The organism is Nonomuraea phyllanthi, from assembly GCF_006334985.2.
GTDB lineage: Bacteria > Actinomycetota > Actinomycetes > Streptosporangiales > Streptosporangiaceae > Nonomuraea > Nonomuraea phyllanthi.
In genome coordinates this window covers 1-115,046 of the sequence record NZ_VDLX02000008.1, presented here as the reverse complement: position 1 = coordinate 115,046, position 115,046 = coordinate 1, and the positions used below count along the sequence as shown (strand labels likewise).

Below are 115,046 nucleotides of genomic sequence, written 5' to 3'. Positions count from 1 at the left end.
CGTGACGACGACCCGCCGCATGGTCTCGCCCGGCTCCCAGGCGGGCGGCAGGACGGCCGCCCACATCGGCAGCGCCTGCGGGCCGCGGACCGGCTGCACGTTCGGCAGCGCCCGGTCCTGCTGGTGCTGCACGGTGCTGGCCGGGGCACTCCACCAGGCGGCCCCGGCTTGGACGGCGTGCTCATGGACGTACTGGTGGCCGCCGGTGAACGCGAACGCGGACAGCAGGAGGAGCACGACGGCAGGCACTCTGCTGCGCATGTCTCCTCCTCACGTGTGTAAGCGGATCGTAACCCAAGGTGAGCGAAAGGGATGGCTCCACCGAGCCGGACGGATGCCGGACGTGCGGGTGCCGGGCGCGTCGTGGGCGTGATGGGTACTGGCGGCTACCGTACCCCCGCGCAGCGGCCGATGGCGCGTACATGCCTTTTCCCATCTTCTGGGCTATGGTCGGCCGTATGACGGGACCGTGGCAGACACCGCACCGGTCCATCGCGCGTACCGGCGTGATGGGCCTGGTCGTGCTGTCCTTGCTGCTGGTCACGCTGACGTGGGCCTGGAACGGCGCGGACGCCGACCAGGGCCCGACGCCCGCCTCCGGTCATGCCTTGGGCCTCGGCGCGTGGGACGCGCACCTGTCGACCCTGCCGCCGCAGGCCGGCAGCGCCCGGGAGCACCACGTGCTGTCGCTGTGGCCGCCGCTGCGCGGCGCGCGGCACAGCTCGTCCGCCCACCTGGCGCTGCTGCCCGCACCCGGTCTGGACGCGGAGCACGTCCGCGATCCGCAGCAGCTCGCCCACCGCACGGCGGGATCGCGCAGCCCCCCGCTGATCTGACCGACGCCCTTCCCGCCCGCTGCCTCCAGCCGCCCGCTCGCACACCACCGGGCCCGGCTTCGCACGCCCGCCCCATCCTGGTGCGGGGGTTGCCGGCGTCGTGCCCGCGCGGGCACGGCCTGGAGACGCGCCCTGGCCACGCCCCGGCACGACGGACTTCACCGCCGTCCCGGCCGCGCCCTCCTGGCACGGCCCGGACCGCCACCTCGACCGCACCCACCCGGCGCGGCTGAGAGGGTCGTCGCCCTGGGCACGCGGCCGCCTGGCACGGGTGGGAGCGCCACCGTCTCCACCGCACCCGGAACCGCCGTCGTTTCCCCCCGCTCCCGCGCGGGCGGAACCGCCGTCGTTTCCGCACGCCAGTACGGCGCGGCAGGAACCACCGTCGCTTCCGCCGCGTCCGTCCGTCGTGCCGGGGCGGCGCCCGCCTGGCCGCGCCGCGCGGTCCCGCTCGCGTCGCGCGGCGCGGCTGGAGAAAGGGCCTTGGCCGACCACCCGGAGTGAACCGGGTGCGCCCCCTTGTCAACGACACCAGAGCAAGGAGCCGATCACCGTCATGGCCGACGTCAGATCAGTCCACACGAACCCACAGCCTCACGAGCGGCACGCGGCACGGCAGGAGGAGCTGAGGCACCCGCCGTGCGCGCCGCACACTACCCTCGGGGCGGCGGCATGAACACCGCCCCGCGGCCCACCGCCGCCACCACGCCCTCGGGCGTACGACATGCCACGGCGGGTCGCGACACCCGCCAGGCGTACGTGGCGCTCGACCTGGGCACCGCGCGCACCCGGTCGCTGTCGTCGGGCGGGTTCGCCATCGCCGACCGCCCGTCGGCCGTCGGTTCCGCGTCGGCCGTCGGTTCCGGGCCGGACGGAACGTCCGCACAGGTGCGGCCCATCCGGCACGGCATGGTCGCCGACCCGGGCGCCTGCCTGCGGCTCGTCCATCTCGTCCTGCGGGACGCCCAGCTGTCAGGGGCATGGCCGCTGGAGCGGGTCCTGACCGGCGTGCCCGTGGCGGCGACGGCGAGCGACCGGCGGGCCCTCAGCACCGCGGTCTCCGAGGCGGCCGGGTGCGAGGCGACGCTGGTGGAGGCGCCGCTGGCCGCGGCCGTCGGCGCCGGGCTGGACATCGCCGACCCCCGGCCGTACCTGCTGCTGGATGTCGGGGCGGGCATCGTCGAGGCCGTCGCCGTCCGCGGCGGTGTCGTCGTGGACGCCGCCGCCCTGCAGCTCAGCGCCACGACCGGCACCGGGCTGCTGCCGTACGCGATGGAGGGGGTCGTCGACATGACGGCCGCGCTGCTGCGCCGTTTACCCGAGCACCTGCGCCCGGCGGCGCGCGAGAACGGGCTGACCGTCACCGGCGGGGGCGCCCAGCAGGAACAACTGCTGCAGCGCCTGCGCGCCGTGCTACGCATCCCGGTCAGCGCGACGCCCGAGCCGCAGCACGCGACCATCCGCGGCCTGACCCGCCTGTGCCTGCAACCGGCCCTGGCCGGCCGCGTCACGGCACAGGGTCGCTGAGCCGACCGGCCGCCGAGCAACCGGCTACCGGGCAACCGGGCGCTGGGCAACCGGCCGCCAGGTACCCGGGCGCTTAGGCACCCGAGCGCCAGGCGACCGGCTGCTGGGCGACCTGCCGCCAGGACGTGGTGGCCGGGACGCCGAGACGTTCCGCCCCGGACGGGATGTCCCGGCACGGACGCCGAGGTGTCCCGGCCCCCATGCCCGTGCGCCAGGAGCTCCCGGCGGCATGCCGTGGCACACCGGTCGTCCCGGCACGCGAGCGCGCGGCCGGGACGCCCCGGGACGCGGTCACGCGCCCAGGTGCCACGGCGTGTGACCGGTCCGACCCCAGCCGATCCAGGCCGACCCCAGCCGACCCCAGCCGACCCCAGCCGGCCCAAGCCGACCCCAGCCATACAGACCGGCGCGGCCGTGGAGCCGTGCCCTGCCGACGTCCCATCGTTCGTTCGAGAAAGGGATCTGATCATGACCGACCCACGCGACACCCCGCACCTCAGCAGCGTGCAGCTGCAGTCCCTGCGCCAGGACCTCCAGGACCAGCTGGAGCGGCGCAGCCGTCACATCCTCGGCCTGCGGGCCGAGGCGCAGGAGGGCAGCGGCGCCGACGACACCTGGCAGGAGCTGCTCGTCTCGCTCACCGCCGCCGACCGCGCCATCGCCGAGCTGACCAAGGCGCTGGAGCGGCTGGCGGACGGCACCTACGGCCTCTGCGCCGACTGCTCGGCGGGCATCCCGTTCGAGCGGCTGAAGGTCCGGCCGCTGGCCCGCTACTGCATCAAGTGCCAGCGCCGCTACGAAGCCGCCTGAACAGGCCGGTGGAGCCGGATGTCCTTCGCCCTCCCCCAAGGGCGAAGGACGCCCACGAGGCGCAAGAATTCATGGGGAATAAGGGTCAAAGGGAGGCGAAAGCGTACGAGCCCCGGCGAGGGCTCACCAAAGACGTGCGAATCCCGCGACGGTGCGCGAGAAGCCGCCAGGAGCCGCGGGGAACCGCCGGGTGCGCGAAGGAGGTGCCGGTGATCAGGTTGGATCGCCTGGTCAACGTGCTGGGCGGATACGGGGTGCGGCTGTGCGGCCGGCCGGAGGCGCGGTCGGCGCGGTTGCGCAGCGTGGCCATGCCGGATCCCACCGACGCCGGGGTCGTCGGCGACGTGCTCCTGGCCGTCGGCGCCGCGTCGGTCGGGGAGGCCGTGCGGTGGGCGGTCGAGGCCCGCGCGGCGGCGGTGCTGGTGCGCGCGGTCCCCGAGGCGGAGCGCGAGGCGTCCCTGGCCGGCGAGAGCGAGGGCGTGGCGGTGCTGCTGGTGGATCCCGCGGTGTCGTGGAGCCAGCTCGCCGGCGTCGTCTACGGGCTGGTGCTGGAGGGCAGGGAGACCGAGTCGGGGCGGGGCCCCACGGACCTGTTCGGGCTGGCCGACAGCCTGGCGGACGTGATCGGCGGCGCGGTCACCATCGAGGACCGGCTGTCGCGGGTGCTGGCGTACTCGCGGTCGCAGGAGGCCGGCGACCCGGCCCGGCTGGAGACGATCCTGGCCCGGCAGGTGCCCGAGCGGCTGCGCGAGGTGTTCCGGGAGCGGGGGGTGTTCGCCCGGCTGGCGGCGTCGGACGAGCCGATCTTCGTCGAGCCGGATCCGCGGCACGGCCTGGCGGGGCGGATGGCGGTGGCGGTGCGGGCGGGCCGGGAGCTGCTGGGCACGGTGTGGGTGACCTGTCCCGAGCCGCTGGCCGGGGCGCGGCGCGCCGCGCTGGAGGACGGCGCCCGTACGGTGGCGCTGCACCTGCTGCGTTCCCGGGCGAGCGCGGACCTGGAGCGGCAGGTGGAGTCGGACCTGGTGATCCGGCTGCTGGAGGGCAGCGCCGACGCCGGGACGGTGGTGAGCCGGCTGGGGCTGCCTCCGGGCGCGATGCGGGTCATCGCGGTCCGCGCGCACACCGCCGCCGAGCGGCAGGCCCGCGCTCCTGCTGGCCTTCGACCGGGCCACCACCGGTTTCGGCTGGTCGAGGCCCGGCAGGAGCACGCTCCTGGGCAACACGCTCTACACGATCCTGCCGGGCGAGCCGGCCGCGCCGGCGCGCGAGTGGGTGACCGCGCTGGGCGCGGCGCTGCCGTCAGGGGTGCGGATCACGGCCGGCATCGGCGCGCCGGCCCACACGGCGGAGCTGCCGGCCGGGAGGCAGGAGGCCGACGAGTGCCTGGCGCTGTACGAGGCGGGCCCGCCCGGGGCCGTGCCGCCCGCGTACGACGAGTCCTGGGACGACATCCTGCTGCGCCGCCTGCGCGCGGCGGCGCGCGCCGGACGGACGCCCGCGCGCGGGCCGGTGAGCGTGCTGCGCAAGCACGACGCCGAGCACGCCACCCACTACGTCGCCACGCTGCGGGCGTGGCTGGAGGCGCAGGGCGATCTGGCCGCCGCGGCGGAGCGGCTGCGCGTGCACCCCAACACCGTCCGTAACCGGCTGCGCGCGATGAGCCGGCTCACGCCCCTCGGCCTGGACGACGCCCGCAAGCGCCTGGCCATGATCATCGGGCTGGCGGCCGAGGAGGAGTGACGTTGTCGGGAGCCGACAACCGCGGCGTCGCGATTGTGGGCCGCGTACAACGCTCCAGTCCACCGCACGGGACATGCTGGCATCGATTGCCGAGCATTTCGTCCGGATACGGAGGTGGATCATGGTCAACGAGTGGCCGCGAACGGTGATCGTGGTGGGCGCCGGCATCGTGGGCCTGTCGACCGCGTGGTTCCTGCAGGAACGCGGCGTCGAGGTCCACGTGGTCGACCGCGGCGGCGTGGCGGCGGGCGCGTCGTGGGGCAACGCCGGGTGGGTCGCGCCCGGCCTGGCCATCCCGCTCAACGAGCCGTCCGTGCTGCGCTACGGCCTGCGCTCGCTGGTCAGCCCGTCCGCGCCGCTGCACGTGCCCGCGAGCGTCGATCCGGGGTTGTGGGCGTTCCTGGCCCGGTTCGCCGCCAATTGCCGGTGGTCCTCGTGGACCCGGGCGGTGCGCGCGAACCTGCCGCTCAACGAGGAGAGCGTCGAGGCGTACGAGGTGCTCGCGGGCAGCGGCGTGGAGGCGCCGGTCGTCCCCGCGCCGATCACCGCGGCCTTCCGCACGCCCCGGCAGGCGCAGGGCCTGCTGCGCGAGCTGCGCAGGCTGGCCGACGCCGGGCAGCATGTCGACCATGCCGCGCTGGACGGGGCGGCGCTGGCCGAGCACGTGCCGCTGGCCTCCGGCGCCCTGACCGCCGGCGTGCGGATCGACGGGCAGCGCTACGTCGACCCCGGCCGCTTCGTTCACGCGCTGGGCAGGTCGGTCATGGCGAGGGGCGCCACCCTGTACGCCTTCGAGGTCTCCGAGGTGCGCACCGACGACAGGAAGGTCATCGTGCTCTCCCGCAACGGCACGATGCTGTCGGCCGACGCGGTGGTGCTGGCGACCGGCGCGTGGCTGCCGAGGCTGGCGAGCCGCTGGGGGGTGCGGGTCCCCGTACGGGCCGGCCGCGGCTACTCCTTCACCGTCCCCGTGGACCGTCCCGTGCCCGGCCCGATCTACCTGCCGGACGTCCGGGTGGCGTGCACGCCCTACCGCGGCGGGCTGCGCGTGGCGGGCACCATGGAGTTCCGCGACCCCGACGCGCCCCGCGTCCCGGCCCGGCTGGAGGCGATCATCGCCTCGGCCCGCCCGCTGCTGGACGGGGTCCGCTGGGAGGAGCGCACCGACGTGTGGGTCGGCCCCCGGCCGGTCACGCCCGACGGCCGCCCGCTGGTCGGCGCGGTCCGCGAGCCGGGTGTCTTCGTCGCGGGCGGGCACGGCATGTGGGGCCTGGCCCACGGCCCGGCCACGGGGCGGCTGCTGGCCGAGCAGATCACCACGGGCAAGCGGCCCGCCGCCCTGCACGAGTTCGACCCCCTGCGCTGATCTTCTCCGGCGCCGGCCGTGGCCGGGGCGGCCGCGTTCGCGGTTCGGCACGGTGAGGTTCATCACATAGACTCTCACCAGGGATTTCGGGTCCGCCCTCGGGGAGCGGCGGCCGCCCGCGATGGCCGCGTTCGCGGCCGTCGGCTCGCCCCGGTGCAGCGGGGCGACGTACCAGTGAGAAGAATGACCATGCGAATTCTCGCGATCGCCCTGGCCGGTGCCCTGTTCGGGACGGCCGCCTGCGGAGCTCCCGCCAGCGGCGATTCCTCGGGGCAGCTCACGATCGGCATGACGGTGTCGACGATGAGCAACCCGTACTTCATGCAGTTCCGCGACGCGGCCGAGGCGGCGGCCCTGAACTCCGGGGCCAGGCTGACCGTCACCGACGCCGCCAACGACGCCGCCCGGCAGGCCGGTCAGATCCAGGGCTTCACCGGCCGTCACATGAAGGCGATCATCGTCAACCCGGTGGGCTCCGGCGGGCTGGGACCGGCGATCCGGGCCGCGGCGCGGGCCGGCATCCCGGTGATCGCCGCCGACCGCAGCATCTCGGGCGCCGGCGTGACGCAGACCCTCACCTCCGACAACCTGGCCGGGGGCCGGCTCGGCGCCCAGGAGCTCGCCAGGCAGATCGGCGGTAAGGGCGAGGTGGTCGTGCTCCAGGGCACCGCGGGCACCTCGGCCTCCCGCCTGCGCGGCAAGGGCTTCACCGAGGCCATCGCCGCGTACCCGGAGATCAAGGTCGTCGCCCGGCAGCGGGCCGACTTCAACCGGGCCAAGGGCGTCGAGGCCATGACGCGGCTGCTCCGCTCCCACCCGGGCATCGACGGCGTGTTCGCCGAGAACGACGAGATGGCGCTGGGCGCCGTCCAGGCGCTCGGGCCCCGCGCGGGCACCCACGTCAAGGTCGTCGGCTACGACGGCACCCCGAGCGGGCTCCGGGCGGTGCGCGCGGGCACGATGGCCGCCACCGTCGCCCAGCTGCCCCGCGTGCTCGGGTGGAGGGCCGTGAACGACGCCATCAAGGCCGCCAGGCACCAGATCATCCCGACGACGGTGGCCGTGCCGGTCAAGGTGGCCAACAAGGGCAACGTCCGCGAGTTCTGGTCGTTCTGAGGCGATCCGGCCACCGGGCGCGGCTCGGGTGCGAGCGGGCGCGGCTCGGCGGTGGGCGGGCGAGCTCAGCACCCTTGAACCGGCTTTTGCGCATCCTTCGCAATCGGCCCGACATTTCAGGCATTTCTTGACAGGGCGGGGCCGAGCGCGGAAAGCCGTTGACCCGGACGTGGAAACGCGCTGCTCCAGCACGTCCTGACCGGCAGCCTGGGGATACGTGCCAGGAATAACCTGGGGTGTGGAGAAGGGACGGCATATTGCGGGAAGCTCCTCATGACGCTTTTGATGGATAAATCAACATTCGTCGGGCGGAGGCATGAGCTTTCCGCGGCGCGAAAAGCGCTGTCCAGAACGCGCCTGCTCACCCTGACCGGTACGGGCGGCGTGGGCAAGACCCGGCTGGCCCTCAGGCTCGCGGAGCAGCTGCGCCCGCACTACCGCGACGGCGTCGAGGTGGTCGAGCTGGCCGCCCTGGAGACCGGAGACCTGCTGGAGCCCGCGGTCGCCGCCGCCCTGGGGCTGCGCGACGCCCGCCCCGACCCCATGGGCGTGCTGGAGGAGCACCTGGCCGGCAGGCGCATGCTGCTGGTCCTCGACAGCTGCGAGCATCTGAGCGACGTCTGCGCGCGCTTCGTGGACCGGCTGCTGCACGCGGCGCCCCGGCTGCGGGTCATCGTGACGAGCCAGCGCACGCTGGGCGTGTACGGCGAGCAGGTGCTGACGGTCCCGCCGCTGTCGGTGCCCTGCGGCCCGCGGGAGATCCCCGGCGCCGCGCCAGGAGAGGTGCCCGCGGCCGGGCGCGCGCCGGGAGAGCTCGCCGCGGCCGCGACGGCTCCGAGGACCCGGGAGGTCGCCCGGCACGACTCGGTCCGCCTGTTCGTGGAGCGCGCGGCGGGCGTCGTGCCCGGCTTCCGGCTGACCGCGGGCAACCTGGGCTGCGTGACGCGGCTGGTGCAGCGCCTGGAGGGCATCCCGCTGGCCATCGAGCTGGCCGCCGTCCGGCTGCGCACCGTCCCTCTCGACCAGCTCGTACGCGAGCTGGACGAACGCTTCGACATGCTGGCCGCCCGCGCCCCCACCGTGCTGCCCCGCCACCGGACGCTCCGCGCGACCATGGACTGGAGCTTTCGCCTGTGCTCGCCCGGCGAGCGGCGGCTGTGGTCCCGGCTGTCGATGTTCACCGGCGGGGTGGACCTGGACACCGCCGAGACCGTGTGCTCGGGCGACGGCATCGACCGGCTCGACGTGCTCGACCTGCTGGCCGGGCTGGTGGACAAGTCGGTCCTGGTCCGCTACGGCTCCCGCTACCGCATGCCCGAGAGCCTGCGCGCGTACGGCTGCGACCAGCTGCGGCCCGCCGAGCTGGGGCGGCTGCGCCGGCGCTACGTCCGCCACTACCGGGAGCTGGTCGAGGCCTACCGCTGCGACCGGCTGGTCCACGACCAGCTGGAGCGCTACCGGTTCCTGCAGGTCGAGCTGCCGAACGTGCGGGTCGCGCTGGAGACGTGCCTGGGCGATCCCGCGCTGGCCCCCGTCGAGCTGGCCGCCGCGTCGGCGCTGTGGTGCTTCTGGCTGCAGGCCGGCTCGCTGACCGAGGGCCGCTACTGGCTGGAGCGCGGCCTGGAGCTGGTGCCGGAGCCGGGCCGGGCGCGGGCGACGGCGCTGTGGGTGCACAGCATGCTGGCCCTGCGCCAGGGCGACCTCGCCGCGGCGCTGCCCCGGCTGAAGGAGTGCCAGGCCATCGCCGGCCGGGCCGGCTACGAGGACGTCCTGCCGTACGCCATCAGGACCGCGGGCGTGGCCGCCTTCTCCAGCGGCGACAACCGGCGCGGGCTCGCGCTGCTGCGGGAGTCGCTCGCCCTGCACCGGGCCCTGGACGACATGGACGGCGTGCTGTTCACCCTCTACTTCGCGGCGGCGTACGGCTCGGTCGTGGATCCCCGGCTGGCCGTGGAGTTCGGCGAGGAGCTGCTGCGGCTGTGCGAGACGCACCACGCCCAGGTCTCCCGCGCCTACGCCCAGCTGGCGGTCGGGATGGCGCTGTGGAATCTGGGCGACTTCCCGCAGGCCGAGACGCTGGTGACGGCCGCCACCGAGTTCACGGGGCGGAGCCGGGACCGATGGTGCCTGGTGCAGTGCCTGGAGGTGCTGGCCTGGACGGCGTGCGCCCGCGGCGGGTACGAGCGGGCCGCCGCGCTGCTGGGCGCGGCGCACGCCCTGTGGCAGGCGGCCGGCGCCGCGCCCGAACGGCTGTGCTACCACGCCTCCGGGCACGAGCAGTGCACGCGGCAGGCCCGGCTGGCTCTGGGGAAGCCGGCGTTCACGTCGGCGTTCCGCCACGGGGCCAGGCTCGGGCTCGACCGCGCGGTCGCCTACGCCCTCCAGCCCGGGTGATCCCTTGCGGCAACCGTACTGACCTGGGCCTATCCGGCTTCTCCTCGCGGGCATAGAAGCAGGGGGAAGAGGGGGTCGATGTCCGCGAATCGGGGAGGCAGGCGGCGCGGGCCGGCGCGGGCGGCGGCGCGCCGGGCCGGTCGGCGCGGCCCTGCGCAGGTGGTGGCGGGGCGGGTCAGGCGGCGGATGCTGGTCATGGTGGGCGGGCCGGCGCGCTTCCAGGTGATCGCGATCCTGGCCGCCGTTCTCGCGCTGGTCGCGGCCGACCAGGCGACCGTCGGCGCGGTGGGGCCGGAGATCATGAGCTCCCTGCGCATCTCCACCACCGAGCTGGGCTCGCTGACCGCCGTGTCCTCGGCGGCGGGGGCCCTGGCGGTGCTGCCCTTCGGCGTGCTGACCGACCGGTTCAGGCGGGTGCGGATCCTGGCGATCAGCATCGCCGTGTGGAGCGTGGCCATGCTGGCCGGCAGCGCGGCCGGCTCCTTCGAGTGGCTGCTGCTGTCGCGGATCGCCCTCGGCGCCGCGACGGCCGCCGCGGGGCCCACGGTGGCCTCGCTGGTCGGCGACTTCTTCCCGACCGCCGAGCGGGGCCGCATCTACGGCTTCATCCTCAGCGGCGAGATGATCGGGGCCGGGTTCGGGCTGCTGGTGGGCGGCAATCTCGCGCACCTCCTGTCGTGGCGGTCGGCGTTCTGGTTCCTCGCGCTGCTGGGGCTGGCGTTCATCGTCGTCCTCGTACGGAAGCTGCCCGAGCCCGCGCGCGGCGGCCAGAGCCGGCTGCCGCCGGGAGCGCCCGTGCTGGCGAGGAGACCGCGCCGCGGGAGGCGGGGCGGCGGCGGCCGGGGCGACGGCGGGAGCGCGCGTGACCAGGACGACGTGGCGCGCGCGGCGGTGCGGGCCCACGGCATCGAACCCGACGAGTCGATGGTGCTGCGCCGCGACCCCGTGCGGATGTCCCTGGGCCAGGCGGCCAGGTACGTGCTGCGCATCCGCACGAACCTCATCCTGATCATCGCCTCGGCCGTCGGCTACTTCTTCTTCGCCGGGCTGCGGACCTTCACCGTCGTCTTCGTCCACCAGCAGTACGGGCTGGGCCAGGCCGCGATCACGGCCCTGGCCCCGGTCCTCGGTCTCGGCGCCCTGCTGGGCGTGCTGAGCGGCGGCCGGATCGCCGACCGGCTGGCCCGCCGCGGGCGCATCAGCGCCCGCATGGTGGTGCCCGGCGTCGCCTACCTCGCAGGAGCCGTCTTCTTCGCCCCCGCGATGCTGACCACGTCGGTCGCGATCGCGCTGCCGTTCCTGTTCGTCGCGGCCGGCTCGCTGACGGCGGCCAACCCGCCGCTCGACGCCGCCCGGCTCGACGTCGTGCACTCACGCCTGTGGGGGCGCGCCGAGAGCGTGCGCACGTTCCTGCGCATGGGCGCGGAGGCCGTCGCCCCCGTGACCTTCGGCGTCGTGGCCGACGTGCTCGGCCCGAGCGGGCCGAACAGCGCGGAAGGGTTGCGGTACGCGTTCCTCATCATGCTGGTCCCGCTGGTGGCGAACGCGGTCATGGTGCTGCACGGGCGGCAGGCCTACCCCCGCGACGTGGCCACGGCCGCCACCTCCGAGCGGATGACCAAGGACCGCGAGGTGCGCTGACGTCACGCGGTGTATCTGATCTGCTCGAAGCGGGCCGTACCGCCCTCCCCCGCCAGGTCCTGCACCCAGAGCCCGACGAACGCGCCGGTGAAGCCGAACGAGCGGATGTGACCGTCGACGCGCTCGTCGGCGTGCTCGTCCGACAGGATCGTGGCGTCCAGCTCGGGGCCGTGGTTGAAGCGCACGACCGGCCCGTCCAGCTCCACCCGCAGCCTGGCCTCCGGCCCGGCGGGCCCGAGCAGGTGCTCGGTGCGGGTGCCCCGGTCGCTGGTGGTCAGCACCAGGCCGTCGGAGGTGAGGGCGAGGTAGTGCCAGTTGCGGGAGTTGTAGTAGGCGGTGATGCCCGCCGACTGGTGCACGCCGTCCGGCTCGAACCGCACGACCGCCTCCAGGGAGCACGTCCGCGCCGTGACCGGGCGGGCGACCAGGCTCGGGCTGCGCAGGCCGTACGGGGACTGGCCGCCCTTGATGGTGAGGCCGTCGCGGGCGGCCACGACCCAGTCGGGGCTGGCGGGCCGCCGCAGCGTGCTCCAGCGCGCCCCGAGCCCGCCGTCGATCCCGCCGGAGTCCTCGTCCGCCGGCCACGGGCAGGCGGGCAGCGCGGGCGGCGCCACCTCGACGGCGGGCACGCCGCCCGCCACGCGCGGCCAGCCGTCCTCCCAGACCACCCGCTGGATCGCCGTCTCGCGCCCCAGCACGCAGGCCCGGTTGTGGTACGGCCGGGCCGCCAGGTGCGCGAGATACCACTCCCCCGTCTGGGTCTCGACCAGGCAGCCGTGACCCGCCTTCTGCAGCTCCAGGCCGGGGTCGTGCCGCGAGGTGAGCATCGGCCCCGCCGGGTCCTCCTCGAACGGCCCGGACATCGAGCGCGACCGCAGCACCGTGACCTGGTGCTGGTAGCCGGTGCCGCCCTCGGCCACCATGAGGTAGTACCAGCCGCCGATCCGGTAGAGGTGCGGCCCCTCGGTGACCTCCCGGTCGGGCAGGATGAGCTCGGGCTTGCCGCCGTCGAGGGAGCGCATCTCGATCCCGGCGAACCCGCGTCCGGGCCGGGAGTCGAAGACCATGCTGAGCAGCCAGCTCCGGCCGTCCTCGTGGTAGAGGGAGGCGTCGAAGCCGCGGCCGGGCAGCCGCACCGGGTCCGACCAGGGCCCCTCGATCGAGGGCGCGGTGATCAGGTGGTTGGCGACGTCCTTGTAGCCGAGGGCGTAGTTGTCCATCACGCCGTACACCAGGTGGAACAGCCCGTCGTGGTAGGTCAGGTCGGGCGCCCACACGCCGCCGGAGTCGGGCACGCCGGACAGGTCGAGCAGCCTGCGCTCGGTCAGGATGCCGCCCAGCGGCCGCCAGTGCACCAGGTCGCGCGAGTGGTGGACGCGCACGCCCGGATACCACTCGAAGCTGGACGTGGCCAAATAGTAGTCGTCGCCCACCCGCACGATCGACGGGTCGGGGTGGAATCCGGGCAGGACGGGGTTGCGGATCATGCGGTCTCCACGGTCTTTCCAGCGGGGAGCGCCATTCTCCCAGCCGGCCGTCCCGCCAGGTTCCCGGGTCAGCCGCGGCAGGCGCTGCGGAGGTCGTAGAACCACGACAGGTACGCGGAGTGCACGTCGCGGCCCGAGACGCGCAGCAGCGAGTCGTCGGCGTTCTCCAGGGTGGTGAAGTTCGCGCTGCCCGTGTAGACGCGGGGCGTGATGTCGTCGTCGTAATGGCCGTCGATCATCATGATCTTGGTGTGCGGCACCACCGAGCGGTCGCCCACGGTGAAGCGGCACGGCCTGACCTGGATGTACTTGCCGTTCGACGCCCGCTTGGCGAGCAGGCCGCGGATGTAGTCGGTGACCATCGTGTGCGCGGGCTCGTCGTAGAAGATGACGTCGATCCAGCAGTTCTCGCCGCGCAGCCGCAGCAGCTCGTTGGCGATCGCCACCCTGTTGCCGTTGAACGCGGTCAGCGCCAGCCGGATGTCGGTCTGGTGGCTCACCCCGTCGGCGTCCTTGTAGCCGCACTTGACGAGCTTGAGCACGTTGGCGATCGGGTCGCCGCTGGAGGACAGGCGGGGGAAGAAGTGCCCCTTGTAGGTGGAGCCGGTGGGGGTCGTCCAGAAGTAGTCGGGGTCGACCGGCTGCTTCCGCCGGGTCCGCAGGTCGTCGAAGTAGCGGACGTAGCCGTCGTACACGGTGGCGTCGGAGAGGGTGAAGGCGTCGTTGTAGGAGTTGTACAGGTACCAGTCCGACATGTTGGACGAGCTCTGGAAGACGACCTTGGGGTAGGTGACGCCGCCGGCCACGACGCTGGAGAAGGTGGCGAACTTGTCGTGCAGGTAGTTCCTGGCGATGCAGCCCCGGTCGGCGCTCTCGTTCGGGTACTCGCAGCGCACGGCCCAGGAGCCGGCCGTCTCCGTGGTGCCGAGGGCGGCGCTGAGCAGCCCGAACACGGCGTCGTTCCGGCCGTCGTCCTGGCTGTCGAGGATCACCTGGACGCCGACGCCCCGGCCGTGGGCGGCCACGAGCGCCGCGGCCACGTCGCTCGACCGGTCGCCGGGGACGAATTCGTGCATCGCGAAGCGGATCTCACCGCCCGCCGGAACGGCCTTGATGAGCCTGATGAGCTGGTCCATGACGGCCGACTGCTTGGCGCTCGGGCTGTGCGCGGTCCCCGAGTCGGCGGTCGGGTCGTTGAAGACGGGGGCGTTCATGACCGGTGGGCCGGTGACGTCGGCCGCGGCGGCGCTCGTGGGGGACACGGCCAGGGATAACGCCAGGATGAGGGCGGCGATGGCTGGTCTGTTCGCTGTCACTGCGGGGCTCCCTGTCAGCGGGTGGATTCGCGGAGCATCAGGTCGAAGGGGGCGGTGTAGGCGGCGGCCGGGCGGGACGGGTCGTCGATGCGGGCCGTCACCAGCTCGACGGCCTTGGCCGCCATCCACCGGTGGTCAGGGGCGACGGTGGACAGCGACGGCACGGTGTACGCCGCCTCCGGGATGCCGTCGAACCCCACGAGCCGGACGTCGTCAGGGACCCGCAGCCCCCGGTCGGCCAGGCCGCGCAGCACGCCCTGGGCGACGGTGTCGCTCACCGCCACCACCCCGTCGACCTCGTGGCCGGAGTCGGCCAGGCGGTGGGCCGCGGCCCGCCCGCCCGCCAGCGTCATCCCGTCGACGGCGAACCGCAGCGCCGGGTCGGCGTCGAGCCCGCGCTCGGCGAGCGCGGCGAGGTAGCCGTGGTAGCGGCGGGTCACCACGTTGACGCCGTCGAGGGCGGCGCCGGTGACGATCGCGATGCGGCGGCACCCCCGGTCGATCAGGTGGGCGGTCGCCGCCTTGGTGCCTTCCTCGTTGGGCATGGCGACGTGGTCGAAGCGCGCGGAGAAGTCCTGCTCGCCGAGCATGACGATCGGGTAGTCGCCGCCGGACAGCCGCGAGTCGCCGGGGTCGAGCCCGACCGCGCTGAGAATCAGCCCGTCGAACTGCAGCTTGTGCGAGTGGGCGATGGCGTCGATCTCCCCGGCCGCGCCCGCGCCGGTCTCCTCGATCGCGACGTGGAAGCCGCGCTCCTTGGCCTGGGCGATCACGTGGGTGGCGAGATGGCCGAAGTAGGGCCGGTCGATCTCGGGGACGGCCAGCCCGATGACGCCGGTCCGCCCGGACCTGAGGGTCCGGGCGGAGACGTTGATGCGGTAGCCGGACTGGCGGATGGCCTCCAGCACGCGGCGGCGGACCTGGTCGCTGACCCCTGCGCGGTCGTTGATGACGTTGGAGACCGTCATCGTCGACACCCCGGACAGCTTGGCGACGTCGCTCATGGTGACCATGCCGCTCCTCAGGTCTTCGCCCCTTCGATCGGGTCGGGCCGACCCGGCCGATTCCCCGACTGCGGTCGCCGCCGGCTCCGAGCTTACTGCGCCTTCCGGCGTGGGCGCCCGCCGCGAGCCGTCACGCGAGGCGGGCCTCCACGGTGACGAAGGAGTGGGCGGGCAGGTGCACCCGCAGCCCCGCCTCGGTCCGCGTGACCTGCTCGTGGGTACGGGGCGCGACGGCGGCGGGCGTCTCGGGGGTGTTGTGGGTCCGCAGCGACCCGGCGGTCAGGATCCGGGAGCCGACCTCGCCCGCGCGGCCCCCGCGCAGGTCCAGCTCGACGTCGGCGGCCTCGTCCGCGTCCAGGTTGGACAGCGAGACGAGCACGGTGTCGTCCTTGCGGCTGGCCGACAGCGAGACGGTGGTCAGGGTGTCGGACCCGACCTCGCGCGACGGCAGGCCGGACAGGAGGTCGACGCGGAGCGAGGCGGCGTCCTGGTGCCCCTTGTTCATCTCGAACACGTGGTACGTGGGCGTGAGCACGAGCGCCTTGGACTCGGGATCGGTCAGGATCATCGCCTGCAGCACGTTGACCGTCTGGGCGATGTTGGCCATCACGAGGCGGTCGGCGTGGCGGTGGAAGATGTCGAAGTGCAGGCTCGCCACGAGCGCGTCGCGCAGCGTGTTCTGCTGGTAGAGGAAGCCCGGGTTGGTGCCCGGCTCGACGTTCCACCAGGTGCCCCACTCGTCCAGCACCAGGCCCACGTTCCTGCCGGGGTCGTAGCAGTCCATGACGTTGGCGTGGCCGGTGATCAGCTCGTCCACCCGGGCGGCCTGGACCATGGTGCGGTAGTGGTCGTCGGTGCCGAACGCCGTGGCGTCGCCCTTGTCCTGCCAGGTGCCGGGGATCGTGTAGTAGTGGAAGGACACCGCCTGCATGAACGCCGCCGGGCGGTACGCGCAGCCGAGCTCGCCGAGCTGCTTCATGAGCGTCTCGGTCCAGGCGTAGTCGCCGGAGTTGGCGCCGGCGGCGACGCGGTAGAGCTTGTTGCCGCCGTGGTCGCGGCAGTAGGTGCCGAAGCGGCGCGCCTCGGCGGCGTACTGCTGGGCGGTCATGTTGCCGCCGCAGCCCCACGCCTCGTTGCCGAGCCCCCAGAACGGCACCTTCCACGGCCGCTCGCGGCCGTTGGCCTTGCGCAGCCGCACCATCGGGGAGTCGCCGTCGCGGGTGAGGTATTCGACCCAGTCGCTCATCTCCTTGACGGTGCCGGAGCCGACGTTGCCGCTGATGTACGGCTCCGCGCCGAGCAGCTCGCACAGCGCCATGAACTCGTGGGTGCCGAAGTGGTTGTTCTCCTCGACGTTGCCCCAATGGGTGTTGACCATGACCGGCCGCCGCTCCTTGGGGCCGATGCCGTCCATCCAGTGGTACTCGTCGGCGAAGCAGCCGCCGGGCCAGCGCAGGTTGGGGATGTTCAGCGCGCGCAGCGCCTCCACCACGTCGAGCCGGATCCCGCCCGCGTTCGGCAGGTCGCTGTCCTCGCCCACGTAGAAGCCGCCGTAGATGCACCGGCCCAGATGCTCGGCGAAGTGGCCGTACAGGTGCCTGCTGATCGTGGGGCCTTTGACGTCGACATTGATGACGGCGGACACGGTGCTCATGGGGGCACCCCTCTCATAACGGCATGCAGCGCGCTACTTTATCGTTAAAAAGAATCTTGTCAAGCGTCCTGGGAGCCGGCCAAGAGGAGAGAAGGTATCGGCCGCCAGGTCCAGGCGACACCCAAGCAGAGCTAAGGGATTTGACGAAACGTTACGGTGACATGGGGTAACCGCACAGGCCGCACGGGCATCAGATCACTATCCACACCTCTACGCGAGAACGAAAGGTGGTGTGCGACATGGCTGACCGTTCGACGTTCGATATGGGACAGCACCCTGACATAGCCGAGCTGCGCGCTCGCTACGACAAGGTGGCGCAGAGCCCGTCAGGGCAGTCCGTAAGCGGGCTGACCTTTCTGAGCGGCCTCTATCTCGCCATCTCACCATGGGTGGTGGGCTTCTTCGGGCGCACGAATCTCACCGTCAACAATCTGATCACCGGGATCGCCCTGGCGCTGCTGGCGGCCGGGACCGCGTCAGCCTACGGCCGCATGCACGGGCTCACCTGGGTCATGCCGATCATCGGGGTCTGGACGATCATCACGCCATGGGTGCTGGCACCGCACTCCGCCGGCACCGGCGCGCTCATCAGCAACGTCGTCACCGGGGCGGTCATCATCGCCTGCGGACTCGCGATGGCGTCGCTGGGGATGATGTCCACCCACCGGCGCTGACCACCGGGGGCCGGGCGGCACGGACGCGGTCAGCAGGAGCCCGACCGGCTTTCCCGCGATCCCCGCACGACCTGCCCGGCCCAGCTCTTGGCCACCTGCGACCGCGAGGTGAAGTTCAGCTTGCGCAGGATGTTCTCGACGTGGCACTCGGCGGTGCGCTGCGAGATGACCAGGGTCTCGGCGATCTCCTTGTTGCTCAGCCCGCGCGCGACCAGCTCGGCGATCTCCCGTTCCCTGCGGGTCAGGACGGAGGCCGGGTCGGAGCCCGGGCGGCGCCCCCTCCCGGCGGTCTCGGGCCTGTCATTCAGCGCGAACGCGGCGACCTGGTCGAGGGTGAGCCCGCGGCCCCGGTCGAAGGCCGCCCTGTACGTGCCCTCCCGAAGGTGCTCGCGCAGGCAGGACTCGCACCGCTCGTGCGCTCCCGCCAGGTGCCGCAGGCCGGACAGCGACGTCCCGATCGAGCGCCAGAGCATGTGGGCCGCGCCGAGCATCTGGGCGGCCTGCTCGTACCGTTCGCCGTCGGCCAGGATCCAGGCCAGCGCCTCCACGCCCTGGGCGAGGCCCAGATGGTCGTTGCAGCGCAGCTTCAGGCGCAGCGACTCCCGCATCATGGTCACGGCCTGCCGCTGGGCGCCCCGCCGCCGCCGGTCCAGGGCCGCGGCCCACAGCGCGTACGACACCGACCACTCCGCCTCGGCGCCCCGGGCCGTCTTCAGCGCCTCCTCGCACAGCTCCGTGGCACGCCGGTCCTCCGTGAGCACGGCGGCCATCGCCAGCTGGTAGAGCACGACCCAGGCGTGCCCCCACTCGCCGAGCGCGCGGCGGCGGGCGAGCGCGTCCTCCAGGAGCGCGAAGGCCCGCGCGAACTCCCCCGCCTGCAGCGCCGCGAAGCCGGTGACGTGCGCCACCCCGGCGAGCTCGGCCTCGTCGCCGAACCGCTCCGCCAGCGCCCGGCACTCCTCCAGCAGCGGCCCGGCGGCGCCGCCGTCACCGCGCAGCAGCACCAGCCAGGCGTCCACCCACAGCGCCTTGGCCCGCACCGCGCACGCCTCGGGCGCGCGGGCCAGCGCCCGCTCCAGCCAGAGATGCCCCTCGCTGGGAGAGCTCCACGACAGCCGGTGGCTCCACATCGCGGCGGCGATCTCCAGCGCCGCCCCGGCCTCGCCCGGCTCGTCCAGGCAGAACTCCAGCGCGGCCCGCACGTTGCCCTGCTCCTGGACGAGGCAGGCCAGCCAGTCCATCTGGTGCTCGCCGAACCACTCCGCCTCGGAACGGACGGCCAGGTCCCGGCACCAGTCGCGGTGGCGCCGCCGCAGCGCCACGTCCCGGCCGGAGGCGGCGAGCCGCTCCGCGCCGTACTCGCTCAACGTGTCCAGCATCTCGAACCGCACGGCGGCGTCCTTGCGGCGGCGGCGCACGATCGATTTGTCCACCAGCCGGGCGACCAGGTCGAGCACGTGCTCCCGGGCGATCCCGTCGCCCGAGCACACGGCCTCGGCGGCGTCCAGGCAGCAACCGCCGGAGAAGACCGACAGCCGCTCCCACAGCCTGCGCTCCTCCTCGGAGCACAGGTCGTAGCTCCAGTCGAGCAGCGCCCGGAGCGTCTTCTGCCGGGCCGGCGCGGTCGTGGGGCCCGTGGTCAGCAGGCGGAACCGGTCGTCGAGACGTTTCAGTATCTGCTCCACGGACAGCACCTGCACGCGCACCGCCGCGAGCTCGATGGCCAGCGGGATGCCGTCCAGGCGCCGGCACAGCCGCACCACCGCCGCGCAGTTGGCGTCGTTGACGGTGAAATCGTGCACGACGGCCGCGGCCCGGTCCTCGAACAGCCGCACCGCCTCGTTGCGCAGCGCGTCCTCGGCCGACGTCCCGGCCGCCTCCGGCACGGTCAGCGGCGGGACGTCGAGCACCCGCTCCCCCGCGACCCGCAGCGCCTGCCGGCTGGTCGCCAGGACGCGCAGCTCCGGCGCCATGGCGAGCAGGTCGCCCGCCAGCGCCGCGCACGGACCGGGCAGGTGCTCGCAGTTGTCCAGCACCAGCAAAGAGCGCTTGTCGTGCAGGTATCCGGCCAGGGAGTCCAGGTCGCGCCGCGGGCAGCCGACCGCGGCCGCCACCGTCTCGGTGAGCAGGCCGCCCTCCGGCAGCGGGGACAGATCGACCATCCACCGGCCGTCGCGGAAGTCCTGGGACATCTCCGCGGCGATCCGCAGCGCCAGCCGCGTCTTGCCGACGCCCCCGACCCCGACCAGCGTCAGCATCCTGCTCCCCGCGAGCGCCTGCCTGCCCTCGGCGATCTCCCGCCTCCGGCCGACGAAGCTGGTGAGCTCAAGCGGCAGATTCCCGGCGCGTGACCGCGCCACCGGCCCCATAGCACCACTTCCCGACTCGCCGGGCTACATCTCGCAGATCTTCTTTGTTGTCATACCCGCACCAGGCAATCGCCTGGCCTGACGCAGGCAAACCCTGCTTGGGACCGCGGGCGGGACAGGCGGGAACGCGGCGATCCCGTCCTCCTTGATACGTTGTGAACAGGTGCGCCGGGAAGTCTGGTCGGCAGGTCCTCATCCCCCCTTTGAGCGAAGGATGTGCTGATGCGCGCCCCAGACGTGGCCACCGGACTCCCCGCGGTGCCCGCCGCATGAACGCGCTCGCCTGGCTCAGCGTGGCGGTCTTCCTCGCCGCGTACACCCTGATCGCCACCGAGAAGGTGCACCGGGTGGCCGCCGCGCTCGGCGGCGCCGGCATCATGCTGCTCATCCACGCCACCGGCGCGCGGTCGGCGTTCTTCTCCGAGCACGCCGGGATCGACTGGAACGTCATCTTCCTGCTGCTCGGCATGATGATCATCGTCGGCGTGCTGAAGGAGACCGGGGTCTTCGAATACCTCGCCATCTGGGCCGCCAAACGCGCCCGCGGCCGGCCGTTCCGGCTGATGGTGCTGCTGGTGCTGATCACCGCGACCGCCTCGGCGCTGCTCGACAACGTGACCACCGTGCTGCTGATCGCACCCGTGACGTTCCTGGTGTGCGAGCGGCTCGCCGTCAACCCCGTGCCGTTCCTCATCGCCGAGGCGATGGCCTCCAACATCGGCGGCGCGGCCACCCTCGTCGGCGACCCGCCGAACATCATCATCGCCAGCCGGGGCGGCCTGACCTTCAACGACTTCCTCGTGCACATGGCGCCCATGGTCATCGTGCTCATGGCGGTGTTCGTCGGGCTGTGCCGGCTGATGTTCGGCCACATGTTCCACTACGACCCGGAACGCGCCTCCTCCGTCATGGCGCTGGACGAGAAGGAGGCCATCTCCGACCGGCGCCTGCTCTGGCAGTCGCTCGCCGTCCTCGCGCTCGTGATGGCCGCGTTCGTGATGCACCCGGTGCTGCACTACGAGCCGTCGGTGGTGGCCCTGCTCGGCGCGGGCGTCCTCGTGGCGGCCACCAGGGTACGCACCGAGCAGGCCCTCGCCGAGGTCGAGTGGCCCACGCTCGTGTTCTTCGCCGGCCTGTTCGTCATGGTCGGCGGCCTCGTCGAGACCGGGGTCATCGAAGAACTGTCCGGAGCCGCCGTCGCCGCCACCGCCGGCCGGCCCGAGCTGACCACCATGGGGCTGCTCGGCGCCTCGGCCGCCCTGTCGGCCATCGTGGACAACATCCCGTACGTCGCCACGATGAGCCCCATCGTCGAGCAGCTCGTCCAGGCCGACGGCGGCCACCACGCGCTGTGGTGGGCGCTGGCGTTCGGCGCCGACCTCGGCGGCAACGCCACCGCGGTCGGCGCCGCCGCCAACGTGGTCGTGCTCGGCATCGCCGCGCGCAACGGCACCCCGATCAGCTTCTGGCAGTTCACCAGGTACGGACTGATCGTCACGGCCGTCACCGTCACGCTCGTCGCGCCCTACCTGTGGCTGCGCTACCTGCTGTGAACCGGGCGGTCAGGAGCGGCCGCTGGAGACCGCGCGGTAGTGCAGGTCCTGCACGTACGGCGTCGCGCTCACCGCGTACGGCGAGCTCACCTCCGCCACCGCCCCGCCACCGCGCGAGACCGACGCGGAGACCGAGCCCGGCCGGAGCGGCAGCGTCCTGGCCGACACCCCCGCCGGCGCGGTGTACGTCTGGACGGACCCGCCGATCGTGACGCTCACCGTCGCGGACCCGGTGAGCATGGTGAGCACCTCGACCGTGTCACGGCCCGCCGTGCTGCCGCTGCGCAGTTTCATCAGCTTGGTCTCCGGGTAGCTCGGCTGGGCCGCCACCGGCTGCACCCGGTGCGTCACGTACGCCACGTCCTTCGTCAGCTGCGGGCAGCCGAGCTTGAAGCACGTCAGGTAGTAGGCGTTGATGTCCAGGTAGGTCCAGCCGGCGTTCCTGGACGGGGCGAACTGGGTGTTCTCCGAGTAGTCGTTCCAGGTCGTGAGCTGCACCCACTCCGCGCCGCCGTCGATGGCGCCCTTCCAGGTGACCCGCAGGTTCTCCGTGTTGCCGGCCTCGTCGTAGATGCCCTGGTTGGGCCGCTCGTCCTGGACGGACACCGGCTGCATCCAGATCTTGCCCATGTCGTGCGCGCGGCCGATGTTCGTCGTCAGCGACGAGTTGGCCGCCGGGTTGCGGCCGCCCCAGTTGGCGAAGCCGTAGCTGATCGGCGCGAACGCGTCACGGTACCTGTTGAAGTCCAGGAAGCACGGCACCAGCGCGACCTCGATGCCGTGCTCGGTCCTCATCGTCTCCATCCAGTCCGACCACCAGGCGGCGGTGCGGGCCTCGGCCTTGAACGGCGCCACGACCAGCCGGCCGTCACCGAGCCGGTACACCGAGTCCGAGGCCGCGAGCTGCGCCATGGCCGAGGCGAAGGCGTCGCTGCCGGCCGAGGCCAGGCCGTTCATGTCGGGCATGAGCACGATCGAGAAGCCGGGGTCCACGTTCTCCGCCGCCGTGATCAGTTTCTGCACCCGCGTCCAGTGCGCGCTGGTCAGCGACAGGATGTCGACGGTGAAGCCGTCCAGCCCCGCCGCGACGGCCTGGCGCACCTCGGTCTCGAAGTCGGCCAGCGCCCAGTCGCCGCCGAGCGGGTCGCGGCCGAGCGGCCGGTCGCGGAGCAGGCCGCCGTACGCCGCGTGCTTGCCGCTCTCGCCGTCCGGGTTGAGGTAGTTCCTGGCGTAGTAGTCGTTCGCGGGCGCCTGGTTGTCCAGCGACACCGGGTACGGCGTGAAGTAGTGGGCGAACACCTTCTTGCCCGAGGCGCGCAGCTGCGCGGTGCTCGGCAGGGTGAACGGCAGCGGCCCGGCGGCGGGAGCCTCGGTGTAGGTGACCGTCAGCCGGGGACCGCGATCCCCGCTGGCCCGCGAGGAGTGCAGGACCGTCGGCGTGGCGTCGGCCTGCGTGAGCGCGAACGAGAACGTCCCGTTCCCGGTGACGGCGGAGCTGACGTCCAGCGTGGCCGTCGCGTTCTGCGCGAAGCCGGTGTGCGAGCCGAGCGTCCCGCCCAGCGCCGGACGGGTGTTCCAGGTGGTGGCCGACTCGCTCCAGTCGCCGGTCACCGTACGGGCCGTGACCGTGGTGTCGGTGGTCCTGGCCGAGGTGACCTCTATGGTGGCGTGCACGTTCGCCACGTTCTGCGGCAGGCCGGTGACCTGGAATCTGACCAGGGCGATGCGCTGGCCGACGGACGAGCCGTTGCACGCGTCGCCGCAGACGCTCATCCACTCCGCGGTGGCGAAGCTCTTGGCGGGTTCGGCCTGGCTGATGAACACGTCGTCCGCGGCGGTGAAGCCCGCGCTGACAGGCTCGGCGGCCGACGCCGGCACCGGCGCGGCCACCGCGGTCACGGCGACGAGTCCCGCTGCCGCCACCAGCGCGCGTAAACGGTTGAGCATGGAGTGTCCTTGGTTCGGGGACAGGGCCTCCACATTCAGCCACAGCCGACACCGCATGATCAACCTACTGACGCCAGCGCCTTTACAAAGTAGATCATGGTGCCCGCCCCTGGGGGGGTTCAGGGGCGGGCAGGTGGTGCTACGGCGTCACCGGGGTGCCGCCGAAGGTCACGACGAGGCGGCCGTCCGAGGCGAAGGACCAGCGCAGGGCCCCCGAGTAGGAGGAGCAGCGCGACCCGTTCGAGCCGGACCAGAACTGGTTGGAGCCGTCCGCATCACCGATGATCCGGTCGTTGCTGCCGCTGCCGCTGCGGCAGGACGTGTTGCCGCGGAACACCGAGCTGCCGCCGTCGAAGGAGAAGTTGCGCTCGCTGTTGTCGATGCTCACGTTGTCCGAGATCGTCATCGTGCCGAGGTTGCGGTTGTAGGTGAACCCGTGCTTGCCGTTGCGGTAGGCGATGTTGCGCCGGATCACGTGGTTGACGCCGATGTCCTCGCCGCCCAGCTTGAAGCCGTTGCGGTCGCCGGCGCCGGCCTGGCCGCCGTCGCTGAGGGTGCCGTTGTCGTAGGACAGGGAGTCCTCGATGGTCACCGCGCCGATGGGGCCCGTGTCCGTCTTGGTGTACAGGTCCCAGCCGTCGTCGATGTTGTTGTGCGAGACGGCGTAGCGGAACACGTTGCCGGGGCCGGAGGTGAGCTTGGCGGCGAAGCCGTCGGCGTCCTCGCCGTCGGAGTCGACGTTGTCGTGCGACTCCGAGCTCAGCACCAGGTTCCGCGCCGGCCACTGGTCGTGGGGGGTGTCGGAGGAGATCCGCGAGATCTGCAGGCCCGAGTCGCGGTTGTAGCGCGTCACCGTGCGCTCGATGATGTTGTCGCTGCCGCCGACGAAGATGCCGTTGTCGCCGGCGTGCTCCACGACGAGGCCGTACAGGTGCCAGTACGAGCCGTTCAGGGCCAGCCCGCGGTTGGACGAGCTCTCGCTCTGGGCGGAGAAGTTCAGCACCGGGGTCTCGCCGGGGTAGGCCGACAGCGTCTTGCGGGCGCCGGAGGTGCCGTTGTTGCCCGGCGCGATGGTGACCGTCTGCGAGAAGTCGTAGCGGCCGCCGCGGGCGTAGATCGTGCCGCCGGCGGCGACGCGCGTGATCGCGGAGGTGAGCGTCGTCGGGTCCGACTGCGTCCCGGACGCGCCGTCCTGACCGTTCGGCGCCACGTAGAGCGTGTCACCCGTCGGCGGCGGTGTCGTGCCGCCCGTCTCGACGTCGATGTAGTCGATGTTGGGCAGGCCGTTCGAGGTGGTCGGGTTGAACCGGATGGTGTTGCTCCCCGACCTCACCTGCACGGTGAGCGTCGTGGTGGTCCAGTTGGTCCACGAGCCGGTGCCCGCGTACGGGACCTGCTGCGAGGTCGAGCCGTTGACGATCAGGTCGGCGGGCCGGGAGCTCGACGTGCCGTTGGCGAACCGCACGCCGATCGTGGCCGTACCATCCGCGCCGGCGTTGACGGTGAACTGGGCGTAGGCGCCGGTGGCGTTGGTGCCGTTGCAGAAACCGCTGCCCGAATACCCGGAGTGGTCGCTGTCGATGGTGCCGCTGCAGACCGCGGACGAGCTCTCCGCCTCGTACCGGGTCGACGCGGCGTGCGCGGTGGATTGTGACAGTGCGGCGAACGTGCCGGCCACCAGGCCGGCGCACGCGAGGACGGCTTTCAGGCGCATGATCCTTCTCCGATGGTGTTGGAACGGCAGCCCGGGCTCGGAAACCACCGTCACCGTAGGAAAGCGCTTTCCCGCTGTCAACTGTCCGTGAAACTTTCAGCCCTCGCCTTCGGTGCTCGCCGAGCGCCTCGGCGACGCCGTCCGGACCGCCGTCAGCCGCCGTCCTCCTCCAACCGCACGGTGCCCGCGCTCCCGTCGACCGTGATCAGCTGCCCGGTCCTGATCTCCTGCGTGGCGTCCCTGACGCAGATGACGGCCGGGATGCCGTACTCCCTGGCGACGGTGGGCCCGTGCGCCACCGGCGAACCGGTCTCCGTCACCAGCCCCGCCGCCGTCATGAACAGCGGCGTCCAGCCGGGGTCCGTCGTGGGGGCCACGAGGATCTCGCCCGGCTCGATGTGGGCTCCGGACGGGTCGCGGATCACCCGCGCGCGGCCGGTCGCCCGCCCGGCGGCTCCGGCCATCCCGGTCAGCACCCCGTCCTCCACGGGTCCCCGCGGGGCGAGCGCCTCCACGTCGGTCCCGTCCGACAGCAGGGCGCCCGGCACGGTGGGCCGCCGCAGCTCCCGCTCGTACTCGGCGCGCCGCGCCGCGGCCAGGGCCCGGTGGTCGGCCCCGTGGAGCACGGCGGCGCGGGCCTCGACCAGGTCGAGGAACATGATGTCGTCGCCGCGCTCCAGCAGGCCGCGCTCGGCCAGGTCGGCTCCCACCAGCAGGAGCTGCCGGCGGGCCGCCTGGAGCGCCGGCAGCCAGGCGAACTTCGCGATCTCCCGGAGTCCGGTGAGCTTGCGCGAGCGGCGCAGGAGGAACGCCGCGAGCCGGCCCCGCACCGGACGGGCGCGCCGCGCCCGCCGGGACAGCGTCTCGACCATCGCCTCCGCCTTCGCGGCGGCCCGCGCGAAGCGCCGGTCGGGGGCCTGCTCGGGGTCGTCGACGCGGAGATAGTTGGCGATGGAGGCCAGCAGCGGCGCCGGGTCCTCCGCCCAGCGGGGCATGCCGACGTCGATCTCGGCCGCCGCGCGCATGCCGTACTTCTCCAGGAACCCGGCCAGCCCGATGTCGGGCAGCTCGCCGGCGCGGTACCTCGCGGCGAGCTCGTCCGGCGGCGTGCCGAGGAACAGCTCGCGGTGCTCGCGCGCGTTCATCGCGAGCCGCCAGAGGGCGAGGTCCATCTCGGTGGTGACGTTGTGCGGCATCCCGCCGAGTACGGTGTCCAGCTCCTCGTCCGTCGCGACGCCGGCGAGCAGCGCCGACGGGGCCGTGCCCGCGATCATTCCGGCCATCAGCGGCCAGACGATTCCCGCCATGTCGATGGTCATGACCGCCCGGTGGGAGTCCTGGATGACCCAGCGCAGCCGCTCCGCCGTGGTGGCCGGCTCCGCGGGCCCGGCCGTTTGCCGCCGGATCTCCTCGATGCCGCGGTAGGCCTGGAGGCGCGCGGCGTCGGGGCGGGCCAGGCTCGACACGAGCCCGGCGATGGCCCGCGGCAGGAAGATCACCGTCCCCCTGGCCATGGTGCCGAGACGGAACGGCAGTCCCGGCCGCGGGGCGAACCGCGGGTCGTCCAGCATGCGCTCGACGGCGCTCTGCACGCGCGGGCCGTACACCTCCAGCGACGCCCCCAGCCGCTTGCGCACGGACGCGCTGCGCATGAAGTCGGTCAGGTCGAAGTAGAGCCGCCCGCCGATGGTGACCAGCCTCGGCATCGGGTCACGCGGGTCCACCCTGGCGCCCGCGACCTTGAACCACTGGCCGGCCGCCAGCTTGAGTAACGACACCCCCATCGGGGTGGCGGGCCGCAGCATGCCCTGGATGTGGCCGAGCTCGAGGTAGAGCCGCGTGTCCTGGGTCCGCGGCGGGGCCGGGAACAGGGTCGTGACCGGCCGCGACTGCAGCAGCCACAGCGTGCCGTCCGCGTCGATCGCCCACTCGACGTCCTGCGGCGTCCCGAAGTGCTCCTGCAGCCGCAGCCCGGCGGCGCGCAGCTCCTCGAGCTGCGCCCTGCTCAGGCAGCCCTCGCCGTCCGGCACGTCCGGTGACCGGTGGCCGAGGACGTAGTGGTCGGGGACGACGGTGCCCTCGACGATGGCGGTGCCGAGCCCGGGGGCGGCGTCGATGACCACCTCGGTGCGGCAGCCGGTGACCGGGTTGGCGGTGAACAGGACGCCGGCGGTCACCGGGTCGATCATGCGCTGCACCACCACGGCCATCGCGGCCTCGTCGATGCCGGCCGCGGCGCGGTAGGCCACCGCCCGTTCGGTGTGCAGGGACTCCCAGCAGTCGCGGACCGCGCCGATGAGCGGCCCGGCGCCCTCGACGTTGAGGTAGGTGTCCTGCTGGCCGGCGAAGCTGGCGTCCGGCAGGTCCTCGGCGGTGGCGGAGGACCGTACGGCCACGCGCCCGCCGCCGAGCCGCTCGTAGGCGGCGATCACCTCTTTCTCCGGCAGGTCGCGGGAGGCGTACGACTCGACGGTCAGGCAGAAGCCGTCCGGTACGCGCTCACCGGCCTTGATCATCTCGCCGAGCCCCGCGGCCTTGCCGCCCACCAGATCGATCATGGAGGAGTCGATCTCCGACAGCCGGATCAGTTTCATCCCACATCTCCTCGCGGCCTTCGCGGTGGATCCTCGTAACGTTCGTCCGCTCTGACTCCACAGTGCCACCTACCGGTCGGCTCCGGGCATCCTTCATCATCGCGACATCGCGTGAGGGAACGGGCCGGGCGGGCAGGGTGTCCTCATGCCCGAGCTCCCCGACGTGGAGGGCTTCCGCCGGGTGCTGTCCGAGCACACCGGCAAGCCGATCAGGGCCGTGCGCGTCCGCGACCCCGGCGTGCTGCGCGGCATCAGCGCCCGGCGGCTGGCCGGCGCGCTGCGAGGACACCGGTTCGAGCGGCCGCGGCGGCACGGCAAGTGGCTGATCGCGCCCGCCGGCGAGCCGGTGCTGCTGCTGCACTTCGGGATGACCGGGTCGCTGTCCTGGCACTCCCCCGGCGAGCCGTGGCACCGGCACGACCGGGTGGCCTGGCGGTTCGACGACGGGGAGCTGCGCTTCCGCGACATGCGCAAGCTCCAGGGCATCCGCCTGGCCGGCGACGAGGCCCAGGCCGAGCGGGTGCTCGCCGGGCTCGGCCCGGACGCGCGCGAGGTGTCGCGCCGCCGCTTCGGCGAGCTGCTGTCACGCCGCCGGGGGCGGCTCAAGTCGGTGCTGACCGACCAGGCGGTCCTCGCGGGGCTGGGCAACCTGCTCGCCGACGAGATCTGCTGGCGCGCCCGGATCGACCCCCGGCGGGCCGCGGCGGACCTGGACGAAGCGGAACGCGACACGCTGTACGGGGCGATGCGCCGGGTCCTGCGGGAGTCGGTCAAGGCCGGACGCGTGCCCCCGCGCGGCACCTGGCTCACCGGCGCCCGCGACGAGCCGCACGCCCCCTGCCCGCGCTGCGGCACGCCCCTGTCGAGCCGCCGCATCGCCGGCCGTACGACGGTCTGGTGCCCCCGCTGCCAGCCGCGCTGACGGCGCCGGCGTCAGGCGTCCCTGGCCTGGGGTCTCGGCGTCCCGTACGGGTCGTGCGGCGTGTCGGCGTAGGCCCACTGGTGGTCGCGGGCGTGGCGGCAGGCCGCCTCGACGTCACCGGCGCGCATGACGTCCAGCAGCTCGCGGTGCTCGCCGGCGACCCGCACGAGCTCCGGCCCGGTGACCATCAGGGCGATGGCCGTGCGCGCCTCGATCTGCAGCGCCTCCCAGGCACGGGTCAGCAGCCGGTTGCCGCCGGCCTGCATGACGTGCCGGTGGAAGCGCGCGCTGGCCAGGCCGATGCCGTGCACGTCGTCGCCCCGGGCGCAGCGGTACATCTCCTCGACCGCCTCCCCCAGCAGGTCGAAGGGGAGGGTTCCGGCCAGCATGGCGAGCCGCGTCGCGGTCTCCTCGAGCGCCGCGCGCACGATGTACGCCTCGCGGATCGTCTGCTCGGCGAAGGGAAGCACCCGGCTGCCGTGACGCGGCTGGCTCTCGATGAGGCCGAGGCCCTCGAGCTGCCGGAGCGCCTCCCGCACCGGCGCCTGGCTCGTCCCGAACTCGCCGGCGATCTTCGTCTCGATCAGCCGGTCACCCTCGCCGAGCTCGCCGGAGACGATCCGTCGCAGCAGACCGTCGCGGATCTGCCGGCTCAGGGTCGGCCGCGTGGAGCGCGGGGCGGCGGGCGGGCTCCCCATGGGTTCCGGCACCAAGCCTCCTGTGACGTTGGGGCCCAGAGGGGCCCTTGACTCTTCGATCATGCCATCTATGCTCATTATCGATATCGATAATTGGAGCGCCAATGGTGATATCGGTTCAGACTCCTGACAGCGCCGAGGCCGCTCACGCGGCGCTTCAAGCGGGGGCCGTGCCCCTCGGCGGCGGCACCCATCTGATGACCCGCCTGAATGATCGGGCCGGCGGCGACCTGCGGCTGGTCAGCCTGCGGAGGGCGGGATTGTCCGGAATCGGCGTCGACGGCGCCACCGTGACCCTGGGAGCGGCCACCACGCTCGCGGACCTCGAGGACGACGCTCGGTTGAGCTACCTGTCCGGGTGCGTGCGCTCGATCGCCTCCCCTCCGGTCCGCAACCTCGCCACCGTGGCCGGCAACCTCTTCGTGCCGCAGCCGTACGGCGACCTGGCGGCGGCTCTCCTGGCCCTCGACGCGGAGCTCGACGTGCTCGGCGCCGGCGGCGCGCGCCGCGAGCCGCTCGAACAGGTCGTCACCGGCGGCCTGCGGGCGGATGACCTGGTGACCGCTGTCCGGTTCACCGCCCCGGCGCAGAGCGCGTTCCGGTTCTACAAGGCGGCCCGGCGACGTCTCAACTCGGGATCCATCGTCACGGTGGCGGCCCGGATCACCGTCGAGGACGGCCTGGTCGGCGACGTCCGCCTCGTGCTCGGCGGCCTCGCGCGCCGGCTGGTGCGGGCGACCGGCGCCGAGCGCGTGCTGCTGGGCGCGCCGCTGAACGCCGAGACCGTCGCCCGGGCGGCCGAAGCGGACGCCATCGAGCCGGTCGACGACGCCTACGCCTCCGCGTGGTACCGGGCTCGCGTCTACCCCGTCCACCTGCGTCGCGCCCTGCTCGGGGCCTGAAAGGGGATCGTATGCCCTCGAGGATCGTCACGCTCAAGCTGAACGGCGCCGAGCGCGAGCTGATCGCCCGGCCTTCCACGACGTTGCTGGACGCCCTGCGCGAGACGTTCGGGCTGACCGGGGCCAAGCGCGGCTGCGCGCAAGGCGGCTGCGGCAGCTGCACGGTGCTGCTGGACGGCCGGCCCGTGGTCTCCTGCCTGATCCCCGTCGTCACGGTCGACGGCTCCACCGTGGACACGATCGAGGGTCTGGCCGACGGCGACCGGCTCGACGACGTGCAGCAGGCGTTCGTCGACCACTTCGCGACGCAGTGCGGCTTCTGCACCCCCGGGATGATCATGTCCGCGACGGCACTGCTCGACCGGAAGCCGGATCCGACCCGCCAGGAGGTCACCGAGGCGATCTGCGGCAACGTCTGCCGCTGCACCGGATACGAGCCGATCATCACCGCCGTCCTCGCCGCCGCGGAACACCGCCGCGGCGTCCCGCTCGCGTCCGCGGAGGCCGAGGTCTGATGGCGCGCCTCACCCCGATCGACAACGCGTACTTCGACGGCGAGCGTACGGGCGACTTCACCGTCATCGGCTCCGCGGTCCAGCGCTCGGACGCCCGCGGTCACGTCACCGGCCGCACGGTCTTCTTCGAGGACATGTCGCTGCCCGACATGACGCACGTCAAGATCCACCGGTCCACGCGGCACCACGCCCGCATCAACCGGGTCGACGTCTCCGGCGCCCTGGAGGTGCCGGGCGTGCTCCGCGTCATCACCCACGAGGACGTGCCGAACAACTGGTACGTCGTCCTGCGCCTGATCGGCGTGGGACCCGACGACGAGCCCGTCCTGGCCGAGGACCGCGTCCTCTACCGCGGCGAGCCGATCGTCGCCGTGGTCGCCGAGACCGAGGACGCCGCCCGCGAGGGCGCGGCCCGCGTCGTGGTCGACTACACCGACCTGCCCGCCGTGCTCGACGTCGAGGAGGCGCTGGCCGACGGGGCCCCGATCATCAAGCAGGCGGGCACCAACCACTTCGTGTACGAGGGACATCACTGCCGCCGGGTCCGCTTCGGCGACGTCGAACGGGGGTTCGCCGAGGCGGACCGCATCATCGAGGGCCGCTACAGCTCCTCGCCGATCGAGCACGCGCCGACGGAGCCGACCGGCTGCATCGTCGTCCCCCAGGGCGACGGCCGGCTGCGCATCCACACCAACACCCAGGCCGCGTTCTTCACCCTCGACAACACCGCGCTCATCCTCGGCGTCCCGCCCACCAGCCTGCGCGTCGTCGGGGGCACCGTCGGGGGCGGCTTCGGCGGCAAGGTCGACGTCATCGTCGAGCCGCTCGCCTGCATCGCCGCCATGCTCACCGGCCGGCCCGCCAAGTACGTCTACAGCCGCGCCGAGGAGATGCAGGTGTCGTCCACGCGCGCGGCCGAGCGCATCGTCATCAAGGACGGCGTCATGGACGACGGCCGGATCGTCGCCCGCAAGATCACGCTCTACGTGGACGCGGGCGCCTACTCCCGGCACAGCCCGTACGGCACCACCAAGGCGGCGGCGCACATGCCCGGCCCGTACACGATCCCGAACGTCCACGTCGACGCCTACTGCGTCTACACGAACCGGACACCGTCCAGCGCGATGCGCGGGTTCGGCGTCACGATCGGCGACTTCGCGCTGGAGTCGCACATGGACCGCATCGCCCGGGAGCTGGGCATGGACCCGCTGCGGCTGCGCCTCAAGAACGCCTACCGCGACGGTGACATGAAGGCGCACCGCAAGATCGCGTCCGGCACGGCGCTGGTCGAGGTGATCCAGAGCGCCGCCGACCTGGTGGGGCACGACCTCCCGCCGGAGTATCGGGCGATGTCGTCGGCCGAGCGAGCGGAGGGCTGAACGATGGCGTTACGGCAGGGACGCGGATACGCGGCCGTCAACTACCCGACCGGGATGAACCTCGGCGGCGACCCGTCGCAGGCGCTCGTCCACGCCACCACGATGGGCGGATTCGTCGTCACGCTCTCGTCGGTGGACCTCGGCCAGGGGCTGCGGACCGTCATCGCCCAGTGCGCGGCGGAGACGCTCGGCCTCCCGATCGAGAACATCATCGTCGACACCGCCGACACGGACACCGGCCCGCACTGCATGGGCACGTTCGCCAGCCGCGGCACCCACCGTGTCGGCAACGCCGTGATCATGGCGGCGCGCGAGGCCAGGGACGTCATGCTCCAGGTCGCCGCCGACGAGCTGGAGGTCGACGCGGAGGACCTGGAGACCGACGGCACGGGCTTCATCCGCCTCAAGGGATCGTCGGAGAAGAAGATCCACGTCAGCGACGTCGCGCTCGCCGCGCACTTCCGGCAGGGCCGGACCATCTCCGGCCGGGGCATCTTCCTCAAGGAGCCGAGCACCCCGGTGCCGGAGACCGGCGAGATGGACCCCGACTCCTGCCAGGCGCACGCGTGCACGGTGGCCGAGGTCGAGGTCGACGACGAGACCGGCGTGATCGAGGTGCTGCGGCTCTACAACACGTACGAGATCGGCCGGGCGCTCAACCCGGCCATCGCGACCCAGCAGGTGGAGGGCGGCGCCTGGATGGGCCTGTCGCACGCCCTGTTCGAGTCGACCGAGCCCTACTATCCGCACTCGCGCGAGCACGGCCCCGTCGACTTCACCGAGTACCTGATGCCGGGGCCGGCCGACATCCCGGCGCAGACGAGCCTGTTCCTCGAACGGCCCGCCGCCGACGGGCCGTTCGGGGCCAAGGGCATCGGCGAGATGACGGCGAACGCGCCGATCCCCGCGATCGCCAACGCCGTGTACGACGCGGTCGGCGTACGGCTGACGAGCATGCCGTTCACGCCTGAGAAGGTGCTGCGCGGACTCGACGAGCTGCGGGCCGGCCGTGCCGGCTGATCAGGACGAGCTGGACCGGCGCCTGGCCGCGGAGGGCTACCTCGCCGACGAGGGCCTGCTCACCGCCGTCCACCTGGCCGGCGTGCTCGGCCTTCCGCTGCTTCTGGAGGGCGAGCCGGGGGTCGGCAAGACGGAGATCGCGAACGTCCTGGCCCGGGTCCTCGGCCGGGAGCTGATCCGGCTGCAGTGCTACGAAGGGCTGGACGCCTCCCAGGCCCTGTACGAGTGGGACTACCCCAAGCAGCTGCTGTCCCTGCGGGCCGCCGAGGTGGAGGGGCGCGGCGTCGGCGACCTGTACCGCGAGGAGTTCCTGCTGCAGCGCCCGCTGCTGCGGTCGCTGCGGGCGGCGTCCGGCGCGGTGCTCCTGATCGACGAGATCGACCGCGCGGACAGCGAGTTCGAGGCGTTCCTCCTGGAGTTCCTCGGCGACTTCCAGATCACCGTCCCGGAGATCGGCACCATCAGGGCGGCGAACCCCCCGTTCGTCGTCCTCACCTCGAACCGGACCCGCGAGCTGCACGACGCGCTCAAACGCCGGTGCCTCTACCACTGGATCCCCTTCCCCGACGCCGAACGGGAGCGGGCGATCCTCCGGGCTCAGGCCCCCGGCCTGGACGACCGGAGCGCCGCCCGCCTCGTGGCCGCCGTGCACCGGATCCGCGGGCTGGCGCTGCTGAAGCGCCCGGGCATCGCGGAGTCGGTCTCCTGGGCCCTCGGCGTGCAGGCGCTGGCCCGCGAGGGTTCGAGCTGGCTGGAGGCGATGCGCCGGTCCGCCGGGCTGCTCGTCAAGCACGAGGAGGACCTGGCCCTCGTCGGCCGCCACGCCGCGGAGGTGTTCCGTGAGTGAGCGGTCCCTCGTCGAGCGCATCGGCGATCACGTGCACGGGTTCCTGCGGGACCTGAACGATCAGGGCCTGCGCGTACCGGTGCCCCGGCAGCGCGTCTTCCTCCAGGCGATCGAGGCCGCCGGCCCGCGCGACGCCACGCACCTCTACTGGCTCGGGGCGGCCACGCTCACCGCCTCCCCCGAGGACCTGGAGGTGTACTCCCCCACGTTCGAGCGCTGGTTCGGGGCGGTCCCCGCACGCCCCGTCCGCGAGCGGGAATCCCCCGACGACGAGACCCCCGCGCCGCGCGGGCAGGGGGACGAGGCTCCCTTCACTGCGGCGACCGGCGGGGAGGCTGGCCTCAAGGCCAGCTACTCGGAGCATCAGAGACGCCCGGTGTTCGGCCCCGCGAGCGAGGACGAGCGGGCGGTGCTCTCCCTGCTGCGGCGCGAACTGCCCGGCGCGGTGCCGACGGTACGGTCACGCCGCCGCCGGCCCGGCCGGCGAGGGCCGTGGATCGACCTCGCCAGGGCCTGCCGCGAGTCCTGGCGCGGCCACGGCGAGATCGTCGCGCTGCCACGGCGGACCCGTCCGCGGCGGCAGCGCCGCGTGCTGCTGCTCATCGACGTGTCGGGGTCGATGAAGCAGCACAGCGCCGCCTACCTCCGCCTCGCCCACGCCGTGGTCGGCCGCCTCGACCGCGCCGAGGTGTTCACCTTCGGCACCCGGCTGACCCGCGTCACCGAGCCGCTGCGGGCACGCGACGTCGACACGGCCGTCGGCTCGCTGAGCGAGGTCGTGCTGGACGCCGAGGGCGGGACGCGGATCGGCGTCGCGCTCCAGGAGTTCCTCTCCAACCCCCGGCATGTCACGGTGGCGCGCGGCGCCCTGGTGATCGTGCTCTCGGACGGCCTGGAACGCGGCGACTGCCGGCCCATGGAGGCGGCCGTCCGCCGGCTGTCGCTGCTGAGCCACCGGCTGCTGTGGTGGTCGCCGCTCGCCTGCGACCCGGCCTACCGGCCGGTCACCCGCGGCATGTCCGCCGTGCTCGGCAGCGTGGACGCGCTCGCCGGCGTACGCGACCTGCGCACGGCGTACGCGCAGGTACAGACCTTGGGGAGGGAGTGATCGCCATGCCGGACGCGACCCGTTACACGGGCGACATCGTCGACGCGCACCACCACATCTGGCGGGCCCGGGACCTGCCGTGGCTGTCAGGCCCGATGGTGCCGCGGATCTTCGGGCCCTACGAGCCGATCAGGCGGGACTATCCGATCGGCGAGTACATCGCCGACGCCACGGCCTCGGGCATCGGCGCGTCGGTCTACGTGCAGACGAACTGGCCGCTCGACCGCGTCGTCGACGAGGTCCGGTGGCTGCACGAGGTCCACCAGGAGGTGGGCTGGCCGATGGCCGTCGTCGGAGCGGCCGACATGTTCGACGAGCGCACCCCGGAGATCCTCCGGCGGCAGGCCGCCATCACGCCGCTGGTCCGCGGGACCCGGCAGCAACTGCACTGGCACGAGCGCCCGGAGTTCCGCTTCGCCACCGCGCCCGACCGCATGAAGGACCCGGTCCTCCGCAAGAACGTCGGCGCCCTCGCCGACCTCGGCTGGCTGTTCGAGCTGCAGGTCTTTCCCGAGCAGATGCCGGACGCGGTGGAGTTCGCGGCCGCCTTCCCCGACGTCACCTTCGTCCTCGTGCACGCGGGCATGCTCATCGGCCCCGAGTACCTCGAGCCGTGGCGGGCCGGGATGGCCGCCCTGGCCGAGCTGCCGAACGTCGTCGTCAAGCTCACCGGGCAGGGCACCTTCGTCCACCGCGTGGACCCCGACCTCATCTCGTCCGTCGCCCGCGAGGTGCTCGGCTGGTTCGGCGCCGGCCGGGCCATGTTCGGCACCAACTTCCCGGTCGAGAAGATCTGGACCACGATGCCCGAGCTGGTCGGCGCGTGGAAGGACGCGCTGGCCCGCCTCCCGCCCGCCGACCAGCACGCCGTCTTCGCCGGGACCGCACGGCGGGTGTACGGGCTGCCCGGCTGACCTGAAACCACCGGATCCAAGGAGTATTTCGGCATGGCACTGTTCGTCCTGACCTACGGCTACAACGACACCCCGCTGCGAGCGGAGCACCGCGAGGACCATCTCGCCCACCTGAACAAGCTCCAGGAGCAGGGCAGCGTCGTCGCGGCCGGCCCCTACGCGGACCTGACGGCCGGCATGATCGTCCTGCGGGCCGAGGACGAGGCCGCGGCGCAGGCGCTCGTCGACCAGGACCCCTACACGCGACTGGAGGTCACCAAGGATCGCAGCCTGCGCGAGTGGCGGGTGACGGTCGGCTCGCTCTCCTCGTAGCGCCGGACGACCGCCGGGGTGCCGCCCCAGGGAGTCGAACCCTGAACCTCCGCCTCCTGAGGGCGGCGCCTCTGCCGGTTGGGCCAGAGCGGCTGGGCCCCGGGCGTGGCTGGCGTGGGCCGGCCCGGGGCGTGGGCCGGGTCCGGCCGGGGGTCGCCAATCCCTCCGGCCAGGCCGTGGCCCGCGGCCCTTTCCCTTCAGGGCCGTCGTCTGTATGGAGCGTGCTTGCTAGGTGTCCGTTGACCGGGCATAGGTCGCCGTTTGGGTGTGGCAGTTCGGACAGAGAAAGCACAGGTTCTCCGCCCTGCAGTCCAACCTGTCACCGTTGATGTGCTCCACCTGAAGGCAGAGAGGCTCTCCCATCCACTCCGGCCCTTGCCCACATCGCGTGCATTTGTGAGGCATGCCGCTCTCCAGGAGAGCTCGGCGAAGCTGATATGTACGGGCTCGGAACGAGCCTGGCGGCATTATGACGAGGATTTCCTCCGGAGGCTTTCTGTTGACAGGACCACCCCCCAGAGCACGACGTTGCTCAAAGTGAGAGGTGTCGAGCTTCAGTCGCTTGATCCGACGCGAGAGCCATGCATGACTGCCTCCGGCGGCTTGATAACCGCCCTTTCGCAGGACCTCACTGACGGAGAATGACTCTGCCACCAGTTTGGCGATTGTCTCGTCGTCCACCTTGGCACGACTTCGCCCATAGGACGTGATATTGAAAATATGTCGCGTATCCAAGCCCGCTTCGTCGGCATGACGGAGAATGCCCCGAATAGCGCTGTGGCTAGCTAAACCAAGCCGACGCGCCAGGTCCCTCCGACTTGTTGCCAGTGGCAACTCACGTACAAGATCTTCCATTGACCATTTTCGATGACCCACCGAAGAAGTATATAGAGCGCGACGACGAGAGCAGCCGCCTTATCGGATGCAATACATCCCGGAGCTCCAATCCTTGAGGTTCTTCCGGTACCTGACTATCCCTACAGTAAACCGGTGGTCGATGCCGTGCCACATATTTATGGGCGCACGCGTTCACGGGCGTACGCGGAAACCGGGCAGCGAATCCGGGTGGTTGTCCCTGATGTAATTGACCAGGAACTCGCGGACGTCGCACTTGAGGTCCCACGCGGACGCCGAGTCGGCGGCGCTCATGAGGGCGCGCACTTCCACCAGGCCGTTGGGCAGCACGTCGGTGACCTGGAGCGTCCAGTCCTTCTGGTCCCACAGGGGGTTGCCCTGGAGGAACTCGTACAGCACCTCCCGCAGTTTCGGGACCGGCACCGACCAGTCCACGCGCAGCATGACGACGGCGAGGACCCGGCTGCCGTGCCGGGTCCAGTTCTCGAACGGGTGCTGGGTGAAGTACGACACCGGCAGGACGAGGCGGCGCTCGTCCCACAGGCGCAGGACGACGTAGGTGAGCGTCAGTTCCTCGATCCTGCCCCATTCGTTCTCCACCACGACCACGTCGTCGAGCCGGAGCGCGTCGCTGAAGGCGAGCTGGAGCCCGGCCACGGCGTTGCCGATGGTGGGCTGGGCGGCGATGCCGACGATGGCGCCCGCGATGCCGGCCGAGGCCAGGATGCCCGCTCCGAGCGCGCGGACCTGGGGGAAGGAGAAGAGCATGGCGCCGAGCGCGATCACGATGATGGCCGCGGCGGCGATGCGGCGGACCAGCCCTATCTGGGTCCTGATCCGCCGCGCCCTGCGGTTGCGCTCGCCCTCGACCTGGACCAGCCGGTCGAGGACGGCGTCCGTCAGCGCGTACGCGGCCTGCACGATCAGCCAGGTGACGGCGCCGATCGTGACGAGGCCGAGCACCCGCTCCACGGTGGCGGCGAGGTTGCGCTCGCCCGGGGCCGAGCCGAACATCCCGGGCCCGAGGACGAGGTTGACGGCCACCACGACCGCCACCGTGAACGCGGGCCACGTGCAGTGCTCCACCAGGTGCTGGGCGGGCGCCCACTTGCGGCCGACCCTGTTGAGAACCCTCCGCACCAGCTCGACCGCGAGGATCGACCCGGCCACCGCGATCACGAGAATCAGCCAGCCCGCCGGAGACTGCACGCCCTATGCCCCCAATGTCTAGAAAGATTCGTCAAAGCTCACATTGCCCTCAACCGCCACTTGATACGCGGAGACCCGCCGTTCGAAAAAGTTGGCCAGCTCCTGCACGTCCTGGAGCTCCATGAAGGCGAACGGGTTGGCCGAGCCGTACCTCCTGGGCAGGCCGAGCCTGGCGAGCCGCTGGTCGGCGACGTACTCGAGGTACTGGCGCATCTGCTCGACCCCCATGCCGGGCATGCCCTCGCCGCACAGGTCCTCCGCGAAGGCGAGCTCGGCGGCCACGGCCTCCTCCAGCATGAGCGTCACGTCCCCGGCCAGCGACGCGAACAGCTCCGGCTCCTCCGACCTGACGGTGTCGACCACGCTGAAGGCGAACTCCATGTGCATGGATTCGTCCCTGAACACCCAGTTCGTCCCGGTGGCCAGGCCGCCGAGCAGGCCGCGGGAGCGGAACCAGTAGACGTACGCGAAGGCGCCGTAGAAGAACAGGCCCTCGATGCAGGCGGCGAAGCAGATGAGGTTCAGCAGGAAGCGCCGCCGGTCGTCCGCGCTCTCCAGCCGCTGCAGCTCGTTGATCGAGTCGATCCACTTGAAGCAGAACTCCGCCTTGTCGCGGATGGAGGGGATGTGCTCGATCGCGGCGAAGGCCTTGACCCGCTCGTCGGGATCCGGCAGGTAGGTGTCCAGCAGGGTCAGGTAGAACTGCACGTGCACGGCCTCCTCGTACAGCTGCCTGCTGAGGTAGAGGCGGGCCTCGGGGGCGTTGACGTGCTGGTAGAGGTTGAGCACGAGGTTGTTGGCCACGATGGAGTCGCCGGTCGCGAAGAACGCGACCAGCCGGTTGATCAGGTGCCGCTCCTGCGGCGTCATCCTCGCCAGGTCGGCGACGTCGGAGTGGAGGTCCACCTCCTCGACGGTCCACGTGTTGCGGATGGCGGCACGGTAGCGCTCGTAGAAGTCGGGGTAGCGCATGGGCCGCAGCGTGAGGTCCATTCCGGGGTCGAGCAGCATGAGGCGTTCTCCTTACTGGCAGGCTTCGCAGGTCTCGGGGTTCTCCAGCGAGCAGACGGCGGCCGCCTGCACGGTGGTCTGGGCGATGCGGGTCGCCGGCCGCGAGCGCAGGTAGTAGGTGGTCTTCAGGCCCCGCTTCCAGGCGTAGGCGTACATCGACGAGAGCTTGCCGATGGTGGGGCTGGCCATGAAGAGGTTCAGGGACTGCGACTGGTCGATGTACGGCTGGCGCGCGGCGGCCAGGTCGATCAGCGCCTTCTGCGGCAGCTGCCAGGCCGTGCGGTAGAGCACCTTGAGGTCGGCGGGGATGCCGGGGACGTCCTGGACCGAGCCGTCGGCCCGCTTGACGGCGTCGCGCACCTGCTGGTTCCACAGCCCGCGCTCCTGCAGGTCGGCCACCAGATAGCGGTTGACCTGGAGGAACTCCCCGGACAGGGTCTCGCGCTTGAACACGTTGGACACCTGCGGCTCGATGCACTCGTAGCAGCCGGCGATGGAGGCGATCGTGGCGGTCGGCGCGATGGCGATCATGAGGGAGTTGCGCAGGCCGGTCGCGCCGATCTTCTCCCGCACCGCGTCCCAGCGCGGCGAGGCGCCGGCGCCGTAGTGGTCGGGGTGGAGCACGCCCCCGGCCGCCCGCGTGTCGCCGTACGACGGGTGCCGGCCGCGCTCGGCCGCCAGGTCCGCCGAGGTGTCGTACGCGGCCAGCGCGATCTCCTCGGCGATCCTGGTCGACAGCTCCAGCGCCTCCTTGGAGTCGAACGGCAGCCGCAGCCTGAAGAAGACGTCGGCCAGCCCCATGACGCCGAGCCCGATCGGCCGCCACCGCTTGTTCGCCGACTCGGCCTCGGGGGTCGGGTAGAAGCCGAGGTCGATGGTCCGGTCGAGGAAGCGCACGGCCGTGCGGACGGTGCCGCGCAGCCGGTCCCAGTCCAGGCCCCGATCCGTGCTACTGCCGGAGACGTGCGCCGCCAGGTTGACCGAGCCGAGGTTGCAGACGGCGGTCTCGGCGTCGCTGGTGACCTCGAGGATCTCGGTGCACAGGTTGGACAGGTGGATGACGTTGCCGGGGCGGGCGGTCTGGTTGGAGGTGCGGTTGGCGGCGTCCTTGAACGTCATCCAGCCGTTCCCGGTCTGGGCGAGGGTGCGCATCATCCGGCCGTAGAGGGTCCTGGCCGGGATCTGCCGGACGTACCGGCCGGAGCTCTCGTACGCGCGGTACGCCGCCGTGAACTCCTCCCCGTACAGGTCGGTGAGGTCGGGCACCTCCTTCGGGTCGAACAGCGACCAGACCTCGTCGGCCTCCACGCGGCGCATGAACTCGTCGGGCACCCAGTTGGCCAGGTTGAGGTTGTGGGTGCGGCGGGCGTCCTCGCCGGTGTTGTCGCGCAGCTCCAGGAACTCCTCGATGTCGGCGTGCCAGGTCTCCAGGTAGACGCAGGCCGCGCCCTTGCGCCGCCCGCCCTGGTTGACCGCCGCGACGGAGGCGTCGAGCGTGCGCAGCCAGGGGACGATGCCGTTGGAGTGGCCGTTCGTGCCGCGGATCAGGGAGCCGCGCGAGCGCACCCGGGTCCAGGAGATGCCGATGCCTCCGGCGTACTTCGACAGCCGCGCCACCTGCCCGTACCTGTCGTAGATGCCCTCCAGCTCGTCGCGCGGCGAGTCGAGCAGGAAGCACGACGACAGCTGCGGCCGGCGCGCGCCCGCGTTGAACAGGGTGGGCGAGCTGGGCAGGTACGACAGCGTGGACATGAGCGCGTAGAGCTCGGCCGCCTCCGCGACCGACTCCGACAGGCCGCAGGCGACGCGCAGGAAGAAGTGCTGCGGCCGTTCCAGCACCGCCCGCGTCTCGGGATGGCGCAGCAGGTAGCGGTCGTAGACGGTGCGCAGCCCGAAATACTCGAAGCGGTCGTCCGCCTCCGCGCTGACCAGCGCGTCCAGCTCGGCGGCGCGGGCGGCGACGAACTCCGCCAGCCGGTCCTGGATCAGCCCCGCCGCGTGCGTGGCGGCGATCGACTCCGAGAACGACCGCACCCCGTGCGTGGCCGCCTCGTCGGCGATCTCCTCGGCCAGCAGCCGGGCCGCGACCCGGGAGTTGGCCGGATCGGCGATGACCCGCGCGGCGGCCTCCTCGATGGCCAGCCGGCGGTCGATCCCGATGGTCTGCGTCACGTGCTCTCTCCTCGCGCGCTCGTCCCCCGGGAGGGCGCGCGAGAGCACGGCGGCGGGCACGGCTCACCCGCCGGTTCGCTCCCCGGCCCTCCCTCGAGGCCATGGTCACTTCATGCCGGGCGGGCAGCCCGGCATGCCGCCGGCAGGTCTTCGGGCTCGCGGGCGCGCAATCTCTGTCCTACTGGCCGTCGCTTCCCGGATCGCTCCAGTGCGTATGACGGCGGTCGTTCCCGCTCACCGCTGCGGGGCAGCCCCGGAATCGCACCGGGTTCCCTTTTGCTCCGCCTCCTGAGAGGCGAACCAGCGACGAGCAGGATCCTACATCTAGTGGCCGTTTCCGCAACTGCCCCAGCATGTTGTGGCTTTGGTCGTGTCGACGAGTCCGAGGTCCCGCATCACGGCCCTCGTGCGCTCGACCTCGGAGGCCAGCCAGACCACGAAGTCGTCACCGCTCAACGGGATCGAGATCCACCCCTCGGAGCGGCAGGCCGCGTCCCACGCCGAGGAGCCCGTCACGTCGTCGCACATGCCGATGGCCGCCTCGCGGGTGTCCTCCGTCATGCCCTCGGGGCCGAAGGCGGCCGTCCACTCCGCGTAGTCCACCCGTACGCCGGACTCCAGCAACGTCGGCACGTCGAGCTCGGGCACCCGCCTGGCGGAGGAGACCGCGAGCGCCCTGACCTGCTCCCTGTGGATGCCCGAGCGCCAGTCGGACAGCAGGCCGGTCGCCGCGGCGGCCTTGCCGGACGACAGCGCGGTGGCGGTCTCCTGGTGGTTGGGGTAGCCGGTGTAGTCGACCTGCCGGGTGTCCGCGCCGAGCCCCTTGGCGATCAGCCCGAACAGCAGGTGGTCCGGCCCGCCCTGCGGCCGGCCGGCCAGCGGCGTCCGGGCGGGGTCGGCGAGCAGGTGGGCGCCGAAGTCCTGGAAGTCCTTGAAGCCGGAGTCGCCGGGCACCACCACGACCTCGACCTCGCCGCTGAGCCGCGACAGCGGGGTCGTGGCGGTGAGCAGGGTGTGGTCGTTGTTCAGCTCGGCGGCGGCCAGGGCGGGCAGGCCCGACAGCGTGATTTTGGTGCCGGGGCCGAGCTGGTAGCCGGCCTCGCGGGCCGCCCCGGAGAACAGCAGCCCGGCGCGCGCCCAGCGGCGGCCCTCAGGGATGATCGCGAACCGGGTGCGCAGCCCCGCGGCGCCCGCGCCGACGCGCTGCGTGCCACACCCGGCCGCGCCCCCGGCCAGGCACGCGGCCGCGCCGAGCCCCCACGCGAAGAACCGCCGACGGCGCATGTGCCTCTCCCCCGAGCGCTCCGAGCCACTGCCTACAAGCAGTTATTGGCACGTTACGCCGGGCTACACATCTCTATCGAGGGAGCTTCTTGCCGATCCCGGCCATGAGGGAGGACGGCAGCGACCAGTCGCCCACCAGCTTGGGGCGGTCGGGACGCCAGTCGACCGCCTGCACCAGCCCCGGCGGCTCCAGCGGGAAGTCGCCGAAGAAGGCGCGGATCTCGGCGGGCGTGCGGTCGGTGCCGCCGCCGGGGTCGTCCGTGCCGGCGCCCCGGTAGCGCTCCCCGTCCTCCAGGCGGCCCATCGACGTGACGTGGGTGATCACGAGGTGGCTGCCGGGCGGCAGGCTCTCACGCAGCGCCGCCACCGCCCGCTGCGGGTGCGCCGCGTCGGGCAGGAAGTGCAGGATCGACACCAGCAGCACGCCGACCGGCTCGCGCAGATCCAGGAACCGGCCCGCCCCGGCCAGCACCGCGGCCGGATCCAGGAGGTCCGCCTGGACGAACGCGGCCCTGCCCGTATGTCCGAGCAGGGCCCCGGCATGCGCGGCGACGACCGGATCGTGATCGACGTAGACGACCCTGGCGTCCGGTGCGACCTCGTGCGCGCTGCCCTGGGTCGGCAGCCCGCTGCCCAGGTCGAGGAACTGGCGCACCCCGGCGGCGGCCACGTAGCGCACGGCGCGCTGGAGGAAGGCCCGGTTCGCCCGGGCCAGCGGAACCGCCTCCGGGATCAGCTCGGCGAGCTGCTCGATGGCCAGGCGGTCGACCGCGAAGTTGTCCTTCCCGCCGAGCATGTAGTCGTACATGCGTGCGAGATTGGGCGTCTCATGGTCCTGCCGCACACATCGAATTTATGCCGTCCGCAGCAAAATAACGAGGTTTGAGGCTGAAATAGAGCCTTTACTCGACGGTGACGCTCTTGGCTAGATTGCGCGGCTTGTCCACATCGCGGCCGAGCGCCACGGCGGCATAGTACGCGAGCAGCTGCAACGGGATCGTGAGCAGGATCGGGTCGAGCTCGATCTCGTTCTTCGGCACCACGATGACGTCGTCGGCCAGCTTCGCGCCGGGCTCGCGGTGGCCCACCATGAGCACCTGGCCGCCGCGCGCGCGGATCTCGCCGAGCGTGGTGAGGTTCTTGTCGAGCAGCTCGTCGTCCGGCACGATCGCCACCGTCGGCATGTCGGGGCCGATCAGCGCGAGCGGGCCGTGCTTGAGCTCGCTCGCCGGGTACGCCTCGGCGTGCACGTACGAGATCTCCTTGAGCTTCTGCGCGCCCTCCCTGGCCACCGGGTAGCCGCGCACCCGGCCCACGAACATCATGCTCGGGTGCTTGGCGTACTTCTGCGCCAGCTCGGCGATCTTGTCGCCCTGCGCCAGGATCTCCTCGATCTGCCCGGGCAGCCGGCGCAGGCCCTCCACGATGCGCCGCCCGTCGGCCGGCGACAGGTCGCGCACCCGGCCCAGGTGCAGCGCGAGCAGCGCGAACGCCAGCGACGTCGAGGTGAACGCCTTGGTGGAGGCCACCGACACCTCGGGGCCCGCGTGCAGGTAGATGCCGCCGTCCACCTCGCGGGCGATGGCGCTGCCGACCGCGTTGACGATGCCGATGACGCGCCCGCCCTTGCGCTTGAGCTCCTGCACGGCGGCGAGCGTGTCGTACGTCTCCCCCGACTGGCTGATCGCGACGTAGAGCGTGTCGGGGTCGACGACCGGGTTGCGGTAGCGGAACTCGCTGGCCGGCTCGGCGTCGGAGGGGATCCGCGCCAGCTCCTCGATGAGCTGCGCCCCGATCTGCCCCGAGTAGTACGCCGACCCGCACCCGATGATCTTCACCCGGCGGAAGGAACGGGTCTCGCGGGCGTCCATGTTCAGGCCGCCGAGGTGAGCCACGTGGAAGCGCTCGTCGAGCCGGCCGCTCATCGTGCGGGTGATCGTCTCGGGCTGCTCGGAGATCTCCTTGAGCAGGTAGTGCTCGTAGCCGCCGGTGTCGTAGTGCCCGGCGTCCCAGTCGACGGTCAGCGGCTCCTTGGCCGTCTCGCGGGCGTCGCTGGCGAAGGTGTGGAAGCCGTCGGCCTTGAGCACGGCCAGCTCGCCGTCCTCCAGGTGCACGACCTGGCGGGTGTAGCGGACCATCGCCGCCACGTCGGACGCGGCGAACATCTCCTTCTCGCCGATGCCCAGCACGATCGGGCTGCCGTTGCGCGCCACGACCACCTCACCGGGCCGCTCGGCGTCGATCACCGCGATGCCGTACGTGCCGACGACGCTCTTGAGCGTCTTCCTGACCGCCTCCTCCAGCGTGTCGTTCTCGTCGGCGGCCTTCGCGATCAGGTGCGCCAGCACCTCGGTGTCGGTCTCGGAGGCGAACTCCACGCCGTCGGCCTCCAGCTTGGCGCGCAGCTCGCCGGCGTTCTCGATGATGCCGTTGTGCACGACCGCGATGCGCTCGTCGGCCGACAGGTGGGGATGCGCGTTCACGTCGCTCGGCACGCCGTGCGTGGCCCACCGGGTGTGCCCGAGGCCCACTGTCCCCTTGAACCTGGCCGGCACCACCTTGGCCAGGTCGGCCACGCGGCCCTTCACCTTGCGGATCTTGAGCCCCCGGTTGGACACCACCACCCCGGCCGAGTCGTAGCCTCGATACTCCAGCCGCTGCATGCCCTCCAGCAGGATGGGTGCCGCGTCCCTAGGGCCGACGTAGGCCACGATTCCGCACATCGAGGTCTCCTCTTTATCCGTAAATGATCCTGCGCAGCTGCCGCAGGGACAGCTCCGGTGCCGCTACCCGGCGACCGCGTAATTCGCGGGCGATCCTCGGGAAGATCTCGTCGTTGGTGTGGCCGCGCGACTTCAGCTCCGCGTGGCGGCGCCGGACGTACTCCTCGGCGGACTCCGAGAAGTACGCCAGCACGTCGGCGACCACCCGCGCGGCCTCGCCCGGGCCCAAGGGGCTCGTCGCGGTGAGGTGCGCGATGAGATCTTCGTAGGGATGCCGCGCTGTTGACACAGACGAGGACACTACGGCTCTGGAACGAGACACGCCAACATCCTGCCCGATATCGGGCAGGAATTAACTACAACGCTTCTCAGGAGTCCGAGTGGAGTGCCAAGTTCGCCGGTGATCATGGCAAATCACATCTGTATCATCCGTCCCGTCTGACACATCCCTTTCTGGGAAAGGACACGGAGAGTAGTCGTCTCGTGACGTTCCTGGGGGAGATGTCATGCGCCTCTGGCTCACCGCCACCCTGATCGCCGGCACGCTCACCACGCCCGCCCACGCCCAGGCCGCCGGCCCGTCCGGGCGGCAGGCCGACTCCACCGCCGCCCCGGGAGGACCGGGACGGCCCGCCTTGGGGGGATCGGAACGGCGCGCCGGCGTCGCCGCGGCCCACCGCCACCCCGCCCACCCCGGCGAGCCGGGACGGCAGGCCGGGTCGGCCGGGCCGGGGGAATCGGGACGGCAGTCCGGGTCCGCCGCCGTCTCGGGAGAATCGGGACGGCAGGCCGACTTCGCCGCCGCCGCCCGGGAGTACGGCGTGCCCGTGAGCGTGCTGCTCGGCGTCTCGTACCTGGAGTCGCGCTGGGACTTCAACGGCGGGTCGCCGAGCACGGCGGGCGGCTACGGCCCGATGCACCTGGTGGACGCGTTCCCGGCCGACGCCATGGGGTCGCTGATCGGCGACGCGCTCGGCGACGCCCGCGGGGACGACTCCCGCCCGCTCCCCGGCACGGCCGCCATGGCCCCTGCCCCGTCTGCGGCCCGCCTCGCCGCGCCGCCCGTCACCCTGCCCGAGGCCGGCCGGCTCATCGGCGCCGACCTCGCCCTCGTGCGCTCGGACCCGGCCACCAACATCAGGGCCGGCGCCGCGCTGCTCGCCTCCTACCAGCGGCGGCCGAGCGCCGACCCCGCCGACTGGTACGAGGCCGTGGCCCGCTACTCGGGCTCGGAAGACGAGGCGGCCGCCCACGGGTTCGCCGACGAGGTGTTCGCGGTGATGCGAGAGGGCGTCGAGCGCCGCACCGATGACGGCTTCCTCGTACGGCTCGACCCCGTAGCCGGCCTGCCGTCCCCCGCCTCGGGAGCACCCGGCCTCCCGGGGCCCACCTCGGAAGCACCTGATCTCCCGGGACCCGCCTCGGGAGCAGCTGATCTCCCCGGACCCGCCTCGGGGGCTTCGAGCCTGCCCAAGCCCGCCTCGGCGGCCGACCTCCCGGAATCCGCCTCGGGCGAGGACACCGAGTCCACCACGCAGTTCGACCCGGACCCATCACCCCTGGAAGACGAGACCGACACCGACGCCGACTACCCGGACTACACGGACTATATGGACTACTCGAACGACCCCGACTTCCCTGACTACCCGGACCACTGGCGGGATCCGGAGGAGGAGCAGCCCCGGCAGAACGTCGAGAAGACGGGCGACGGCGGGCACGTGGAGTGCCCCGCCTCCCTGGCCTGCGAATGGATGCCCGCCCCCCACCGGCGCTTCGGCAAGAAGCACCACCGCGACTACGGCAACCACGACCACCTGAGCAGGGCACGGACCGTCGACTACATCATCATCCACGACACCGAGGGCGGCTACCAGGGCATCCCTTCCTTGATCCGCAACCCGAAGTACGTCAGCTGGCACTACACGATCCGCTCCCGCGACGGGCACGTCGCCCAGCACGTACGGACGAACGACATCGCCTGGCACGCCGGCAACTGGGACTTCAACACCCGTTCGATCGGGATCGAGCACGAGGGCTACCTGGCCAAGGCGGGCACCTGGTACACGGAGGCGATGTACCGCTCGTCGGCCAGACTCGTCAGATACCTGGCCCACAAGTACGACATCCCGCTCGACCGCGCCCACATCCTCGGCCACGACAACGTACCGGGCACCACCCCGAAGACCGTCGCCGGCATGCACGACGACCCGGGGCCGTACTGGGACTGGGAGCACTACTTCGAGCTGCTGAACCGGCCGCTCAAGGGCGCCAAGAACGGCGACTCCATCATGATCCGCCCGTCGTACGACAAGAACCGGCCGCGCTTCACCGGCTGCGTCAGCCGCAAGCCGGGCAAGGCGTGCCCCAGGCACGGCGCCTCGACGGTCTGGCTGCACAAGCAGCCGAGCGAATCGGCTCCCCTGGTCGACGACCCCGGCAAGCATCCGGGCAGGCCCAGCACGTACAGCGTGTACGACCACGGCGCCCGCGCCTCCACCGGCCAGCGCTACGCCGTGGCCGACCGGCAGGGCGACTGGACGGCGATCTGGTACCTGGGGCAGAAGGCCTGGTTCCACAACCCGCCCGCCAACCCCACGGCCGTCCCGGCCAGGGGCCCCCTCATCACGCCGCGCAGGCCCGGCACCAGGGTGTACGGCCGCGCCTACCCGGAGCGGTCCGCGTACAAGCTGGCGTCCTACCAGCCGCTGATCCCGCTCCAGTACAAGATCGGGCCCGGCCAGCAGTACGCGGTGGGCGACACGGTCACCGGCTCCTACTACGCCGCCGGCGCCTTCAGCCCGTCCAGACACGTCACCACCACGGGCCGGCTGCGTTACTACCAGATCCAGCTCGGCCACCGGGTGATGTTCGTGATGGCGAAGGACGTGCGCCTGATCCGGTGAATTCCGGGCCTCGTTGCGCACGGGCACTCCGGGAAGGCGATATGGTTTTCCCGTGGCCCGGCGCACGCAGCCCGGGTTCGCGCGGAAGTGGCTCAGTGGTAGAGCATCACCTTGCCAAGGTGAGGGTCGCGGGTTCGAATCCCGTCTTCCGCTCGGAGCAAGACTCCTGGTGGAGTGGCCGAGAGGCGAGGCAGCGGCCTGCAAAGCCGTCTACACGGGTTCAAATCCCGTCTCCACCTCGGCTGGTCCGGCGGACCCTCGGGATCCGCTAAGGTAAACACAGCACCACGCGGAAGTGGCTCAGTGGTAGAGCATCACCTTGCCAAGGTGAGGGTCGCGGGTTCGAATCCCGTCTTCCGCTCTGAGTGACAACTCAACACGGACGATTAGCTCAGCGGGAGAGCGCTTCCCTGACACGGAAGAGGTCACTGGTTCAATCCCAGTATCGTCCACCACGCTCCACCGGCCCTGGGTCACGGCACTGCCGCGACCCAGGGTTTTCTCATTGCACCAGAAAGTGGCGCACTCCTCGCGGGTCCCGGGAAGGGCGCGCTGAAAGGCTCAGTAGTAAAGGGAGAGGAGGTAGTAGGGGCTGTCCCATTCGCACTTGTACTTCTGCGCCTTGCCGGAGCTGACGGCGTAGAGCCCGACCGAGGTGCAGGTTTCGTAGAGCTTGTACACCTGGTAGGGATGCCAGGAAGCGGCGGCGGCGGGCGTGGCGGTCAGAGTCACCGTGGCGGCCGTGGCGGTGGCCAGGACGGCCAGTGCGTGCGCGGGCTTGCGCAGCAGGCCGAGTCGTCCTCGGAGCGCGTTCGTGAGGTTGGCAGACATGCTGAGTGTCCTCCTCTGTGTGAGGTGCCGCCTGACGTCAGGCGGCCGGTCCCCCAAGATCAGAATGATCATCTTGACAATCCGTGTCAAGACGGGACGGAACCACACCCGCCGAAGCCTCTCAGCCGGCGCCCGGCTTCACCTCAGGAGCCGAGCATCCACAACGACGCCATGGGGAGCGCACGCATCCTGTCACCGAAAGGCAGGACCTGCTCACCGGTATAGATCACGAACCCAGCGCGAAACCTCGCTCCGAGCCGGCCGGCCAGATGTCGTAGCCCACGAAAGTCGTCGCCTCGGACGGTTTCGGCGGCCTTGACTTCGATGCCGATCACTTCGCCCGACGCGTGCTCCAGGACAATGTCCACCTCCACCTGGTCGCGATCCCGGTAGTGGAAGAGTTGGACGGGTTCGGTGGTCCAGGTGAGCTGACGCGCCACCTCGCCGATGACGAAATTCTCCAAGAGCGGACCTACGGGAGCTGTGACATCCTTGGCGCGTTCGGGTGACATGCCGATGAGCCGACCGCCGAGCCCGCTGTCCGTAATGATCAGTTTGGGAGTGGAGATGGCTCGGCGCGTGAGATTCGACGACCAGGCCGGGATGCGTTTGATCACGAAGATCAATTCCAGCAGGTCCAGGTATCGGGAGAGCGTCACTCTGGGGAGGCCGACATCGCCTGCGATCGACTGAACTACGGCCAACCCCCCCATACGGGCCGCGATGACGCTCAGGAGCCGGCGCATCTCCGCCGGCCGTTCGATCTCGGAGATCTGGCGGACATCCCTGGTGATCAGGTCGGTGATGTAGGAGTCGAAGAACCTGGTGCGCCTGCGTCCAGGATCTCGCCGTACGGCCTCCGGATAGCCGCCGCGCAGCGCCCTGTCCACGTAGTCACGCTTGTGGAGTGGACAGGGCTGCATGGTGACATCAACACCATGCGCGAACACCTGGTCCACGAACCCATCGGGAGCCTTGTCGATTTCCCCTTGGGACAGCGGCCACAGCTCGACGGTTTCGGTTCGTCCGGGCAACGCGTCGGGGAGATCCCGTAGGTCCAGGAGGCGGGCCGAACCGGTGAGCAGGTAGCTGCCCGGACGCGGATCTCGATCCACCTGGCGTTTGATCGGCAGTAGCAGTTGCGGAGCCCGCTGAATCTCATCGATCAGCATCAGCCCGTCGTGCCGCACGAACGAGACGGGATCATCCTGGGCTGCGGCGAGAACCCCAGGATCGTCCAGGTAGAGCTGGCGAGCGTTGTCCGTCCGGGCGGCGATCAGTCCGGCCAGAGTGCTCTTTCCCACCTGCCGAGCGCCGTTGACGACGACCACCCGCGTGTCCGAGAGAGCTTCCAGCGTCATCGCCTCGGCGCGTCGTGAGAAGAGAGTCGGCTCTGTCACATGAACGAATGTTACCGCAGATCAACTGCTTACGTGGGCGTTCTGCCGAAGGTTACGTGGACACTCTGCCGCACCGATGATGGGCGTTCTGCCGCCCCTGAGGTGGGCGTTCTGCCGGACATGCTGGGCAGTCGCATGACCACCCCGGCAGGGCGACGGGTGAATGGGGGCCGGCCCGTCTACGGGGTGGTGACGATGGTTTCGACGCCTCTGTCGGTGAAAGGTTTCAGGGCTTCGGGGGTGGCGGCGGTGTCGGTGACGAGGGTCCAGGTGTCGGGCATGCGGGCCCAGGCGTGGAACGGGCGGCGGCCCAGCTTGGCGGCGTGGACCAGGAGGTAGACGTGGCGGGAGCGGGCCATCATCAGCTCCTTCAGCCGGGTCTGCTGCAGGCTGGCCTCGCAGATGCCGTCCTCCGCCGTCACCCCGTCGGCACCCAGGAACACCCGGTCGAACGACATCCTGCTCAGCGCCGCCTCGGCCAGCGGGCCGATGAAGCCCTGGCTCACGTGGCGCAGCGTGCCGCCCAGGCACTCGACGTGCACGCCCGTCGCCCCCACCAGTTCCTGCAAGGCGTTCAGGCCGGTGGTGGCCACCGTCAGGTCCGCCGCCTGGCGCAGTTCGTGGGCCAGGGCGCCGGTCGTGGAGCCTGAGTCGAGGAGGATGGTCTCGCCGGGGCGGATCCGGGCGGCGGCCCAGGACGCGATGGCGCGTTTGGCCTCGAAGGCCTCGCCGATGCGCTGCCGGAGCGAGGCCTCCGGGTGGGTGACGACGGCCATGGCGCCGCCGTACGTGCGGGCGAGCAGGCCGGCGGCCTTGAGATGGGCCAGGTCGCGGCGGATGGTGGAGGCCGTCACGCCGAGCTGGGCCGACAGCTCGTCGACGCTGGCCAGGCCCGTGGTGGTGGCCAGGCGGACGATCTCGTCGCGGCGAACCTGTGCTGCGCGGCCCATCGGTGGCGCCCCCTCCCTCACACGCCCCGCGCGGACGACAGCTCGGCCGCCTGGCGGAGGGCTTCGATCATGCTACCGGCGTCCGCCAGGCCCTTTCCTGCGATGTCGAAAGCGGTGCCGTGGTCCACGGACGTCCTGATCACCGGCAGGCCCACGGTGATGTTGACGCCCGCCTCCAGGCCCAGGATCTTCACCGGGCCGTGGCCCTGGTCGTGGTACATCGCCACGATCAGGTCGTAGTCGCCGCGCCCCGCGAGGAAGAACGCCGTGTCGGCGGGCAGCGGCCCGTGGACGTCCATGCCCTCGGCCTGGAGGCGCTCGACCGCGGGCACGATCTTCTCCTCCTCCTCGCCGTACCCGAAGAGGCCGTTCTCGCCCGCGTGCGGGTTGATGCCGCAGACGCCGATCCTGGGACGGGCGACGCCGGAGCCGCGGATGGCCGCCTCGCCCCGCCGGATGGTCCGCTCGACCAGGCCGGGCTCGATGCGGGCGACCGCGTCGATGAGGCCGATGTGGGTGGTGACGTGGATGACCTTCACCTTGGAGGTGGAGAGCATCATCGACACCTCCTCCGTGCCGGTGAGGTGGGCGAGCAGCTCGGTGTGGCCGGGGTAGACGTGGCCGGCGGCGTGCAGGGCCTCCTTGTTGAGTGGCGCCGTGCAGATCGCCTGTACGTCGCCGGACATCGCCAGCTCGCCGGCCAGCCGTACGTACTCGTACGACGCGTGGCCCGCCACCGGCGAGACCTTCCCCCACGGCAGGTCCTCGGGCAGCAGGCCCGGGTCGATGACGTTGATGCGCCCGGCCTCGAACACCGCCTCCCCGACGCCCGGCACGGTGACCACCTCCGGCCGCACGCCGAGGACTCCGGCGGCGCGGCGCAGGCGGGCGGCGTCGCCGATGACGACGGGGCGGCAGAACGCGGCGGTCTCGGGGGCGAGGAGCGCGCCGACGATCACCTCGGGGCCGACGCCGGCGCCGTCCCCCATGGTCACGGCGATGAGGGGTGTACGGGTGCTGGTGCTCATGTCAGCCAACGTCAGCCTTTCGGGTGCAGGTGGTCCGGATGCAGATGGTCGAGGTGGGTGGCCATGCGGAGGAGGCTGTCGGCGGCGCCGAAGCTGCCCGGTCTGGTGACCACCGAGTGGCCCTCCGGGGTGCGGCTGTGCACCGCGCCGTAGTGGACCTGGTCGAGGGGGATCAGCTCGCGGACGCCCAGCGCGTCCAGCACTCTCCTGGCGGTGCCGCCGCCGGTCAGCACCAGGTCGGCGGGCTCGTCCCCGAGCGCGTCGCGCACCACGGGGCCGAGGGTGCCGGTCACGGCGGGGCCTCGCGCGGTCAGCACGACGGCGCCCGCGGCCAGCGCCTCCCGTACCTGTCCGGCGGTCGCGGAGCTCGCTGGTGTGTCCAACTCGACGTGCACCGGCAGGTGCCTGGCTCCGTGCTCGACGAGCAGCCTGACCTGGTCGAGCGCGCCCGGCTCGGCCGTTCCGACCACCACCAGCAGCCGGCCGTTCCGGGGTGACGCCTCGCAGGACGCCGCTCCCCCGCCCAGCGCGCGGCCGAGCGCGGCGGCCAGGCCGCCCGCGCCCACCAGTCGCGTACGGCGGGAGCCGCGCAGCACGGCCGCCACGATGGCGTCGAGGTCGGCGTCGGTCTCCGCGTCGCACACGGCCACGGTCCCGGCCGCCGCGGCCGCCGCGGGGTCGGCGCCCACAGGCACGTGCACCCAGGGGACCTCGCCCAGCGCCTCGCCGACGGAGGCCGGGGCGGGACGGGATTCGGCGCGCCAGGCGCGCGTTTCGCGCAGGGGCACGCCTTGGAGGTACGGCACCCCGCCCACGACCGTACGGCCGGCGGACGGCAGCGCCGGGGCCAGGACGACTGGCGCGTCGAGGCAGGCGGCGACCGTGGCGGCCACGTTGCCGCGCAGCAGCGAGTCGACCTTGACGAAGACCCGCCGGTCGCCCGCCTGCCGCAGCGCCTCCCGTACCAGGTCATAGGTCCTGGGGTGGTGCCGGCTGTCGAGGTCCGCCACCACCACGGGAGCCGCCCCCGTCACGCCGGACAGCGCGATCCGGGCGGGACGCGCGGGCGACATGAGCGCCGCCGCCGTCTCCGCCGCTCCCGTGAGGTCGTCCGCTAGGGCGAGCACGTGACGCTTCCTCGAACTGCGTGAATCACGCGATGAGTATTGCACGAAACGCGCAGAATATGCCACAGTGGCCTGCGAGTCACGCGGACCCCTCCGCATCGCTCTCCATGACGACGTGCCCCTGTTCCATGGAGGGCCGAATGACCCGGTCCGCGCGTTCCGGAGGCGGGCGGCGTAGAGAGAGAGGTGGGGGCGCGGCGGTGGCGGGTGCGACGACCAGGTGGGGGCGCGGGCCGCGCGACGTCCGCGCCGCAGCGAAAGGAGCCCCTCGATGAGCCCCGAACCGGTGCTCGGGACCATGACGTTCGGCGACACCGTGGACGCCGGGACGGCCGGGCGGATGCTCGACCACGCGCTGGACGCCGGGGTGACCGGTGTCGACACGGCCAACGGCTACGCGGGCGGGGCCGCGGAGGAGATCCTCGGCGAGCTGCTGCGCGGCAGGCGTGACCGCGTCGTGCTGGCGACCAAGGCGGGCATCCCCCACCCCGACGCGGGCGAGCACGCGCCGCTCTCCCCCATCGGGCTGCGGGCGAGCCTGGAGGGCAGCCTGCGGCGGCTCCAGGTGGACCATGTGGACCTGTTCTACCTGCACCAGCCCGACCGGGCTACCCCGCTGGACGACACCCTCGCCACGGTCTCCGAGCTGATCGGCGAGGGGAAGATCGGCAGCCTGGGCGTGTCCAACCACGCCGCCTGGCAGATCGCCGCGATGACCCCCCGTCCCGTGGTCGCCCAGCAGCTGTACAACCTGCTGGCCCGGCGGATCGAGGACGAGTACGCGGAGTTCGCGCTGACCACCGGGCTGCGGACGATGGTCTACAATCCGCTGGGCGGCGGCCTGCTGACCGGGCGGCACCGCTTCGACCGGGCGCCGCGGAGCGGGCGGTTCGGAGACTCCAGGCTGGCGGAGATGTACCGGAAGCGGTACTGGGACGCCGGCCTGTTCAAGGCCGTCGAGGCGCTCGACGGGATCGCCGCGCAGGCGGGGCTGGCGCCGGCCGAGCTGGCGCTGCGCTGGCTGGCCGGCAGGCCCGTGGTCGGCGCGGTGCTGCTCGGCGCGTCCGGCGTGGACCAGTTGCGCGCCAACCTCGCGGCACTGGCCGCCGGGCCGCTGCCCGCCGACGTGGCCGCCGAATGCGACGCCGTGAGCGACACGCTCCGCGGCCCCATGCCCGCCTACAACCGATGAGAGCCCGAACCCCCGCGAAGGAGATCGACAACGCATGACCGCCATCGAGCTCGCCAGAAAGATCCGCAACCGCGAGCGGTGCGTCGGCTACTGGGTGGTGCTCGACGCCCCCATCGCCACCGAGCGCCTGGCCAGGCTGGGGTACGACTACGTCGCGCTGGACGCCCAGCACGGGCTGATCGGGCATTCGGGGCTGCTGGCCGGTCTCATGGCCGTGGACGCGGGCGGCCGGTCCGTCGGGCTGGTGCGCGTCGAGTCGGGCGAGGCGGCGGTCATCGGCCGGGCGCTCGACTTCGGCGCGGGCGGCGTGATCGTGCCGCTGGTCGACACCGCCGAGGACGCGGCCCGCGCCGTGTCGGCCGCCCGCTACCCGGGCCCGGCCGGGGGCCGCCGCTCGTACGGGCCCATGCGCTCGATGCTCAGGATCGGACCCACCCCGGCGGAGGCCGACGAGAGCGTGCTCGTGCTGGCCATGATCGAGACTCCGGAGGGGCTGGCCAACATCGAGGCGATCTGCGCCACGCCCGGCCTGGACGGCGTGTACGTCGGCCCGTCCGACCTGTGCCTGGCCGTGGGCGGCCGGTTCCCGAACGACCCGGAGGTCGCCGACGCGTTCGAGGCCGCGCTGGTGAGGGTCAGCAGGGCCGCCGAGGAGGCCGGGATCGCGGCCGGGATCCACAACCCGTCGGGCGAGCTGGCCGCCCGCCGCCTGGCCGAGGGCTACACGTTCGCCACCGTCGCCTCCGACCTCGTCCACCTGGAGCAGGCCGCCGCCGCGCACCTGAAGGCCGCGAAGGGCGAGTGAGGGCCCCGGTCACGGAGGCCATCGCGCCCGGGCCAGTGCTTCGGTGACGGCGAAGGCCATCGCGCCCGGGTCAGGGCCGGTCACGGAGAACGCCGTCGCGGCCGGGTCAGGGCCAGGTCTTCGCCTGCGCCTCGAACAGCTCCCGGTCGCTCTCCACCGGCAGCACGCACAGCAGGTGCCCGCCGGGCGCCCGCAGCACGCGGCACTCCTCCCACCGCGTCACCTCCGTCGCGCCCAGCTCCAGCAGCCGCCGGGTCTCGGCCTCCACGTCGTCGGTCTCGATGTCGACGTGGAAGCGCGGCGCGTCGTCCACGGCCTGCACCGCCAGGTCGAAGCCGGCGACCGCCCCGGGCAGCGAGGTGAACTGCTCGTAGCCGGGGAGCGGGCGCGGGCTGACCCCGAGCGCCCCGGCCCAGAAGTCCGTCGCCTGCCCTGCCTCGGACGCGGGGGTGTCGATCAGGAGGGCGTAGAGCCGACTGCGATGCATCCGATCACTTTAGGCTCACAGGCCGTTCGCGTCGATGTCGGCGAGGGTGCGGCGGGCGACGGCGAAGGCGGCGTTCGCCGCCGGGACCCCGCAGTAGACGGCCGTCTGGAGCAGCACCTCCTTGATCTCGTCGCGGGTGAGCCCGTTGCGTAAGGCGGCGCGTACGTGCATGGCCAGCTCCTCCAGCTGGCCGCGCGCGACGAGGGCGGTGAGCGTGACGCAGCTGCGGGTGCGTCGGTCGAGGCCGGGCCGGTTCCAGATCTCGTCCCAGGCGTAGCGGGTGATCAGCTCCTGGAAGTCGCGGGTGAAGTCCGTGGTGGCGGCGACGGCCCGGTCGACGTGCGCGTCGCCCAGGACCTCGCGCCTGGTGCGCATGCCCGCCTCCAAGCCGCCGCCGGAGTCCGCGAGGTGCGCGGCGATGGCCTGGGTGACCGGCTCGGGGCGTTCCACGTTGGCCAGGTGCGAGGCGTGCGGCACCACGGTCAGGGACGCGCCGGGGATGCCGCCGGCCAGCGTGAGAGCGTGGTCGAGCGGGGTGGCCGGGTCCTCCGCGCCGGCGATCACCAGGGTGCGCGCGGTGATCTCGCCCAGCCTGCCGGTCAGGTCGAAGGCGGCCAGGGCCTCGCAGCAGGCGGCGTACGAGCGGGCGTCCACCTCCGTCAGCTGGTCGAGGACCCACTGGCCGTCGAAGCCGGGCGTGAACCAGCGGGTCCGCAGCGTCGGGACGAGTGCCGCCACCCCCTTGCCGCGCACCAGCGCCGCCCGCCCGTGCCACGGCCCGGGCTCGCCGAACCTGGCCGAGCTGCAGCACAGCACCAGCTCGCGTACCGGCGCGCGGGTGGCGATGGTGGCGGCGATCGCGCCGCCGAGCGAGATGCCGCCGGCCGCGAACCGCTCGTCCTCCACGAGGTCCAGCACGGCCTGCGCCAGGTCGCCGACCGTGAAGTCCTTGGCGGGGGGCGAGCCTCCGTGGCCGGGCAGGTCGTACCTGAGGACCCGCCAGCTGTCGGTGAGCGCGGGCAGCTGCGGCCGCCAGATCTCCATGGTGGTGCCGAGCGAGGGGCCGAGCACCAGCAGCGGCGCGCCGGACGGGCCGTCGACGCGGTGGTGGAGTTTCACGGTTGCTCCCGGTAGGTGGCGAGAATGCGGTCGATCAGCTCGGAGGCGGCGCCCAGGTAGGCCCCGGGGTCGAGCAGGTCGTCGGGCGCGGTCGCGTCGCCGGAGAGCACCCGCTTGAGCGTCTCCGGGTCGAGGTGGGCGGCGAGGCGTTCGGCGACCAGCCCGCCGCCGGTCCGCCCGGCGTTGGCGCGCATCCGCTCGGGGAAGACCCGCAGGCCGGCCACCAGCTCGGCGGCGGTCTCGGCCGCGCCGCCGGTGAGGCGCAGCGCCTCGCGCAGGGGCAGCCACTCCGCCTGCCAGGCGCCGGCGGCCCGCTCGTGCTCGCCGATCTGGCCCAGCACCTGCGTGTACGCGGGCACCTGGAGCGCGGCCGAGCGCACCAGCACGGACAGCGCCGGGTTGCGCTTCTGCGGCATGGCCGACGAGCCGCCGGCCGACGACTCGGCCACCTCGCCGACCTCGGTCTGGGCCAGCAGGACGATGTCGGTGGCCGGCTTGCCGAGCGCCCTGGCCGTATCGGCGAGCGCGGCGCCCAGCTCGGTGACCGGGGAGCGCTCCGCGTGCCAGGGCGCCGGGGGCACCGCCAGCCCGATCTCCTCGGCGAACACCTCGACCAGCAGCAGCTCGCCGCCGGGGGCCGGGGCCCGCTCGGCGAAGGCGGCCAGGGTGCCGGCCGCGCCGCCCAGCTGGGCGGGCAGGCGCAGTTCGCGCAGCCGGGCGCGGGCGCGCAGGAGCCCGGCCAGCCATCCGGCCGCCTTCAGCCCGAACGTCGTCGGCACGGCCTGCTGGCCCAGCGTCCTGGCGGCCATCACCGTGCCCCGATGCCGCTCGGCCAGCCCGGCCAAGGTCCGCATGATCTCGCTCAGATCGCCCACGAGCGCGCGTACCGCCCGGGTGGCGACGAGCATGGCGGCGCTGTCCAGGATGTCCTGGCTGGTCGCCCCCAGATGCGCGTACGAGGCCGCGCCCGGCACGGCCCGCCGCAGGTCCGACACCAGCGGGACCACCGGGTTGGCCGACTGGCGGGCGCGCCTGGCCAGGTCCGCCGGGTCGAGGACGAGGCCGGCGGCGGCCCGGTCGACGGCGGCGGCGGCCTCGGCCGGGATCAGCTCCAGGCGGGCCTGGGCGCGGGCGAGCGCCGCCTCGGCCTCCAGCATGGCCCGCAGCCAGGCCGCGTCCGAGGTGATCTCCTCCGCCCGCGTGCCCGCCCGGACCGGCGCGAGCAGGCCGCCGTCAGGATCCACGGTCACAGCTCCGTGTCGAACGGCAGGCCGACGTAGTTCTCCGCGAGGGTCGTGGCCGCCGCCTCGGACGAGGTCACGTAGTCGAGGTACGACAGCTGCAGCCGCCGCCCGTACGGGTCGTCCTCCTCGAACGTGTGCAGCAGCGTCGTCATCCACCACGAGAAGTGCTGCGCCCGCCACACCCGCTTCAGGCACGCGTCGGAGTAGCCGTCGAGCAGCGCGGTGGAGCCGTCCGCGAAGTACGCGGCCAGCGCCTCGGTGAGCACGCGGACGTCGGCCACGGCCAGGTTGAGCCCCTTGGCGCCGGTCGGCGGCACGATGTGGGCGGCGTCGCCCGCCAGGTAGAGCCGGCCGTACTGCATGGGCTCGGCCACGAAGGCCCGCATCGGCGTGACGCCCTTCTCGGTGATCTCGCCGGTCGTCAGGTCGAAGCCGGGCACGCTCTCCAGCCGGGCCTTCAGCTCGGCCCAGATCCGCTCGTCCGGCCAGTCGTCGATGCTCGTGTCGGCGGGGACCTGCAGGTAGAAGCGGCTGATCGTGGGCGAGCGCATGCTGTGCAGGGCGAAGCCGCGTTCGGTCCTGGTGTAGATCAACTCCTCGGAGGACGGCGCCACCTTGGCCAGGATGCCCAGCCAGGCGAAGGGATAATCCCGCTCGTAAACGCTCAGAACGCCGTCGGGGATGGCCGGCCTGGACACGCCGTGGAAGCCGTCGCAGCCGGCGATCACGTCGCAGTCGAGCCGCTCGCCGCCGAAGGTCAGGTACGGGCCGGTGCCCGCCCCGGGGTCCAGCCCGTGCAGGGCCACGTCCTCGACCTCGAAGCGCACGTCGCCGCCCGCCGCGAGCCGGGCCGCGATCAGGTCCTTGACCACCTCCTGCTGGCCGTACACGGTGATGGCGCGGCCCGGCACGAGCTTCTCGAACGCGATGCGGTGGCCCGCGCCGCCGTACCTGAGCTCGATGCCGTGGTGCGGCAGCCCCTCGCGCAGCATGCGCTCGCCGACGCCCGCCTCGACCAGCGTGTCCACCGTGCCCTGCTCCAGCACCCCGGCCCGCACCCGCCGCTCGACGTACGCGCGGCTGCGCTTCTCCAGCACCACGGAGGAGATGCCGCGCAGGTGGAGCAGATGGGAGAGCAGGAGTCCGGCGGGGCCCGCCCCGATGATCCCGACCTGAGTTCGCATGACGGAAGCATCCTGCCTCGACCGCGGTTTGGCCGAGGCCGTCCTTCCGCTCAGTGGAAGAACGGTGCAGGATTGCCGCATGGCAGGAGGAGCCCGCGAGCCCGGGCGATCGGTGGCGTCGAAGGTGCTGGCCGTCCTCGGCGCGTTCGGCCCGGCGCATCGGGAGCTCACGCTGACCGAGGTGGCCAGGCGCGCGGGGCTGCCGCTGAGCACGGCGCACCGGCTGGTCGCCGAGCTGGAGGAGTGGCAGGCGCTGAGCCGCGCGCCCGACGGCCGGCTGCGCGTGGGGCTGCGCCTGTGGGAGCTCGGCCAGCTCGCGCCCGCGCCGCTGCACGACCTCGCGCGGCCCTGGCTGCAGGAGCTGTTCGCGAGCACGGGCGAGAACGTGCACCTGGCCGTCCGCGACGGGCTGGAGGTGCTGTACGTGGACAAGGTGTACGGCAGGCGCGCGGTGCCGATCGTCTCCAGGACCGGCGGGCGGCTGCCGATGCACCCGACGGGCGTGGGCCGGGCGCTGCTGGCGTACGAGCCGGACTGGTTCGTGCAGTCCTACCTGGCCCGCCGGCTCGAACGCCCGACCCGGCACACGATCACCGAGCCGGGGCGGCTGGCCAGGGAGCTTTCGGCGGTGCGGGCCCAGGGCTACGCGCTGACGTACGAGGAGATGACCCTGGGCAGCTGCTCGGCGGCGGCGCCGATCGTGGTGACGGGACGGCCCGTGGCGGCCGTGGGCATCGTGCTGTCCTCCCGGCGCGCCCGCGAGCTGCCCCGCCTGGTCGAGCCGCTGCTGGCCACCGCGACGGGGATAGCCGCGGGGATCGCGCGGGCTACTCGCCCAGCTTCTGGATCCGGTCCTTGAACAGCGTCGTCGCGATGGCCGCCTTGTGCGGCTGCCCCTTGAGGAACGCCTGCGCGAAGCTCTTGGCCTGCTCGTAGGAGACCTTGCCGGGCATGGGCGGCTCGTTGGGGTTGACGTCCACGTCCACCAGGGCCGGGCCGTCGTGCGCGAGCGCCTGCCCGATCGCGTGGGCCACGTCCTCCGACTTGGTGATCTTGGCTCCGAAGCCGCCGCAGGACCTCGCCCAGGCCGAGAAGTCGGCCTCCGGCTGGGCGAAGCGCACGCCGTGCTCGGGGAAGCCGAGCACCATCTGCTCCCACAGGATCTGGCCGAGCGAGTTGTTGTTGTTGACGATCACCTTGATCGGCAGGCGGTGCTGGGCGGCCGTCAGGAACTCGGCCATCAGCATCGCGAAGCCGCCGTCGCCGACGTACGCGATGACCTGCCGGCCGGGGAAGGCGTGCTGGATGCCGATGGCGTACGGGAGGCCCGGAGCCATCGTGGCCAGCGTGCCGGACATGTAGAACTCGCGCCCGCCCCTGATCGTCCAGTGCCGGGCCGCCCAGGTGGCGATGGTGCCGCTGTCGCAGGTGAGGATGGCGTCGTCGGTCGCGAGCTGGTTCAGGACGGACATGGCGTACTGCGGGGCGATGGGGTCGCGGTCCGGGTTCTCCAGATCCTCCATCTCCGCCCGCCACTTGGCCATCATCTTCTGATATTTCGCGAGGTGAGCGCTTCCGTCCCGGCGGGAGAGCAGCGGCAGCAGCGCCCGCAGCCCCTCCTTCGCGTCGCACACCACCGGCACGTCGGTCGGGATCCGCGACCCGGCCCTGGTGGGCTCCACCTCGAACTGCACCACCCGCGCCTGCTCGGGCAGGAACTTCGAGTAGGGGAAGTTCGTGCCCACCATGAACAGCACGTCGGTGTCGTCCATCAGCTCCTCGCTCGGCCGGGTGCCGAGCAGCCCGATCCCGCCGGTCGTGTACGGGGATTCGTCCGGGAGGACCGCCTTGCCGAGCAGGGTCTTGACCACGGGCGCCTGGAGCGCCTCCGCCACGGCCAGCACCTCCTCCCGCGCGTGCAGCGCCCCCTGCCCGACGAGCATGGCGGGGCGCTCGGCGCGGTTGAGCACCTCGGCCGCCCGTTCGAGGTCGGACCGCCGCGGCAGGCCGGGCGGCTGGAGGTAGACGGGCGCGGTCTCGGGCGGGCGCACGGGAGCCACGGTCCGGTACGGCTCCGCGTCGGCGTCGGCCACCTGGATGTCGTTGGGCACGGTGATGTGGGAGACCCCGCGGCGCGCGTAGGAGGTCCTGATCGCCAGGTCCACCAGCGTGGGCAGCTGGGCGGGGTTGGTGACCATCATGTTGTACTCGGCCACGTCGGCGTACAGCCGGTCCAGGTGCACCTCCTGCTGGTAGCCGGTGCCGAGCACGGACGTCTCCTGCATGCCGGTGATCGCCAGCACGGGGACGTGGTCCAGCTTGGCGTCGTAGAGGCCGTTGAGCAGGTGGATGCCGCCGGGGCCGGAGGTGGCCAGGCACACGCCGATGCGCCCGGTGGCCTTGGCATGAGCGGTGGCCATGAAGGCCGCCGCCTCCTCATGGTGGACGAGGACGAAGCGCACCCGGTCACGGTGGCGCCGCAGCCCCTCCATGATGCCGTTGATGCCGTCGCCCGGCAGGCCGAAGACGGTGTCGACACCCCATTCGGCGAGCCGTTCTATCAGGGATTCAGATGCGATTCGAGCCATGGGAGCGGCACTACCCCACCTGGCGGCCGACAGACGCCTTTACCAGATTCCTTGTCATTTCAGAGGATTCGCGGGTAGGGGGGCCGCATGCGCATTCTGGTCACCGGAGCCACGGGCACGCTGGGCCGCGCGCTGGTGCCCGTCCTGCTCAAGGCGGGTCACCAGGTGCGCGCGCTGAGCCGTACCAAGCGGCAGAGCGGTGGCGAGGTCGAGTGGGTCTGGGGCGACCTCGTCTCCGGCAGCGGCCTCGCGGAGGCCGTCCGGGACGCCGAGGTGATCGCGCACCTCGCCACGGGCGGGCGCAGGGGCCGCGGCGCGGTGGACGTGACGGGCACCCGCCGGCTGGTCGCCGCCGCCCGCGAGGGGGGCGGCTATCCGCATCTGATCTACACCTCGGTCGTCGGCGCCAACCGCCTCGCCACCGGCCATCTCCGGCACAAGCTGGAGGCCGAGCGCCTGGTCTCGGAGAGCGAGCTGGGCTGGACGGTGCTCCGCGCCACCGCCTTCCACCAGTGGCTGGAGCGGCGGCTGAACGGCTTCGAGTCGCTTCCGGTGCTGGCCGTCGACCGCACCGTGCCCTGGCAGCCCGTGCACGCGCGCGAGGTGGCCGAACGGCTCACCGGGCTGATCGACGCCGGTCCGGCGAGGGACGAGATCGAGTACGGCGGGCCGCAGGTGCTCGACACCGAGGATCTGGTCAGGACGTGGCTGCGGGCCAGGAACCTGCGCCGCCCCTGCCTGCCGGTGCGCTACCCCGGCGGCCTGTACGCGGCCCAGCGCGCCGGCGAGCTGCTGACGGAGGCGACGCCCACGGGCGAGATCACCTGGCGCGACTACCTCTTCCCGATCGTCGAGCTGTCCGACGACTTCGGCTCCGAGCACACCGCGTCTCCCACGAGCCCGGCCAACCAGCCGGAGCACGACCCCGACCTGCGCGTCTACGGCGGCGACGAGGGGTACGAACGGCCGACACGAAGCTAGCCCGCTGCGCCGTTCTGTTACATATCGTCCACTTGCTCCGCATATGCCGGTAATAAAGAATGTGTTCGGTGACGAACGGCATCCCGCTGACCAAGGACTTCGCCAACGGAGGGGTCTCCTTCTGGTACCGGCAGATCGGCCTGCCCGGGCGGCGTCCCGCGCTGCCAGGGCCGCGCTCGTACGACGTCGCCATCGTGGGCGGCGGCTACACCGGCCTGTGGACCGCGTACTACCTGAAGAAGGCCGACCCCGGGCTGCGCATCGCGATCCTGGAGCGGGAGTTCGCCGGTTTCGGGGCGTCGGGGCGCAACGGCGGCTGGCTGTCCGCCGAGTTCGCCGGGTCCCGCGAGCGGCACGCCGCGGCGCGCGGGCGCCAGGCCATGATCGACCTGCAGCACGCCATGTTCCGGGCCGTGGACGAGGTCATCGCCGTGACCCGCGAGGAGGCCATCGACGCCGACCTGCACAAGGGCGGGCTGGTCCACGTCGCCACCAACCCGGCCCAGCGGCGCAGGCTCCGCGAGGAGGTGGCCGACCTGCGCGCCTGGGGGTACGGCGAGGACGACATGCGCCTGATGGACCGCGACGAGCAGCGCGACCGCATCCAGGTGGCCGGCACGCTGGAGGCCGCCTACTCGCCGCACTGCGCCCGCGTCCAGCCCGCCAAGCTGGCGGTCGGCCTGGCCGAGGCGGTGGCCCGGCTGGGCGTGGACATCTTCGAGAACACGACCGTGACCGCGATCCGCCCGCGGCGGGACGGCGCCCAGGCGGCGGCCGTCACGACGCGGGGCGCCGTCACGGCCGACTACGTCATCCGCGCCACCGAGGGCTTCACCGCCTCGCTGGCCGGCCAGCACCGGCAGTGGCTGCCGATGAACAGCTCCATGATCGTCACCGAGCCGCTGCCGGCCGACGTGTGGAAGCACATCGGCTGGCAGGGCAGGGAACTGCTCGGTGACCAGGCGCACGCCTACATCTACGCGCAGCGCACCGCCGACGACCGGATCGCGATCGGCGGGCGGGGCGTGCCCTACCGGTTCGGCTCGCGTACCGACGTGCGGGGCGCCACCCAGCGGCGGACGGCGGCGCTGCTGTGGCGGATGCTGGTCCGGCTGTTCCCCGCGGCTGCCGACGCGCGGATCCAGCACTCCTGGTGCGGCGTGCTGGGGGTGCCGCGCGACTGGTGCTCGACGGTCCACCTCGACCACGCGACCGGGCTCGGCTGGGCGGGCGGCTACGTCGGCAGCGGCGTCACCACGACGAACCTGGCCGGGCGCACGCTCCGCGACCTCGTGCTGCGCCGGGACACCGAGCTCACCGCGCTGCCGTGGGTCGGGCGCCAGGTGCGGCAGTGGGAGCCGGAGCCGCTGCGGTGGACGGGCGTGCAGCTGATCTACGCGCTGTTCCGGGCCGCCGACCGGCGGGAGAACGACCACGGCACCACCACCTCGCCGTACGCCCGCCTGGCGAACCTGATCTCGGGCCGCTGAACGCCGCTTCCGGGCGGAACGAGGTGGCTCACCGGCTTCACTCGAGAACCGGGTAGCTCACCGGCTCACCCGAGAACCGGGTAGTTCGCCCTGATGACGCCGTGCGGGTCGCGCGCCCTCTTGAGGTCGCGCAGCCTGGCCAGCGTCTCGCCGGGGAACGCCGCCGCGGCCTGCTCGTCGCCGTGCAGCATCGTGTACGGCTTGCGCCCGCTGGTGAAGGGCACCAGCTCCTTGCCCAGCCGCCCCAGGCGCTCGGCCGTCGCCTCGCCGGGCCGGCCGAAGGCGTAGACCAGGTACGGCTCGTCCAGGTGCCCGGCGGCGCCGCCACCCGCCGCGGGCCTGGCCAGCGCGCCGCCGAGGTGCCGGATCTGCACCCCCGTCAGCGGGTCGATCGGCTCGCCCAGCAGCACGCCGGCGACCTGGTCGTCCAGCCCGGTCAGCAGCTCGCAGCGGCTGGTGCCCGGCGAGGGGTCGGTCGGCTCGTCGCAGATGGAGCCCAGCTCGGCCACCGGCAGCGGCCGCCTGGTGTCGCCGACGGCCCCGCCGATCCGCTCGAAGGGCCGCAGCAGCCCGCCGGGGTCCCGGCCGAGACACGTGCTGTCGATCATGACGAAGCCGGGGCCGCCGGGGATCTGGAGCAGGTCGAACCAGACCGTCAGCTCCTCCGGCGCGGACGCCGTGACCTCGCGGAAGGCGTCCAGCACCGCGGGCGCCCGCTCGATCGGCCACGTGATCCGCCCGCCGTACAGGGAGGGGGCGGGCCGCAGCTCGAACTCCATCGCGGTCACGATCGCGAAGTCGCCGCCGCCGCCCCGCAGCGCCCAGAACAGCTCGGGGTCGCCGCCGGCCGTCACCCTGATCCGCCTGCCCTCGGCGTCCACCGCGTCGAAGGCCCGCACGGTGTCGGCGGCGAAGCCGTACGCCCTGCTGAACCAGCTCAGCCCGCCGCCCAGCGTGTAGCCTGCCACGCTCACCACGGGAGAGCTTCCGGCCAGGCCGGTCAGGCCGAGCGGGCTCGCCGCCGCCAGCACCTCTCCCCACCGCACGCCCGCGCCGACGCGGGCCACCCCGTCGTGGATCTCCACCCCGCCGAGCCCGCGCGTGCGCAGCAGGATCGCGCCCTCGGTGTCGCCGGAGGCGCCATGGCCGCTCGGCTGGGCCGTCACCGCCAGCCCGTGCAGGCGGGCGTAGCCGATCGCGGCCGCCACGTCGTCGGTGTCCGCCACGTCGACGACCGCGCGCACCCGCTGGTCGACGGCCACGTTCCACGGCGTGCGCGCCTCGTCGAAACCCTCGTCGCCGGGGAGGAGCACGCGGCCGTTCATCAGGTTCTTCAGCTCGTTCATGCCACCAGGGTGCGTTTCGGCGCTTGGGATCGAGTTGGGGTTGACTTGGGCGCGTGGAGTTCAGATTGTTCGGTCCGCTTGAGGTGGACGACGCCGACGGCAACCCGCTCGACCTCGGCACCCGCAAGCAGCGGGCGGTGCTGGCCAGGCTGGCGCTCGAGCCCGGTCGCGTCGTGCCGCTCGACCGGCTCGTCGAGGAGCTGTGGGCCGGGGAGGCGCCGGCCAAGGCCACGGCGACGCTGCAGGCGTACGTCTCGCACCTGCGGCGGGTGCTGGAGCCGGACCGCAGGCCGCGCACGCCGCCCCAGGTGCTGCTCACCCGCGAGCCCGGCTACCTGCTGAACGTCACGCCCGGCCAGACCGACGTGGGCCGCTTCGCCGCGTGGGCCGCCGACGGCGCGCGCCTGGTGCAGCGGGGCCGGCCCGCGGAGGCCGCCGCGGTGCTGGACCGGGCTCTCGCGCTGTGGCGCGGGGAGCCGCTGGCCGAGTTCCCCGACCTGGCGTCGGCGGCGTCCGCGCGGCTGGCGGAGCTCCGGCTGGCCGCCGAGGAGGACCGGCTGGCGGCCCGGCTCGCGCTGGGCGAGGCCGGCGTGGCCGACCTGGAGGCGCTGACGGAGGCGCATCCCTACCGGGAGCGGGCGTGGGGGCTGCTGGTGCTCGGGCTGTACCGGGCGGGGCGGCAGGCGGACGCGCTGGCGGCGCTGCGCAGGGTGCGCGCCCTGCTCCGCGACGAGCTGGGGATCGAGCCGGGGCCCGAGCTGAGGCGGCTGGAGCGGGCCGTGTTCGAGCAGTCGCCCGAGCTGGACGGGCCCGCGACGCCCGGCGCGGAGCCCGGTGCGCCGGCCGGCTCCCAGGCAGATCGCCCTGCCCGGCTCGTCGCCAGGCAGTCCGAGCTGAGCACCCTGGAGGGCCTGCTGGCCGAGGCCAGGCGGGGCAGGGGCGGGCTGGTGCTGGTCACCGGCGAGGCCGGCATCGGCAAGACGAGCCTGGCCAGGGCCGTCGCCGACCTGGCCGCGGCCCGCGGCTTCAGGGTGGAGTGGGGCCGGTGCCTCGACGGCGGCGGCGCTCCGGCGTTCTGGCCGTGGACCCGCGCGGGGCTGATCCCGCCGTCCCCGCAGGCCGAGCTGTTCGACCTGTACGACGCCGTCCTGGCCGAGCTGCGCAAGGGCCCCCTGCTGGCGATCATCGAGGACCTGCACTGGGCCGACGCCTCCTCGCTGAAGCTGCTCGGCCACGTCGCGGGCGAGCTGGCCGGGACCTCCGCGCTCGTCGTGGTCACGCTCAGGCCCGAGCCGGGCGACCACCCCGAGCAGCTGCGCCAGACCCTGGGCACGCTGGCCAGGGAGGGCCGCAGGCTGCCGCTGGAGCCGTTCGGCGCCTCGGACGTACGCGACTACCTGCGCCTGCACGGCGTGGCGGCCGACCCGGGCGAGCTGCTCGACCGCTCCGGCGGCAACCCGTTCTACCTGGCCGAGCTGCTGCGCCTGCCCGAACGCGAGCGCCACCTCGTCCCGCCGGGCGCCCGCGACGTCATCGAGCGCCGCCTGGCCCGCCTTCCCGAGACCACCCGGGAGCTGCTGCGAGCCGCCGCCGTCGCGGGTCGCGAGGTGCCGCTGGACCTGCTGGCCGCGCTCGCGGACCGTCCCGTCGAGGAGGTCATGTCGCATCTGGAGCCCGCGCTGGCCGCCGGGCTGCTGGTCGAGGCGGCCGGCTACCGCTTCTCCCACGCACTCGTACGGCAGGCGCTCGACGCGGGCCTCACCCGGCTGGACCGGGCCCGCCTGCACCTGCGGGCCGGCGAGCACCTGGAGACCGCGGCCGGGGCCGATCCCGCGATCCTGGCCGGCCACTTCGCCGACGCGGCCACGCTGGGCGGGGCGGCCAAGGCCGTCACGTACGCCGCGCGGGCGGCACGGCAGGCGGCGGCGCGGCACGGCTACGAGGAGGCCGTCCAGCTGTGGGAGCTGGCGCTCGGCCACCTCCCGCCCGGCGACTCGCCCGGCCGCTGCCGCGCGCTGACCGAGCTGGGCCAGGTCCGCCGCACCATGGGTGACGCCGAGGCCGCCCACCGCGACCTGGCCGAGGCCGTCGGCCAGGCGCAGCGGCTGGGCGACAGGGAGGCGCTGGCGGAGGCGATCTCGGTCTTCGGCGGCCTGTCGGTGTGGAACTGGCGTCCGTACGGGACGGTGGACGAGGACATGGTCGCCATCCTGGAGGACCTCCTGGCGGGCGATCTCGACGACCCGACCAGGGCCGCGCTCCTCGGCACGCTCGGGACCGAGCTGTACTACGGCCCCCGCCGGGCCGAGGGCGAGCGGCTGGCGCTCGGCGCGATCGACCTGGCCCGCCGCTCGGGTGACTCCATGCTGCTGGCGCGGGCGCTCAACAACTACCTGATCGCGAGCTTCGTCCCCGGCCGGGTGGCCGAGCGGCTCGCCGCGGCGGACGAGATGCTGGCCCTGCCCGGCCTGTCGAGGGAGGCCCGGCTGGTGGCGCGGGTGCTGCGCATGTCGTGCCTGCTGCGCGCGGGCGAGCTGGAGGAGTGGCGCGCGGACCTGGCCCGCTGCGAGCAGCTGCTGCACGAGGTCGGCAGGCCCGAGCTGGAGGCGATGGTCCGCGTGTCCCAGACCGCCGACCACGCCCTGCACGGCCGCTGGGCGGACGCCGAGGCGCTGGCCGAGCACTTCCCCGTGATCGCGTTCGGGGCGAGCCTGTGGGGCCAGGAGGCCCGCCGCCTCGGCGCCCTCTACACGTGCCGCCACGGCCAGGGCCGGGTGGCGGAGCTGGTCGACGAGCTGGTGGCGGCGGGCGACCGCCCGTTCATGAGCGTGGTACGGCCGCTCGCCGTGCTGGCCTGCCTGGACGTCGGGCGTACCGAGCAGGCGCGGCGGCTGGTCGAGCGGTGGGGTGTGGATCTGCGGGAGGACTGGGTGGCGGACTTCCTGCAGCCGGTCTGGGGCCTCGTGGCGGCCCGGCTCGGCACGCCCGACCCCGGGGAGATGTACGAACGGCTGCTGCCGAGCTCGGGGCGGCTCGTCATCATGGGCATGGGCAGCGCGGCCCTGGGCTCCGTGGACGACGTGCTGGCCGAGCTGGCGTTCTCGCTCGGCCGTACGGACGAGGCCGTGAAGCACAACGAGGCCGCCATCACCCTCCACCACCGCCTCGGCCTCACCTACTGGGAGTCCCAAGCCCGCACCCGCCACGCCGACCTGACCCAGTAAGCGCCTTATCGGCCTTGTCGGTGGGCCCACGTATCGTGACCGTATGCCGGTCATCGAGGTCGCGGGCCGCGAGGTCCGCATCACCAGCCCTGACAAGGTGGTCTTCCCGCGCAGCGGCCACACCAAGCTCGACCTGCTCCGCTACTACCAGGCCGTGGGAGAGGCCGCGCTGCGGGGCGTGCACGGGCGGCCTATGGTGCTCAAGCGGTTCGTGCACGGCATCGAGAAGGAGGCCTTCTTCCAGAAGCGGGCTCCCGCCAAGCGGCCCGACTGGATCGAGGTGGCCGAGCTGAAATACCGCTCGGGGCTCAGCGCCGAGGAGGTGGTCTGCACCGACCTGGCCCAGCTGCTCTGGGTGGTCAACCTGGGCTGCGTCGACCTCAACCCCCACCCGGTCCTTTCCGACGACCTCTCCAAGCCCGACGAGCTGCGCATCGACCTCGACCCGGTGCCCGGCGTCGAGTGGGCCGACGTGCTGGCGACCGCGCAGGTGGCCCGTGAGGTGCTGGCCGACCACGGCCTGGTCGCCTGGCCCAAGACCTCCGGGTCGCGCGGTTTCCACGTCTACGCCCGGATCGAGCGGCGCTGGCCGTTCGCGAAGGTGCGCAAGGCGGCCGAGACGGTGGCCCGCGAGGTCGAGCGGCGCGCGCCGGAGCTGGCCACCAGCCGGTGGTGGAAGGAGGAGCGGCACGGCGTCTTCGTCGACTTCAACCAGAACGCCTACGACCGCACGGTGGCCTCCGCCTACTCCGTCCGCGCCGTCCCCGACGCCCGCGTCTCGACGCCGCTCACGTGGGACGAGGTGCCCGGCTGCCGCCCGGAGGCGTTCACCATCGACACCGTCCCCAAGCGCCTGGCCTCTCTCGGCGACCCGTGGGAGGACATGGACCTGCACCCCGGCTCCCTCGACGGCCTCCTGGAGCTCGCCGAGGAGCTCGGCCCCGCCCCCAAGCCGCCCAAGGGCAGCGGCCGGCGGCAGCAGACCATGCCGGTCATCGAGATCGCCCGAGCCGAGCACAAGGAGGAGGCGATGGCCGGCTTCGAGCGCTGGAAGTCCCGCCACCCGGAGGTCGCCGCCCTGCTGGAGCCCGCCGACGTGCTGGTGGACGGCATGCGGGGGCGCAGCAGCGTGTGGTATCGCATCCGGGTCAACCTCCAGCACGTGCCGGAGGAGCAGCGGCCGGAGCAGGAGCCGCTGGAGGTCGACTACGACCCGTGGCGCGGAGCGGGCGGCCCCGGCCCGAGCTGACCGCTGCCCCGACAGGCCCACCTGGAGCGCGCCCCGGCCAACGCCCGCGGCCTCCTCAAGCCGGGGCGGCCCCCAGGTGGCGGAGCACCAGGCCCGGTGCGCGGCCCGCGCCGAGGCGGAACTCGTCCGTCTGGCGGCGGTCGACCGCGAGCGTCCCGTTGACGAGCACGACGTCGATGCCGCTCGGTGCGGCCGGTCTGTCGAAGGTCGCGTTCTCCCCGACGGTCGCCGGATCGAGCACGACGACGTCGCCGTACGCGCCCACCCGCAGGACTCCGCGGTCCGTCAGGCCCATCAGCGCGGCGGGCACCGCGGTCATCTTGCGCAGCGCGGTCTCCAGCGGCAGCGCCCCCTTCTCCCGCACGTACTCGCCCAGAACCTTCGGGAAGGCGCCGTAGCTGCGCGGATGGCACGGCGCCAGCCAGGGCTGGTTGAACCCGTCGGTGCAGATCGCGACGTACGGCAGGGCGAGATAGCGGCGGACGGTCTCGTCGCTCGTGCTCAGGTCCGTCCCCATGACGGCGTCGTCGCGCTCGTCGGGAAGCATCTCGAGGATCAGGTCGGCGACCGACTCCGGAGTGACGTCGATGCCCCGCTCGCCGAGAATCCGCGACAGCGGCACCCCCTGCCAGCGCCGCCCCGTGCCGTCGGTCCAGTCGAACACCACGACGAGGTCGCCGCTCCCGTTGTGATAGCGGGTGATCCGGTCGGCGATCCCCGCCCTGATCCGCCGGACGCGGCCCGCGTCGCGGAGGTGGGTGCCGAGCAGGGTCGGCTTGCCGGCCGCGAGATGCTCGCCGGGGATGAAGATGGAGGGGTTCCAGCCGAAGAAGGGGTAGGGGTACTGGTCGCCGGCCACGTCGATGCCGTCGGCACGTGCCGCCTCTATGGCGGCGATCACCGCTTCGGTCTTCCACCAGTTGCACGCGCCGTCGGACTTCAGGTGGGAGAGCTGGACCCGCGCACCCGACTCGCGGCCGATCCGGATCCCCTCCTCGACCGCGGCGAGCAGGTGGTCGCCCTCGCTGCGCATGTGACTGGCGTAGAAGCCGCCGGACCGCGCCACGACCGACGCGCAGGCGATGAGTTCCGCGGTGTGGGAGGAGATCCCGGGAATGTATTCGAGCCCGCTCGACATGCCGAACGCGCCATCGGCCATCGCCTTGCCGAGCACGCCCTCCATGGCCTGGAGCTGCTCGTCGGAGGGCACCTCCTGATCGGCCGGGATTCCGCAGGAGGTCCGCACGTATCCGTGGCCGATGAGCGTCCCGAAATTCACGGCGGGCGGCTGATCGTCCAGGCGGGAAAGAAGAATTCCCGGGTCCATGGCGCTCATTCCGCAGTTGCCCGCGAGAACCGTCGTTATCCCCTGCATCAGATAGTTCTTGAAAAGCAGGTAGTCAGGGTCCTGGAAAAGGTCGAGATCGGTGTGCGTGTGAATGTCGACGAAACCCGGGCAGACGACGCGGCCGGCCGCCTCGATGACGTCGGTGTCCGGCCCGGCATGTCGCCTGGCGCCGTCCCGGTCCCCGACGTAGCTGATCCTCCCCTGGGTGATCGCCAGGGCCTCGGCGTACGGCCGGGCGCGATCCATGGTGATGACCGAGGCGTCGAGAATGACGGTGTCGGCCGGTCCGGTTTCCGCGAACGCGCTCACGTGAACCTCCATTGTCAATTGTCCGGGTCGAGCCGGCTGATCGGGATGCCGAGTTGCTCGGCGGTGAAACGTGCGAGGAGGCGGCGTGCCGTCCGGGCGGTCATGTGGCTGTAGCCGAGGGTGGCGCGCAGGGCGAGGCTCTCCGAAATGGCGACGTAGCGTTCGCAGACCTCGTCGATGTGCGCGACCGGGCTGAACGTCCCGTCCTCGACCCCGGCACGGAACACGTCGAGCACCGCGTCCGTCCACCGCCTGGACATGCGGGCGCACTCGTCGAGGAAGGCGGGGTGGCGGCGGACCCGGCCCCATGCCTCCAGCCACAGCAGGTACTCCTCGTAGACGCCCTGGTCGCCGGGGATGCTGAGCTCGAGCAGGCGGCGGACGTGTTCGAGGGTGCCCACGTTCTCGTCGCGCAGGTGCTGCAGGGTCGCGTGCAACTGGTCGCCCGCCCAGCGGAACGCCGCGAGCAGCGCCTCGTCCTTGCTCCGGAAGTAATAGTGGATGCTGGCGTTCGAGACGCCCGCCTCGCGGGCGATGTCGGAGATGCGGGTGGCCTCGACGCCGCGCTGGGCCATGATCCGGCAGGCGGCGATGCGGATGCGGTCCTCCGGGCTGCCCGGGTCGGGGACCGGGTCGGAGTGGGAGTGGCCCTGGTCCCGCCAGCGGCCGGCGAGCCTGCCCAGCAGGTCCGCGTCCTCTCCTCCGGCCTGGATGATCTCTTCGAGGCGCCGCGTCATCCGCCAGGCGCGCCGGTAGTCGATGCCGAGCGCCCCGGCCACCCGGTTGGGCCGGATCTTTCCGGGCGAGTCCAGGACCATGACGGCGGCGTCCAGCCAGGCCGCCAGCCGTACCGGCGAGCCGGCGAACGGGGTGGCCGAGGCCGGATAGACGTGCGTGCCGCAGGTGTCGCACGCGTACGCGCGCCGCCGCGAGATCCGGTGGAACGTCCTGCTCGTCCCGCACCGCGGGCAGCGCGACGTCCCGCCGTCCGGTGCGTGGAGGACGGTCCAGAACAGGGCCAGGGCCGCGTCTTCCCTGCCGGCGTCTGAGGCCGGTCGGTCCATACTTGCCTCTGCAGGAATTGAGATGGGGGAAACTTCCGGGAAATGCAAGGAAAACAATTCCTTGACAGGCTATCGCGGCAAATGCGATGGTTTGCCGCACCAAAGATATTCCAGTAGAAGCATCGGAGTCACCCACGTGCGCAGCGAAAGTTCCCCGGCGGCGCGGTTCATCACCCGGCTCACGTGGGACGCGCTGCCCCGCGAGGTGATCGACCGGGCGGTCATGTGCCTGACGGACACGCTCGCGGCCATGCTCGCCGGGCGTACCACCAGGTCGGCCCGTATCACCGCCGACCTCGCGCACGCCTGGTGGCCCGCCGGCGCCGCGTCGTCGATCGTCAGCGGGAGGCGGCTGGCGCCCGGCGGCGCCGCGTTCGCCAACGCGGTCGCCGCGAACGCCGTGGACATCGACGACTGCGGCATCTACACCTGGGGGCACCCCGGTGCGCAGGTCGTCCCCGCCGCGCTCGCACTCGCCGAGGAGCACCGGCTCAGCGGGCGCGAGCTGATCACCGCGATCGTGATCGGGTACGAGATCGCCTTCCGAGCCGGCCGGTGCCTCAACCACGAGCAGAGCGCGGTCCATTCGGCCGAGCGCACCTACCGGGCGTGCGGGTCGTGGGGCTCCGTGGCCTGCGCCGCCATCGCCTGCCACGTGCTCGGGCTGGACGAGACCACCACCCGGCACGCCCTGGGCATCGCGGAGTACGACTCACCCGACCTGCCCATGATGCGTGCCATCGACACGCCGGGCATGGTCAAGCATGGCGTCGGGTTCGGCGCGCTCACCGGCCTGCTGTCGGCGGACCTGGCCCGGCGCGGTTTCACCGGGATCGAGCCCGGGCTGGACCTGGAGGAGTTCCGGCCGTTCGTCGACGACCTCGGCCACGACTACTACCTGCCCCGGGGCATCACCTGGAAGCGGTTCTCCAGCTGCGCCTGGACCCACCCCGCCCTGCTGGCGGTCGAGGAGCTGCGCACCCGGCATCCGCTGGCGCCGGAGTCCATCGAGCGCGTCGTCATCGCGACCTACCCCGACGCGGTCCGGCTCGGCACGCGGCGTCCGGAGACGACCGAGGAGGCCCAGTTCAACCTGGCGTGGCCGGTAGCCGCGATGCTCGTGGACGGCAAGGTCGGGCCCGAGCAGGTCGGGGACTCGAGTCTGGGCTCTGAAGCGATCGCCGGGCTCGCCCGCCGGATCGACGTGGTGGTGTCCGAGGAACTGAGCCGCCGCTACTACCTTTCGGAGATCAACGATCCGGAGGGGAGCGACTCGGCCGAGGTCACCGTCACGTTGACCGACGGCACCGTCCTGTCCTCCGGCCGGGTCGACCACGTCCTCTATCCTGAGCCCGGCTGGACCTGGGACGACATGCGCGAGAAGTTCACCTGGCTGGCCTCCGGCCGGCTGGAGCCGGCGTCCGTCCCACGTCTCCTGGAAGCGCTGGCGGACGTGGAATCCGCCGACGACAGCTCTATCCTCATGCGGGACCTGGCGTCCTGCCTGATACCGGTGCCCACTGAGCAAGGAGTCCCGTCATGAGACGGCACCGACAATTCCTGACGGCCATGGCCGCGATGGTCCTCTCACTCACCGCATGCTCGCTGGTGGGCGGCCCGCCCGCCTCCATCGGGAACAGCCCGGCCGCGGACGGCGCGGCGCCGGACGGCCCGGCGACGGGCGGCGCGAGCGCCACCCCCGGCGCCGCGGCGTCGGTGACCGCCGACCCCGCCCTGCGCGACCGACTGCCGGAACGGATCAGGTCGGCCGGAGTGATCCGGGTGGCCAGCAACATCCCCTATCCGCCGTGGGAGATGTACACGGAGGTCGGCGGGGAGCAACCGACCGGCATCGACTATGACCTGTCCCAGGCGCTGGCGGCCAAGCTCGGGGTGCGCGCCACCTTCGACCAGACGCCTTTCGACGCCATGATCCCGGCGCTCCTCGCGGACAAGGCCGACATCGTCATGGCCGGCCTGTTCGACACCCCCAAGCGGCGGCAGTCGCTGGACTTCGTGGACTACGCCCAGGACGGCTACTCCTTGCTCGTCGCCAAGGGCAACCCCGAAGGGCTGAAGGACGTCACCGACCTGTCCGGCAAGACCGTGGCGGTGCAGAGCTCCACCTCGGAGGAGCCGGCGATCAACAAGCTGAGCGAGCGGCTGAAGGCCGCGGGCAAGCCCGGCGTCACGGTCGTGCGGTTCCCCGGCGACAGCGAGGCGTTCCTGGCGATCAGGAGCGGCAAGGCGGTCGCGCGGGTCCAGGCGACCTCGGCCGCCGCGTACGCGGCCAAGACCTTCGACAACGGGAACGCGTTCGAGCTGGTCCAGGCCCCGTCGATCACCAAGGAGTTCGGTGGCGGCATGGAGGGCATCGGCGTGCCGAAGTCCGACCCCGAACTGCTGAAGGCGATCCAGATGGCGCTGCAGGCGCTGATGGACGACGGGACGTACCAGAAGATCCTCGCGAAGTACGGCGTGGAGAGCATCGCGCTGACCAAGGCGGAGATCAACAAGGGGACGGTGCTGTGACCACCGAGGCGCCCCCGTCCCCCGCGCGCGTGCGGCCACCCGGCATCGCGGTGGTGCCCATCCGGCGCCATGGCCGCTGGGCCGCGGCGGTGATCGTCGCCTACCTGCTGTTCGCGCTCGGCTGGTCGCTGTGGACCAACCCCAATCTCGACATCCCGACCGTCGGGCGGTACCTGTTCGCGCCGTCCGTCCTGCAGGGGCTCGTCGTCACCGCCGAGCTGACCGTCGTCGCGATGATCATCGGGCTCGTCGGCGGCGTCCTGCTCGCCGTGATGCGGATGTCGGACAATCCCGTGCTGTCGGGGGTCGCCTGGGTCTACATCTGGCTCCTGCGCGGCACGCCGCTGCTGGTCCAGATCATCTTCTGGGGGTTCCTGGGCGCGCTCTACCCCCAGCTCTTCGTCGGGATCCCGCTGACCGGCATCGTCTTCGGATCCGTGCCCACGAACTCGGTCGTCGGCGCGGCCACCGCGGCGGTGCTCGCGCTCGCCACCCACGAGGCGGCCTACTGCGCCGAGCTCGTACGCGCGGCGATCATCTCGGTCGACGCCGGGCAGCGCGAGGCGGCGATGTCGCTCGGCATGTCGGCGGGGAGCAGGATGCGGTTCGTCATCCTGCCGCAGGCCATGCGCGTGCTGATCCCCACCCTCGGCAACGAGACCATCTCGATGCTCAAGATGACCGCGCTGGTCTCGGTCATCTCCGGCCAGGACCTGATGACGGCCGTCCAGCAGATCTACCAGCAGAACTTCAAGATCATTCCCCTGCTGGTCGACGCGTCCCTGTGGTACCTCCTGCTGACCTCGCTGCTCACCATCGGCCAGCACTACATCGAACGCCACTTCGGCCGCGGCTTCGGCAGCGGGCCCGCCACCGGTGCGGCCCGCCGGAGGGCGAGCAGGCAGGCCAAGGCCGGTCCTGTCGCCGTACCCGAGGAGGCGGGCGAACCCGTCGCGGGCGACGAGCCGATGGTGCGGGCCGAGCAGGTGTGGAAGTGGTTCGGCGACACCGACGTCCTGCAGGGCATCGACATCACCGTCCGCCCCCGGCAGACGCTCGTCCTGCTCGGCCCGTCGGGAAGCGGCAAGTCCACCCTGCTGCGCTGCGTCAACGCCCTGGAGAAGATCGATTCCGGGTTGCTGGAGGTCGACGGCGAACGGGTCGGCCTGCGCACCACCGGCGACGGCCGGCTGCACGAGATGGCACCGGCCGAGCTGTGCCGGCAGCGCACCCGCATCGGCATGGTCTTCCAGCGCTTCAACCTCTTCCCGCACATGACCGCCATCGAGAACGTGGCCCTCGGCCCGCGGCGCGTGCTCGGCCTCTCCCGCGATCAGGCCGAAGCGGAGGCCGAGCGGTTGCTGACCCGGGTCGGGCTGCGCGACAAGCTCGACGCGTATCCGGCGCAGCTGTCGGGAGGGCAGCAGCAGCGGGTGGCGATCGCCCGCGCCCTGGCGATGAGACCGCACCTGATGCTGTTCGACGAGCCGACCTCGGCACTGGACCCCGAACTCGTGGGTGAGGTGCTCGACGTCATGAAGGATCTCGCCCGGCGCGGCATGACCATGATCGTCGCCACCCACGAGATCGGGTTCGCCAAGGAGGTCGCCGACACCGTCGCCATGCTCGACGGCGGCGTGATCATCGAATCAGGCCCGCCCGGCGAGTGCCTGGTGGAGCCGAAGGAGGAGCGCACCAGGGCGTTCCTGTCCAAGGTCCTCGCCTAGCCCTCTCCCCCATCGCGACGAATTCAGGAGGTCCCCGAAAGTGCCCGAGGTCATCGTCGTCGGTGCCGGCGTTACGGGAACGTCGACCGCGTTCCACCTCGCCGAGCGAGGTGCACGATCCGTCACCGTCCTCGACGCCCGGCACGCGGGCGAGGGCATGAGCAGTCGCTCGTCGGCGCTCGTCCGCATGCACTACACGTTCGAGCCGGAGGTACGGCTGGCCGTCGACAGCCTGGCCTACTTCCGTGACTGGCCGGAACGCGTCGGCCGCCCTCCGGTCTTCCAGGAGTGCGGATTCGTCCGCATCGTGGCCCCCGGCGAGGCCGACCTGCTGCGCGCGAACGTCACGATGCAGCGGGCCTGCGGCGCCGAGGCCGAGGTCATCACCGCCGATGACCTGCTCGCACTCGAACCGGGCTGGCGGGCCGACGACGTGGTCGCCGCCGCGTACGAACCCCGCGCCGGTTACGGCGACGGCGCCGTCGCGGCCGGCGACTTCCTCTCGCGGGCGCGGGAGGAGGGCGTCGCCTACCGCCCCAACACCCGCGTCCGCGCGCTCGTCGAGTCCGGCGGCCGGATCCGGGGCGTACGCACCGACCAGGGCGACATCATGGCCGACGTGGTCATCCTCGCCACCGGCGTCTGGACCCGCCCCCTGCTCGCCACGGTGGGCACCGACCTTCCCATCGAGCCCGAGTACCACGAGGTCGCCGTCCTGCGCGACCCGCCCGGCGCGCCCGCCGGCCGTACGGCGTGCATCGATTCCGGCACCCGCACCTATTTCAGGCCGGAACCCGGTGCCGGCCTGCTCCTCGGCGACTTCATCGGCCCACGCGACGGCATCGACCCCGACGACTTCCCCCAAACCCCCAGGGACGACAGCGTCGTCGAGATGGTCGGCCGGGCCGCCCGGCGCGTGCCCGCCCTCGAATCCGCCGGCATCTCGCGCGGCGTGACCGGCGTCTACGACATGTCACCCGACGCCCGGCCGATGCTGGGCCCCGTCGCCGGCCTGGAGGGACTGATCGTCGCCGCCGGCTTCTCCGGCATGGGCTTCAAGATCTGCCCGGCCGTGGGCCGCGCCCTGGCGGAGCTCACGCTGGGAGAGCAGCAGACGGTGGACGTCTCCGCGTTCTCGCCCGACCGCTTCGCGGCGGGAAAGCCGATCAATCCCCCGTACGCTTACAGCGACGACTGACTGGAGAAGTAACGGGCGCCGGCGGTCGGCACGGCGGACGAAGCCCGCTCCGCCATCTCCATATTTGCCGCCTCCGGCGTCAGACTTGCTCCTATGGGTGAACGGCATCGTTCCACGTGGCTCATCTTCGCCTCGACGGGCATCGCGCTGGGCGTCCTGAGCGTCTTCTTCCTGGTGATCGGCACGGCTCGGGCCGGCGAGTGGGCGCAGATCCTCGGCACGCTGGTGGGGATCGCCGCCCTCGGCGTGTCCGTCTACAGCGTCGTGCTCATGCGCCGACCGGCGCCCGCGCCGACCGAGGGAACGCCGGGGTCCGTCCGGAACACCTTGAGCGGCCACGTCGACGGAAACGTCATCCAGGCACGAGACGTGGGCCCATCACCGGACGACGGGCGCGACCGCCCCGCCTCCGGAGGGGGAACGACGGCGAACCACATCAAGGAGGGCACGATCACGGGCTTCGTCATACAGGCCCGCGACATCAAGGATCCCGGCGTCATGAAGGCGGATCCCACCGAGGCCACGGATCAGAGTGAATAGCCGTCGCGGGTGACGATCACGAGCGAGACCGGAACACCTCGTCGATGCGGGAACGGGCGGCCTCGGAATCCAGGTCCTCGAACTCGGAGAGCATCTCGCGCGCGGTGACCGCGTTGCTCCGGGCCCCGGCGTCGTCGCCCGTCCCCCACTGCGCGAAGGCGAGATGGCAGAGCGACATGCCCGTCAGCCAGCGAAGACCCGCACCGTCGAAGGCCGTGACCGCGCCCTCGTGGAAATGGGCCGCCTCGTCGAAACGGCCCAGCGCCTGGTACGCCTCGCCGGCGACGTCCCACGCCTGCGCCTCGCGCACCCGGTCGGCGATCCTGCGGTGGAGAGTGGCGGAGCGCTGCGAGGAGACGAGGGCGGACTCCGGCCGGTTCATCAGCAACTGCACCTTGCCCAGCTCGATGAGCCAGTAGGCCTCCCACACATGGTTCCTGGCCTCCTGGGCGATGCCCAGCGCGCCCTCTATGGAGCGCAGCGCGTCGGCGACCCGTCCGGTGCGGCGCCTGATGGTGCTCAGAACGCGGAGAGCGTTGCCCTCGCCGCCGCGCTCACCCGTGGCTCTGAAGATCCGCAGCGCCCGGTGCACCAGCACCTCGGCCTCTTCGAGGTGTCCGAGCTCGGTTCCGGCCTCGGCGAGGTTGGTGGCGGCCACGGCCTCCCAATGATCGTGCCCTTCGCCGGCGAAGATCGTACGGCTGCGTTCGAACATCTCCAGCGCCTCGCCCAGCCGGCGGCCCCGGAAGTGCACGATCCCGATGTCGTTGAGGGACAGGCCCACGTCGATCCGCGTGCCCGTCTCCTGTCGTATCGCCAGCGCCGCCCGGTGGAACTCCTCGCCTCTACGGAAGTCGTGCCGCTGCGTGAACGCCATGCCGAGACCCTCGAGCAGACTCGCCTCGGCCCGCCGGTCGCGCAGGTGGCGTGCAGCTCCGAGGCCCAGCCGGCTGGTCTCGATCCAGTCGTCGAACGCGTTGAAGCGCATGTAGATGTCACGAAGGGTGACGGCCAGCTTCGCGGCGAGCGCGTGCATGCCCAGCCGGGCCGCGCACTCCACGGCCGCCCGCAGATTCAGTTTCTCCAGCTCGTACCAGTCGACGGCTTCCTCGTAACCGGAGAATCCGGGCGGTTCCACGCCGGGGTCCAGCGCCGGGAGAACGGCGGCCTCCTCCATGGAGTTGATCCAGCCCGTGGCCGCCTGCGCCGCATGCGCGTACCAGAGCAGGACGCGGTTCGTCAGCGCGGTGGACGTCTCACGGGTGTCCTCGCTCGACAGCTGGTCGGCGGCATAGCTGCGGAGCAGATCATGGAGCTGGAACCGGTCGGGTCCCGCCTGCTCGACCAGGTGCGCGCCCACCAGGACGTCCAGCAGGTGTCGTACCCGTGCCCTGCCCTCGCCCACGAGGGCGGCGACCACCTCGCTGGAGAACTCGGCCCCCGGATGGGCCGAGAGCCTCCGGAAAAGTTCGGCCGCGTCCTGTGGAAGTGCTTGGTAGGACCAGGCGAAAACGCTTCTGACGGCGTCGTCGTCATCATCGGTGGTGAGGGCGTTCCAGAGGGTGGATTCGCCCCGCAGTTCGTCGATGAGCTCGGACAGTTCCATCCACGGCCTGCTCACCGCGCGTTCGGCGGCGATTCTCAGGGCCAGGGGCAGGCGTGCGCAGAGGCGGGCGAGCTCGGCCAGCCGGGCGTCCTCGTCGTGGGGACGGTAGCGGTTCATGGCGGTTTTGAGCAGCCCTACCGCGTCCGGTTCCGAGAGCAGCCCCAGAGTGATCCGGAGTGCGCCGTCCCTGACCATCAGGCTCGACAGCCTGCTCCGGCTGGTCACGATGACCAGCGACTCTCGCGTGCCCGGGATCAGTGGCCTGACCTGGCCGGCCGACACCGCGTTGTCGAGCACGACGAGCATGCGCCGGCCGGCCAGCAGGGAACGGTACAGGGCCGCGCGTTCGTCGAGCTCGGACGGGATCGACTCGCGCGGCACGCCCAGGGCCGAGAGGAATCTTTCCAGGGCGTGCTGCGGTGTTATGGGCAGGCCCGGGTCGTAGCCGCGCAGATTGATGTACAGGCTTCCCTCGGCGAAATTCCGGCGTGTCCTGTGCGCCCAGCGCAGGGCGAGCGAGGTCTTCCCCACTCCCGCGGTCCCCGCGATGATGATCAGCGATATCCCGGGCGTGCCGTCGGTTCTCGGCACGATCTCGGTCTCGAGGCGCTGGAGCTCGGCCTCCCGGTTGACGAACCCGGAGACGTCACTCGGCAACTGCTGGGGTCTGGGCGTCCCGTCGGCGGAGCCGTGGAAGTGGATCCCGCCGCTGATGTCTCGTGCCTGGACGATCTCGGCCGCGGAGCCCGACACCTCGGAGTGGGTGGTCCCATCGGGCGGGTCATCATTCACCTGACATCACTTCATCGTGCGCGATCGCCATCGCCGGGAGCGGTATTCACCCGGGGAACGAGAGATCGATCGGATAGTCCTCGAACGGGATGGAACGGGCCAGGATTTCTTCCGAAATATCCACGAGTTCGGCCAGGGCCGCCGGGTCGGAGACCATGTCCGCGTGCAGGAACAAACCGTCGTCGGAGTAGTTGAGAAAGAACGCGAGTGACCGGTCGAATATCGTGTAGTCGGCCAGGTCGTAGCGGAGGTCGAGGTCAGCGATCATCGCCTGGTTGACGATGTATATCTTCTCTCCCTCCTCCGCGTTGAGCCTGAAGTGCGCGAGCTCCCACCGCAGATAGCGGCTGAGTGGGTCCTCGATGACGCGAAGCCGGTAGAAGGCCGCGGCCCGGTCGTCGAATATCCTCCTGAAGTCCCGCTGGGCCGCCCGGTCCTCCTCGATGAGCTCCAGCGCTCTCTTCATGTCACCGGCGGCGAACGCCTCCCAGCTGGGGTTTCCCGGCTCCTGAAAGGTCTGGCGCCGCTCCAGTTTGTAGACGCGCCCGGTCACGCCCCGGCTGGCCTCGCGGAACTTCCGCCGGAAGTCGCCGGGCAGGAGCCGGGTCGCCACGAGGTCGGGGCGCGGCGGGAAGGAGAGACGGTTCATACGTCCGGCAGATCTCTCTTCGCGGCGATCAGGGTGCGGCGTGTCACGATGACCACCCGCTCGTAGGGCGCGCAGTGCATGCCTTCGGGGAGGAGGCCTTTCACCTGCTCCGTGACGTCTGTCCCGATGACGGCGAAAGCCCCGTTGTCGAGCTCCCAGATGTCCGGACAGGTGTCTCTTCCCGAAGTTTCTCCTCGTTGCTCGGGGCTCAGCCCCACCCGGCGAGCGAAGGCGAACATGAGACCCCTTTCCCCTGGCGAGGTTCAGCGCGATCATATGCCATCGATAAGCGCTGGAATACTAGCGGGCGAACGAGGATTCCATACCCCCTTCATTGCGGCCGGATCATATGAACACATTTGGTTTTACATAAAGCGGCCTTTGTACAAACCTGATGCGGAAAGAATCGAGAAGGCCTCATCGGGATACCTTCCGGCCTGCCCTCCGGCAACCGCCACGGCCCCTGAGATCCTCCCGCGGTCGTGGCCGCCGGTACGGGGTAGGAGACGTGCAGGAGGGAGAGAGTGCCGGAGATGGGCGTGCCAGAGGATGCCGGGTGGTCCTGGGCGAAGAACGACGGGCGTCCCGCGCGGTTCATCGACCTTTGCGACGCGGGAATGTACGTCGTGGACGACCGAGGGCGCATCATCGAGGTCAACGGCGAGGCCGAACGGCTGCTCGGCCGCACCGCCGAGGAGCTGCTGGGCCGCGACGCACACGACCTGCTGCACCGGGGAAAGCACGGTGAACCGTTGCCATGGAGCCGATGCGTCATGCGGCGGCCCCTCATGACGGGCGGCGCCGCGCACGGCCGCGGTGACCTCATGGAGCGCGGTGACGGCTCTCTGCTGCCGATCTCCTGGATGGTCACCGCCTGCCGGATCGGCGACGGGAAGCTGGGAGCGCTCGTGCTGTTCAGCGAGACCGAGCCGGCCGTACGCACCGCCTGGTCGGGGGAGCGGGGCGCCCCGGCGTCGATGTCGGAGCTCGACCGGCTGGCCCTGCTCGCGGAGACGACCACGACGCTCACCTCGAGCCTGGACGAGGCGGAGACGCTGCGGCAGCTCGTCCACCTGGTGGTGCCCCTGCTGGCGGACTGGGCGATAGTCGACCTGTTCACCGAGGGGGGCGGGGTGTCGCGGGCCGCGGTGGTGCACTACGAGAACGGCGCCGTGGTGCACCGGGAGGATCTGGAGGGGCCGATGCCGCCGGTGCCGCAGGGGTCCTCGATGCCCCTGTCGCGGGCGCTGCGCGGAGTCACCGCCACCATCGCGGGCCCCGAGGACTACCAGGGGCCTCCTGACGCCGAAATCGCGGTCGTCCAGCGGAAGCTGTTCCAGGCGACCGGCATGCACTCCGCGTGCATCGCGCCGATCCGCGGGGTGCGGGAGGTGGTCGGGGCCCTGACCCTGGGGCGCTCCAGGCGTACCGAGCGCTTCACCCCGGGCGACCTCCTGCTGGTCGAGGACATCGCGCGCCGGGCGGGGCTCGCCCTGGACAACGCGCGCCTGTACGAGCGGCAACGGCGGGTCGCGGAGACCATGCAGCGCCACCTGCTGCCGCAGCTCCCCCGGGTGAGCGGGCTGGAGATGAGCGCCTGCTACGTGCCCGCGCCGCACGCCTCGCAGGTCGGCGGCGACTGGTACGACGCCTTCGACCTGTCCGGCGACCGGCTCGGCCTGGTCATCGGTGACGTGGTCGGCCATGACCTCGACGCCGCGTCGGGCATGGCGCAGGTCTGCAACATGCTCCGCGCGTTCGCCGGCGAGGTGGAGCTGCCCCCGAGCAAGGTCGTGGACCAGCTCGACCAGGCGGTGGCGCGCATGACCGAGGACACGATGGCCACCGTCGTCTACGCCGTGCTGCAGCGCCTGGAGGACGGGCGGTGCCGGATGCGCTGGACGAACGCCGGCCATCCGCCGCCGCTCCTGGTGGAGCGTGACGGCCGGGCCCGCTTCCTGGACGCCGGGAGCGGCCTCATGCTCGGCACCGGCATCCCCGCCGAACGCGTCGACGCCACCATCGAGCTGCCGCCGGAGTCCATCCTGGTGCTGTACACCGACGGGCTGATCGAGTCACCCAGCCGCACCCTCGACGACGGGATGTCCCGGTTGCGCCGGCATGCCGCCTCGCTGGCCCAACGGCCTCTGAGCTCCGTCTGCCAGCGGCTGCTCTCCCAGGTCCGCCCCGACGACAATGACGACGACGTGGCCATGCTCATCCTGCGCGTACCGTGCTGATCGGAGCCCGCGGCACCGCTAGTGATGGCAGAATGTGACCATGCGGACACCCCGAGCGAGATACTTCAACACCACCGGTCCGTGCGGCCCCCAGCACCACTACATGGTGCCCGCCGCGCAGCGGCTCCCCCAGGCGCGCGTGCTCGTCGAGATGGACCGTTACTTCGTACTGCACGCGCCCCGGCAGACAGGGAAGACGACAACGCTGGGTGCCCTGGCGTCCGAGCTGACCGCCGAGGGCGACATCGCCGCCCTGATGTTCTCCTGCGAGCGAGCCAAGGCGGCCGGCGACGACGTCGCCTGGGCGGAGTCGCTCCTGCTGGATTCCCTCCGTCAGGCCGCCGAGTGGTCGGGATGGCCGCAGGAGCTGCTGCCGCCGGACCCGTGGCCGCAGGTCACGCCCGGCGGCCGGTTCGGTGCGGCGCTGAGCGAATGGTGCCGCCGCTGCCCGCGCCGGGTGGTGCTGTTCCTCGACGAGATCGACGCCCTGCAGGGCACCAGCATGGTCAGCATCCTCAGCCAGCTCCGCGAAGGCCACAACGCCCGGCCTGAGGGCCATCCGTTCCCCAGCTCCGTCGTGCTGTGCGGGCTGCGCGACGTGCGCGACTACAAGGTCGCCTCGGGCGGCGAACCCGGCAGGTCCAACCCGGCCAGCCCGTTCAACATCGTCGCCGAGTCGCTGCGCCTGGGCGACTTCACCGCCGACGAGATCGCCGAGCTCTACGACCAGCACACGCGGGCGACCGGCCAGGAGTTCACCAAGGACGCGGTCGACCACGTCTTCTAGCTCACCCGGGGACAACCCTGGCTGGTCAACGCCCTCGCCAATGAGATCACCATCAAGATGGGGGTGGCCGGCGCCATCACCGCCGGCCAGGTGGAAGACGCCAAGGAGCGGCTGATCCGGGGGCGCGCCACCCACCTGGACGCGCTGCTCGCCCGGCTGCACGAGCCCCGGGTCAAGCGGGTGATGGAGCCCGTGGTGGCCGGGACCTTCCCCGACATCGACCCCGTCTTCTCCGACGACCTGTCCTACGTCCGCGATCTCGGCCTGATCAAGCAGAAGCCTCCGCTGGAGGTGGCGAACCCGATCTACCGGGAGGTCATCCTGCGCGTGCTGGGAGACCCGTCCGAGCAGTACGTGATGGCCGATCCGCACAGTTTCGTCCTGCCGGATGGCCGCTTCGACCTGCCGCGCCTGCTGGAGGAGTTCGTCGTGTTCTGGCGCGAGCACGGCGAGGTGCTCATCCGGCAGGAGGGCTACCACGAGGCCGCCTGCCAGATCATCCTCATGGCCTTCCTGCACCGGCTGGTGAACGGCGGAGGCTATCTCGACCGCGAGTACGCCGCCGGCTCCAAGCGCCTCGACGTGCTGGTCCGCTGGCCCTACACCGGCCCGCAGGGCGAGCGGCTCATGCAGCGGGAGGCGATGGAGCTGAAGGTCTGGCGGGCGGGCGAGCGCGACCCCCTGTCCGACGGCCTCACCCAGCTCGACCGCTACCTCGACCGGCTCACACTCTCCACCGGCGCGCTGGTGATCTTCGACCGGCGCCAGGAGGCCGCGCCATGGAAGGAACGCGGCCGTTTCGCGCAGGCGACCACCCCGTCCGGACGCCAGGTCACCGTCCTGCGCGTGTGACGGGGGCGGCGCCCGGTGCCCTAGCGCTCTTTGAGGCGCTGCGCCTCCTTGCGGACCTCCGCCTGGACGGCCCGCTCGTGCTCCAGCCACGCGGGACTCTCCGCCTTCAGCGCGTCGATCTCGGCGGTGGTGAGCGGCTGAGTGATCCCGTTTCTGATCAAACCGGAGACCGAGACCCTGAGCTTCGCGGCGACAACATGCTTGGGGTGCGGCCCGTTGCGGCGCAGGTCGGCGAGCCAGGGCGGCGGGGTCGACTGAAGCGCGTTCAGCTCGCTCCTGGAGACGACGCCCTCCTGGAACTCGGCGGGCGCCGCCGAGAGGAGGATGCCCAGTTTCTTGGCCGCCGTGGCGGGCTTCATCGTCTGGGTCGTCTTGGGTTTGGGCGAGCTCATGGGGTCCAGCGTAGCCAGTAAGGAGCGGTTCTCTGACATCGCTACCCTGGCGGGGTGACTCATGAGGAGAGCGGCACAGCGTTCCGGCTGGCGTACGCGCCCGGTGTGACGCCCGCGAAGTGGGCCGGCATCTGGGCCGAGAGGGTGCCCGGCGTGCCGCTGACGCTGGTCTCCGTTCCGGCCGCCGACGTGGTGGGGCTACTGCGGGGCGATGGCGCCGACGCCGGGTTCGTCCGGCTGCCGGTCGAGCGTGACGGGCTCAGCGTGATCCCCCTCTACGTGGAGACCACGGTGGTCGTGGTGCCGAAGGACCACGCGGTGACGGCGGCCGACGAGGTGACCGTCGCCGACCTGGCCGACGACGAGGTGTTCCACCCGCTGGACGACGTCCTCGAGTGGGCGGCCCGTCCCGGGCTGCCCGCGTTCGAGCGGCCGGCCACGACGGCGGACGCGATCCGGCTCGTGGCGGCCGGGGCCGGGCTGCTCGTGGTCCCGCAGTCGCTGGCGCGCCTGCACCACCGCAGGGACCTCACCTACCGGCCGGTGACCGACGCGCCGCAGTCGCAGGTGGCGCTGGCCTGGCCCGCGGAGCGGACGACCGATCTGGTGGAGGACTTCATCGGCATCGTCCGCGGGCGTACGGCGAACAGCTCGCGTGGCCGTGCTCCAGCGCAGCCGGCCCAGAAGACGGCCCAGAAGACGACACAGAAGGCCGCCCAGAAGGCGGCGCAGCGGGAGAGCGGAAAGCCTCAGGGCGGCTCCGGCCGCAGGTCGGTGCCGACCGGACGCGGCAAGAAGGGCCGCCGCTCCCGCTGACGGAGCCGGAGACCTGGCGCCGGCCCGCGGCAGGCGACCATGGCGACTCCGCCGCCCACGCCGGCGGGGCCGGATGCCGCCCGGAGCGGCTCCCGTCAGAGGGTGACCGCGCCCGCCAGAAGCTCGTCGAAGGGCTCGTCCCCCGCACGGTCGATCCCGCGCAGCGGGCCGTGGTCCACCAGGTGGGCCTCGGCGTACGCCCGGGCCACGAGCGCCTTGCGACCGTCGTCCAGCCCCCACGTCGCCTGGTCCTCCAGCAGCGCGGCGGCGTACACGTCGGCCATGAACTGCGCCAGCGCGTACAGCCGCGCCTCCCCCACCGAGGGCTCCAGCGCGGCCCAGGCGGCGACGGCCTTGGCGAGGTCGTCGATGCGGGCGTGCACGAGGTCGGAGGTGGCCAGGGTACGCAGGTGGTCGAGGAAGGCCACGTGGGCCTGCTCCTTGAGCATGGCGCGCCGCACGTCGAGGCAGAGGATGTTGTCGCCGCCCTCCCAGATCGGGTTGACCTGGGCGTCGCGCAGCAGCCGGGCCACCGGCCACTGCTCGATGTAGCCGTTTCCGCCGTGCACCTCGATCGCGTCGCTCGCCGCCGTCACGCCGAGCCGCGCGGCGCGCAGCTTGATCAGGGCGGGCGCGATGCGCAGGCGGGGGCCGACGTGACCGTCGAAGACGAGGGCCTGGGCGGCCTCGACCTCGACGATCAGCTCGGCGAGCTTGCGGCGCATCAGCGGCTGGTCGATGAGCGGCCGGCCGAACGCCTCGCGGGCCCGCGCGTAGCAGATCGACTCCACGAGGGCGCGCCTGGCCACGCCGAGGCCCATCATGGCCACGCCGAGTCTGGAGGCGTTGGTGAGCTTCATCATGGTCCCGAGCCCGGAGCCGGAGCCGGAGCCGAACAGGGGGAAGGCTTCCGCGCCGGTGAACTCGACCTCGGCCGAGGCGACCGAGCGGGTGCCGAGTTTGTCCTTGAGCCGCCTGATCCGTACGCCGTTGCGGGTCCCGTCGCGCCGCTCCCACAGCACGAGGAACGGCCCCACGGCCCCGTCGGGGCGCCTGGCCAGCACCACGAACGCGGACCCGTTGGCGTTGGAGGCGAACCACTTGAAGCCCGTCAGCAGCCAGGCGTCGCCGGCGGGCTCTGCCGTGGCCTCCAGCGCGGCCAGGTCCGAGCCGCCTGTCCGCTCGGTGAACATCTGAGCGGCCTCGCCGGAGTAGTAGCCGTTGGCGAAGATCTCCCGTACGCGTTCGCGTACGTCCTGCGGCGCGTGCTTCTCAGCGAGCGAGACCACCATGTCCCCGCCCGTGCCGAGCGCGCAGCCCATCCCGATGTCGGCCTGGTCGAGCAGGTACGTCCAGGCGGCGGAGAGCGCGGACGGGTTCGCCCCGTGGGCACGGGCCTCGTCCGCGAACGACGGCGCGGTGAAGTTGTCGTCCATGAGCGCCTGCCTGGCCGCCTGGAACGACGGCGGCATGACGACCTGGCTGACGTCCCTGCCCCACTTGTCGTACTTCTCCAGCCGTGGCGGGTTGCGGTCGGTCTCCTCGGCGCACTCGGCGACGAGCCCGCCCATCAGCGCGCCCAGCCGCTCCAGGCGCGGCTGGGCCCAGGCCAGCCCGTCGCCCAGGTGGCGCCGCATGAGCAGGCGCAGCGTGGGATCGCAGGTCCACCAGTTGCGCCCGGCGGCGCCCTGGTAGCGCTCGGTGGCGTAGCGGTCGCTGCGGTCGTAGGCCTCGATGAGATAGCGCCCCATACTCGCGAGTGTTACATATACTCGACACGCGATGGAAGAGCGTAACACCCTGAGCGCCAGATCGGCCGTGCTGAGCGCGCTGCTGGGCAGCCACCCGCCGCGCCTGCCGGCCCGCCACCTGGTGCGCATCGGCGCGCTGTTCGGCATCGCCGAGGGCGCCGTGCGGGTGGCGCTGTCACGCATGGTCGCGGCCGGCGACCTCATCCAGGAGCGGGGCTCGTACACGCTGTCGGAGCGGCTCGTCGAGCGTCAGGCCAGGCAGGACGAGAGCCGCGACCCGCACACCAGGCCGTGGGACGGCACGTGGGAGGTGGCCGTGGTCACCGCCGAGCGGCGCGCGCCCGCCGACCGCGCCGCGTTCCGGCACGCGATGGGCGCGCTCCGGCTGGCCGAGCTGCGCGAGGGCACCTGGCTGCGCCCCGCCAACCTGGTGCGCGCGTGGCCGGAGGCCGTCACCGCGCAGTGCACGCTGATCGACGGCCGCCCGCACGACGACCCCACTCCCCTGCTGTGGGACCTGGACGGCTGGGCCGCCGAGGCGCGCCGGCTGGAGCGCGCGCTGGACCGCGCGGACGGGCTGGCGGAGGGCTTCCTGGTGTCCGCGGCGGTGCTGCGCCACCTCCTGGCCGACCCGCTGCTCCCGCCGGAGCTGCTGCCGCCCGGCTGGCCGGGCGGGGAGCTGCGCGAGCGGTACGACGGCTTCGACCGCCGCTACCGCGAGGTCCTGTACGAGCACCTCGAGCGGCTCACAGAGGGACGCCGAAGATGATCCGCCGGTCCTTGAACTCGGTGACGCTCCACAGCTTCCCGTCCTGCACCGTCAGATCCTCGGGCCCGACCGGGAACGCCCTGGTCTCGAGCCCGCCGTCAGCGTGGACCAGCAGCTTGCCGTTGGCGGAGGAGCCGGCGGCCTGGCTCAAGTACCATCTGCCGCCCCACGAGATGGCCCCCTGGATCTTGGGATGCCCCATCACGAAGGCGTCCTCCGGCTCCCCGCCGCCCAGCGGCAGCGGCCAGCGGGCCACCCACCCGCCGGGATCGTCCTCCCGGTACTCCCCCGTGACCAGCCGCGACGTGCCGCCGCTGCGGTCGATCGAGACGAACGAGAACCGCGGCCCCGGCTGCGCGACCCGCCAGAAGTCGGTCTGCGGGATCACGTACCGGTAGCCGAACGCGTGGAACCTGCCGCCGTGCCGCCCGACCCGCTCGGGGTCGCCCAGGTCGTCCTGCGCGGTACGCAGGTCGAGCACCTTGCCGAGGTCGAAGACGCGCAGCCCCCTGGTGGTGTCGGCGACGTAGAGCAGGTCGCCGTCGCAGGCGACGCCGCCCGCGTGGATGCCGATCGGCCCGTACGAGCCGTCCGGCCTGGCCGCCACCAGCAGCGCGTTGCGGTATTTCAGGGTCCGAGGGCTGACGAAGGACACCCTGATGCCGCGCTCGCCCGCCGAGGGCTTGAAGTACCAGGTGACCAGGAACGCCGGCTCCTCGATGGAGCCGGACTCCTCGGAGCCGGTGAGGCCCTGGGGGTACCAGTCGGTGGTGTCCTCGTCCTTGGCGTCGAAGGCGTACCACTCGGCGGGCTTGGGGCGCATCGTCCCGAGCGCGCCCTGCGCCCCCTTGCGCACCATGACCCGGTTGGCCCGCGCCAGCACCTCCCCGATGCCGGAGCTGCCGATCTCGCCTGCCAGCTTGGCCGCGCCTTCGGCCAGGTCGCCCGTCTCCCGCCGCAGGGCCAACGGCGCCGTGTCCGTGGGAACCATCCCCGTTGCCGCCATATCTCCCTCACTTTGCCGTCCCTTGGCCTAGTTTGCCGGACGGCGGGCGGTTAGGGGCGCGGTCCACGAAAAGCCCCCTCACAGCGGGTCAGCGCCACAAATGCACCGGCGTGCCCGACAGCGCCAGCTCGTGGTACCGCCGGACGAGCCGCTCCCGGTCCCCTTCGAACCGCCGCAGCGCCTCCCGCTGCCACACCGCGCCCGTACGGCGCAGCCGGGTCCGCTGCGCGACCACGTCCAGCGCCCGGTCGGCGTCGGACGGCGTCACCCCGGCCCCGAGCAGGCCCTCCCGCGCCTCGGGCAGCAGCCGCAGCACCAGGTCGGCGGCCTCGAACTCGGCGTCCTCGCCGGGCCAGGACAGCTTGGCGTCCAGCCCGTGCATGGCCGCGCGGTAGAAGTTCTGGTACGCCTGCGCGAACCGGTAGCCGGTCAGATCCCGCTCGGCCTGCGACAACGTCAGCCCGAGCAGGAACGCCGTGTTCGCCGCCATGTCCGCGCACGACGGCCCCGCCGGCAGGGCGCGCAGCTCGATCCGCAGGTGACCGCCGTCCGCGGGGTCGTAGACGGGCCGGTTCCACTGCCAGATCGTGCCCTGGTGCAGCCGCAGCTCGGGCACCTCGTGCGGCAGCGCGCCGTCCGTCAGCTCGGGCACGACGGGGTCGTAGTCCCGCGCGTACCGTTCGAACAGCTCGTACGCCCCCTCGCGCACCCAGTCGGAGCCGAACGTGACGCGCCCGTCCCTGCGCTCGCGCCGCTGCACGTCCCGGTCGTCGGCGGCCTCCTCCATCAGCGCGATCCGTGTCTCCTCCCACAGCCGCCGGCCCAGGAAGAACGGCGAGTTGCCGCACGCCGCCAGCACCGGGCCGATGGCGAGCTGGGCGGCGTTGAAGACGCGGGCGAACCGTTCGGGCGGCGTGCGCATGTGGACCTGCCAGGAGGTGTTGGCGCTTTCGAGGATCACGTCCTCCACCGACAGCTCCAGGTCCTCGATCTTGACCAGGAACGGCTCCAGCCGCAGCCGTCTGAAGCCCCTGCTCAGGGCGCGGTAGCGGTTCTGGTCGCTCATGGCGCCGAGGGTGAAGTCCTCGGCGTCGAGCGTGGGCAGGATGCCGATGGGCACCGCGCCGCCGCCCGTGACGGCCCGGTCCACCTTGGTGACCGTCTCCTGCACCTCGGCGCCGAGCCGCTCGAAGGGCTCGCCCGCCAGGGGGATCGGCGTCAGGTTCACTTCGAGGTTGTATCGGCCCAGCTCGAGCACGACGCGGGGGTCGTCGAGGGCGTCGCGCACCTGGCTGTTGCGCGGCAGCGGCCGCCCGCGCCCGTCGATCAGGAACAGCTCCAGCTCTGCTCCGACCGTGACCGGGCCACGGCCGAAGCCGGGGGTGGCGAGCAGCTCGCGCAGCATGCCGAGCTGCTCCTGGACGCGCTCTCCGAAGGCGGCGAACTCCGCCTCGGTAAATCGCTCCTTATCCAGATCTCTTCCCATCACTCCTCTCTGTCCGCTCTTTTAGTGTTGACACCTCACCAGCGGAGCGTGCCGCCGTCGTCCATGTACGCCCCGGTAGGGCCGTCGGCGTCGAGCGTGGCGAGCCGCACGGCGACGGCCGCGCCCTGCTCCGCCGTGCGGAATCCGGTGTTCCCGTTGAGGTCGGTGGCGCAGTAGCCGGGGTTGGCCGCGTTCACCTTGATCGGGCCGTCCATCAGCTCCTTGGCGTAGCTGACGGTGACCATGTTGAGCGCGGACTTCGACGAGTTGTACGCCATGGAGTTGAACTGCCAGAAGGGGCTCTCCGGGTCCGTCGCCATGGCCAGCGAGCCGAGCTCGCTCGACACGTTCACGATCCGCGCGGCCTCCGACCTGCGCAGCAGCGGCATCATCGCGTTGGTCACCGCGATCACGCCGAACACGTTGGTCTCGTAGACGGCCCGCACCGACGCCACGGAGACGGCGCTCGGCGTCAGCGCGGTCATGCCGCCGCTGACCCCGGCGTTGTTGACCAGGACGTCCAGCCTGCCGTACTCCTGCTCGATCTGCTTGGCCGCGGCGGCCACGGTGTCCTCGTCGGTCACGTCGATCCGTACGTACGGCTGCCCGAGCCGCTCGGCGGCGGCGCGCCCGCGCCCCTCGTCGCGCGCCCCCACGATCGCGGTCATGCCCCGCCCGGCCAGCAGCCGCGCGATCTCGTAGCCGATTCCCTTGTTGGCGCCCGTGATGAGCGCGATCTTCGTCATGCGTCCACATTCGTGCGGGTCGCGGCGGGTTCGGGAGAGCCCCGGGAAGGCTGGTATCAGCGGTGCCACCCACGCGCGACCCGCCGTCGCGAAGATGGAGGCATGAACCGCGACGAACTCGCTGATTTCCTGCGCGTCAGGCGCGCCCACGTCAGCCCCGCCGACGTGGGCCTGCCGGCCGGCGGGCGGCGCCGCACACCGGGGCTGCGGCGCCAGGAGGTCGCGCAGCTGGCCGGCATGTCGATCGACTACTACATCCGGCTGGAGCAGGGCAGGGGGCCGCACCCGTCGCGGCAGGTCCTCAACGCGCTGGCCAGGGCGCTCATGCTCGGCAGGGACGAGCGCGCCCACCTGTTCCACCTGGCCGGGCAGGCGATGGAGGCGCCGAGGATCAGGGAGGACGTGCCCGCGAGCCTGCTGCACCTCATCTCCTTCCTGGAGGAGGTCCCCGCGTACGTGCTGGACGCCCGCTACGACCTGCGCGCCTGGAACCCCCTGGCCGCCGCCCTCATGGGCGGCCTCGACGGCCTGGCCGACGACGAGAGGAACGTCATCCGCTGGGTCTTCCTGTCCCCCGACATCGCCGAGCACTTCGCCGACGAGGAGAAGAGCCGCTTCGCCCGCGCGGCGGTCGCCGACCTGCGCGCCGCCGCCGGGCGCCACCCCGGCGACCGGAGGATCCAGGCGCTCGTCACCGAGATGCTCGCGCTGAGCCCCCACTTCGCCGAGCTGTGGTCCCGGTACGAGGTGGAGATCCGCAGGGAGCAGCGCAAGCAGGTCACGCATCCGGCGGTCGGCACGATCGACGCGATCTGCCAGGTCATGCCCGTGCCCGACCGCGACGACCTGCGCCTCGTCCTCTACACCACCGAACCCGGCTCGCCCTCCCACCGGGCCTTGCGCGACCTGCGGCGACTGACTCTAAGCTCATGAGATGCGAGCGGTTGCGTTTGACGTCTTCGGTGGTGAGCTCGACGTGCGGGAGCTGCCCGACCCGGCCCCCTCCCCGCACGGAGCGGTGATCAGGGTCGAGGCCACCGGGCTGTGCCGGTCCGACTGGCACGGCTGGCAGGGGCACGACCCCGACATCAAGGTCCTGCCCCACGTGCCGGGCCACGAGCTGGCGGGCGTGGTCGAGGCGGTCGGCCCCGACGTGCGCGGCTGGCGGCCGGGGGCGCGCGTGACCGTGCCGTTCATCTGCGCGTGCGGATCGTGCCCGTCCTGCGCCACCGGCGACCAGCAGGTGTGCGAGCGCCAGACGCAGCCCGGCTTCACCCACTGGGGTTCCTTCGCCGAGTACGTCGCCGTCGACCACGCCGACGTCAATCTGGTCGCGGTCCCCGAGGACATGGCCTTCGCCACGGCGGCCGGTCTCGGCTGCCGCTTCGCCACCGCGTTCCGCGCCGTGGCGCAGGTCGGCGAGGTGCGGCCGGGCGAGTGGGTGGCGGTGCACGGCTGCGGCGGCGTGGGCCTGTCGGCCGTGATGATCGCGACGGCCGCCGGGGCGCGCGTGGTGGCCGTGGACGTCAGCGCCGACGCGCTCGGCCTGGCGGAGCAGGCGGGCGCCACCCACTTCGTCAACGGCTCGGCCGGTGACGCGGCCGCCCAGGTCCGGGAGCTGACCAGGGGCGGCGCCCACGTGTCGCTCGACGCGCTGGGCAGCCCCCAGACGTGCGCCGCGTCCGTCGAGAGCCTGCGCAGGAAGGGCCGGCACGTACAGGTGGGGCTGCTGCCCGGCGGCCCGACGCCGGTGCCGATGGACCGGGTGATCGGCCACGAGCTGCGGCTGCTGGGCAGCCACGGCATGGCCGCGCACGCGTACCCGCCGATGCTGGAGATGATCAGGGCCGGGATCCTCCATCCCGACCAGCTCGTCACCCGCACGATCGGGCTGGCCGACGCCGGCAAGGCGCTGGCGTCGATCGGGTCGGTGCCGGGCGTGACGATGATCGCCCCACGCTCCGCCCTCTGACCTGGGAGCCCTATCGTGGGCGATATGGAATACACGCGACTCGGCAACACCGGTCTGAAGGTCTCGCGGATCTGCCTCGGCATGATGAGCTACGGCGATCCGGCCAGGCAGGAGTGGGCGCTGGCGCGCGACGAGGCGGAGCCGATCATCCGCCGGGCCGCCGACGTGGGCGTGACGTTCTTCGACACCGCCGACACCTACAGCCGCGGCGCGAGCGAGGTCGTGACAGGCGAGGCGCTGCGCGCGATCTTCCCCAGCCGTGACGACTACGTGCTGGCCACCAAGGTCTACTTCCCCATGGGCAGGGGCGCCAACGAGCGGGGCCTGTCGCGCAAGCACATCCACGCCGCCATCGACGCCTCGCTCCGGCGGCTCGGCACCGATTATGTGGACCTCTACCAGATCCACCGGTGGGACGACGAGACGCCCATCGAGGAGACGATGGAGGCGCTGCACGACGTGGTCAGGGCCGGCAAGGCCCGCTACATCGGCGCGTCCACCATGTGGGCCTGGCAGTTCTCCAAGGCGCAGCACGTGGCCGAGCGCAACGGCTGGACGAAGTTCGTCTCCATGCAGAACCACTACAACCTCCTCTACCGGGAGGAGGAGCGCGAGATGCTGCCGCTCTGCGCCGACCAGGGCGTGGGCGTGATCCCGTGGAGCCCGCTGGCGCGCGGCGTGCTGGCCAGGGCGGGCTCGGCCGCGGCGACCGCCCGGACGGGCTCCGACTCGCGCATCGAGTTCCTGTACGACCCGGAGAACGACAAGGCGATCCTCGACCGGGTCGCGCAGGTCGCCAGGGAGCGGGGTCTCCCGGCCGCCCAGGTCGCCCTGGCCTGGCTGCTGCGCCAGCCGGCCGTGACCGCGCCCATCGTGGGGGCCACGAAGGACCGGCACGTGGACGACGCCGTGGCCGCCGTGTCGGTGTCGCTGAGCGAGTCCGAGCTGGCCTTCCTCGGCGACCCGTACCGGCCGCGCGAGGTGCGCTTCTAGCCGTCCAGGATTGTCGGGGGCGACCCTTAGGGTGAGGGGCATGCGGGCGAATGAGGAGGCGGCGGCGGCGCTGCAGGAATACGCGGAGCTGTTCGCGCTCTGCGGCGGCGACGCCTTCCGGGTGCGGAGCTACCAGAAGGCGGCCAAGGCCATCGCCGGGTTTCCCGAGGACATCTCGGTGGTCGACGTGCGCTCGGTCCCCGGCGTGGGCGAGGCGATCGCCAAGAAGATGGAGGAGTTCCTGCGGCGCGGGAGCTTCCGGCAGCTCGACGACCTGCGCGGGCGGGTGCCCGAGGGGGTGCGCAGGCTGACGCGGGTGCCGACGCTGGGGCCCAAGACGGCCATCATGCTGTTCGAGGACTTCGGCATCGACTCCACCGAGGCGCTGGGCGAGGCGATCGCCTCCGGCCGCCTCGACGGCGTCAAGGGGCTCGGCCCGAAGACGCTGGCCAACCTGGTCAAGGGCATCGAGCAGCTGGAGCAGTCGGGCCGGCGCGTCCACATCGGGGCGGCCATGTCGCTGGCCGAGCAGGTGATGGCCTCGCTGCCGGCCGAGCGCATCGCGTACGCGGGGTCGCTGCGGCGGATGAAGGACACGATCGGCGACATCGACATCCTCGCGGTCGCGCCCGAGTCGATCATGGCCGACTTCCGCGCCCAGCCCTACGTCGCCGAGGTGATCGCGGCGGGCGCCAAGAAGACCTCGATCCGCACCACGTCCGGCATCCAGGTCGACCTGCGCGTGGTGCCCGCCGGGTCGTGGGGCGCGGCGATGCAGTACTTCACGGGTTCCAAGGAGCACAACGTCGCCATCAGGGAGATGGCGGTGAAGAAGGGCTGGAAGCTGTCGGAGTACGGCCTGTTCGAGGGCGATCGGGTGATCGCCGCCGCCTCCGAGGAGGACATCTACGACGCCCTCGGCATGCGCTACGTGCCGCCGCCGATGCGCGAGGACGGCGGCGAGGTGCAGGCGGCGCTGCGCGGTGAGCTGCCCGTCCTGGTGGAGCCCGGTGACCTGAAGGGCGACCTGCACACCCACACCGACCTGACCGACGGCATCGCCTCGCTGGCCGACATGGTGGCGGCCGGGCACGCCCTTGGCTACGCGTACTACGCGGTGACCGACCACGCGCCCGACCTGGCGATGCAGCGGATGACGCTGGACAAGGCGCTGGAGCAGCGGGGGCAGGTGGCCGAGCTGCAACGGAAATATCCCGACATGCGGATCCTGCACGGCACGGAGCTCAACATCGCGCCCGACGGGTCGGTCGACTGGCCCGGGGAGATCCTGGCCGCGTTCGACGTGTGCGTGGCCTCGGTGCACTCCCATTTCGGGATGTCACGCGACGAGATGACCCGCCGGTTCATCGCCGCCTGCGAAAACCCGTACGTGGACATCATCGGGCATCCCACCACCCGCAAGATCGGCAAGCGGCCGGCCGTGGACGCCGACTGGGACGCCGTCTTCCGCGCGGCCGCCCGCACGGGGACCGCCATGGAGATCGACTCCTTCCCCGACCGGTCCGACCTGCCGTCCGACCTGGTGCGGCTGGCCAGGCACCACGGGGTGAAGTTCTCGATCGACAGCGACTCGCACGCCATCCCCCACCTGCGCAACCAGCGGTTCGGGGTGGGCATCGCGCAGCGGGCCTGGCTGACGACGGACGACGTCATCAACACCTGGCCGCTGGACCGGCTCCTGGCGTTCCTGGGCCGCTGATCCGCCGGCCGGCCCGAGGGCGGTTCCGTCACGCCGGCGCGCCGCCTTCCGCGCGCCCGACAGCCGTACCCCGTTCTCCGGCCGGCGACCCGGTCGCTCCCCCCGCTGCGGACCGCTGCCTGATCACGCAGGCAGGCCCGCTCCCGGCCACGCTCGACGCGTGGCTGAGCGCGGCGAGCAAGGACCCGGGCACGTACGCCAAGTCCGCCTGCCAGGTGAGCCGCTGGCTCAACCGGCACGGAGGCCGCAGCGCGGTCCTCTCCTTAGTCGAACGCCTCAACTCCGGCGAGCGGTTCGCCTCGATCGTGAAGCCCGCCTGACCTCGGCCCCATCGAGGCCACGCACACCCACGGCTCAGGAGCCGGCGCTGGTCACAGCCCATGCGCCCTGAGTGTCCACCCACGGTGTCCACCGACGGGCCGTCCGGCCGTCGGCCAGGCCGTCCGGCCGTCGCGAAACCGGCACCACCGGGCCACGCGTGGGGCCGGATCCCGACTGATCAGGCGGAAACCCTCGGGCCCCGCTCGGCCGGTCAGTCGTGGCTGATGACCACCTTGCCGAAACCACCGCCAGACTCCACGTAGCGGAAGGCGTCAGCAACATGCTCGAACGGGAACACGCGGTCCAGGACCGGGCGCAGCCGGTGGGCCTCGACGGCGCGGTTCAGCGCGACGAAGTGGGCCCGGCTGCCCGTGGCGATGCGGTACACCGCCGCGCCCGCCCCGAACAGGGTCGCCGGGTCGATGGGCCGGGCTCCCTCGGCGCCGGACAGCGAGTAGCCGACGAAGGCCACCTCGCCGTCGGCCGCGACGCACTTGAGCGACTGCTCCAGCGGCCCCGTCGCGTCGACGACACGGTCCACGCCGGCACCGTGGGTGCGAGCACGCACCTCCTGCCACCAGGCCGGGTCATCCCGGTAGTTGATCACGTCGTCCGCCCCGAGCGCCTTCAGCCGTTCGGCCTTGGCGGCGCTGGACGTGGTCATGATCACCTGGGCGCCGGACAGTTTGGCGAGCTGCAGCACGAAGAGCGACACGGCTCCCGACCCCAGGGTCAGCACGGTGGCCCCTGGGCGCAGCGCGCTGCCCGTGGTCAGGGCGTTCCAGGCGGTCACGGCCGCCAGCGGCAGCGTCGCGGCCTCCTCGAACGACAGGTGCTCCGGGACGGGCACGACGCCGTCCTCGCCCAGCACGGCGTACTCCGTCAACATGCCGTCGACCATCGTCCCGAGCTGGGCGGCGTTGTCCCACACGAACGGGCCGTCCAGCCAGCGAGGAAAGACGGTGGCCGCCACCCGGTCGCCGGCCCGCACCCGGCCGACCCCTTCCCCGACGGCCACGACCTCCCCCACCCCCTCGCACCCGGGCACCACGCCGGGTCTGATCGGCAGCGGGTAGGCGCCGGCCAGCACCGCCAGATCACGTGACCCGAGCGAGCTCGCACGGACCTTGACCACGACCTGTCCGCGTCCCGGCACGGGCTCGTCATGATCCCTGACCGTCAGCCCGGCCAGGCCACGCTGCGGATCAAGGTGATAGCTCTTCATCTCGTCGCCTTCTCAGTCGCCTTCTCAATCGTCGAGCTCGATCGCGGGCTGCCCCCAGCGCCATGGGGATCATGCGTGTCAGCCGGGGCTTCCGGCAATTCCTTCGAGGGAGTCGCCGGCGGCGGGTAAGCGCGGGGGCGGCTGGGCGGAACGTTCCCGTACGGATCGGGCAGGGATCTGCAAGGACGGGCGCCACAGGACAGGCCGAGGAGATTAAATGGTTTCCAGGTAGGAAATACTCAGTAGGAGGTGACGACCATGGAGCACGCGACGGTCACGATCGTGAAACCGCTGCCCGACCACCTGTTCAGGGTGCGCGACACGAACGCGGAGATGCGGTGGGAGGCCATGTCGGGGCAGGGATACCACACCCCGATCGACCGGTTCTTCGTGCGGAACCACACCTCCACCCCGATCATCGACGCCGCCACGTGGCGGTTGCGGGTGCACGGGGCGGGGGTTCGATGTCCGCGCGAGTTCGGCTATGAGCAACTGCGGGCGATGCCGTCGCGGACGGTCGACCTGGCGATCGAGTGCGCGGGGAACGGGCGGCGGTTCTACGGCACGCAGCAGCACGACGCCGCTCCCGGGACGCAGTGGGGGCTGGGCGGGATCGGGGTCGCGCGGTGGCGGGGCGTGCCGTTGCGGCGCCTGCTGGAGGCGGCCGGGCCGCTCCCCGGGGCGGTGGACGTGCTGGCGACCGGGCTCGACGCGCCGTTCGAGGAGTACGGGCACGTACGCAGGCCGCTGCCGATCGGCAAGGCCATGGACGACGTCCTGGTGGCGTACGAAATGAACGGCGAGCCGCTGCCTCCGGACCACGGATTCCCGGTACGGCTGGTGGTGCCGGGATGGGTGGGAATAGCCTCCATCAAATGGCTGGGCGATATCGAGGTCGCCACCGCGGAGCTCCGTACACCGTGGAACACGGTCTTTTACCCGGACGTCACCGTCCAGCCGGTGAAGAGCGCGTTCGAGCTCGCCTGGAACGCACGCCTGCCGCTCACCGGACCACACGTCCTGCGCGGGCGGTCCTGGTCGGGGCGGGGCAGGATCGTCCGGGTGGAGGTCAGCGTGGACGGCGGGCTCAGCTGGCGCGAGGCCGAGCACCACGGGCGGCACCTGGTCAGCGCGTGGCTGCCCTGGCACGTGTCATGGGCACCGAGCCGCACGGGGGCTCATGTGCTCATGGCGCGCGCCACCGACGAGACGGGCGCCACGCAGTCGCTCTTCACCCCGCGGCACCCGTTCGGATACAACTTCGACGCCGTCGTCCGGCATCCCATTGAGGTGGTCAATGGATAGGTAATTGTCACCGATCCAGGCTGAGCTGGGCATTCATAAAACGGTGGTACGGCGCACCGGAATTCATCTGAAAGACTCTCGCGGAAACCATCTCGAAATCCCTTCGTGTGACGCTGCGCACAGCACGGGAAAGGAGAGCAGATGCGCCGGCTGACCGCACTCGACGCCCAGTTCCTCAATGTCGAGACGGCGACCACCGCCGCGCACGTGGCGGGGCTGGCGATCATCGACCCGGCCGGCGGAGCGGTCGATCGGGATGCTCTCGCGCGCCTGCTGCGGGAGCGCCTCCACCTGTCGCCCGCGCTCAGCCTCCGGCTGGCCGAGGTGCCGTTCGGGCTGGACCACCCGTACTGGGTGGCCGACCCCGACTTCGACGTCGACCGCCACCTCTTCGAGCTGACGCTGCCCGCGCCGGGGGACGACCGGCAGCTGGCCGAGGCGGTGGCGCGGATCCACGCGCGCCGGCTGGACCGGGCGCGTCCGCTGTGGGAGATGCACCTGATCAACGGGCTGGCCGATGGGAGGGTCGCCGTGTACACGAAGGTGCACCATGCCGCCATCGACGGCATCTCGGGCGCTGAGACGCTGGCCGCCCTGCTCGACCTCACCCCTGACGGCCACCTGCCGAGCCAGGGCCTCCCGGCCTCGGTCACCGGGCGCCCCTGCCTTCCTCCCGACCCGCCGGCGAACGCCCCTGCCGTCTCTCGGGTGCAGGCTCCCGCCGGCCCTTCCACGGACGCCCCTGCCGACCCTCGGGTGGAGGCTCCCACCGGCCCTCGGGCGGACTCTCCCGCCGGCTCCCCCACGGAAGCGTCTGACGAGCCTCCGGCGAGCGCCCCTACCGACCCTCCCACCGGCGCCTCCGCCAACGCTCCGGTGGGTGCCCACGCCGTGGAGGGCCGGGGGCTCGCGGTGGAGGGTGTGGGCCTTTCCGGGACGGCGGCCTTCTGTGGCGGTGAGACGGCTGGTCCCGGAGCGGCGGTGCGCGACGGTGGTGGCGGGGCGAGAGGGGAGGATGCGTCCACGTCGGTGAGGCAGGAGGGCGTCGAGCCTGACCGGCCCCGGAAGGACGTACCCGGGCAGGATGGGCCTGCGCGGGACGGCGCCGGGCGTGATGGGCTCGGGATGGTGGCGATGCTGGCGGAGGCGGCGGTGCGGGCGGTGACGCATCCGGTGCGGGCCGTCCAGTCCGTCGTCAGGGCGGCCGAGGATCTCGACGCCATCCCGCTGGCCGCGCAGCTCCCGGGGGCCCGGCGCATCGCCAGGGCCGCGCGGCGGGTCGCCGGTGACCCGCAGGACCGCCCCGAGCTGCCCGGCCTGGCGGTCCCTCGCACCCCGTTCAACGGCCCCATCAGCGCCCGCCGCCATCTCTCCTTCGGCTCGGTCCCGCTCAAGGACGTCAGGGCCGTCGCCCGGGCCAACGGCCTGAGCGTCAACGACGTCGTCATGGGCCTGTGCGCCTCGGCGCTGCGGTCGTGGTTGCGGGAGCGGGACGCGCTGCCGGAGGAGCCGCTGGTCGTCGGCGTGCCCGTGGCGGTGCGTACGGGCGGCGCCGGCGAGGTGGTCGGCAACCAGATCTCCGCCATGGTCGTCCCCATGCCGACGAACGTCTCCGATCCCGGGGAGCGCCTGCGGGCGGCTGGCGCCGCCATGGCCACGGCCAAGCGGCGTTTCGCGCGGGCCCCGGCGACGTGGCTGAGCGAGCTGTGCTCGGTGCTGCCCGCGCCGCTGGCGGGGCTGGCCACGCCGGCGCTCTTCCGGCTGGCGGGTACGGCGTTCCCGCCGGTCAACCTCGTCATCAGCAACGTGCCCGGCCCGCGGTTCCCGCTGTATCTGTGCGGCGGCAGGGTGCTGTCGTACTATCCGCTGTCGGTGCTGACCGACATGAGCGGCGGCCTGACCATCACCTGCTTCTCCTACGACGGCATGCTCGACTTCGGCGTCGTGGCCTGTCCCGAGCGGGTGGACGACGTGTGGGGGCTGCTCGGCCACCTGCGTGCGGCGCTCGGCGAGCTGCTAGACGAGGGAGTGGGCGATGAGTTCCGCGACGGCGTCGGGGTCGATCTGGTGCCCGGTCAGCTGGCAGAGGTTCTCCTGGTAGAGCAGGACGGCGGCGAACGTGGCCGCCGCCACCTCCAGCCTGGCGGCGTCGCCGCGGGCTCCGGGCAGGGCCAGCTCCAGCGCGAACCTGGCCCGCCTGATGAGTTCGCCGTTGAGCCGGCCGAGCCGCTCCTTGACGGAGCCGTGCGTGTCGGCCTCCCTGAACAGGATGCGCCGCATCGCCGGTGAGGCCCGCAGGGGCAGGCCGCGCGCGAGCCTGGACAGGGTCCGCGCGGGGTCGCCGGGCACGGCGTCGACCTCGCGTCCCTCCTCGACCAGGGTGCGCTCGTCAACGAGGGCGACGAGTACGTCGATCTTGCGCGGGAAGTAGTGGAAGATCAGCCCTTTGGGCACTTCGGCGAGCCGGGCGATGACCGCGGTGGGGGTGGCCTCGTAGCCGCCGCCCGCGAACAGCTCCTCGGCCGCGTCCAGGATGCGCGTGCGCGCGTCACCGATCACCACAGCTCGCACCATAGCGCCACCTGCGAGTTCGCCGCCATCCCGAGAACGGCAGACCCCCATCCCCGACGGGGCCGGAGGGGCGGCTCGTGGTGCGGGGGTGGCCCCGGGCCGGCCGCGAGGGGGTGCCGATAATGGCGGGATGAGATCAATAGGCACAACGGACCTGTCCGTTTTCCCGATATCGCTCGGTACGAATGTCTTCGGCTGGACGGCCGACAAGGAGACCTCGTTCAAGGTCCTGGACGCGTACGTCGAGGGCGGCGGCAACTTCATCGACACGGCCGACGTCTACCCGTACTGGGCGACCGGCGAGTCGACTTCGGAGACGATCATCGGCGAGTGGCTGCACGCGCGCCGCAACCGCGACTCGGTCGTCCTCGCCACCAAGGTCGGCATGCTGGAGGGGCTGAAGGGCCTGGCCCCGGCCACCATCAGGACGGCGGTCGAGGACTCCCTGCGCCGGCTCCGTACCGACTACATCGACCTGTACTGGGCGCACGTGGACGACCACGACACGCCGCTGGTGGAGTCGCTGGCGACGTTCGACGCGCTGGTCCGCGAGGGCAAGGTCCGGCACGTCGGGGCGTCCAACTACGGGGCCGACCGGCTGGCGGAGGCGCTCAAGGTCTCCGGCGAGGAGGGGCTGGTCAGGTACGTCGCCCTGCAGCAGCAGTACAACCTGGTCGAGCGGGGGTACGAGGGCGGGCTGCGGGACGTGGTGGCCCGGGAGGGGCTGTCCAGCACGCCGTACTTCGGGCTGGCGCGCGGCTTCCTGACCGGCAAGTACGCGCCCGGCGTGACGGTCGACAGCCCGCGGGCCGGGCTGGCGGCGGAGTACCTCCAGAAGGAGTACGGGCGCCGGACCCTGGACGCGCTGACGAAGGTCGCGGCCGAGCGCTCGGCGGCTCCTGCCACGGTGGCGCTCGCCTGGCTGGCCGCCCAGCCCACGGTCGCGGCCCCGATCGCCAGCGCCAGGGACGTGGCCCAGCTCCAGCCGCTCCTGGCCGCCGCGGAGCTGGAGTTGAGCGAGGAGGAGCTGGCCGTCCTGGACGAGGCCTCCCGCCCCTGACGGGGGCACGCCCGCCGCGGCCGGCCGCCCGGCGCCCGTTCAGGGGTGCCGGGCACCCCTCCACGGGGAGCCGCCGGAGGTCAGTGGATGCGGTTCGCGAGCGAGTCGCACAACGCGCGCAGTTCCGTGGCCTCCGGCAGGCATTCGTCCAGGACCGCCAGCGCCGCGGTGACATGCCGCTCGGCCAGGGCCTGGGCGGCGGCGCGGCCCCCGGCCTCCTCCACGAGGCGGGCGGCGTGGCGGACCGCGTCCTCCCCCGAGAGGCCGTCCGAGAGCATGGCGGACAGCGTGCGCGCGGCCGGGTGGTCCGCGGCGAGCGCCGCCAGGACGGGAATCGTCTTCTTGTCGCGCCGCAGATCGTTGTAGACGGGCTTGCCGGTGACATGCGGATCGCCCCAGATGCCCAGCATGTCGTCGGCGATCTGGAACGCCACCCCCAGGTCGCGCCCCACCTCCCACATGCGCTCGCCGAGCTCCGGCGCGCCGCCCAGGCACGCCCCGGTCGCCGCGGCGGCCCCTAGCAGGCTGCCGGTCTTGCCCGCGACCATCGCCGTGTACTCGTCGATCGTCACCGCCCGGGCCCCGCGCCAGGGGCGGTTCTCGAAGGCCATGTCGGCGGTCTGCCCGTTGACGAGCTCGATCAGGGCCGCGGACAGGTACCGCATCGCCTCGGGGAAGCCCACGAGCCGGCTGACGGCCAGGGCGAGGAGCGCGTCGCCGGTCACGAGCGCCGGGCCCACGCCGTACGCCTTCCACAGGGCGTCGCGGTGCCGCCGCCGCTCGTCGTGGTCGATGATGTCGTCGTGCGCCAGCGAGAAGGCGTGCACCAGCTCCACCGCCACCGCGCCGGGAAGCCCCGACTCGGCGGTGCCGCCCACCGCCTCGGCGGCGAGCATGGCGATGGCGGGGCGCACGCCCTTGCCGCCGAGCCCGGTGTCGGGCCGGCCGTCCGCGTCGGACCAGCCCAGGGCGTACGCGGACATCCTGGCACCCCAGGGGTGCAGGGCCGCGATCGCCTCCCTCAGAGCCGGTTCGACCAGGCGCCGGCAGCGGGCCACGGCGCCGCCGGCCAAGCGGTGACTGCGATTCAATGGGTGCTCCTACCCGGATACGATCTTGAATCTACATGCAGAAGCATGTGATACTCCACCCCATAGATTGACGCTTGTCAGGAAATGTCCGTCGTTTGAGACGGACATCATGGAGGTCCGCGGTGTCGTTGGGCGGCGTATCGTCGCGTCGGGCAAGAACCCTTCCGTTCCTCCGATCACTGGCCAGGCACGCGCGAACACCCGTACACGCCTTCGAGGAGGCGAGCAGGCGGGCGGGCGGCGAGCTCGTCCGGCTGAACATGGGCCCTTTCCGCCCCTACCTCGTCACCCACCCCGAGCACGTCCAGCACGTCCTGAAGACCAACCAGCCGAACTACGTCCGGGCCGGCATGTTCTGGGACCCGCTGGCCCCGCTGCTCGGCCAGGGCATCCTGTCGGAGGGCGAGGGCTGGGCGGCCAGCCGGAAGATCCTTCAGCCGGTGTTCACCGCCAGGTACGTCAACTCGCTCGCCGGGCACATGGCGCAGATCATCACCGGCCTGATCGACGTCACCCTGGTGCCGGGCCGCCGCTTCGACATCGGCGAACTCATCTCCACCCTGATTCATCCGACCATCGTGCGGTTGTTCCTCGGGGCGACGATCTCCGACGAGGACATCGGCCGCCTGGCCCCCGCCTACGACACGGGCGTGACGGCCAGGTCGCTCCGGTTGCTGCTGCCCTCCGTGCCGGAACGTTTCCCGCTGCCCGGCGACCGGGCGTTCAAGCGGGCGATCAGGACCATCGACGAGGTCGTCTACCCCCGCATCCAGTACGCCAAGACGCGGCGTGAAGAGGATGCCGACCTGGTCTCCAGGCTGGTCCGCGCGCGCCCGGGCGAGGCGGACGCGGACAGGCTGATCAGGGACGACATGGTGGCCATCCACGGCGCCGCCACGGAGACCTCCGTCACCGCGCTCACCTGGGTGTGGCCGGTGCTGGACGCGCACCCGAAGATCGCCGCCCGGGTGTACGAGGAGGTGGACCGCGTGGTCGGGCGCGGCCCGGTCACGGTCGCGCACCTGCAGGACCTGACGTACCTGAAGATGTTCGTGGACGAGCTGGTCCGCCTCTACCCGCCCGGCTGGATCCTGCCCAGGACGGCGGCACGGGCCGATCACATCGACGGGATCGAGATCCCCGCCGGGGCCACGATGGTGCTCAGCCCGTACCTGACGCACCGGCTGCCGGAGTTCTGGGACCGGGCGCTGGAGTTCGATCCGGAGCGGTTCGCGCCGGGCAACGACCGGGCGCGGCACCGGTACGCGTACTTCCCGTTCGCTGCGGGACCGCACGTCTGCCTGGGACCGCACCTGTTCATGATGGAGGCCCTGCTCCTGATCGCCGGGATCCTGTGCAAGTACCGCCCGCTGCTGCACACGACCGGCCCGATCACTCCGCGGCTGGCCTCGACGCTGCGGCCCCCCAAGGGGCTGTCGATGACGCTCGTTCCAGCGGGTGCCGCATGACCGGCCCCGGCACAACCGGCCCCGGCATGACCGGCGCCGGCCCGGCCGGACTCGGCGCGGCGGCCGAGCTCGGCAGGACCAGCGCGCTGGCGGTCGAGTGCGCCCGCCGGCTCGCCGCGCACGCCGCCGAGCACCCGGACCTCTTCCCCGCCAAGCCGTTCGACGCCGGTTTCTTCCAGTCCTTGGGGCTGGTCGGCGCGTTCGGCTCCCCTTGGGCCTCCGCGGGACGGCTCTGGGCGGTCAACCGCGCCGCGCTGTGGGTGTTCGCACTGGACCTGCAGGTCGACTACGTCGCGAAGACCCGCGACGAGGTGGCCGCGCTGGCCGAGGAGTGCCTGGCGGTGGCGGGTGGGGCGGCGCCGCGCGGCCCGCTCGCCGCCGACCTCGCCGCGCTCCGCGACGACCTGGGAGGCGACCCGCGCTGGCGGGACCAGCTCGAACGCGTGCTGATCGCCATGCTCCAGGAGTGGGACTGGCGCGAGTCGAGCGCCACGCCCGCCCTGGAGGAGTACCTGGCCAACGCGGACAGCTGTGGCTCCTCGTTTGTCAACCTCTCGCACTGGCTCTACACCGGCGACACGTGGACGCTGGACCACCTGGACGTCGTACGCGAGGCGAGCGACGAGGTGCAGCACTACCTGCGGCTGCTGAACGACCTGAGCACGTACGACAGGGAAGCCCGCTGGGGCGACGCCAACGCGCTGACGCTGGGCGCGGGGCGTGACGAGGTCACGCGGCGCATGGCGCGGCACGCGCGTACGGCGGCCGGGCTGATCGCGCCGATCCACGCGACCAGCCCGCGGACCGCCGTCTACCTGGAGCGCCAGATCGGCTTCAACACCGGTTTCTACGGCGTTTCCGACTATTGGGGAGAGCTGTGAACGTCGCCCGCGAGTCCGTGGACGTCGCCCGCGAGGCGAACTCGCTGATCGCCACGCTGATGGCCATGCCATGGGGTCAGGTGTCCGCGTCCGTCTACGAGACGGGGCGGCTGGTGACGCTGGCCCCGTGGCTGACCGGGCACGGCGAGCGCATCGACTATCTCACGCGGACCCAGCGTCCGGACGGAGCCTGGGGCGCGCCGGGCGGCTACAGCGTGGTGCCGACCTTGAGCGCCACCGAGGCCCTGCTCACCGTCGGGGCCACGGAGCCCGCCGGCAGGGGGCTGGCGGCGCTGCGCCGGCAGCTCCCCCGGATGACCGATCTGCCCGACATGCCGGCCGCCGATCTGATCGTCCCGGCGCTGATCGCCCTCATCAACGCGCACCCCGTGGGCGAGCCGCTCCCCCTGCCGCCCGGCCTGGACTCCTCCCGCGTCGAACGGGTCCGTCGCGTGCTGTCATCCGGGGCCGAGCCGCCGCAGAAGCTGCTCCACGCTCTCGAGGTGGCCGGTCCCGCGTCGGGAGGATCGAGCTTCGTCCGCCCGACGGTCATCGGCACGGTCGGAGCCTCTCCCGCCGCGACCGCCGCCTGGCTCGGCGGCGCCTGGCTCGGCACGGGCGCCCTGCTCGACGCCGACTCGGCGAGAAGCCATCTGGAGGCGGTCGTCGCCAGATACGGCGGGCCGGTCCCCGTCGGGCTGCCCATCACCGTGTTCGAGCGTGGCTGGGTGCTGAGCTGGCTGGCCCGGGCGGGCGTGCCCGTCGAGGTTCCGCCGGAGATGGTGGCCGACCTCAGGGCGGCGATCGGCCCCGGCGGCACGCCGGCGGGGGCGGGGCTGCCCCCGGACGCGGACACGACCTCCGTCGCGCTGTACGCGCTGGCGCTGCACGGGATGGCGCGCGATCCGGAGAGCCTGCTGGCGTTCGACACAGGGGGGCACTTCTGCACGTGGCAGGGCGAGGACGGCTTCTCCATCAGCGTGAACGCCCATGTCCTCGACGCGTTCGGCGCGTACGCCGCCTCCGGGCCGGACCGCGCGGACGCGTACGCGGACGTCCGGGAAAGGCTGGCGCGCCTGCTGGTGGAGCGGCAGCGGCCGGACGGAAGCTGGGATGATCGCTGGCACGCGTCCCCGTATTACGCCACACTGAGTTGCGTGTTGTCGCTCAGCGAGTACGGCGGGCCAGGGCTCGCCCCCACGGTGGCCAGGGCCCGGGCCTGGGTGCTGTCGTCGCAGCGCCCCGACGGGTCGTGGGGCCGCTGGGAGGGCACGCCCGAGGAGACCGCGTACGCGATGCAGACGTTGTTGCTGCCCGAGGCCGTGAACGGCGGTACCGTCGAAGAGCGGCACCGCCAGGCCGCCGCCCGCGGCCACCGATTTCTCCAACTATCGGGCGAAATGTCGGATTACCCACCATTATGGCATGACAAGGACCTTTACACCCCGATAGCAGTCGTCCAGGCAGCCATCCTGGCGGCTCGCTATGTCCATGCAAGGATGGTTTCGACAGGTCAAACCCGGACGTAATCTCCCGTACTGGATTTTCTCGCCTTGAGCTGGATTTGAGGCATTGCTAAGGTATCCCGGTGCCAAAGCCTCGAAATGCACCCGAGCGCCTTGACATCTGGCTTAACGTAACCCCCGACCTGGACGGCTAAATATGCGTTTGCGCAACGTCAGCGTGCGGACAAAGGTGACAGCCCTGCTGGTGTCACTGATCGCACTGTGGGGGTTCGCCGCCTGGGTCACCTTGCGCGAGGGCGTGAACCTCCTCGGCGCCACGACCGTCGACAGCGGTGCGGTGCAGCCCAGCGAGCGCCTGCTCGCCGAGTTGCAGCGCGAGCGTCGCCTCTCCCTGGTGGCGCTGGGTTCCGGCCAGCGCGGGCCCGACAAGCTGATGCGCGACCAACGGGCCAGGACCGACGAGGCGCGCGCGGCACTCACGGAGTCGGCGACCAGCGCCAGCGTCCAGTTCGCGGCCGACGATCTGCTCACGCGCCGCATCGACGAGGCGCTGAGGAGCGCGCAGGGGATCGAGGCGCTCAGGAAGTCGGTCGACTCCGCACGCGCCGACCGCGACCAGACGGCCGATTCCTTCAACCAGATCATCGACTCGCTCTACCTCATGTTCGACTCGGTCGCCTCGCTGGACGACAAGGAGATCGCCAAGGACGCGCGCACCATACTCGCGATCAGCCGGGCCAGCGAATACCTGTCCCGCGCCGACGCGATCGCCGCCGGTGCGCTGGCCAAGGGCCGGTTCACCACGTCGGAGCACACCGAGTTCGTGGAGCTGGCCGGGTTCTCCCGCATCTCCCTCTACCAGGCCGCGGCGCAGCTCCCGGCGGAGGACGCGGCCGCGTACAACGCCTGGGCGAAGAGCCGCGCCGTCGCCCAGTTGCGCGGCCTGGAACAACAGCTCGCCCAGCAGCCCGACGGCATGTCCCCCACGGTGACGGGCGCCGAGTGGCGCGCGGCCACCGAGGCGGCCCGCACCGGTCTGGAGAAGTTCATCACCGACGGCGGCGACCGCCTCGTCGACCGGTCCATCCCCGGCGCCGTCGGCGTCATCGTCCGCCTCGTCCTGGCGGGTGGCCTCGGCCTGATCGCGGTCGTGGCCTCGATCGTGCTGTCGATCACCACCACCCGGCAGCTGCTCGCCCAGCTGCGCAAGCTGCGCGACGCCGCACACGACCTGTCCGACGAACGGCTTCCCGGCGTCGTCGAGCGCATCGGCCGCGGCGAGGAGGTCGACCTCGCCAAGGAGGTGCCGGCGCTGGACTTCGGTGACGACGAGATCGGCCAGGTGGGCCAGGCGTTCAACGCCGTGCAGCGCACCGCCATCAGCGTCGCCGCCGAGCAGGCCGAGCTGCGCCGCAGCATCCGCGACATCCTGCTCAGCCTGGCCCGCAGGACGCAGGGCCTGGTCCACCGGCAGCTCACCGTCCTCGACGTGATGGAGCGCCGCGAGACCGACCCGGAGGAGCTGAAGGAGCTCTTCCGGATCGACCACCTCGCCATCCGGATGCGGCGCAACGCCGAGAACCTCATCGTGCTGTCCGGCTCCGCCCCCGCCCGTACGTGGCGCCGCTCGGTCCCCATGGTCGACGTCGTCCGCGGCGCCCTGGCCGAGGTCGAGGACTACACCCGCGTCACGCTCATGCCGATGGGCGACGTCGTGCTGGTCGGCCGTGCCGTCGGTGACGTCATCCACCTGCTCGCCGAGCTGATCGAGAACGCCGTGTCGTTCTCGCCGCCCTACACGAACGTGCAGATCAGCGGGCAGCTGGTGGCCAACGGCTACGTCGTCGAGATCGAGGACCGCGGCCTCGGCATGAAGCCCGAGGACCTCAAGGTCAACAACGCGCGCATCGCCGACCCGCCCGAGTTCCGCATCTCCGGCACCGCCCGGCTGGGCCTCTACGTGGTCAGCCAGCTCGCCAGGCGCCACGACATCCAGGTGGTGCTCAAGGCCTCGCCGTACGGAGGGACCACGGTCGTGGTGCTGCTGCCGCAGGACCTCGTGCAACTCGACCCCGCGCCCGAGCCGCAGGACAGCGGGCAGCGCGAGCGGCTGCCGCGCCGGACGACGGCCGTGGCCACCGCGACCCGGCCGGTCGCCGCGGAGAACGTCCGCACGCTCAAGCCGGCGCGTCAGGCTTCCCCGCCCGTTCCTGCCCCCGCACCCTCCCCGGGCCCCGCACCGGCCCCCGCTTCTGAGCCCGCCCGCGGGCCCGCTCCTGGGCCCGCCCCCAAGCTCAGCCCCGTGGAAGCGGCTCCCGAGCCGCCGCCCACCGCCGAGCCGGAGCACCAGCCCGTGGCCGAGTTCACGTCCAACGGGCTGCCCCTCCGGGTGCCTCAGGCCAACCTGGCGCCAGCGCTGCGGGACGACACGCCCACGCAGCCCGACTTCGAGGAGGACGATGACGAGCGCTCGCCGGAGGAGATCCGCAGAATGATGGGATCTCTGCAGTCAGGCACCCGTCTTGGCCGCAGCGAAGCCGCCAAGATGCTGGAAGAGCAGCCGCCCGGAGGTGAGTCATGACCCCCACTGCGGGCACCGACCTCAACTGGCTGCTCGACGATCTCGTCGGCCGCGTCAAGGAGGCCGAGCACGCCATCGTGCTGTCGTCCGACGGCCTGCTGATGGCCTCCTCCGCCGGGCTGCAGCGGACCGACGGCGAGCACCTGTCCGCCGTCGCCTCCGGGCTGCAGAGCCTGGCGAAGGGCGTCTCCGACCACATCTCCGGAGGCGCGGTACGCCAGACGGTCGTGGAGTGGCGGAGCCAGTTCCTCATCGTGACCGCGGCAGGCGAGCGCGCCTGCCTGGCGGTCCTGTGCGCCCAGCAGGCCGACATCGGGCTGGTGGCGTACGAGATGGCGATGCTGGTGGCCCGCGTCGGCCAGTACCTCACCTCCGGCGCCCGCAACGCCGGAGCCGCCGCCGGGAGCGACCGGTGAGAGGCGGCACGGACGGGCCGACCGACGAGCACTGGGTGGATCCGGAGATCATCCGGCCCTACGTGGTCACCCGTGGCCGCACGCAGCCCGCGCACGGCCGGTTCGACCTGATCTCCATGGCCCTCGCCGTAGGCCCGCCGCCGGGCCCCGACGCCGGGCTCGACCCCGAGCATCTGCGCATCCTGCAGCTCTGCCGCGAGCCCAAGTCCGTCGCCGAGATCGCCGCGTACCTCGATCTGCCGGCCGGCACGATCCGGGTGCTGCTCGGCGACCTGTTCGACCGAGAGCTCGTCTCCGCGCAGGAACCACAATCCGAGGTGGACATGCACGACATGAAGATGTACAGGGCGGTGCTCGATGGTCTTCGCTCGCTCTGAGCGTCCGCGCCTGCCGACGGCGATCAAGATCCTGGTCGCGGGCGGCTTCGGCGCGGGCAAGACGACGATGGTGGGCGCCGTCTCCGAGACCCGGCCGCTGCGCACGGAGGAGGTGCTGACCGACCGCGGGATCGGCGTCGACGACCTCACCTCGGTGGAGGCCAAGCGCACCACCACCGTGGCGATGGACTTCGGCCGCATCACCCTGGGCAACGACTACGTCCTGTACCTGTTCGGCACGCCCGGGCAGGAGCGCTTCTGGTTCGTGTGGGACGAGCTGGCCGAGGGCTCGCTGGGCGCGGTCATCCTGGCCGACACCCGGCGCCTGGCCGACTGCTTCCCCTCGGTCGACTACTTCGAGCGGCGGGGCACGCCGTTCGTGGTGGCGGTCAACTGTTTCGAGGGGGCGCCGACGTTCGAGCTGGAGGAGGTACGCCTGGCGCTGCAGCTCAGCCCCTCCATCCCGATCATCATGTGCGACGCCCGCAAGCGGGAGTCCAGCCGGGAGGTGCTGATCACGCTGGTCAAGCACTCGGCCCGGCTCCGCGCCGAACCGGTCGGCAGCTAGCTCCCGCGCATCCCGGCCATCGCCACCCTCATCCGTGGATCAGGGTGGCGATGTCGTGGAACAGCCGGTCGTGCGCGGCGGCCGCCGCTGCGGAGGTCAGGTCCATGTTCTGGATGAACCCGTGCGCCAGGCCCCGCTCCTGCCGGTGCGTCACCCGCGCGCCGGCCTCCGCGAGGCGGCGGGCGTAGGCGTCGCCCTCGTCGCGCAGCGCGTCGTGCTCGGCGGTCACGACCAGGCCGCCGGGCATGCCGGACAGGTCCGGGCTCAGCAGCGGGCTGGCGGCGACGCGGTCGGCGGGGTCGGGCGCCCACTGGGCGATGGCCCAGGTGAGGAAGTCGGCGTCGAGCGCGTATCCGCTGCCCTTTTCGGCGACGCTGGCCTGGGAGAGCGTCAGGTCGGTGTTCGGACATATCAAGATCTGTACGGCGGGCAGCGGGTCACCGGCGTCGCGGAGCCGCAGGCATGCCATGGTCGCCAGGTAGCCGCCGGCGCTGTCGCCCGCCACCGCCGCCGGGCGCGACCAGCGCACCACCGCTGCCACGTCGTCGATGGCCGCCGGATAGGGATGCTCGGGGGCGCGCCGGTAGTCGACGGCCAGCACCTCGACGTCGCATGCCTCGGCGAGGCGCCGGCAGGTGCGGTCGTGGGTGTCCAGGTCGCCCATGACGAAGGCGCCGCCGTGGGCGAACACCATCAGCGGCCGCGCCTGTTCGCGGGGCCGGTAGCGGCGCAGCGGCAGCCCGCCGGGCCCGTGGAGGTCCTCCACGTGTGCCAGTGCGGGGCCGAGCGGGCGGGCGGCGGCACGCCGGCGGGCGCTCTCGCGGAGCTCGGGTATCTCAGGGGTGATCATCGGTGCGCTCGTCTCGTGGTGGGCGGTGGCCAGGACCGTTCGATGCGGGAGCCCGGTGCGGGAAGCCGGTGGGCGAAGTCGGGGCGGGAAGTCGGGGCGGGAGGTGCGGGAGGTGCTGGTGGTGCGATGGTGCGGGTGGTGCGTTGATGCGGGTGGTGCGGGGATGAGCGTGCCGCGGGGCCCGGACGGGACCCCGCGACACGCTGTGGCCGCGCGGGTCGCCGTCCCGTCAGGCGGCGTCGAGGGCCGCGGTGATCCTGCGGGCCATGTCGGTCAGGGCGGGACCGGGCTCGCCCCGGTGGGTCCGGGCCGCTGCCTCGATGGCGACGATGATAGTGCTGCGGAAGGTGCCGGCCTCCGCCGGAGCCTGCTTCCTGAGCAGGCTCATGGTCGCCGTCAGGGCCGGCAGCACGTGGTCGGCGATGTCCGCCACGGACCTGCCGGTCAGGTCCATGCCCGTCGGCTTTCCGGCGAGGACGTGCCCGACCAGGCCGGTGGCGGAGGTCAGGGCGATGGAGCCGGCGGTGGCGATCTTGTGGGGTTTTCCGGTGGCGTCGGTGGCGGCCAGCAGCGTGACGGCGCCGTGGGCGGCGGTCCTCATGGTGAGTTCGTCCTGGTCGGTGAGGGTGATGGACACGGTGGTGTGCTCCTTCGCGGTGGTACGCCTGGTGACGGCGCGGTCTCAGTCGTCGATGGCCTGGTAGAGGGTGGTCCAGAAGTCGTGGATGAGGTGCATGGAGTCGGGGGTGGAGGCGCCGACCTGGGTGAGCAGGATGCCGGTGAGGTGGTGGGCGGGGTCGGCGTAGGTG

At 72.1% G+C, this 115,046-nt stretch carries 94 protein-coding genes, 5 tRNA genes, 2 pseudogenes and 1 riboswitch (1 of these 102 running past the window's edge); of the genes and pseudogenes, 57 read left to right on the top strand and 44 right to left on the bottom strand.

The window, feature by feature from the left end; all coding sequences use genetic code 11:
* On the bottom strand, window positions 1–261 hold the 5' portion of the coding sequence (locus FH608_RS22210; protein ID WP_139632506.1) for a hypothetical protein. It extends 78 nt beyond the left edge of the window; 261 of the gene's 339 nt are visible here — the first part of the coding sequence; the start codon lies at window positions 259–261; its stop codon lies beyond the left edge, outside the window.
* Window positions 262–458: 197 nt separating this feature from the next.
* Between FH608_RS22210 and FH608_RS22205 the strand changes: the two genes are divergently transcribed.
* From FH608_RS22205 to FH608_RS22170, 9 genes are all read left to right on the top strand, one after another.
* Window positions 459–836 (top strand): hypothetical protein, encoded by a 378-nt coding sequence (locus FH608_RS22205; RefSeq protein ID WP_139632505.1) that lies wholly within the window; start codon window positions 459–461, stop codon window positions 834–836.
* A 672-nt stretch (window positions 837–1,508) separates the two neighbouring features.
* Complete coding sequence (locus tag FH608_RS22200) at window positions 1,509–2,363, top strand: rod shape-determining protein (protein ID WP_139632504.1); 855 nt, start codon at window positions 1,509–1,511, stop codon at window positions 2,361–2,363.
* Between the two features lie 468 nt (window positions 2,364–2,831).
* The gene (locus FH608_RS22195) at window positions 2,832–3,173 is read left to right on the top strand and encodes a TraR/DksA family transcriptional regulator (protein WP_139632503.1); all 342 of its coding nucleotides are present in this window, start codon (window positions 2,832–2,834) and stop codon (window positions 3,171–3,173) included.
* A 209-nt stretch (window positions 3,174–3,382) separates the two neighbouring features.
* Window positions 3,383–4,816: a PucR family transcriptional regulator gene (locus FH608_RS54425; RefSeq protein ID WP_394367702.1), complete on the top strand. Its 1,434-nt coding sequence runs from the start codon at window positions 3,383–3,385 to the stop codon at window positions 4,814–4,816.
* Complete coding sequence (locus FH608_RS54420; protein WP_394367697.1) at window positions 4,737–4,913, top strand: helix-turn-helix domain-containing protein; 177 nt, start codon at window positions 4,737–4,739, stop codon at window positions 4,911–4,913. Before FH608_RS54425 ends, FH608_RS54420 begins: the two co-directional genes overlap by 80 nt.
* 121 nt (window positions 4,914–5,034) lie before the next feature.
* Entirely contained in the window at window positions 5,035–6,279 is a 1,245-nt protein-coding gene (locus FH608_RS22185; protein WP_139632502.1) for an NAD(P)/FAD-dependent oxidoreductase, read from the top strand.
* 189 nt (window positions 6,280–6,468) lie between these two features.
* Window positions 6,469–7,395 (top strand): substrate-binding domain-containing protein, encoded by a 927-nt coding sequence (locus FH608_RS22180; protein ID WP_226899769.1) that lies wholly within the window; start codon window positions 6,469–6,471, stop codon window positions 7,393–7,395.
* Between the two features lie 273 nt (window positions 7,396–7,668).
* Window positions 7,669–9,789, top strand: coding sequence for an ATP-binding protein (locus FH608_RS22175; protein WP_139632500.1), 2,121 nt, complete (start codon window positions 7,669–7,671; stop codon window positions 9,787–9,789).
* A 78-nt stretch (window positions 9,790–9,867) separates the two neighbouring features.
* On the top strand, window positions 9,868–11,430 hold the full coding sequence (locus FH608_RS22170) for an MFS transporter (protein WP_226899768.1): 1,563 nt from the start codon (window positions 9,868–9,870) through the stop codon (window positions 11,428–11,430).
* A gap of 2 nt (window positions 11,431–11,432) precedes the next feature.
* Here the strand turns inward: FH608_RS22170 and FH608_RS22165 are convergent, their stop codons facing one another.
* The 4 genes from FH608_RS22165 to FH608_RS22145 form a co-directional block, all read right to left on the bottom strand.
* Window positions 11,433–12,917, bottom strand: coding sequence for a glycoside hydrolase family 43 protein (locus FH608_RS22165; RefSeq protein WP_139632499.1), 1,485 nt, complete (start codon window positions 12,915–12,917; stop codon window positions 11,433–11,435).
* Window positions 12,918–12,985: 68 nt separating this feature from the next.
* Window positions 12,986–14,233 (bottom strand): phospholipase D-like domain-containing protein, encoded by a 1,248-nt coding sequence (locus FH608_RS22160; protein ID WP_139632498.1) that lies wholly within the window; start codon window positions 14,231–14,233, stop codon window positions 12,986–12,988.
* Window positions 14,234–14,247: 14 nt separating this feature from the next.
* Window positions 14,248–15,246, bottom strand: a complete 999-nt coding sequence (locus tag FH608_RS22155) for a LacI family DNA-binding transcriptional regulator (protein WP_139632497.1) — start codon at window positions 15,244–15,246, stop codon at window positions 14,248–14,250.
* Between the two features lie 121 nt (window positions 15,247–15,367).
* On the bottom strand, window positions 15,368–16,891 hold the full coding sequence (locus FH608_RS22145) for an alpha-N-arabinofuranosidase (RefSeq protein ID WP_139632496.1): 1,524 nt from the start codon (window positions 16,889–16,891) through the stop codon (window positions 15,368–15,370).
* 239 nt (window positions 16,892–17,130) lie between these two features.
* Here FH608_RS22145 and FH608_RS22140 point away from each other — a divergent pair, with 239 nt between their 5' ends.
* Entirely contained in the window at window positions 17,131–17,565 is a 435-nt protein-coding gene (locus FH608_RS22140) for an SPW repeat protein (protein ID WP_139632495.1), read from the top strand.
* Between the two features lie 29 nt (window positions 17,566–17,594).
* Here FH608_RS22140 and FH608_RS22135 read toward each other — a convergent pair whose 3' ends face one another.
* Entirely contained in the window at window positions 17,595–19,925 is a 2,331-nt protein-coding gene (locus FH608_RS22135; RefSeq protein WP_139632494.1) for a LuxR C-terminal-related transcriptional regulator, read from the bottom strand.
* Window positions 19,926–20,203: 278 nt separating this feature from the next.
* On the opposite strand from FH608_RS22135, the gene FH608_RS22130 reads away from it, so the two are divergent.
* The gene (locus FH608_RS22130) at window positions 20,204–21,487 is read left to right on the top strand and encodes an ArsB/NhaD family transporter (protein WP_139632493.1); all 1,284 of its coding nucleotides are present in this window, start codon (window positions 20,204–20,206) and stop codon (window positions 21,485–21,487) included.
* A 9-nt stretch (window positions 21,488–21,496) separates the two neighbouring features.
* Here the strand turns inward: FH608_RS22130 and FH608_RS22125 are convergent, their stop codons facing one another.
* The 3 genes from FH608_RS22125 to FH608_RS22115 form a co-directional block, all read right to left on the bottom strand.
* Window positions 21,497–23,434, bottom strand: coding sequence for an endo-1,3-alpha-glucanase family glycosylhydrolase (locus FH608_RS22125; RefSeq protein WP_139632492.1), 1,938 nt, complete (start codon window positions 23,432–23,434; stop codon window positions 21,497–21,499).
* A gap of 139 nt (window positions 23,435–23,573) precedes the next feature.
* Window positions 23,574–25,148 carry a carbohydrate-binding protein gene (locus FH608_RS22120; protein WP_139632491.1) on the bottom strand — a complete coding sequence of 525 codons (1,575 nt, stop codon included), beginning with the start codon at window positions 25,146–25,148 and terminating at the stop codon, window positions 23,574–23,576.
* 152 nt (window positions 25,149–25,300) lie between these two features.
* Window positions 25,301–27,742, bottom strand: coding sequence for a PEP/pyruvate-binding domain-containing protein (locus tag FH608_RS22115; RefSeq protein ID WP_139632490.1), 2,442 nt, complete (start codon window positions 27,740–27,742; stop codon window positions 25,301–25,303).
* Window positions 27,743–27,887: 145 nt separating this feature from the next.
* Between FH608_RS22115 and FH608_RS22110 the strand changes: the two genes are divergently transcribed.
* On the top strand, window positions 27,888–28,664 hold the full coding sequence (locus FH608_RS22110; RefSeq protein ID WP_139632489.1) for an Fpg/Nei family DNA glycosylase: 777 nt from the start codon (window positions 27,888–27,890) through the stop codon (window positions 28,662–28,664).
* Between the two features lie 11 nt (window positions 28,665–28,675).
* Here the strand turns inward: FH608_RS22110 and FH608_RS22105 are convergent, their stop codons facing one another.
* Window positions 28,676–29,374, bottom strand: a complete 699-nt coding sequence (locus FH608_RS22105) for a GntR family transcriptional regulator (protein WP_193318558.1) — start codon at window positions 29,372–29,374, stop codon at window positions 28,676–28,678.
* A 92-nt stretch (window positions 29,375–29,466) separates the two neighbouring features.
* On the opposite strand from FH608_RS22105, the gene FH608_RS22100 reads away from it, so the two are divergent.
* From FH608_RS22100 to FH608_RS22065, 8 genes are read left to right on the top strand one after another with little or no spacing between them, the layout of a single operon-like run.
* A complete protein-coding gene (locus FH608_RS22100) occupies window positions 29,467–30,264 on the top strand; it encodes an FAD binding domain-containing protein (protein ID WP_139632487.1) in 798 nt (265 codons plus the stop codon).
* Window positions 30,265–30,275: 11 nt separating this feature from the next.
* Window positions 30,276–30,779, top strand: a complete 504-nt coding sequence (locus FH608_RS22095) for a (2Fe-2S)-binding protein (protein WP_139632486.1) — start codon at window positions 30,276–30,278, stop codon at window positions 30,777–30,779.
* Window positions 30,779–32,158 carry a xanthine dehydrogenase family protein molybdopterin-binding subunit gene (locus FH608_RS54185; protein WP_139632485.1) on the top strand — a complete coding sequence of 460 codons (1,380 nt, stop codon included), beginning with the start codon at window positions 30,779–30,781 and terminating at the stop codon, window positions 32,156–32,158. Before FH608_RS22095 ends, FH608_RS54185 begins: the two co-directional genes overlap by 1 nt.
* A 3-nt stretch (window positions 32,159–32,161) precedes the next feature.
* Window positions 32,162–33,178, top strand: coding sequence for a xanthine dehydrogenase family protein molybdopterin-binding subunit (locus tag FH608_RS54180; protein ID WP_139632484.1), 1,017 nt, complete (start codon window positions 32,162–32,164; stop codon window positions 33,176–33,178).
* A complete protein-coding gene (locus FH608_RS22080) occupies window positions 33,168–34,025 on the top strand; it encodes an AAA family ATPase (protein WP_139632483.1) in 858 nt (285 codons plus the stop codon). Before FH608_RS54180 ends, FH608_RS22080 begins: the two co-directional genes overlap by 11 nt.
* Window positions 34,018–35,133: a vWA domain-containing protein gene (locus tag FH608_RS22075; protein WP_139632482.1), complete on the top strand. Its 1,116-nt coding sequence runs from the start codon at window positions 34,018–34,020 to the stop codon at window positions 35,131–35,133. The genes FH608_RS22080 and FH608_RS22075 overlap by 8 nt, the downstream gene beginning before the upstream one ends.
* A gap of 5 nt (window positions 35,134–35,138) precedes the next feature.
* On the top strand, window positions 35,139–36,047 hold the full coding sequence (locus tag FH608_RS22070; protein ID WP_139632481.1) for an amidohydrolase family protein: 909 nt from the start codon (window positions 35,139–35,141) through the stop codon (window positions 36,045–36,047).
* Between the two features lie 33 nt (window positions 36,048–36,080).
* On the top strand, window positions 36,081–36,359 hold the full coding sequence (locus FH608_RS22065) for a YciI family protein (protein ID WP_139632480.1): 279 nt from the start codon (window positions 36,081–36,083) through the stop codon (window positions 36,357–36,359).
* A 19-nt stretch (window positions 36,360–36,378) separates the two neighbouring features.
* Here FH608_RS22065 and FH608_RS22060 read toward each other — a convergent pair.
* The 8 genes from FH608_RS22060 to FH608_RS22020 form a co-directional block, all read right to left on the bottom strand.
* Window positions 36,379–36,452: transfer RNA gene (locus FH608_RS22060), tRNA-Leu, on the bottom strand.
* Between the two features lie 936 nt (window positions 36,453–37,388).
* Window positions 37,389–38,423, bottom strand: coding sequence for a mechanosensitive ion channel family protein (locus tag FH608_RS22050; protein ID WP_139632478.1), 1,035 nt, complete (start codon window positions 38,421–38,423; stop codon window positions 37,389–37,391).
* 18 nt (window positions 38,424–38,441) lie between these two features.
* Complete coding sequence (locus tag FH608_RS22045; RefSeq protein ID WP_139632477.1) at window positions 38,442–39,434, bottom strand: ribonucleotide-diphosphate reductase subunit beta; 993 nt, start codon at window positions 39,432–39,434, stop codon at window positions 38,442–38,444.
* A 12-nt stretch (window positions 39,435–39,446) separates the two neighbouring features.
* A complete protein-coding gene (locus FH608_RS22040; protein WP_139632476.1) occupies window positions 39,447–41,606 on the bottom strand; it encodes a ribonucleoside-diphosphate reductase subunit alpha in 2,160 nt (719 codons plus the stop codon).
* 124 nt (window positions 41,607–41,730) lie between these two features.
* A riboswitch (cobalamin riboswitch) is annotated at window positions 41,731–41,926 on the bottom strand.
* A gap of 4 nt (window positions 41,927–41,930) precedes the next feature.
* A complete protein-coding gene (locus FH608_RS22035) occupies window positions 41,931–42,890 on the bottom strand; it encodes a Bug family tripartite tricarboxylate transporter substrate binding protein (protein ID WP_139632475.1) in 960 nt (319 codons plus the stop codon).
* Between the two features lie 73 nt (window positions 42,891–42,963).
* On the bottom strand, window positions 42,964–43,734 hold the full coding sequence (locus FH608_RS22030) for an SAM-dependent methyltransferase (RefSeq protein WP_226899767.1): 771 nt from the start codon (window positions 43,732–43,734) through the stop codon (window positions 42,964–42,966).
* A gap of 58 nt (window positions 43,735–43,792) precedes the next feature.
* Window positions 43,793–45,613 (bottom strand): glutamine--fructose-6-phosphate transaminase (isomerizing), encoded by a 1,821-nt coding sequence (gene glmS / locus FH608_RS22025; RefSeq protein ID WP_139632474.1) that lies wholly within the window; start codon window positions 45,611–45,613, stop codon window positions 43,793–43,795.
* A 13-nt stretch (window positions 45,614–45,626) separates the two neighbouring features.
* On the bottom strand, window positions 45,627–45,902 hold the full coding sequence (locus FH608_RS22020) for a hypothetical protein (protein ID WP_139632473.1): 276 nt from the start codon (window positions 45,900–45,902) through the stop codon (window positions 45,627–45,629).
* A gap of 217 nt (window positions 45,903–46,119) precedes the next feature.
* Between FH608_RS22020 and FH608_RS52865 the strand changes: the two genes are divergently transcribed.
* The 5 genes from FH608_RS52865 to FH608_RS21995 all read left to right on the top strand — a co-directional run bounded on the left by FH608_RS52865 (window position 46,120) and on the right by FH608_RS21995 (window position 48,971).
* Window positions 46,120–48,516, top strand: a complete 2,397-nt coding sequence (locus FH608_RS52865) for an N-acetylmuramoyl-L-alanine amidase (protein WP_226899766.1) — start codon at window positions 46,120–46,122, stop codon at window positions 48,514–48,516.
* Window positions 48,517–48,597: 81 nt separating this feature from the next.
* Window positions 48,598–48,669 (top strand) — tRNA-Gly (locus FH608_RS22010).
* A 15-nt stretch (window positions 48,670–48,684) separates the two neighbouring features.
* Window positions 48,685–48,755: transfer RNA gene (locus tag FH608_RS22005), tRNA-Cys, on the top strand.
* Between the two features lie 50 nt (window positions 48,756–48,805).
* A tRNA-Gly gene (locus FH608_RS22000) sits at window positions 48,806–48,877 on the top strand.
* A 19-nt stretch (window positions 48,878–48,896) separates the two neighbouring features.
* Window positions 48,897–48,971, top strand: a tRNA-Val gene (locus FH608_RS21995).
* Between the two features lie 106 nt (window positions 48,972–49,077).
* Here the strand turns inward: FH608_RS21995 and FH608_RS21990 are convergent.
* The 5 genes from FH608_RS21990 to FH608_RS21970 form a co-directional block, all read right to left on the bottom strand.
* Window positions 49,078–49,347 (bottom strand): hypothetical protein, encoded by a 270-nt coding sequence (locus tag FH608_RS21990; RefSeq protein WP_139632472.1) that lies wholly within the window; start codon window positions 49,345–49,347, stop codon window positions 49,078–49,080.
* 143 nt (window positions 49,348–49,490) lie between these two features.
* On the bottom strand, window positions 49,491–50,747 hold the full coding sequence (locus FH608_RS21985; protein ID WP_226899765.1) for an ATP-binding protein: 1,257 nt from the start codon (window positions 50,745–50,747) through the stop codon (window positions 49,491–49,493).
* Window positions 50,748–50,926: 179 nt separating this feature from the next.
* Window positions 50,927–51,697, bottom strand: coding sequence for a DeoR/GlpR family DNA-binding transcription regulator (locus FH608_RS21980; RefSeq protein WP_139632471.1), 771 nt, complete (start codon window positions 51,695–51,697; stop codon window positions 50,927–50,929).
* A gap of 17 nt (window positions 51,698–51,714) precedes the next feature.
* Window positions 51,715–52,725: a 4-hydroxythreonine-4-phosphate dehydrogenase PdxA gene (gene pdxA, locus FH608_RS21975; RefSeq protein ID WP_139632470.1), complete on the bottom strand. Its 1,011-nt coding sequence runs from the start codon at window positions 52,723–52,725 to the stop codon at window positions 51,715–51,717.
* Between the two features lie 11 nt (window positions 52,726–52,736).
* On the bottom strand, window positions 52,737–53,852 hold the full coding sequence (locus FH608_RS21970; protein WP_226899764.1) for a four-carbon acid sugar kinase family protein: 1,116 nt from the start codon (window positions 53,850–53,852) through the stop codon (window positions 52,737–52,739).
* A 271-nt stretch (window positions 53,853–54,123) separates the two neighbouring features.
* Between FH608_RS21970 and FH608_RS21965 the strand changes: the two genes are divergently transcribed.
* Together FH608_RS21965 and FH608_RS21960 are read left to right on the top strand one after the other, a co-directional pair.
* A complete protein-coding gene (locus FH608_RS21965) occupies window positions 54,124–55,044 on the top strand; it encodes an aldo/keto reductase (protein ID WP_139632468.1) in 921 nt (306 codons plus the stop codon).
* A 34-nt stretch (window positions 55,045–55,078) separates the two neighbouring features.
* Window positions 55,079–55,849: an HpcH/HpaI aldolase family protein gene (locus FH608_RS21960; protein ID WP_139632467.1), complete on the top strand. Its 771-nt coding sequence runs from the start codon at window positions 55,079–55,081 to the stop codon at window positions 55,847–55,849.
* 106 nt (window positions 55,850–55,955) lie between these two features.
* Here FH608_RS21960 and FH608_RS21955 read toward each other — a convergent pair whose 3' ends face one another.
* The 4 genes from FH608_RS21955 to FH608_RS21945 are packed head-to-tail and all read right to left on the bottom strand — an operon-like array spanning window position 55,956 to window position 59,883.
* Entirely contained in the window at window positions 55,956–56,336 is a 381-nt protein-coding gene (locus FH608_RS21955) for a VOC family protein (RefSeq protein WP_139632466.1), read from the bottom strand.
* A 15-nt stretch (window positions 56,337–56,351) separates the two neighbouring features.
* Entirely contained in the window at window positions 56,352–57,455 is a 1,104-nt protein-coding gene (pcaDC, locus tag FH608_RS52860) for a bifunctional 3-oxoadipate enol-lactonase/4-carboxymuconolactone decarboxylase PcaDC (RefSeq protein ID WP_226899763.1), read from the bottom strand.
* A complete protein-coding gene (locus FH608_RS52855; RefSeq protein ID WP_226899762.1) occupies window positions 57,452–58,705 on the bottom strand; it encodes a lyase family protein in 1,254 nt (417 codons plus the stop codon). The genes pcaDC and FH608_RS52855 overlap by 4 nt, the downstream gene beginning before the upstream one ends.
* Entirely contained in the window at window positions 58,702–59,883 is a 1,182-nt protein-coding gene (locus tag FH608_RS21945) for a 4-hydroxybenzoate 3-monooxygenase (RefSeq protein WP_139632463.1), read from the bottom strand. Before FH608_RS21945 ends, FH608_RS52855 begins: the two co-directional genes overlap by 4 nt.
* Window positions 59,884–59,962: 79 nt before the next feature.
* Here FH608_RS21945 and FH608_RS21940 point away from each other — a divergent pair, with 79 nt between their 5' ends.
* A complete protein-coding gene (locus FH608_RS21940; RefSeq protein WP_139632461.1) occupies window positions 59,963–60,742 on the top strand; it encodes an IclR family transcriptional regulator in 780 nt (259 codons plus the stop codon).
* Here the strand turns inward: FH608_RS21940 and FH608_RS21935 are convergent.
* Complete coding sequence (locus FH608_RS21935) at window positions 60,711–62,471, bottom strand: thiamine pyrophosphate-dependent enzyme (protein WP_139632460.1); 1,761 nt, start codon at window positions 62,469–62,471, stop codon at window positions 60,711–60,713. The two genes, FH608_RS21940 and FH608_RS21935, sit on opposite strands and share 32 nt — an antisense overlap.
* A gap of 87 nt (window positions 62,472–62,558) precedes the next feature.
* Here FH608_RS21935 and FH608_RS21930 point away from each other — a divergent pair, with 87 nt between their 5' ends.
* Both FH608_RS21930 and FH608_RS21925 read left to right on the top strand, forming a co-directional pair.
* Entirely contained in the window at window positions 62,559–63,452 is an 894-nt protein-coding gene (locus FH608_RS21930; protein WP_139632459.1) for an SDR family oxidoreductase, read from the top strand.
* A 68-nt stretch (window positions 63,453–63,520) separates the two neighbouring features.
* Complete coding sequence (locus tag FH608_RS21925; RefSeq protein ID WP_226899761.1) at window positions 63,521–64,942, top strand: NAD(P)/FAD-dependent oxidoreductase; 1,422 nt, start codon at window positions 63,521–63,523, stop codon at window positions 64,940–64,942.
* 65 nt (window positions 64,943–65,007) lie between these two features.
* On the opposite strand, the gene FH608_RS21920 is transcribed toward FH608_RS21925, so the two are convergent.
* Complete coding sequence (locus tag FH608_RS21920; RefSeq protein WP_139632457.1) at window positions 65,008–66,288, bottom strand: FAD-binding oxidoreductase; 1,281 nt, start codon at window positions 66,286–66,288, stop codon at window positions 65,008–65,010.
* A 65-nt stretch (window positions 66,289–66,353) separates the two neighbouring features.
* Between FH608_RS21920 and FH608_RS21915 the strand changes: the two genes are divergently transcribed.
* Together FH608_RS21915 and ligD are read left to right on the top strand one after the other, a co-directional pair.
* Window positions 66,354–69,512, top strand: coding sequence for an AfsR/SARP family transcriptional regulator (locus tag FH608_RS21915; RefSeq protein ID WP_193318557.1), 3,159 nt, complete (start codon window positions 66,354–66,356; stop codon window positions 69,510–69,512).
* Between the two features lie 43 nt (window positions 69,513–69,555).
* A complete protein-coding gene (ligD, locus tag FH608_RS21910; RefSeq protein ID WP_139632455.1) occupies window positions 69,556–70,761 on the top strand; it encodes a non-homologous end-joining DNA ligase in 1,206 nt (401 codons plus the stop codon).
* Window positions 70,762–70,816: 55 nt separating this feature from the next.
* Here the strand turns inward: ligD and FH608_RS21905 are convergent, their stop codons facing one another.
* Window positions 70,817–72,418, bottom strand: a complete 1,602-nt coding sequence (locus FH608_RS21905; protein ID WP_193318556.1) for an N-acyl-D-amino-acid deacylase family protein — start codon at window positions 72,416–72,418, stop codon at window positions 70,817–70,819.
* A 14-nt stretch (window positions 72,419–72,432) separates the two neighbouring features.
* Window positions 72,433–73,482: a TetR family transcriptional regulator C-terminal domain-containing protein gene (locus FH608_RS21900; RefSeq protein ID WP_139632452.1), complete on the bottom strand. Its 1,050-nt coding sequence runs from the start codon at window positions 73,480–73,482 to the stop codon at window positions 72,433–72,435.
* A 136-nt stretch (window positions 73,483–73,618) separates the two neighbouring features.
* On the opposite strand from FH608_RS21900, the gene FH608_RS21895 reads away from it, so the two are divergent.
* The 6 genes and pseudogenes from FH608_RS21895 (at window position 73,619) to FH608_RS21875 (ending at window position 79,479) form a co-directional block, all read left to right on the top strand.
* The gene (locus tag FH608_RS21895) at window positions 73,619–75,025 is read left to right on the top strand and encodes an MmgE/PrpD family protein (protein ID WP_193318555.1); all 1,407 of its coding nucleotides are present in this window, start codon (window positions 73,619–73,621) and stop codon (window positions 75,023–75,025) included.
* A complete protein-coding gene (locus tag FH608_RS21890; RefSeq protein ID WP_139632449.1) occupies window positions 75,022–76,014 on the top strand; it encodes an ABC transporter substrate-binding protein in 993 nt (330 codons plus the stop codon). Before FH608_RS21895 ends, FH608_RS21890 begins: the two co-directional genes overlap by 4 nt.
* Window positions 76,011–76,844: pseudogene (locus tag FH608_RS52850) on the top strand (amino acid ABC transporter permease); the annotation flags it as partial. The gene FH608_RS21890 and the pseudogene FH608_RS52850, both read left to right, overlap by 4 nt.
* 138 nt (window positions 76,845–76,982) lie before the next feature.
* On the top strand, window positions 76,983–77,741 hold the full coding sequence (locus FH608_RS52845) for an amino acid ABC transporter ATP-binding protein (RefSeq protein WP_226899815.1): 759 nt from the start codon (window positions 76,983–76,985) through the stop codon (window positions 77,739–77,741).
* Between the two features lie 40 nt (window positions 77,742–77,781).
* Window positions 77,782–78,939, top strand: a complete 1,158-nt coding sequence (locus tag FH608_RS21880) for an NAD(P)/FAD-dependent oxidoreductase (RefSeq protein ID WP_139632447.1) — start codon at window positions 77,782–77,784, stop codon at window positions 78,937–78,939.
* Between the two features lie 93 nt (window positions 78,940–79,032).
* On the top strand, window positions 79,033–79,479 hold the full coding sequence (locus FH608_RS21875) for a hypothetical protein (RefSeq protein WP_139632446.1): 447 nt from the start codon (window positions 79,033–79,035) through the stop codon (window positions 79,477–79,479).
* A gap of 16 nt (window positions 79,480–79,495) precedes the next feature.
* Here the strand turns inward: FH608_RS21875 and FH608_RS21870 are convergent, their stop codons facing one another.
* The 3 genes from FH608_RS21870 to FH608_RS21860 are packed head-to-tail and all read right to left on the bottom strand — an operon-like array spanning window position 79,496 to window position 82,765.
* Window positions 79,496–81,877: an ATP-binding protein gene (locus FH608_RS21870; RefSeq protein WP_139632445.1), complete on the bottom strand. Its 2,382-nt coding sequence runs from the start codon at window positions 81,875–81,877 to the stop codon at window positions 79,496–79,498.
* Between the two features lie 46 nt (window positions 81,878–81,923).
* Entirely contained in the window at window positions 81,924–82,526 is a 603-nt protein-coding gene (locus FH608_RS21865; protein ID WP_139632444.1) for a DUF6879 family protein, read from the bottom strand.
* A complete protein-coding gene (locus FH608_RS21860; protein ID WP_139632443.1) occupies window positions 82,523–82,765 on the bottom strand; it encodes a hypothetical protein in 243 nt (80 codons plus the stop codon). Before FH608_RS21860 ends, FH608_RS21865 begins: the two co-directional genes overlap by 4 nt.
* Before the next feature lie 294 nt (window positions 82,766–83,059).
* Between FH608_RS21860 and FH608_RS21855 the strand changes: the two genes are divergently transcribed.
* From FH608_RS21855 to FH608_RS52835, 3 genes are all read left to right on the top strand, one after another.
* Complete coding sequence (locus FH608_RS21855) at window positions 83,060–84,766, top strand: SpoIIE family protein phosphatase (RefSeq protein WP_139632442.1); 1,707 nt, start codon at window positions 83,060–83,062, stop codon at window positions 84,764–84,766.
* Window positions 84,767–84,806: 40 nt separating this feature from the next.
* On the top strand, window positions 84,807–85,553 hold the full coding sequence (locus tag FH608_RS52840) for an ATP-binding protein (RefSeq protein ID WP_226899760.1): 747 nt from the start codon (window positions 84,807–84,809) through the stop codon (window positions 85,551–85,553).
* 63 nt (window positions 85,554–85,616) lie between these two features.
* Window positions 85,617–86,405 (top strand): hypothetical protein, encoded by a 789-nt coding sequence (locus tag FH608_RS52835; protein ID WP_226899759.1) that lies wholly within the window; start codon window positions 85,617–85,619, stop codon window positions 86,403–86,405.
* 20 nt (window positions 86,406–86,425) lie between these two features.
* On the opposite strand, the gene FH608_RS21845 is transcribed toward FH608_RS52835, so the two are convergent.
* Window positions 86,426–86,797, bottom strand: a complete 372-nt coding sequence (locus FH608_RS21845) for a DUF5997 family protein (RefSeq protein WP_139632441.1) — start codon at window positions 86,795–86,797, stop codon at window positions 86,426–86,428.
* Window positions 86,798–86,851: 54 nt separating this feature from the next.
* Here FH608_RS21845 and FH608_RS21840 point away from each other — a divergent pair, with 54 nt between their 5' ends.
* Window positions 86,852–87,613 carry a LysR family substrate-binding domain-containing protein gene (locus tag FH608_RS21840; protein ID WP_193318554.1) on the top strand — a complete coding sequence of 254 codons (762 nt, stop codon included), beginning with the start codon at window positions 86,852–86,854 and terminating at the stop codon, window positions 87,611–87,613.
* Between the two features lie 95 nt (window positions 87,614–87,708).
* On the opposite strand, the gene FH608_RS21835 is transcribed toward FH608_RS21840, so the two are convergent.
* Window positions 87,709–89,364, bottom strand: a complete 1,656-nt coding sequence (locus FH608_RS21835) for an acyl-CoA dehydrogenase family protein (RefSeq protein ID WP_139632440.1) — start codon at window positions 89,362–89,364, stop codon at window positions 87,709–87,711.
* A 31-nt stretch (window positions 89,365–89,395) separates the two neighbouring features.
* Between FH608_RS21835 and FH608_RS21830 the strand changes: the two genes are divergently transcribed.
* Window positions 89,396–90,133, top strand: a complete 738-nt coding sequence (locus FH608_RS21830) for a PaaX family transcriptional regulator C-terminal domain-containing protein (protein WP_139632439.1) — start codon at window positions 89,396–89,398, stop codon at window positions 90,131–90,133.
* On the opposite strand, the gene FH608_RS21825 is transcribed toward FH608_RS21830, so the two are convergent.
* The 3 genes from FH608_RS21825 to FH608_RS21815 form a co-directional block, all read right to left on the bottom strand.
* A complete protein-coding gene (locus tag FH608_RS21825) occupies window positions 90,111–91,124 on the bottom strand; it encodes a hypothetical protein (protein ID WP_139632438.1) in 1,014 nt (337 codons plus the stop codon). The genes FH608_RS21830 and FH608_RS21825 overlap by 23 nt on opposite strands.
* A 103-nt stretch (window positions 91,125–91,227) precedes the next feature.
* Window positions 91,228–92,625, bottom strand: coding sequence for a glutamate--cysteine ligase (locus FH608_RS21820; RefSeq protein ID WP_139632437.1), 1,398 nt, complete (start codon window positions 92,623–92,625; stop codon window positions 91,228–91,230).
* 35 nt (window positions 92,626–92,660) lie between these two features.
* On the bottom strand, window positions 92,661–93,371 hold the full coding sequence (locus FH608_RS21815) for an SDR family oxidoreductase (protein ID WP_139632436.1): 711 nt from the start codon (window positions 93,369–93,371) through the stop codon (window positions 92,661–92,663).
* 102 nt (window positions 93,372–93,473) lie between these two features.
* Here FH608_RS21815 and FH608_RS21810 point away from each other — a divergent pair, with 102 nt between their 5' ends.
* From FH608_RS21810 to polX, 4 genes are read left to right on the top strand one after another with little or no spacing between them, the layout of a single operon-like run.
* Window positions 93,474–94,304, top strand: coding sequence for a helix-turn-helix transcriptional regulator (locus FH608_RS21810; RefSeq protein WP_139632435.1), 831 nt, complete (start codon window positions 93,474–93,476; stop codon window positions 94,302–94,304).
* A 1-nt stretch (window position 94,305) separates the two neighbouring features.
* Complete coding sequence (locus FH608_RS21805) at window positions 94,306–95,343, top strand: zinc-dependent alcohol dehydrogenase family protein (RefSeq protein WP_139632434.1); 1,038 nt, start codon at window positions 94,306–94,308, stop codon at window positions 95,341–95,343.
* Window positions 95,344–95,367: 24 nt separating this feature from the next.
* Window positions 95,368–96,336, top strand: coding sequence for an aldo/keto reductase (locus FH608_RS21800; RefSeq protein WP_139632433.1), 969 nt, complete (start codon window positions 95,368–95,370; stop codon window positions 96,334–96,336).
* A 40-nt stretch (window positions 96,337–96,376) separates the two neighbouring features.
* A complete protein-coding gene (gene polX, locus FH608_RS21795) occupies window positions 96,377–98,056 on the top strand; it encodes a DNA polymerase/3'-5' exonuclease PolX (RefSeq protein WP_139632432.1) in 1,680 nt (559 codons plus the stop codon).
* 532 nt (window positions 98,057–98,588) lie between these two features.
* Here the strand turns inward: polX and FH608_RS21790 are convergent.
* On the bottom strand, window positions 98,589–99,602 hold the full coding sequence (locus FH608_RS21790) for a zinc-dependent alcohol dehydrogenase family protein (protein ID WP_139632431.1): 1,014 nt from the start codon (window positions 99,600–99,602) through the stop codon (window positions 98,589–98,591).
* A 258-nt stretch (window positions 99,603–99,860) separates the two neighbouring features.
* Between FH608_RS21790 and FH608_RS21785 the strand changes: the two genes are divergently transcribed.
* On the top strand, window positions 99,861–100,907 hold the full coding sequence (locus tag FH608_RS21785) for a sulfite oxidase (protein WP_139632430.1): 1,047 nt from the start codon (window positions 99,861–99,863) through the stop codon (window positions 100,905–100,907).
* A 141-nt stretch (window positions 100,908–101,048) separates the two neighbouring features.
* Window positions 101,049–102,911: pseudogene (locus tag FH608_RS54175) on the top strand (wax ester/triacylglycerol synthase domain-containing protein); the annotation flags it as partial.
* A gap of 12 nt (window positions 102,912–102,923) precedes the next feature.
* Here the strand turns inward: FH608_RS54175 and FH608_RS21770 are convergent.
* Window positions 102,924–103,481, bottom strand: a complete 558-nt coding sequence (locus FH608_RS21770) for a TetR/AcrR family transcriptional regulator (protein ID WP_139632429.1) — start codon at window positions 103,479–103,481, stop codon at window positions 102,924–102,926.
* Between the two features lie 127 nt (window positions 103,482–103,608).
* On the opposite strand from FH608_RS21770, the gene FH608_RS21765 reads away from it, so the two are divergent.
* Entirely contained in the window at window positions 103,609–104,538 is a 930-nt protein-coding gene (locus tag FH608_RS21765; RefSeq protein WP_139632428.1) for an aldo/keto reductase, read from the top strand.
* Window positions 104,539–104,618: 80 nt separating this feature from the next.
* Here FH608_RS21765 and FH608_RS21760 read toward each other — a convergent pair whose 3' ends face one another.
* Window positions 104,619–105,629 (bottom strand): polyprenyl synthetase family protein, encoded by a 1,011-nt coding sequence (locus FH608_RS21760; protein ID WP_226899758.1) that lies wholly within the window; start codon window positions 105,627–105,629, stop codon window positions 104,619–104,621.
* A 122-nt stretch (window positions 105,630–105,751) separates the two neighbouring features.
* On the opposite strand from FH608_RS21760, the gene FH608_RS21755 reads away from it, so the two are divergent.
* The 7 genes from FH608_RS21755 (at window position 105,752) to FH608_RS21725 (ending at window position 113,387) form a co-directional block, all read left to right on the top strand.
* Window positions 105,752–107,098, top strand: coding sequence for a cytochrome P450 (locus FH608_RS21755; protein WP_193318553.1), 1,347 nt, complete (start codon window positions 105,752–105,754; stop codon window positions 107,096–107,098).
* Window positions 107,095–107,979 (top strand): terpene synthase family protein, encoded by an 885-nt coding sequence (locus FH608_RS21750; protein WP_139632426.1) that lies wholly within the window; start codon window positions 107,095–107,097, stop codon window positions 107,977–107,979. The genes FH608_RS21755 and FH608_RS21750 overlap by 4 nt, the downstream gene beginning before the upstream one ends.
* Window positions 107,976–109,508 carry a prenyltransferase/squalene oxidase repeat-containing protein gene (locus tag FH608_RS21745; RefSeq protein WP_226899757.1) on the top strand — a complete coding sequence of 511 codons (1,533 nt, stop codon included), beginning with the start codon at window positions 107,976–107,978 and terminating at the stop codon, window positions 109,506–109,508. Before FH608_RS21750 ends, FH608_RS21745 begins: the two co-directional genes overlap by 4 nt.
* A gap of 181 nt (window positions 109,509–109,689) precedes the next feature.
* A complete protein-coding gene (locus tag FH608_RS21740) occupies window positions 109,690–112,026 on the top strand; it encodes a sensor histidine kinase (RefSeq protein ID WP_226899756.1) in 2,337 nt (778 codons plus the stop codon).
* A complete protein-coding gene (locus FH608_RS21735; RefSeq protein ID WP_139632424.1) occupies window positions 112,023–112,442 on the top strand; it encodes a roadblock/LC7 domain-containing protein in 420 nt (139 codons plus the stop codon). The genes FH608_RS21740 and FH608_RS21735 overlap by 4 nt, the downstream gene beginning before the upstream one ends.
* The gene (locus tag FH608_RS21730) at window positions 112,439–112,819 is read left to right on the top strand and encodes a DUF742 domain-containing protein (RefSeq protein WP_139632423.1); all 381 of its coding nucleotides are present in this window, start codon (window positions 112,439–112,441) and stop codon (window positions 112,817–112,819) included. The genes FH608_RS21735 and FH608_RS21730 overlap by 4 nt, the downstream gene beginning before the upstream one ends.
* On the top strand, window positions 112,800–113,387 hold the full coding sequence (locus FH608_RS21725; RefSeq protein WP_139632422.1) for a GTP-binding protein: 588 nt from the start codon (window positions 112,800–112,802) through the stop codon (window positions 113,385–113,387). Before FH608_RS21730 ends, FH608_RS21725 begins: the two co-directional genes overlap by 20 nt.
* A 28-nt stretch (window positions 113,388–113,415) precedes the next feature.
* Here the strand turns inward: FH608_RS21725 and FH608_RS21720 are convergent, their stop codons facing one another.
* Together FH608_RS21720 and FH608_RS21715 are read right to left on the bottom strand one after the other, a co-directional pair.
* On the bottom strand, window positions 113,416–114,237 hold the full coding sequence (locus FH608_RS21720) for an alpha/beta hydrolase (protein ID WP_139632421.1): 822 nt from the start codon (window positions 114,235–114,237) through the stop codon (window positions 113,416–113,418).
* A gap of 229 nt (window positions 114,238–114,466) precedes the next feature.
* Window positions 114,467–114,874 (bottom strand): hypothetical protein, encoded by a 408-nt coding sequence (locus FH608_RS21715; RefSeq protein WP_139632420.1) that lies wholly within the window; start codon window positions 114,872–114,874, stop codon window positions 114,467–114,469.
* Between the last annotated feature and the right edge of the window lie 172 nt (window positions 114,875–115,046).

Excerpts from the sequence above, each read along its gene's own strand:
- FH608_RS22205 (WP_139632505.1), top strand. The coding sequence starts at position 459 with ATGACGGGACCGTGGCAGACACCGCACCGGTCCATCGCGCGTACCGGC.
- FH608_RS22200 (WP_139632504.1), top strand. The coding sequence starts at position 1,509 with ATGAACACCGCCCCGCGGCCCACCGCCGCCACCACGCCCTCGGGCGTA.
- FH608_RS22195 (WP_139632503.1), top strand. The coding sequence starts at position 2,832 with ATGACCGACCCACGCGACACCCCGCACCTCAGCAGCGTGCAGCTGCAG.
- FH608_RS22185 (WP_139632502.1), top strand. The coding sequence starts at position 5,035 with ATGGTCAACGAGTGGCCGCGAACGGTGATCGTGGTGGGCGCCGGCATC.
- FH608_RS22180 (WP_226899769.1), top strand. The coding sequence starts at position 6,469 with ATGCGAATTCTCGCGATCGCCCTGGCCGGTGCCCTGTTCGGGACGGCC.
- FH608_RS22175 (WP_139632500.1), top strand. The coding sequence starts at position 7,669 with ATGACGCTTTTGATGGATAAATCAACATTCGTCGGGCGGAGGCATGAG.
- FH608_RS22170 (WP_226899768.1), top strand. The coding sequence starts at position 9,868 with ATGTCCGCGAATCGGGGAGGCAGGCGGCGCGGGCCGGCGCGGGCGGCG.
- FH608_RS22165 (WP_139632499.1), bottom strand. The coding sequence starts at position 12,917 with ATGATCCGCAACCCCGTCCTGCCCGGATTCCACCCCGACCCGTCGATC.
- FH608_RS22155 (WP_139632497.1), bottom strand. The coding sequence starts at position 15,246 with ATGGTCACCATGAGCGACGTCGCCAAGCTGTCCGGGGTGTCGACGATG.
- FH608_RS22145 (WP_139632496.1), bottom strand. The coding sequence starts at position 16,891 with ATGAGCACCGTGTCCGCCGTCATCAATGTCGACGTCAAAGGCCCCACG.
- FH608_RS22140 (WP_139632495.1), top strand. The coding sequence starts at position 17,131 with ATGGCTGACCGTTCGACGTTCGATATGGGACAGCACCCTGACATAGCC.
- FH608_RS22130 (WP_139632493.1), top strand. The coding sequence starts at position 20,204 with ATGAACGCGCTCGCCTGGCTCAGCGTGGCGGTCTTCCTCGCCGCGTAC.
- FH608_RS22125 (WP_139632492.1), bottom strand. The coding sequence starts at position 23,434 with ATGCTCAACCGTTTACGCGCGCTGGTGGCGGCAGCGGGACTCGTCGCC.
- FH608_RS22120 (WP_139632491.1), bottom strand. The coding sequence starts at position 25,148 with ATGCGCCTGAAAGCCGTCCTCGCGTGCGCCGGCCTGGTGGCCGGCACG.
- FH608_RS22115 (WP_139632490.1), bottom strand. The coding sequence starts at position 27,742 with ATGAAACTGATCCGGCTGTCGGAGATCGACTCCTCCATGATCGATCTG.
- FH608_RS22110 (WP_139632489.1), top strand. The coding sequence starts at position 27,888 with ATGCCCGAGCTCCCCGACGTGGAGGGCTTCCGCCGGGTGCTGTCCGAG.
- FH608_RS22100 (WP_139632487.1), top strand. The coding sequence starts at position 29,467 with ATGGTGATATCGGTTCAGACTCCTGACAGCGCCGAGGCCGCTCACGCG.
- FH608_RS22095 (WP_139632486.1), top strand. The coding sequence starts at position 30,276 with ATGCCCTCGAGGATCGTCACGCTCAAGCTGAACGGCGCCGAGCGCGAG.
- FH608_RS54185 (WP_139632485.1), top strand. The coding sequence starts at position 30,779 with ATGGCGCGCCTCACCCCGATCGACAACGCGTACTTCGACGGCGAGCGT.
- FH608_RS54180 (WP_139632484.1), top strand. The coding sequence starts at position 32,162 with ATGGCGTTACGGCAGGGACGCGGATACGCGGCCGTCAACTACCCGACC.
- FH608_RS22070 (WP_139632481.1), top strand. The coding sequence starts at position 35,139 with ATGCCGGACGCGACCCGTTACACGGGCGACATCGTCGACGCGCACCAC.
- FH608_RS22065 (WP_139632480.1), top strand. The coding sequence starts at position 36,081 with ATGGCACTGTTCGTCCTGACCTACGGCTACAACGACACCCCGCTGCGA.
- FH608_RS22045 (WP_139632477.1), bottom strand. The coding sequence starts at position 39,434 with ATGCTGCTCGACCCCGGAATGGACCTCACGCTGCGGCCCATGCGCTAC.
- FH608_RS22035 (WP_139632475.1), bottom strand. The coding sequence starts at position 42,890 with ATGCGCCGTCGGCGGTTCTTCGCGTGGGGGCTCGGCGCGGCCGCGTGC.
- glmS (WP_139632474.1), bottom strand. The coding sequence starts at position 45,613 with ATGTGCGGAATCGTGGCCTACGTCGGCCCTAGGGACGCGGCACCCATC.
- FH608_RS52865 (WP_226899766.1), top strand. The coding sequence starts at position 46,120 with ATGCGCCTCTGGCTCACCGCCACCCTGATCGCCGGCACGCTCACCACG.
- FH608_RS21990 (WP_139632472.1), bottom strand. The coding sequence starts at position 49,347 with ATGTCTGCCAACCTCACGAACGCGCTCCGAGGACGACTCGGCCTGCTG.
- FH608_RS21980 (WP_139632471.1), bottom strand. The coding sequence starts at position 51,697 with ATGGGCCGCGCAGCACAGGTTCGCCGCGACGAGATCGTCCGCCTGGCC.
- pdxA (WP_139632470.1), bottom strand. The coding sequence starts at position 52,725 with ATGAGCACCAGCACCCGTACACCCCTCATCGCCGTGACCATGGGGGAC.
- FH608_RS21965 (WP_139632468.1), top strand. The coding sequence starts at position 54,124 with ATGAGCCCCGAACCGGTGCTCGGGACCATGACGTTCGGCGACACCGTG.
- FH608_RS21960 (WP_139632467.1), top strand. The coding sequence starts at position 55,079 with ATGACCGCCATCGAGCTCGCCAGAAAGATCCGCAACCGCGAGCGGTGC.
- FH608_RS21955 (WP_139632466.1), bottom strand. The coding sequence starts at position 56,336 with ATGCATCGCAGTCGGCTCTACGCCCTCCTGATCGACACCCCCGCGTCC.
- FH608_RS21945 (WP_139632463.1), bottom strand. The coding sequence starts at position 59,883 with ATGCGAACTCAGGTCGGGATCATCGGGGCGGGCCCCGCCGGACTCCTG.
- FH608_RS21940 (WP_139632461.1), top strand. The coding sequence starts at position 59,963 with ATGGCAGGAGGAGCCCGCGAGCCCGGGCGATCGGTGGCGTCGAAGGTG.
- FH608_RS21935 (WP_139632460.1), bottom strand. The coding sequence starts at position 62,471 with ATGGCTCGAATCGCATCTGAATCCCTGATAGAACGGCTCGCCGAATGG.
- FH608_RS21930 (WP_139632459.1), top strand. The coding sequence starts at position 62,559 with ATGCGCATTCTGGTCACCGGAGCCACGGGCACGCTGGGCCGCGCGCTG.
- FH608_RS21920 (WP_139632457.1), bottom strand. The coding sequence starts at position 66,288 with ATGAACGAGCTGAAGAACCTGATGAACGGCCGCGTGCTCCTCCCCGGC.
- ligD (WP_139632455.1), top strand. The coding sequence starts at position 69,556 with ATGCCGGTCATCGAGGTCGCGGGCCGCGAGGTCCGCATCACCAGCCCT.
- FH608_RS21900 (WP_139632452.1), bottom strand. The coding sequence starts at position 73,482 with ATGGACCGACCGGCCTCAGACGCCGGCAGGGAAGACGCGGCCCTGGCC.
- FH608_RS21890 (WP_139632449.1), top strand. The coding sequence starts at position 75,022 with ATGAGACGGCACCGACAATTCCTGACGGCCATGGCCGCGATGGTCCTC.
- FH608_RS52845 (WP_226899815.1), top strand. The coding sequence starts at position 76,983 with ATGGTGCGGGCCGAGCAGGTGTGGAAGTGGTTCGGCGACACCGACGTC.
- FH608_RS21875 (WP_139632446.1), top strand. The coding sequence starts at position 79,033 with ATGGGTGAACGGCATCGTTCCACGTGGCTCATCTTCGCCTCGACGGGC.
- FH608_RS21865 (WP_139632444.1), bottom strand. The coding sequence starts at position 82,526 with ATGAACCGTCTCTCCTTCCCGCCGCGCCCCGACCTCGTGGCGACCCGG.
- FH608_RS21860 (WP_139632443.1), bottom strand. The coding sequence starts at position 82,765 with ATGTTCGCCTTCGCTCGCCGGGTGGGGCTGAGCCCCGAGCAACGAGGA.
- FH608_RS21855 (WP_139632442.1), top strand. The coding sequence starts at position 83,060 with ATGGGCGTGCCAGAGGATGCCGGGTGGTCCTGGGCGAAGAACGACGGG.
- FH608_RS52840 (WP_226899760.1), top strand. The coding sequence starts at position 84,807 with ATGCGGACACCCCGAGCGAGATACTTCAACACCACCGGTCCGTGCGGC.
- FH608_RS21845 (WP_139632441.1), bottom strand. The coding sequence starts at position 86,797 with ATGAGCTCGCCCAAACCCAAGACGACCCAGACGATGAAGCCCGCCACG.
- FH608_RS21835 (WP_139632440.1), bottom strand. The coding sequence starts at position 89,364 with ATGGGGCGCTATCTCATCGAGGCCTACGACCGCAGCGACCGCTACGCC.
- FH608_RS21830 (WP_139632439.1), top strand. The coding sequence starts at position 89,396 with ATGGAAGAGCGTAACACCCTGAGCGCCAGATCGGCCGTGCTGAGCGCG.
- FH608_RS21825 (WP_139632438.1), bottom strand. The coding sequence starts at position 91,124 with ATGGTTCCCACGGACACGGCGCCGTTGGCCCTGCGGCGGGAGACGGGC.
- FH608_RS21820 (WP_139632437.1), bottom strand. The coding sequence starts at position 92,625 with ATGGGAAGAGATCTGGATAAGGAGCGATTTACCGAGGCGGAGTTCGCC.
- FH608_RS21815 (WP_139632436.1), bottom strand. The coding sequence starts at position 93,371 with ATGACGAAGATCGCGCTCATCACGGGCGCCAACAAGGGAATCGGCTAC.
- FH608_RS21810 (WP_139632435.1), top strand. The coding sequence starts at position 93,474 with ATGAACCGCGACGAACTCGCTGATTTCCTGCGCGTCAGGCGCGCCCAC.
- FH608_RS21805 (WP_139632434.1), top strand. The coding sequence starts at position 94,306 with ATGCGAGCGGTTGCGTTTGACGTCTTCGGTGGTGAGCTCGACGTGCGG.
- FH608_RS21800 (WP_139632433.1), top strand. The coding sequence starts at position 95,368 with ATGGAATACACGCGACTCGGCAACACCGGTCTGAAGGTCTCGCGGATC.
- polX (WP_139632432.1), top strand. The coding sequence starts at position 96,377 with ATGCGGGCGAATGAGGAGGCGGCGGCGGCGCTGCAGGAATACGCGGAG.
- FH608_RS21790 (WP_139632431.1), bottom strand. The coding sequence starts at position 99,602 with ATGAAGAGCTATCACCTTGATCCGCAGCGTGGCCTGGCCGGGCTGACG.
- FH608_RS21785 (WP_139632430.1), top strand. The coding sequence starts at position 99,861 with ATGGAGCACGCGACGGTCACGATCGTGAAACCGCTGCCCGACCACCTG.
- FH608_RS21770 (WP_139632429.1), bottom strand. The coding sequence starts at position 103,481 with ATGGTGCGAGCTGTGGTGATCGGTGACGCGCGCACGCGCATCCTGGAC.
- FH608_RS21765 (WP_139632428.1), top strand. The coding sequence starts at position 103,609 with ATGAGATCAATAGGCACAACGGACCTGTCCGTTTTCCCGATATCGCTC.
- FH608_RS21750 (WP_139632426.1), top strand. The coding sequence starts at position 107,095 with ATGACCGGCCCCGGCACAACCGGCCCCGGCATGACCGGCGCCGGCCCG.
- FH608_RS21735 (WP_139632424.1), top strand. The coding sequence starts at position 112,023 with ATGACCCCCACTGCGGGCACCGACCTCAACTGGCTGCTCGACGATCTC.
- FH608_RS21725 (WP_139632422.1), top strand. The coding sequence starts at position 112,800 with ATGGTCTTCGCTCGCTCTGAGCGTCCGCGCCTGCCGACGGCGATCAAG.
- FH608_RS21720 (WP_139632421.1), bottom strand. The coding sequence starts at position 114,237 with ATGATCACCCCTGAGATACCCGAGCTCCGCGAGAGCGCCCGCCGGCGT.